110 protein-coding genes, 1 tRNA gene and 1 pseudogene (2 of these 112 only partly in view) are annotated in these 114,490 nt (G+C 71.3%); 72 read left to right on the plus strand and 40 right to left on the minus strand.

Annotation, left to right across the window (positions count from 1 at the left end):
• The 4 genes from AB0C99_RS09810 to AB0C99_RS09825 all read left to right on the plus strand — a co-directional run.
• A protein-coding gene (locus tag AB0C99_RS09810) for a hypothetical protein (RefSeq protein WP_362471999.1) crosses the window boundary here: on the plus strand, positions 1-160 show its 3' portion. The gene continues 395 nt to the left of window position 1, outside the view; 160 of the gene's 555 nt are visible here — the last part of the coding sequence; its start codon lies beyond the left edge, outside the window; its stop codon occupies positions 158-160.
• Positions 161-504: 344 nt separating this feature from the next.
• Positions 505-744 carry a hypothetical protein gene (locus AB0C99_RS09815; RefSeq protein ID WP_362472002.1) on the plus strand — a complete coding sequence of 80 codons (240 nt, stop codon included), beginning with the start codon at positions 505-507 and terminating at the stop codon, positions 742-744.
• 28 nt (positions 745-772) lie between these two features.
• Entirely contained in the window at positions 773-2,350 is a 1,578-nt protein-coding gene (locus AB0C99_RS09820) for an IS1182 family transposase (protein WP_362472326.1), read from the plus strand.
• A gap of 434 nt (positions 2,351-2,784) precedes the next feature.
• The gene (locus tag AB0C99_RS09825) at positions 2,785-3,420 is read left to right on the plus strand and encodes a hypothetical protein (protein WP_362472005.1); all 636 of its coding nucleotides are present in this window, start codon (positions 2,785-2,787) and stop codon (positions 3,418-3,420) included.
• 295 nt (positions 3,421-3,715) lie between these two features.
• On the opposite strand, the gene AB0C99_RS09830 is transcribed toward AB0C99_RS09825, so the two are convergent.
• Complete coding sequence (locus AB0C99_RS09830) at positions 3,716-4,027, minus strand: DUF397 domain-containing protein (protein WP_350572286.1); 312 nt, start codon at positions 4,025-4,027, stop codon at positions 3,716-3,718.
• Positions 4,024-4,929 (minus strand): helix-turn-helix transcriptional regulator, encoded by a 906-nt coding sequence (locus tag AB0C99_RS09835; RefSeq protein ID WP_350572287.1) that lies wholly within the window; start codon positions 4,927-4,929, stop codon positions 4,024-4,026. The genes AB0C99_RS09830 and AB0C99_RS09835 overlap by 4 nt, the downstream gene beginning before the upstream one ends.
• Positions 4,930-5,130: 201 nt before the next feature.
• Between AB0C99_RS09835 and AB0C99_RS09840 the strand changes: the two genes are divergently transcribed.
• From AB0C99_RS09840 to AB0C99_RS09860, 5 genes are all read left to right on the plus strand, one after another.
• Positions 5,131-6,630, plus strand: a complete 1,500-nt coding sequence (locus AB0C99_RS09840; RefSeq protein ID WP_362472009.1) for a transcriptional regulator, XRE family protein — start codon at positions 5,131-5,133, stop codon at positions 6,628-6,630.
• A gap of 57 nt (positions 6,631-6,687) precedes the next feature.
• Positions 6,688-7,689 (plus strand): asparaginase, encoded by a 1,002-nt coding sequence (locus AB0C99_RS09845; protein WP_362472012.1) that lies wholly within the window; start codon positions 6,688-6,690, stop codon positions 7,687-7,689.
• A 26-nt stretch (positions 7,690-7,715) separates the two neighbouring features.
• Entirely contained in the window at positions 7,716-8,180 is a 465-nt protein-coding gene (locus AB0C99_RS09850) for a PPC domain-containing DNA-binding protein (RefSeq protein ID WP_350572290.1), read from the plus strand.
• A gap of 79 nt (positions 8,181-8,259) precedes the next feature.
• Positions 8,260-9,609: a hypothetical protein gene (locus AB0C99_RS09855; RefSeq protein WP_362472015.1), complete on the plus strand. Its 1,350-nt coding sequence runs from the start codon at positions 8,260-8,262 to the stop codon at positions 9,607-9,609.
• Positions 9,610-9,627: 18 nt separating this feature from the next.
• On the plus strand, positions 9,628-10,371 hold the full coding sequence (locus AB0C99_RS09860; protein ID WP_362472017.1) for a 2'-5' RNA ligase family protein: 744 nt from the start codon (positions 9,628-9,630) through the stop codon (positions 10,369-10,371).
• A 73-nt stretch (positions 10,372-10,444) separates the two neighbouring features.
• Here the strand turns inward: AB0C99_RS09860 and AB0C99_RS09865 are convergent, their stop codons facing one another.
• Together AB0C99_RS09865 and AB0C99_RS09870 are read right to left on the minus strand one after the other, a co-directional pair.
• Positions 10,445-11,515 carry an aldo/keto reductase gene (locus AB0C99_RS09865; RefSeq protein ID WP_362472019.1) on the minus strand — a complete coding sequence of 357 codons (1,071 nt, stop codon included), beginning with the start codon at positions 11,513-11,515 and terminating at the stop codon, positions 10,445-10,447.
• The gene (locus tag AB0C99_RS09870) at positions 11,515-11,964 is read right to left on the minus strand and encodes an ATP-binding protein (RefSeq protein WP_362472022.1); all 450 of its coding nucleotides are present in this window, start codon (positions 11,962-11,964) and stop codon (positions 11,515-11,517) included. Before AB0C99_RS09870 ends, AB0C99_RS09865 begins: the two co-directional genes overlap by 1 nt.
• Before the next feature lie 703 nt (positions 11,965-12,667).
• Here AB0C99_RS09870 and AB0C99_RS09875 point away from each other — a divergent pair.
• The 14 genes from AB0C99_RS09875 to AB0C99_RS09940 all read left to right on the plus strand — a co-directional run bounded on the left by AB0C99_RS09875 (position 12,668) and on the right by AB0C99_RS09940 (position 26,332).
• The gene (locus AB0C99_RS09875; protein ID WP_362472025.1) at positions 12,668-12,871 is read left to right on the plus strand and encodes a DUF5999 family protein; all 204 of its coding nucleotides are present in this window, start codon (positions 12,668-12,670) and stop codon (positions 12,869-12,871) included.
• A gap of 80 nt (positions 12,872-12,951) precedes the next feature.
• Positions 12,952-13,539 carry a hypothetical protein gene (locus AB0C99_RS09880; RefSeq protein WP_350572296.1) on the plus strand — a complete coding sequence of 196 codons (588 nt, stop codon included), beginning with the start codon at positions 12,952-12,954 and terminating at the stop codon, positions 13,537-13,539.
• A 168-nt stretch (positions 13,540-13,707) separates the two neighbouring features.
• Positions 13,708-15,546, plus strand: coding sequence for a glycoside hydrolase family 15 protein (locus tag AB0C99_RS09885; RefSeq protein ID WP_362472028.1), 1,839 nt, complete (start codon positions 13,708-13,710; stop codon positions 15,544-15,546).
• A complete protein-coding gene (locus tag AB0C99_RS09890) occupies positions 15,543-16,076 on the plus strand; it encodes a hypothetical protein (RefSeq protein WP_362472031.1) in 534 nt (177 codons plus the stop codon). Before AB0C99_RS09885 ends, AB0C99_RS09890 begins: the two co-directional genes overlap by 4 nt.
• Complete coding sequence (locus tag AB0C99_RS09895) at positions 16,076-17,389, plus strand: ATP-binding protein (RefSeq protein ID WP_362472034.1); 1,314 nt, start codon at positions 16,076-16,078, stop codon at positions 17,387-17,389. The genes AB0C99_RS09890 and AB0C99_RS09895 overlap by 1 nt, the downstream gene beginning before the upstream one ends.
• Positions 17,389-17,814, plus strand: a complete 426-nt coding sequence (locus tag AB0C99_RS09900) for a roadblock/LC7 domain-containing protein (RefSeq protein WP_362472037.1) — start codon at positions 17,389-17,391, stop codon at positions 17,812-17,814. The genes AB0C99_RS09895 and AB0C99_RS09900 overlap by 1 nt, the downstream gene beginning before the upstream one ends.
• Before the next feature lie 23 nt (positions 17,815-17,837).
• On the plus strand, positions 17,838-18,167 hold the full coding sequence (locus AB0C99_RS09905) for a DUF742 domain-containing protein (protein WP_362472040.1): 330 nt from the start codon (positions 17,838-17,840) through the stop codon (positions 18,165-18,167).
• The gene (locus tag AB0C99_RS09910) at positions 18,145-18,747 is read left to right on the plus strand and encodes an ATP/GTP-binding protein (protein ID WP_362472043.1); all 603 of its coding nucleotides are present in this window, start codon (positions 18,145-18,147) and stop codon (positions 18,745-18,747) included. Before AB0C99_RS09905 ends, AB0C99_RS09910 begins: the two co-directional genes overlap by 23 nt.
• Positions 18,744-19,946 carry a cytochrome P450 gene (locus AB0C99_RS09915; protein WP_362472046.1) on the plus strand — a complete coding sequence of 401 codons (1,203 nt, stop codon included), beginning with the start codon at positions 18,744-18,746 and terminating at the stop codon, positions 19,944-19,946. Before AB0C99_RS09910 ends, AB0C99_RS09915 begins: the two co-directional genes overlap by 4 nt.
• Positions 19,947-19,958: 12 nt before the next feature.
• On the plus strand, positions 19,959-21,194 hold the full coding sequence (locus AB0C99_RS09920; protein WP_362472049.1) for a cytochrome P450: 1,236 nt from the start codon (positions 19,959-19,961) through the stop codon (positions 21,192-21,194).
• Between the two features lie 20 nt (positions 21,195-21,214).
• Entirely contained in the window at positions 21,215-21,730 is a 516-nt protein-coding gene (locus tag AB0C99_RS09925) for a LuxR C-terminal-related transcriptional regulator (RefSeq protein WP_362472052.1), read from the plus strand.
• Positions 21,727-22,395: a hypothetical protein gene (locus AB0C99_RS09930; RefSeq protein WP_362472054.1), complete on the plus strand. Its 669-nt coding sequence runs from the start codon at positions 21,727-21,729 to the stop codon at positions 22,393-22,395. Before AB0C99_RS09925 ends, AB0C99_RS09930 begins: the two co-directional genes overlap by 4 nt.
• Positions 22,392-24,101 carry an MFS transporter gene (locus AB0C99_RS09935; protein ID WP_362472057.1) on the plus strand — a complete coding sequence of 570 codons (1,710 nt, stop codon included), beginning with the start codon at positions 22,392-22,394 and terminating at the stop codon, positions 24,099-24,101. The genes AB0C99_RS09930 and AB0C99_RS09935 overlap by 4 nt, the downstream gene beginning before the upstream one ends.
• A 95-nt stretch (positions 24,102-24,196) precedes the next feature.
• Positions 24,197-26,332 carry a tetratricopeptide repeat protein gene (locus AB0C99_RS09940; RefSeq protein WP_362472060.1) on the plus strand — a complete coding sequence of 712 codons (2,136 nt, stop codon included), beginning with the start codon at positions 24,197-24,199 and terminating at the stop codon, positions 26,330-26,332.
• Between the two features lie 47 nt (positions 26,333-26,379).
• Here the strand turns inward: AB0C99_RS09940 and AB0C99_RS09945 are convergent, their stop codons facing one another.
• Positions 26,380-27,345, minus strand: coding sequence for a Twin-arginine translocation pathway signal (locus AB0C99_RS09945; RefSeq protein ID WP_362472063.1), 966 nt, complete (start codon positions 27,343-27,345; stop codon positions 26,380-26,382).
• Positions 27,346-28,048: 703 nt separating this feature from the next.
• On the opposite strand from AB0C99_RS09945, the gene queC reads away from it, so the two are divergent.
• The 15 genes from queC to AB0C99_RS10020 all read left to right on the plus strand — a co-directional run bounded on the left by queC (position 28,049) and on the right by AB0C99_RS10020 (position 39,796).
• The gene (gene queC, locus AB0C99_RS09950; protein WP_362472066.1) at positions 28,049-28,759 is read left to right on the plus strand and encodes a 7-cyano-7-deazaguanine synthase QueC; all 711 of its coding nucleotides are present in this window, start codon (positions 28,049-28,051) and stop codon (positions 28,757-28,759) included.
• On the plus strand, positions 28,756-29,424 hold the full coding sequence (locus AB0C99_RS09955; RefSeq protein ID WP_362472068.1) for a 6-carboxytetrahydropterin synthase: 669 nt from the start codon (positions 28,756-28,758) through the stop codon (positions 29,422-29,424). Before queC ends, AB0C99_RS09955 begins: the two co-directional genes overlap by 4 nt.
• A complete protein-coding gene (locus tag AB0C99_RS09960; RefSeq protein ID WP_362472071.1) occupies positions 29,421-30,155 on the plus strand; it encodes a 7-carboxy-7-deazaguanine synthase QueE in 735 nt (244 codons plus the stop codon). The genes AB0C99_RS09955 and AB0C99_RS09960 overlap by 4 nt, the downstream gene beginning before the upstream one ends.
• Complete coding sequence (locus tag AB0C99_RS09965; protein ID WP_362472074.1) at positions 30,152-30,634, plus strand: DUF6884 domain-containing protein; 483 nt, start codon at positions 30,152-30,154, stop codon at positions 30,632-30,634. The genes AB0C99_RS09960 and AB0C99_RS09965 overlap by 4 nt, the downstream gene beginning before the upstream one ends.
• Positions 30,631-31,188: a phosphoribosyltransferase family protein gene (locus AB0C99_RS09970; protein ID WP_362472077.1), complete on the plus strand. Its 558-nt coding sequence runs from the start codon at positions 30,631-30,633 to the stop codon at positions 31,186-31,188. Before AB0C99_RS09965 ends, AB0C99_RS09970 begins: the two co-directional genes overlap by 4 nt.
• Positions 31,185-32,312, plus strand: a complete 1,128-nt coding sequence (locus AB0C99_RS09975; protein WP_362472080.1) for a glycosyltransferase family 4 protein — start codon at positions 31,185-31,187, stop codon at positions 32,310-32,312. Before AB0C99_RS09970 ends, AB0C99_RS09975 begins: the two co-directional genes overlap by 4 nt.
• A gap of 75 nt (positions 32,313-32,387) precedes the next feature.
• Entirely contained in the window at positions 32,388-33,074 is a 687-nt protein-coding gene (locus AB0C99_RS09980) for a PIG-L deacetylase family protein (RefSeq protein WP_362472082.1), read from the plus strand.
• On the plus strand, positions 33,074-33,802 hold the full coding sequence (locus tag AB0C99_RS09985) for a WbqC family protein (RefSeq protein WP_362472085.1): 729 nt from the start codon (positions 33,074-33,076) through the stop codon (positions 33,800-33,802). Before AB0C99_RS09980 ends, AB0C99_RS09985 begins: the two co-directional genes overlap by 1 nt.
• A complete protein-coding gene (locus tag AB0C99_RS09990; protein ID WP_362472089.1) occupies positions 33,799-34,431 on the plus strand; it encodes a GTP cyclohydrolase I in 633 nt (210 codons plus the stop codon). The genes AB0C99_RS09985 and AB0C99_RS09990 overlap by 4 nt, the downstream gene beginning before the upstream one ends.
• Entirely contained in the window at positions 34,428-35,099 is a 672-nt protein-coding gene (locus AB0C99_RS09995) for a thymidylate kinase (RefSeq protein ID WP_362472092.1), read from the plus strand. The genes AB0C99_RS09990 and AB0C99_RS09995 overlap by 4 nt, the downstream gene beginning before the upstream one ends.
• Complete coding sequence (locus AB0C99_RS10000) at positions 35,096-36,139, plus strand: radical SAM protein (RefSeq protein WP_362472094.1); 1,044 nt, start codon at positions 35,096-35,098, stop codon at positions 36,137-36,139. The genes AB0C99_RS09995 and AB0C99_RS10000 overlap by 4 nt, the downstream gene beginning before the upstream one ends.
• Positions 36,136-37,245 carry an aminotransferase class I/II-fold pyridoxal phosphate-dependent enzyme gene (locus AB0C99_RS10005; RefSeq protein ID WP_362472097.1) on the plus strand — a complete coding sequence of 370 codons (1,110 nt, stop codon included), beginning with the start codon at positions 36,136-36,138 and terminating at the stop codon, positions 37,243-37,245. Before AB0C99_RS10000 ends, AB0C99_RS10005 begins: the two co-directional genes overlap by 4 nt.
• The gene (locus AB0C99_RS10010) at positions 37,236-37,907 is read left to right on the plus strand and encodes a 3'-5' exonuclease (protein WP_362472100.1); all 672 of its coding nucleotides are present in this window, start codon (positions 37,236-37,238) and stop codon (positions 37,905-37,907) included. The genes AB0C99_RS10005 and AB0C99_RS10010 overlap by 10 nt, the downstream gene beginning before the upstream one ends.
• 18 nt (positions 37,908-37,925) lie before the next feature.
• On the plus strand, positions 37,926-38,651 hold the full coding sequence (locus AB0C99_RS10015; RefSeq protein ID WP_362472102.1) for a thymidylate kinase: 726 nt from the start codon (positions 37,926-37,928) through the stop codon (positions 38,649-38,651).
• Positions 38,648-39,796 (plus strand): IMP dehydrogenase, encoded by a 1,149-nt coding sequence (locus tag AB0C99_RS10020; protein ID WP_362472105.1) that lies wholly within the window; start codon positions 38,648-38,650, stop codon positions 39,794-39,796. Before AB0C99_RS10015 ends, AB0C99_RS10020 begins: the two co-directional genes overlap by 4 nt.
• Positions 39,797-39,833: 37 nt before the next feature.
• On the opposite strand, the gene AB0C99_RS10025 is transcribed toward AB0C99_RS10020, so the two are convergent.
• A complete protein-coding gene (locus AB0C99_RS10025; protein WP_362472108.1) occupies positions 39,834-40,328 on the minus strand; it encodes an NUDIX domain-containing protein in 495 nt (164 codons plus the stop codon).
• A 165-nt stretch (positions 40,329-40,493) separates the two neighbouring features.
• Between AB0C99_RS10025 and AB0C99_RS10030 the strand changes: the two genes are divergently transcribed.
• From AB0C99_RS10030 to AB0C99_RS10125, 20 genes and pseudogenes are all read left to right on the plus strand, one after another.
• Entirely contained in the window at positions 40,494-41,486 is a 993-nt protein-coding gene (locus tag AB0C99_RS10030; protein ID WP_362472111.1) for a hypothetical protein, read from the plus strand.
• Complete coding sequence (locus AB0C99_RS10035) at positions 41,483-43,099, plus strand: PEP/pyruvate-binding domain-containing protein (RefSeq protein ID WP_362472114.1); 1,617 nt, start codon at positions 41,483-41,485, stop codon at positions 43,097-43,099. The genes AB0C99_RS10030 and AB0C99_RS10035 overlap by 4 nt, the downstream gene beginning before the upstream one ends.
• On the plus strand, positions 43,096-43,755 hold the full coding sequence (locus AB0C99_RS10040; RefSeq protein ID WP_362472117.1) for an HAD family phosphatase: 660 nt from the start codon (positions 43,096-43,098) through the stop codon (positions 43,753-43,755). The genes AB0C99_RS10035 and AB0C99_RS10040 overlap by 4 nt, the downstream gene beginning before the upstream one ends.
• A 149-nt stretch (positions 43,756-43,904) precedes the next feature.
• Positions 43,905-44,156 (plus strand): hypothetical protein, encoded by a 252-nt coding sequence (locus AB0C99_RS10045; protein WP_362472119.1) that lies wholly within the window; start codon positions 43,905-43,907, stop codon positions 44,154-44,156.
• Between the two features lie 134 nt (positions 44,157-44,290).
• Positions 44,291-44,842, plus strand: a complete 552-nt coding sequence (locus AB0C99_RS10050; protein ID WP_362472121.1) for an SUMF1/EgtB/PvdO family nonheme iron enzyme — start codon at positions 44,291-44,293, stop codon at positions 44,840-44,842.
• Positions 44,839-45,942: a glycosyltransferase family 4 protein gene (locus AB0C99_RS10055; protein WP_362472124.1), complete on the plus strand. Its 1,104-nt coding sequence runs from the start codon at positions 44,839-44,841 to the stop codon at positions 45,940-45,942. Before AB0C99_RS10050 ends, AB0C99_RS10055 begins: the two co-directional genes overlap by 4 nt.
• Positions 45,939-46,742 (plus strand): reverse transcriptase domain-containing protein, encoded by an 804-nt coding sequence (locus AB0C99_RS10060; RefSeq protein ID WP_362472126.1) that lies wholly within the window; start codon positions 45,939-45,941, stop codon positions 46,740-46,742. The genes AB0C99_RS10055 and AB0C99_RS10060 overlap by 4 nt, the downstream gene beginning before the upstream one ends.
• Positions 46,743-46,762: 20 nt before the next feature.
• Complete coding sequence (locus AB0C99_RS10065) at positions 46,763-48,142, plus strand: glycosyltransferase family 4 protein (protein ID WP_362472129.1); 1,380 nt, start codon at positions 46,763-46,765, stop codon at positions 48,140-48,142.
• A complete protein-coding gene (locus tag AB0C99_RS10070) occupies positions 48,139-48,972 on the plus strand; it encodes a 5'-3' exonuclease H3TH domain-containing protein (RefSeq protein ID WP_350572348.1) in 834 nt (277 codons plus the stop codon). Before AB0C99_RS10065 ends, AB0C99_RS10070 begins: the two co-directional genes overlap by 4 nt.
• 403 nt (positions 48,973-49,375) lie before the next feature.
• Positions 49,376-50,719 carry an aminotransferase class I/II-fold pyridoxal phosphate-dependent enzyme gene (locus AB0C99_RS10075; protein ID WP_362472132.1) on the plus strand — a complete coding sequence of 448 codons (1,344 nt, stop codon included), beginning with the start codon at positions 49,376-49,378 and terminating at the stop codon, positions 50,717-50,719.
• A 208-nt stretch (positions 50,720-50,927) separates the two neighbouring features.
• Complete coding sequence (locus AB0C99_RS10080; protein ID WP_362472135.1) at positions 50,928-52,868, plus strand: ATP-binding cassette domain-containing protein; 1,941 nt, start codon at positions 50,928-50,930, stop codon at positions 52,866-52,868.
• A 202-nt stretch (positions 52,869-53,070) separates the two neighbouring features.
• Positions 53,071-53,955, plus strand: coding sequence for a phosphotransferase (locus tag AB0C99_RS10085; RefSeq protein WP_362472138.1), 885 nt, complete (start codon positions 53,071-53,073; stop codon positions 53,953-53,955).
• The gene (locus tag AB0C99_RS10090; protein WP_362472141.1) at positions 53,952-54,425 is read left to right on the plus strand and encodes an NUDIX domain-containing protein; all 474 of its coding nucleotides are present in this window, start codon (positions 53,952-53,954) and stop codon (positions 54,423-54,425) included. The genes AB0C99_RS10085 and AB0C99_RS10090 overlap by 4 nt, the downstream gene beginning before the upstream one ends.
• A pseudogene (locus tag AB0C99_RS10095) lies at positions 54,422-55,171 on the plus strand (MFS transporter); the annotation flags it as partial. The gene AB0C99_RS10090 and the pseudogene AB0C99_RS10095, both read left to right, overlap by 4 nt.
• 316 nt (positions 55,172-55,487) lie before the next feature.
• Positions 55,488-55,715 carry a hypothetical protein gene (locus AB0C99_RS10100; protein WP_362472338.1) on the plus strand — a complete coding sequence of 76 codons (228 nt, stop codon included), beginning with the start codon at positions 55,488-55,490 and terminating at the stop codon, positions 55,713-55,715.
• Positions 55,716-55,801: 86 nt separating this feature from the next.
• Positions 55,802-56,284, plus strand: coding sequence for a class I SAM-dependent methyltransferase (locus AB0C99_RS10105; RefSeq protein ID WP_362472329.1), 483 nt, complete (start codon positions 55,802-55,804; stop codon positions 56,282-56,284).
• Positions 56,285-56,313: 29 nt separating this feature from the next.
• The gene (locus AB0C99_RS10110) at positions 56,314-57,474 is read left to right on the plus strand and encodes a bifunctional class I SAM-dependent methyltransferase/NUDIX hydrolase (protein WP_362472143.1); all 1,161 of its coding nucleotides are present in this window, start codon (positions 56,314-56,316) and stop codon (positions 57,472-57,474) included.
• 46 nt (positions 57,475-57,520) lie between these two features.
• Complete coding sequence (locus tag AB0C99_RS10115) at positions 57,521-58,309, plus strand: PIG-L family deacetylase (RefSeq protein ID WP_362472146.1); 789 nt, start codon at positions 57,521-57,523, stop codon at positions 58,307-58,309.
• Positions 58,310-58,443: 134 nt separating this feature from the next.
• Positions 58,444-58,884, plus strand: a complete 441-nt coding sequence (locus AB0C99_RS10120) for a GFA family protein (RefSeq protein ID WP_362472149.1) — start codon at positions 58,444-58,446, stop codon at positions 58,882-58,884.
• Positions 58,885-59,008: 124 nt separating this feature from the next.
• On the plus strand, positions 59,009-59,821 hold the full coding sequence (locus AB0C99_RS10125; RefSeq protein ID WP_362472152.1) for a class I SAM-dependent methyltransferase: 813 nt from the start codon (positions 59,009-59,011) through the stop codon (positions 59,819-59,821).
• A 227-nt stretch (positions 59,822-60,048) separates the two neighbouring features.
• Here AB0C99_RS10125 and AB0C99_RS10130 read toward each other — a convergent pair whose 3' ends face one another.
• The 3 genes from AB0C99_RS10130 to AB0C99_RS10140 all read right to left on the minus strand — a co-directional run bounded on the left by AB0C99_RS10130 (position 60,049) and on the right by AB0C99_RS10140 (position 64,854).
• Positions 60,049-60,357: an NUDIX hydrolase gene (locus AB0C99_RS10130; RefSeq protein WP_362472155.1), complete on the minus strand. Its 309-nt coding sequence runs from the start codon at positions 60,355-60,357 to the stop codon at positions 60,049-60,051.
• Positions 60,357-64,058, minus strand: a complete 3,702-nt coding sequence (locus tag AB0C99_RS10135; protein WP_362472158.1) for a hypothetical protein — start codon at positions 64,056-64,058, stop codon at positions 60,357-60,359. The genes AB0C99_RS10130 and AB0C99_RS10135 overlap by 1 nt, the downstream gene beginning before the upstream one ends.
• A gap of 292 nt (positions 64,059-64,350) precedes the next feature.
• Complete coding sequence (locus AB0C99_RS10140) at positions 64,351-64,854, minus strand: ATP-binding protein (RefSeq protein WP_362472160.1); 504 nt, start codon at positions 64,852-64,854, stop codon at positions 64,351-64,353.
• A gap of 253 nt (positions 64,855-65,107) precedes the next feature.
• On the opposite strand from AB0C99_RS10140, the gene AB0C99_RS10145 reads away from it, so the two are divergent.
• Positions 65,108-65,686, plus strand: a complete 579-nt coding sequence (locus AB0C99_RS10145; RefSeq protein ID WP_362472163.1) for an AAA family ATPase — start codon at positions 65,108-65,110, stop codon at positions 65,684-65,686.
• A 909-nt stretch (positions 65,687-66,595) separates the two neighbouring features.
• Here AB0C99_RS10145 and AB0C99_RS10150 read toward each other — a convergent pair.
• The 3 genes from AB0C99_RS10150 to AB0C99_RS10160 are packed head-to-tail and all read right to left on the minus strand — an operon-like array spanning position 66,596 to position 71,555.
• Positions 66,596-68,200: a hypothetical protein gene (locus tag AB0C99_RS10150; protein WP_362472166.1), complete on the minus strand. Its 1,605-nt coding sequence runs from the start codon at positions 68,198-68,200 to the stop codon at positions 66,596-66,598.
• Entirely contained in the window at positions 68,197-69,261 is a 1,065-nt protein-coding gene (locus AB0C99_RS10155; protein WP_362472169.1) for a bifunctional DNA primase/polymerase, read from the minus strand. The genes AB0C99_RS10150 and AB0C99_RS10155 overlap by 4 nt, the downstream gene beginning before the upstream one ends.
• Positions 69,258-71,555: a hypothetical protein gene (locus AB0C99_RS10160; RefSeq protein ID WP_362472171.1), complete on the minus strand. Its 2,298-nt coding sequence runs from the start codon at positions 71,553-71,555 to the stop codon at positions 69,258-69,260. The genes AB0C99_RS10155 and AB0C99_RS10160 overlap by 4 nt, the downstream gene beginning before the upstream one ends.
• A 971-nt stretch (positions 71,556-72,526) precedes the next feature.
• Here AB0C99_RS10160 and AB0C99_RS10165 point away from each other — a divergent pair.
• A complete protein-coding gene (locus tag AB0C99_RS10165; protein ID WP_362472173.1) occupies positions 72,527-73,789 on the plus strand; it encodes a Fic family protein in 1,263 nt (420 codons plus the stop codon).
• 780 nt (positions 73,790-74,569) lie between these two features.
• On the opposite strand, the gene AB0C99_RS10170 is transcribed toward AB0C99_RS10165, so the two are convergent.
• The 3 genes from AB0C99_RS10170 to AB0C99_RS10180 all read right to left on the minus strand — a co-directional run bounded on the left by AB0C99_RS10170 (position 74,570) and on the right by AB0C99_RS10180 (position 79,051).
• Positions 74,570-75,175 carry a hypothetical protein gene (locus tag AB0C99_RS10170; RefSeq protein WP_362472175.1) on the minus strand — a complete coding sequence of 202 codons (606 nt, stop codon included), beginning with the start codon at positions 75,173-75,175 and terminating at the stop codon, positions 74,570-74,572.
• A complete protein-coding gene (locus AB0C99_RS10175) occupies positions 75,175-76,146 on the minus strand; it encodes a ParA family protein (protein WP_362472178.1) in 972 nt (323 codons plus the stop codon). Before AB0C99_RS10175 ends, AB0C99_RS10170 begins: the two co-directional genes overlap by 1 nt.
• Positions 76,147-78,322: 2,176 nt before the next feature.
• On the minus strand, positions 78,323-79,051 hold the full coding sequence (locus AB0C99_RS10180; protein ID WP_362472181.1) for an A24 family peptidase: 729 nt from the start codon (positions 79,049-79,051) through the stop codon (positions 78,323-78,325).
• Between the two features lie 309 nt (positions 79,052-79,360).
• Here AB0C99_RS10180 and AB0C99_RS10185 point away from each other — a divergent pair, with 309 nt between their 5' ends.
• Positions 79,361-80,818, plus strand: a complete 1,458-nt coding sequence (locus tag AB0C99_RS10185; protein ID WP_362472183.1) for a DUF2637 domain-containing protein — start codon at positions 79,361-79,363, stop codon at positions 80,816-80,818.
• Positions 80,819-81,121: 303 nt separating this feature from the next.
• On the plus strand, positions 81,122-81,952 hold the full coding sequence (locus tag AB0C99_RS10190) for a hypothetical protein (RefSeq protein WP_362472186.1): 831 nt from the start codon (positions 81,122-81,124) through the stop codon (positions 81,950-81,952).
• 46 nt (positions 81,953-81,998) lie between these two features.
• Here the strand turns inward: AB0C99_RS10190 and AB0C99_RS10195 are convergent, their stop codons facing one another.
• Both AB0C99_RS10195 and AB0C99_RS10200 read right to left on the minus strand, forming a co-directional pair.
• Entirely contained in the window at positions 81,999-83,216 is a 1,218-nt protein-coding gene (locus AB0C99_RS10195) for a hypothetical protein (RefSeq protein ID WP_362472189.1), read from the minus strand.
• Positions 83,217-83,291: 75 nt separating this feature from the next.
• Positions 83,292-83,447: a hypothetical protein gene (locus tag AB0C99_RS10200; protein ID WP_351390394.1), complete on the minus strand. Its 156-nt coding sequence runs from the start codon at positions 83,445-83,447 to the stop codon at positions 83,292-83,294.
• Between the two features lie 180 nt (positions 83,448-83,627).
• Between AB0C99_RS10200 and AB0C99_RS10205 the strand changes: the two genes are divergently transcribed.
• Both AB0C99_RS10205 and AB0C99_RS10210 read left to right on the plus strand, forming a co-directional pair.
• Positions 83,628-83,701: transfer RNA gene (locus AB0C99_RS10205), tRNA-Met, on the plus strand.
• Between the two features lie 460 nt (positions 83,702-84,161).
• Positions 84,162-84,686, plus strand: a complete 525-nt coding sequence (locus AB0C99_RS10210; RefSeq protein ID WP_362472191.1) for a hypothetical protein — start codon at positions 84,162-84,164, stop codon at positions 84,684-84,686.
• 139 nt (positions 84,687-84,825) lie between these two features.
• Here the strand turns inward: AB0C99_RS10210 and AB0C99_RS10215 are convergent, their stop codons facing one another.
• From AB0C99_RS10215 to AB0C99_RS10225, 3 genes are all read right to left on the minus strand, one after another.
• Complete coding sequence (locus AB0C99_RS10215) at positions 84,826-85,659, minus strand: endonuclease/exonuclease/phosphatase family protein (RefSeq protein WP_362472194.1); 834 nt, start codon at positions 85,657-85,659, stop codon at positions 84,826-84,828.
• Complete coding sequence (locus tag AB0C99_RS10220) at positions 85,656-86,279, minus strand: hypothetical protein (protein WP_362472196.1); 624 nt, start codon at positions 86,277-86,279, stop codon at positions 85,656-85,658. Before AB0C99_RS10220 ends, AB0C99_RS10215 begins: the two co-directional genes overlap by 4 nt.
• Before the next feature lie 241 nt (positions 86,280-86,520).
• Positions 86,521-88,041: a serine/threonine-protein kinase gene (locus AB0C99_RS10225; RefSeq protein ID WP_362472198.1), complete on the minus strand. Its 1,521-nt coding sequence runs from the start codon at positions 88,039-88,041 to the stop codon at positions 86,521-86,523.
• A gap of 404 nt (positions 88,042-88,445) precedes the next feature.
• On the opposite strand from AB0C99_RS10225, the gene AB0C99_RS10230 reads away from it, so the two are divergent.
• On the plus strand, positions 88,446-89,249 hold the full coding sequence (locus AB0C99_RS10230; RefSeq protein ID WP_362472201.1) for a GDSL-type esterase/lipase family protein: 804 nt from the start codon (positions 88,446-88,448) through the stop codon (positions 89,247-89,249).
• 125 nt (positions 89,250-89,374) lie between these two features.
• Here the strand turns inward: AB0C99_RS10230 and AB0C99_RS10235 are convergent, their stop codons facing one another.
• Complete coding sequence (locus AB0C99_RS10235; protein WP_362472203.1) at positions 89,375-89,680, minus strand: DUF6087 family protein; 306 nt, start codon at positions 89,678-89,680, stop codon at positions 89,375-89,377.
• A 213-nt stretch (positions 89,681-89,893) separates the two neighbouring features.
• Between AB0C99_RS10235 and hemC the strand changes: the two genes are divergently transcribed.
• Positions 89,894-90,835, plus strand: coding sequence for a hydroxymethylbilane synthase (gene hemC, locus AB0C99_RS10240; protein WP_362472206.1), 942 nt, complete (start codon positions 89,894-89,896; stop codon positions 90,833-90,835).
• 56 nt (positions 90,836-90,891) lie between these two features.
• On the opposite strand, the gene AB0C99_RS10245 is transcribed toward hemC, so the two are convergent.
• Together AB0C99_RS10245 and AB0C99_RS10250 are read right to left on the minus strand one after the other, a co-directional pair.
• Positions 90,892-91,785 (minus strand): carbon-nitrogen hydrolase family protein, encoded by an 894-nt coding sequence (locus tag AB0C99_RS10245; RefSeq protein ID WP_362472209.1) that lies wholly within the window; start codon positions 91,783-91,785, stop codon positions 90,892-90,894.
• 213 nt (positions 91,786-91,998) lie between these two features.
• Positions 91,999-92,244, minus strand: coding sequence for a hypothetical protein (locus AB0C99_RS10250; RefSeq protein ID WP_362472211.1), 246 nt, complete (start codon positions 92,242-92,244; stop codon positions 91,999-92,001).
• 222 nt (positions 92,245-92,466) lie between these two features.
• Here AB0C99_RS10250 and AB0C99_RS10255 point away from each other — a divergent pair, with 222 nt between their 5' ends.
• On the plus strand, positions 92,467-92,778 hold the full coding sequence (locus AB0C99_RS10255) for a WhiB family transcriptional regulator (RefSeq protein ID WP_350572486.1): 312 nt from the start codon (positions 92,467-92,469) through the stop codon (positions 92,776-92,778).
• Between the two features lie 359 nt (positions 92,779-93,137).
• Positions 93,138-94,784, plus strand: a complete 1,647-nt coding sequence (locus AB0C99_RS10260; protein ID WP_362472214.1) for a hypothetical protein — start codon at positions 93,138-93,140, stop codon at positions 94,782-94,784.
• Between the two features lie 197 nt (positions 94,785-94,981).
• Here AB0C99_RS10260 and AB0C99_RS10265 read toward each other — a convergent pair whose 3' ends face one another.
• Genes AB0C99_RS10265 through AB0C99_RS10275 form a run of 3 tightly spaced genes read right to left on the minus strand, consistent with a single transcriptional unit; the run spans position 94,982 to position 97,522 of the window.
• A complete protein-coding gene (locus AB0C99_RS10265) occupies positions 94,982-95,590 on the minus strand; it encodes a C39 family peptidase (RefSeq protein ID WP_362472217.1) in 609 nt (202 codons plus the stop codon).
• The gene (locus AB0C99_RS10270; protein ID WP_362472220.1) at positions 95,583-96,575 is read right to left on the minus strand and encodes a threonine/serine dehydratase; all 993 of its coding nucleotides are present in this window, start codon (positions 96,573-96,575) and stop codon (positions 95,583-95,585) included. The genes AB0C99_RS10265 and AB0C99_RS10270 overlap by 8 nt, the downstream gene beginning before the upstream one ends.
• Positions 96,572-97,522, minus strand: coding sequence for a D-alanine--D-alanine ligase (locus tag AB0C99_RS10275; protein WP_362472223.1), 951 nt, complete (start codon positions 97,520-97,522; stop codon positions 96,572-96,574). Before AB0C99_RS10275 ends, AB0C99_RS10270 begins: the two co-directional genes overlap by 4 nt.
• Before the next feature lie 141 nt (positions 97,523-97,663).
• Here AB0C99_RS10275 and murF point away from each other — a divergent pair, with 141 nt between their 5' ends.
• Positions 97,664-99,064, plus strand: a complete 1,401-nt coding sequence (murF, locus tag AB0C99_RS10280; protein ID WP_362472332.1) for a UDP-N-acetylmuramoyl-tripeptide--D-alanyl-D-alanine ligase — start codon at positions 97,664-97,666, stop codon at positions 99,062-99,064.
• Here murF and AB0C99_RS10285 read toward each other — a convergent pair.
• Positions 99,061-100,476 (minus strand): Mur ligase domain-containing protein, encoded by a 1,416-nt coding sequence (locus tag AB0C99_RS10285; protein ID WP_362472226.1) that lies wholly within the window; start codon positions 100,474-100,476, stop codon positions 99,061-99,063. The two genes, murF and AB0C99_RS10285, sit on opposite strands and share 4 nt — an antisense overlap.
• 498 nt (positions 100,477-100,974) lie before the next feature.
• Between AB0C99_RS10285 and AB0C99_RS10290 the strand changes: the two genes are divergently transcribed.
• From AB0C99_RS10290 to AB0C99_RS10300, 3 genes are all read left to right on the plus strand, one after another.
• Complete coding sequence (locus AB0C99_RS10290; protein WP_362472335.1) at positions 100,975-101,979, plus strand: tetratricopeptide repeat protein; 1,005 nt, start codon at positions 100,975-100,977, stop codon at positions 101,977-101,979.
• Between the two features lie 432 nt (positions 101,980-102,411).
• Positions 102,412-102,807, plus strand: coding sequence for a hypothetical protein (locus AB0C99_RS10295; RefSeq protein WP_362472229.1), 396 nt, complete (start codon positions 102,412-102,414; stop codon positions 102,805-102,807).
• Positions 102,808-102,848: 41 nt separating this feature from the next.
• Positions 102,849-103,226, plus strand: a complete 378-nt coding sequence (locus tag AB0C99_RS10300; protein ID WP_362472231.1) for a hypothetical protein — start codon at positions 102,849-102,851, stop codon at positions 103,224-103,226.
• Positions 103,227-103,279: 53 nt separating this feature from the next.
• On the opposite strand, the gene AB0C99_RS10305 is transcribed toward AB0C99_RS10300, so the two are convergent.
• The 13 genes from AB0C99_RS10305 to AB0C99_RS10365 form a co-directional block, all read right to left on the minus strand.
• On the minus strand, positions 103,280-103,630 hold the full coding sequence (locus tag AB0C99_RS10305; RefSeq protein WP_362472234.1) for a hypothetical protein: 351 nt from the start codon (positions 103,628-103,630) through the stop codon (positions 103,280-103,282).
• 189 nt (positions 103,631-103,819) lie between these two features.
• Positions 103,820-104,149 carry a DUF6354 family protein gene (locus AB0C99_RS10310; protein ID WP_362472236.1) on the minus strand — a complete coding sequence of 110 codons (330 nt, stop codon included), beginning with the start codon at positions 104,147-104,149 and terminating at the stop codon, positions 103,820-103,822.
• 181 nt (positions 104,150-104,330) lie between these two features.
• The gene (locus tag AB0C99_RS10315; RefSeq protein WP_362472239.1) at positions 104,331-106,154 is read right to left on the minus strand and encodes a hypothetical protein; all 1,824 of its coding nucleotides are present in this window, start codon (positions 106,152-106,154) and stop codon (positions 104,331-104,333) included.
• Between the two features lie 113 nt (positions 106,155-106,267).
• Entirely contained in the window at positions 106,268-106,645 is a 378-nt protein-coding gene (locus tag AB0C99_RS10320) for a hypothetical protein (protein ID WP_362472242.1), read from the minus strand.
• 141 nt (positions 106,646-106,786) lie between these two features.
• On the minus strand, positions 106,787-107,413 hold the full coding sequence (locus tag AB0C99_RS10325; protein ID WP_362472245.1) for a hypothetical protein: 627 nt from the start codon (positions 107,411-107,413) through the stop codon (positions 106,787-106,789).
• 96 nt (positions 107,414-107,509) lie between these two features.
• Positions 107,510-108,094, minus strand: coding sequence for a hypothetical protein (locus AB0C99_RS10330; protein WP_362472248.1), 585 nt, complete (start codon positions 108,092-108,094; stop codon positions 107,510-107,512).
• Positions 108,095-108,310: 216 nt separating this feature from the next.
• A complete protein-coding gene (locus tag AB0C99_RS10335) occupies positions 108,311-108,649 on the minus strand; it encodes a hypothetical protein (protein ID WP_362472251.1) in 339 nt (112 codons plus the stop codon).
• Between the two features lie 363 nt (positions 108,650-109,012).
• Positions 109,013-109,516: a hypothetical protein gene (locus tag AB0C99_RS10340; RefSeq protein WP_362472254.1), complete on the minus strand. Its 504-nt coding sequence runs from the start codon at positions 109,514-109,516 to the stop codon at positions 109,013-109,015.
• Positions 109,517-109,605: 89 nt separating this feature from the next.
• Positions 109,606-110,493 carry a hypothetical protein gene (locus AB0C99_RS10345; RefSeq protein WP_362472256.1) on the minus strand — a complete coding sequence of 296 codons (888 nt, stop codon included), beginning with the start codon at positions 110,491-110,493 and terminating at the stop codon, positions 109,606-109,608.
• A gap of 102 nt (positions 110,494-110,595) precedes the next feature.
• Positions 110,596-112,647, minus strand: coding sequence for a class I SAM-dependent DNA methyltransferase (locus AB0C99_RS10350; RefSeq protein ID WP_362472259.1), 2,052 nt, complete (start codon positions 112,645-112,647; stop codon positions 110,596-110,598).
• A gap of 127 nt (positions 112,648-112,774) precedes the next feature.
• Complete coding sequence (locus AB0C99_RS10355; protein WP_362472262.1) at positions 112,775-113,347, minus strand: hypothetical protein; 573 nt, start codon at positions 113,345-113,347, stop codon at positions 112,775-112,777.
• Positions 113,348-113,932: 585 nt separating this feature from the next.
• Positions 113,933-114,364, minus strand: a complete 432-nt coding sequence (locus tag AB0C99_RS10360) for a hypothetical protein (RefSeq protein ID WP_362472265.1) — start codon at positions 114,362-114,364, stop codon at positions 113,933-113,935.
• Positions 114,365-114,463: 99 nt separating this feature from the next.
• Positions 114,464-114,490, minus strand: the 3' portion of a protein-coding gene (locus AB0C99_RS10365; RefSeq protein WP_362472268.1) for a DUF4262 domain-containing protein. It continues 441 nt past the right edge of the window; 27 of the gene's 468 nt are visible here — the last part of the coding sequence; the start codon falls outside the window, past its right edge — the gene reads right to left on this strand; its stop codon occupies positions 114,464-114,466.

A 114,490-nucleotide genomic window follows, 5' to 3' on the forward strand; every position in this document is an offset into this window, starting at 1 on the left:
CGCAGGGCTGCTCGCCCTGACCAACCGCTGGCCCGGCACCACCTCCCCCACCGGCCTGGCGTACGGCGTCGCCCAGGATCTCGCCGACGGCATGCTGACCGTGACCTTCGACCAGCCGCACGCCGAGAAGTTCCTCACCTGGTACCGCGACCAGCCCTGAAGGAGACACAGGCCCCGCGACCGCCAACCCCGCACGAAAACCACCAGCACCCGAAGGAAGCACCACCACGGAGAACTGGGAGAGGCGCACCGTCCTCATGCCGACCGCCCCTCGGCCTGTGTGAGGACAAGATGGCCGACGCCATGGCCACTGCCCTGGCCGCCATCGGACACCGAGAGGGAGAACGACGCGGGTGGAACAGACCCGCACGGCTGTTCACCGTCCACCTGGCCGACCTCGACACCCGCTCGATCGAACTGCGCGTAGTCCCAGGCCGGCTCTGAGGCGCGCAGGTCGGCAGCCCGACCGACGCGGTCGTCCACACCGCGCGGCAGCTGCCCGCCGTGCAGCCCGCAGTAGAGCACCGCTCGTACGCCGACGCCCTCGTGGCCGGCATCGCCGCGATGTTCGAAGGCTGGGACCGGCCCGCCGACAGGAAGCCGGCCAAGTACGAGCAGCGCTCGATCACGCAGGGCAGGCGCGTCAATCACCTCGCCCCCGACCGGATCGAAAGCCGCCTCGTCTACGCGTGGACATCAACTAGAAGACTGATGAAGATGTTGGGTTCTGGCCCCGCCGGGTGAGTGGTGGGGTCAGACTCGTCTTGTGGCGATGGGGGAATGGGCCGGGGCGACCGTCGGGCCGGATGTGTGGGAGACCTGCCGGGAGCTGATCCCGGTGGGGAGTGTGTTCGCGTTCCTGGCCGAGCATCGGGGGCGGCTGTTCCCGGTGGAGATGTTCGCGGACATGTACCCGTCGGCGAACGGCCGCCCGAGCATGCCCCCGCAGATCCTGGCCGCGGCGATCACGCTGCAGTCCCTGCACGGCCTGTCGGACTTCGAGACGGTCCAAGAACTGCGGTGCGACCTGCGGTGGAAGGCCGCCTGCGGGCTGGGCCTGCACGACACCGCGTTCGACTCGTCACTGCTGGCCTACTTCCGCCGCCGGCTGGCCCGCTCCGCCTCGCCAAACAGGGTGTTCGAGGCGGTGCGGGAGGTCGTGAGGGCGACCGGTGTGCTGAAGGGGCGTCATCGCCGGGCACTGGACTCCACCGTGCTGGACGACGCGGTCGCCACCCAGGACACCGTCACCCAGCTCATCGCGGCCGTCCGGGCGGTGATCCGCGAGGTCCCCGGCGCCGACCAGGTCGCGGCCGTCCAGTGCACCGCCCACGACTACCGTGATCCGGGCAAACCCCGCATCGCCTGGAACGACAAGCAGGCCCGGGCGGACCTGGTCGATGCTCTGGTCGGTGACGCCCTGCGGTTGCTGGGGCACCTGCCCGAGCGGCAACTCGGCGAGAAGGCTGCGAACGCGGTCGGCCTGCTGGCCCTGGTCGCCGGGCAGGACGTCGAGCCTGCCGACGACTCCGACGGCCGCGACGGACGTTGGCGCATCACCCAAGGGACCGCCCCCGACCGCGTGGTCTCCACCGTCGACCCCGACACCCGGCACGTCCACAAGACCCGCAGCCACTACCAGGACGGCTACAAGGCCCACCTGGCCATCGAGCCCGAGACCGGCCTGTTCACCGCCGTCGCCCTCACCCCCGGCAGCGGGAGCGAGCACCACGAGGCGAGCGTCGCGCTCGACCTGCTCGCCGACGAGGACGAGCCCGTTGACGCGTTCGGCGACACCGCCTACTCCAGCGGCCCCACCCGCCAGGTGCTGCAGCAGGCCGGGCACCGACTGTTCCTCAAGCCCGCCCCGCTCAGGACCGCCGTGGTGGGCGGCTTCAGCCTGGACGACTTCGCCATCGACACCACGGGCGGCACGGTGACCTGCCCGGCCGGTCACACCGTTCCGCTGGCCGAGCCGTCCGGGCAGAAGTTGCAGCGCAAGGCGCTGTTCACCGACCAGTGCGCCGGCTGCCCGCTGCGACAGCGGTGCAGTACCGCGAAGGCCGGGCGGATCGTCACCATCCGCCCGCATCACGACCTGCTCGCCGCCGCCCGTCGCCAGGCCGCCATCGACCCCGACTGGCAGGCCGCCTACCGGCGTTGGCGGCCACCCGTCGAACGCGCCGTCGCCTGGCTTGTCGCCCACGGCAACCGGCGGCTACGACACATCGGCACGATCAAGAACGACGCCTGGCTCCACACCCGCGCCGCCGCCCTCAACCTGCGGACCCTGATCAACCTCGGACTCGCCCACAACGGCACCACCTGGCACATCCCGGCCACCGCCTGACGGCGGCAACCGGGCTCACACCAAGATCTTCATTGGTCTTCTAGGAGGAGTTCTACGTCCGACGCCTCCGCGGCCAACAGCCCCAACTGCTCTCCACCGCCCAGCGCGACCAGACCACGGTCAGCGCCGGGCTCGTCCCCCCTCGGCCCGGGTCGGATCGCCCACGCGCTCCGGGAGGGCACCCTGTCTTCTGGCCACTCCCCTGCCCGCTGCTCTGGTCCCACGACCGGAGCAGCCCTTCCCACCGGCGCAGATAGGCAGACGAAACCCGAAACAGAGTTGCTTAATTCTATGAATGCGGGCTAGGGTGTGCTCATCCAGGCCGTGACCACCCGGCCCTCCCCCGGCCCAGACCGCCCGGCGCGCCCCGTCGCCAGGCCAGCATCCGCCGGGCCCCCGCCCGCCCCTCGCCGGGCCGACAGAGAAGAGCGATCATGCAGTCCTGGGAGAAGCGCACCGTCTTCATGCCGAGCAAGCCCCTGGGTCTCTTCCAGGAAGATCTCGCCGATGCCATGGCCACGGCGCTGCACGCCATCGAGGCGAGGGAGGGAGAAAGGCGCGGGTGGGATCGGCCTGCCCGCCTGTTCACCGTGCACCTGGCAAGCCTCGACTCACGCTCGATCGAGCTGCGCATGGTCCCTACCCGGTCGTGGAACAGCCGGAACATCAACCCCGCCGACGCACTCATCAACGTCGCCAGAAACCTCCCCGACCCTCCGGAGGGCCTCCGTCGGCGCGAGTACGCCGACTCCCCCTTGGCTGGCGCGGCGCTGATGTTCGAAGGCTGGGGACGCCCCAACGACCGCGAGCTCACCGAGTACGAGCAGCGGGCGGCAGAGCTGGGACTGAGGGTCAACCACCTCGCCCCGGACCGGACCGAGACACGGTGCGTCTATGGCGTGGACATCAATCAGCAGCAGTTCCACGTCTTCCGTGCCCGAGGAGAGGAGGCACGGGTGTACTCCAGCTCGGAAGCCGGTTCGGATGCCTCAGCCACGGGGTCCGGGCTCATCCCGCACGCCCTGAACCGCATCGCCCACGCACTCCGCGAAGGCCACCGCCCGTTCTAAGCATCCTCATGCCACCGGGCCCGGACCCACTGCGGTCCGGTCCGGGCCAGAGCCATCGCCCTTAACGTCGCGGTCGCATGCCGAGGATCGCTGCACGGTCAGCGTGCCACGGAGCCCCCACCGCCAGATACTCCTGCGGTACAGCCAGGTCGTCCCGTCGGCCACACCCGCGGATCGCGCCCTGTGCTCAGGCCCGGACGTTCGTGCGCCCAGACGCTCCATGGGTAGCGACGCAGAGGCCGGCCCCATCTGTCGTGGGGCCGGCCTCTGCGTCGCGCGGTACTTCAGAACGGGATCACAGGTTGAGCAGGAAGTCGAAGTCCGTGTCCTTCGCGCCGAGCAGCCACGCCTTGGCCTCAGCCGGGGTGAAGACCAAAGGTAGGCGATCGGGGTTGTTCGAGTCGCCGATCAGGACGTACCCGTCCACGACGGCGACTCGAACGCAGTTCCCGCCGCCGCCGCTGTACTTGGACACCGTCCATACGACCGACGCCAGGTCGAACGAGGACGGGTCCGGCTTGCGGCTTCCGCCGCCGCCGTTGCGCTTGGACACCGTCCATTCGACCGACGCCAGGTCGAACGAGGACGGGTCCGGCGTTTCTGTCACTGTTCTAGCTCCTTGATCCTTTTCTTGAGACGCCTGCGCGTCTCGTCGGGGTCCAGCGCTCGCTCCCACAGAGTGGTGAAAGCCGCTGTGTAGCGCTGCACATCTTCTTCCCCGTCGAAGTACAGCGAACTGACCATCGTCTCCACCCATACGACCCGACGGGCCGCCTCGGGAAAGCCCATGACGACGTAGGGGCCAGCGGACCCCGGGTGCAGCCCGATCGCCTCCGGCAGGATGCGGACGGTGTTCCGGGGGTCCTCAGACTCCTGGATCATGCGCTCCAGTTGCCGTCGCACCACCGCCGGGTCGTCGGCGAGGAGGTGGAGCGCACGCTCGTCCACGAGGGCGCGCAGCTCCGCAAGTGCGCCTTCTCGCACCTGCTGCTGCCGGTCCATGCGGACATCGACGAGGGCCTTGACTTCGGAGCGACGCAGATCGGGCCGCATCAGGGTGATGACGAGGTAGGCGTACTCCTCGTTCTGATGGAGTCCAGGCCAGACGTCCCGTTCGTAGTTCCACAGCTCAGTGGCCCGGCGTTCCATCTTCAGGAAGCCCTCAAACTGCATGGGGCCGAGCAAGTGGGCATTGCGCCGCCACAGCGCGGGGCGTGGCCGACCGGCGGGAGTGGTATCGGCTCCCAGAAGGGCCAGAATCTCAGCGCTTTCCGTGGCGTTGGCCTGGTAGACCTCAAGCAGGGCTTCGACGAGGTCGCGGGAGACGCGGCGGCGCTGCCCTCGCTCCAGTCGGCTCAGTCCACTGTTGTCGATCTTGATGCCTCGGCGGCGCAGCGCTTCGTGGCCTGCGGCATCGCCTTGGGTGAGATTGCGCCGCTCGCGCAAGTCCTCAAGGCGCACGCCGACTTCACTGAGGGTCAACGACCACGGCGTCTTGGCGTCTGGCATGGTGGCCAGTCTGACGGCTCGTAGCTCCGCCTACAAGCAATATGGTTGAGCAATTTGCTCGGCCATATTGCTAACGGCTCACCTGAGGGAGCATCCTAGCGAGGGTCACGAAGAGTGCACCCCCGGTCGCGCCTGGTGGAATATGCCGGCTGGCTGGGTGGCCGGTGCTTGTCCTGCCGTTGTCCAAGGAGGGCTGTGTCGATGCCCCGCCCCACCCTGTTCCGCGTCCTCCTCATGGAGCGCAGGTGGGACCGGTGGAGCACGTTCTGCTTACGCTTCGAACAAGCGGCCCGCGACCTCGCCGAGGAAGTCAAAGCGCCCAGGCTGGCCACAATTACTGTGCCGCGACGCAGCTTCGACCGGTGGGCGAAGGGAGACTGGCATGGCGTACCGCGCCCGGACACGGCCCTGATCCTGGAGCGGCTCTTCGGCGTCCCCTCGGAGGATCTTTTCAGCCCCGCTCCGGAGTCCGTTCACCTCCAGGCCTCGCCGCGTGATCGTGATGGCCTCAGCGCCTCTCTCAAGATCACGGACAACTGGCCCACAAGCCGTCTGTACATGCCCTCGGGCGAGCTGCCTGGTTCGTGGGAGATGGTGGGCAGGCAGGCGCTGGACGGGACGGCTTCCTCTGTAGCCTTCCGTCCTGCCACGCGTTCTGGCTCCGTAGCTCAGATCGACGTCACCAACACGGCCGCTCTCGAACGCTTCCTGCGGTCGGCCAGGCGCGGGTTCCTCATCGGAGTGGACGAGCGGGAAAGCACCCCCCAGCTCTTCGTGATCGACGCCGCGAACGCCCGGCGTGCCCGCGCCACGGCCCCGGGGCGCAGCACGATCGAGCTGCCGGCCGCGCACGTGCTGGACGATCTCACCTACGGTCTGCTCTGGTCTCTCGTCCAGTTCGACGACGGACTGCTTGCAGACGACTCCGCTCTGGCCCAGGAGCAACACGCCCTGGACACCTACCTCGCCCTTCCGCGGTCAGCTCCCAGCCGCATGGCGATGCCCGACCTCAGCACGGCTGGAACGCAGTGGTTGGGGTCGAGCTTCTGTGCGCAGCACATCATCCGCCGGCTCGATGGGCTGATGGAGCCCCCGGTCTTCTGGACACGCGAACAGACTGGTGAACAGGCTGCTGCGTGGCTGTGGTTTCAGCACAAGATCGACTACCTCAGGACCTTGTCATCGCGCTACGCCGAGGGTGCTGCACCGATGTCTCGTGCCTTCTGCATCCCCGAGAGCGAGGTCAGCCGGAGCGACCGGTACGAGCGGATCCTGCTGCTCCTGGCGATCTCCCTGATGGAGCTGCAAGGTATCCGCGTCGACGTTCTTCCCGACCCTGAGTACTCGGAGGTGGACGGGTTCGCACTGATTCCCGAGCAGCGGGCAGTGGTAGCCAACTGGACGCGAACCGACGCTATCTGGGCCGTGGACACGGTGACACAGCGCCCCGCTCTCCGGGGATACCGCGAAGCAGCGGGCGAAGCACAGGCGCACAGCGTGATGCGGGGGCCCGACCCGCAGACCCGGCTGCGTGCTCTGGCCGGATACCTGGAGATCGACTGGACTTGGCTGGTCGTACGATGCCGCGAGCTGAGGGAGTGCGGGATGGCGAGCATCGTGCGGCCCAGGAGCCGGCACCTCAGCGTCGAGGCCTTGGACGAGGTGTTCCACTTCTTCGGATCCCTTGCCCCCGACCGGTGAGAGGCACGACGCTGACCCTGACCTGTTCTTGATCCTCTTCTGTGAAAGGCGATCGCCGTGGACCCCAAATCCCAGGTTCCGCTCCCGCGTGTTCTGGTGCTCTCGCTCGGTGGCACCATCGCCATGGCGGCCGATACGACGGGACAGGGCGTCGCACCACGGCTGACCGTCGAGGATCTCGCCGCTGCGGTGCCTGAACTCGCCTCGGAAGCCACGCTGGAACTGGTGGACTTCCGGAAGATCCCGGGGGCATGGCTCGAGGTGGAGGACATCGCCGCTGTCGCTGAACTGCTCAACAAGCGCTCCTCGGACACCGCGGGGTTCGTAATCACCCAGGGCACTGACACCCTCGAGGAGACGGCCTACCTCCTGGACCTGCTGTACACCGAGGACGCGCCGGTCGTCATCACCGGCGCCATGCGCAATGCGCAGATGGCGGGCGCCGATGGGCCGGCCAACGTCCTCGCCGCAGTGCGCACTGCTGCCTGCCCCGAGGCCCGTGGTATGGGCGTTCTCGTCGCATTCTCGGACGAGCTCCACGCGGCCCGGCACGTACAGAAGACCCACAGCACCAGCACGTCCGCCTTCACCTCACCCGGCGCAGGACCGGTCGGGCATCTGGTGGAAGGCCGACCCCGGATCCACTTCACGCTGCCGCGCCAGGGGCATATCGACCTGCCCGTGGCGCGCCCTGCCTCCGTCGAGCTGATCGAGGCCACCCTCGGCAGCGAGGGCCTCCTCCTCACCGAGGCTGCAGCCCGGCTCGACGGGCTCGTCGTCGCGGCCTTCGGCGCCGGCCACGTCCCCCGGACATGGGCGCAACGGCTGGGCGACCTCGCCGCACGCGTCCCCGTCGTCCTGACTTCCCGCACCGGTGCCGGAAGCGTCCTCACCCACACCTACGACTTCGGTCCCGGCTCGGAGACCGACCTCCTCGGCCGGGGACTGATCAACGGCGGCCGATTGGAACCGCGCAAGGCTCGGCTCCTGCTACTCGCTCTCCTGCGCTCCGGTGCAGACCATGCCTCGATCCAGGCCGCCTTCGCCACCCACCGCTGACCTTGACGACTCACGATCGGACTCCCATGCGCACCACCGAGATCACCATCGGCCGAAAGTTCGCCGTCGCCCTCGACCACGGCGAGGACTTCTTCGAGGCGCTGGCCGTCTTCTGCCGCGAAACCGGAATCCGCGCCGGCTACGTCACGTTCATCGGAGGCTTCAGCCACGCCCGGCTGGTAGGAACCTGCGAGCCCCTCAAGCACCCGGAGCGCCCGCTCTGGGAAGAGATCGAAGTCAAGACCCTGGAAGTCCTCGGCAACGGAACTCTCGCCTGGGACACCGAGAACGACCGCGTCGCGCCGCACATCCATGTCACCGCCGGCCTCAAGGCAGACGCCGCTGACGGGCGGACCAGCCACCTCCTGGGCGCGACCGTCCAGTTCGTCACCGAGCTCGTGATCGAGGAATGGACCTCACCCGCGGTGACCCGCCCGCGCAATCCCGACCTCTACGACGTGCCCCTGCTCACCTTCGGACAGAAGGGCTAATCCCACCCGGCCGGCGTCCAGGTAGACCTTCGCCGCCGCGCGATCCGCTCATCCGGCACCCAGCCTTGAAGGAGGAGGCATGGCCACCACACGCTTCACTCTCCTCGTGCAGGAGAGAAACTGGGACTCGTACGAGAAGTTCTGCATTCACTTCAGCGAGGCAGCGAGACGGGCGGCCGAACGGGAGAACGATCCCCGTCTCGCGCGGGCGGATGTCTCCCGCAGTTCCTTCGACCGGTGGATGGGCCGCAAGGGTACGTTCAAGGGCACTCCCCGCCGTGACGCATACCTCGTCCTTCGACACATGTTCAACATGTCGCCCGAGCGACTGTTCGAGCAGGTTGAACCCGTCTTGCGCCCCCCCATCGACTTCACCTCCGGCGCGGCGGCTCCTCCCGCCCGAGCGCCCGAGTTCGACGACCCGCTGGCAGTTGTCGCGCAGACACACAAGCTGACCAGTTCCAACGCCGATGACCCCATCCTCATCATGGTGACCCAGTCGATCGCCAGCATCGTGAGCCGCTACGAAGCGCTCGGACCGCACCAGCTGGCCGGCGAGGCCCGAGTCATCCGGGAGATGCTCCACGGAGTCCTGGGCGGCCAGCAGCCCCCACGCGTACGGGCGGAACTCTTCCGGCTCGCTTCCCAGGCAGCTGGGCTTCTCGGGTACATGGCCGTCAACGCAGGAGCGCGGTTCGAGGTGGTCAACGCCTACTGCACGGAGGCAGAGTCGCTGGCCCGTGAGATCGGCGAGGTCTCGATGCAGATGTGGGCGACCGGTACCCGGTCGCTGGGCCTGTACTACCAGAAGCGGTACGCGGAAGCCGACGATGCGGCCTCCGCCGGCATTGCCCTGGATCCGGACAACCCGCAGGCAATCCGGCTGCTCGTCAACGGCCGATCCCGTGCACTCGGGCGCCTCGGCGACCGTGGCAGAGCCGAAGCCGCCATCGGACAGGCAATCGACCTGTCGGATCGGCAGTTATCACTCCCCGACGGCCTGACCTCGTGCATCAGCTTCGACCCCTACTCCATGCCACGAACGCTCGCGAACGCCATCACCACGCGCCTGTCGCTCGGTGACACGGCCGAGGTCGTCGCGCACGCCGCGGAGATCGAGGACCTGGTGGCGCACTCCCCCTCGGACTGGAGCCGCGCCCTGGTCGGCCTGGACGTGGCATCAGCACTGCTGAAGCAGGACTCCCCCGAAGTCGAGCACGCCATGGCCCTGGGCGGCAGAGCACTGCGGGCCGGCATCGGCCGGCCTATCAAGTCGGTCTGGGAGAGGGCGAAGGAGCTGTATGTGGGCGCCGAGCGGTGGCATGACGAATCCGTTGTAGGGGACTATGCCGATGAGCTCCGGAGCTGGCGGGCGCAGCCCCAGGTAGGACCGCTCGCCGAAGTTCAGCACGCCCAGATCACCCCCTGACGAACACCGAGGAGCCCTGTGACGCCCGAGCTGGCGACCGACCCGAGCGCCTTCCCCTGTGAGCCGCCGGCCGATCTCGACGATCCGGACACGATCGTCGAACACGACTGGCACGCCTTCCAGGGCGTCGAGCACATGGGTGATCACTGGGATCGGCCGGGATGGTCCGACGGACAGCGCACGTACTACTGGATGCTGACCTTCTCCGGAGCGTCCGAACTCCTGGGCCTGGCAGGGCACTGTCAGAAGGCCCTGTACGACCTGGGGATGGATCCGGTCCCGAGTGACGGGCTGCATGTGACGATGCTGCGGGTTGGCCGTACGGATCAGGTGTCCGTGGACCAGGTCGAGCAGCTTCTCACCGTGGCGCAGGACTTGCCTGTTCAAGCGTTTCGCCTCCTCGCCCATCCGCTAGCGGGTTCACGCGGCGCAGTCCGGTTCAGCCTCTCGCCCTGGCGCCCCGTGATCCGCCTCCACGCCGCCCTCGCCGACGCTGGCGAACGGGTCGGCATTCCCGGTGGCAGGCCGACGAGCGCCTTCCGCCCGCATCTGGGGATCGCCTACAACAACCGGACCCGGCCGGCTGCGCCCGTCATTCACGCGGTAGGGCAGCTCCGCTCACTGCCGCCCGTCGCCCTGGACGTGGCAACGGTTGAGCTGGTGGAACTACGCCGTCAGGACAGGGCGTACTGCTGGCGGACCGTTCACTCGGTCCCCCTGCGTCCCGAGGTTCCTTCCCAGCCCAGCGCCCCGAGCAGGTGATCAGCGGCTTACCCACGGCCGGCCGCGTCGTCCCGGCCCTCCGCCACGGGCGGCCTGAGCCTCTCTTGAGGGCTCAGGTACGGGCCGGCTGAGGCACTCGTCGCCGCGGCTGGTGTTCTATGTCAGCCCGGATCTGGGCGAATGCCGTGTCGATCACCTGAAGCTCGGTAGCCGTGAGAGCGGGGCCTGACAGGCAGCCGAAGTTCTCCTCCAGCTGAGCCGTGCTGGTGAAGCCGACGACAGCTGCGCAGTGGTCGGCTCTCTGCAGACAGAAAAGCAACGCCAACCTGGTCAGAGCCCCCGGCTCATTGCCGAAGTGGACTCGCAGCGGCTGCATCCCGGCCGTGACGCTCGTGGCCTTCTCGGGAGTGAGGATCCTGGCCCCCGCCGGCCGGACGGCAGAGCCGGGGGACGGCGTGGTGTTCCGTGGGCCTCGTCCTGTGAGCAGGCCGTGAGCCAAGGGGGCCGCGAGGATCACACCGACTCCGTGGCGGGCGGTGAAGGCGAACAGATCCTCGCCCTCCAGGGTGATCACCGGGGTGAGCGCGTTGAAGCGGGTCCAGATGATGTTCGGCTTGATCATCCGGAAGAGGTAGAGGAACCGGGCCGCGCAGGCGTCACGTTCCGCCGGCGTGGCGCCGTAGGGGACGTACGGGCCCCGCATCCCAATAGCTCTCACGGCCCCCACCTCACGAAGGGTGCGCATCTGCTCGATCGCGCCGCCCAGATACCGGTCCTGCGGGCCGAAGTCCCAAGAGTCGAGCGTGTAGAGGTCGAGTTCCTCGATGTAGAGGTTCTCGAGCGTCTGCTGGAACTGGTGATGAATGTGACGGCCCGCGTAAGCGTGTGGAGCTGAGCCGCGGACGTGCCCGACCTTGCTGCTGGTGAGCAGCTTCTCGTCCGGGTGCTCACGCAGGAACCGACCCAGCAGGCGCTCGGCATGGCCGGCACCGTAGCAGTCGGCTGTGTCCAGCAGGTTGGCGCCGAGCTCGACGGCGCGGCGTAGGCCGTCGAGAGCGCGCCCGTCGCTGACCTGGGTCTGCTTAGGGCCTTCGGCTACCCCGATGGCACCGCAGTTGACGCCGAGCGGGTGAGCGTAGAGGCCCTGTCCCAGGTGACGTTTCGTGGAGTCGAACGCACTCATCAACGAGAGCCTGCCCCTGTTAGCACGGCGATGACGATCTTCCCGTCCGTGATCCGCTCGACCGTCCAGGTACTGGCGAGGGTGTGGACGAGGAACAGGCCTCGTCCGTTCGTGGCCACGTCCGCGAGCTCGGTCGACGAGTTGAAGGGGATCGTGGGGAGAGCACGGGTGTCAGGAGCACGGTCGACGACTCCGAGCGCTGAGCCGAATTCGTAGACCTCGATCCGCATCAAGACCGCACCGCCGGCGTGCCGGATGGCGTTGGCGATGAGCTCGCTGGCTACCACCATCGCGTCATCGGCTCGGGTTCCGTCCGTGCTCAGCATGTCAGCAAGCTCGACGCGAGCAGTGCGCTGTGGGGCCTCTCGCCCTTCAAGCACGATGTCGCGGTGCTTCAACAGGTCTCCGAGACTGCGGTCACGGACCAGCTCAGCGGTTGTCGGGGGCACTCTCGTCTCCTCGGGCTCGAGACGCCCTGCGGCGTAGCCGGGATTGGCCTGCCTCAACCGTGGCGGAATTGCGTTGGCGTCGGTACGCCGAACCGTGGCCACTTCTTGGCCACTTCGTCGCCATGCCCCTCCGTCGCCCCGTCCAGCACTGAGGGCAAATAGTTCAAATCGGATAGAGCTTGGCGTCATCACGCTGCTGAAGTGGCGAAGAAGTGGCCACGGTTCGGCGTACCAGTGCGCAGCAATCCACGGCACCGTGGGGTCAGGCCGATAGCCCGCCGTTCTGGGACCCCGGAACGATGCCTCGGTCGGACCCGCCCGGTCGCAACGAGCCGGCTCAGCTCGCCGGACACCCCACTGAAGGGAGTAGTTGATGGGACACCCTGCTGTCGCCTCTCGCGCCATCGACGCCTCGGCAGGGGCCACCGTCGACCGCCCCAGGTACGGGGCGAGCGTCAGCGCACGGCACTGGACCCCCGTGCACGCCATGCGCTGGCGCCTTGCCCTCGGGCTCCGCGCCCCGATCGGGAGCTGGCCGGTGCTGCCCCTGCATCGTGGCCCCCGCAAGGCCGGAGCGAGGCACACGGGCATGGCGCCCACGCCTCCCGGCTGCCGCGGCGAGGGACTCCCCCGCGGCAGCCGGTCCCCTTCGTCGCCACTCCTGTCCCTGCCCCTCCAGCGCCGCTTCCCCCAAGGAACCGCCATGTGTCAGCACAAGCCCACCTGCCCGTCCGCCGAGGCAACGGACCGCGAGGCGGCCGTCGTGGTCTCGGCCCACCCCGAGCAGGGGTGGAGCCAGCTGTGCAACGGCGTCCTCCTCTTCGACGACACCGGTGAGATCCTCCCCGACGGCAAGATCATCCAGCCGCGCCGGCTGACCGCCACCACGCCGCGCGTTGCGGCATGAGCAGAACCCCGTTCCTTCAAGGGGGCCTCCCGGTGCCATACGTAACCGCGTGGAGCGCGGAGACGTACCCGGCGCCCACCGTGGTTCTGCACCGGACAGGGCTGGGCATCGGCTATGCGGACGAGACCCAGTACGACCGCGACATGGATGGCGTGCTGTGGATCCGGCAGGCCATCGCCCGAGGGGCCGGCAGGGCGTTGTTCCCGACCGTCCACGCGCTTCGTCAGCGACGCGCAGTCAGCCGAATGTTGTGTCAGGTCTGTGGCGTGGACACCATGGAGCTGGACCCGGAGCGGCAGCTGTTCGTGCTCAAGGACGTTGGCCGGCCGGTGGGTGAGGGGGAGCTGACCACCGCCGCCCCGGTCTGCCCCCCGTGTGCGTTCATCGCGGTCAAACACTGCCCCCATCTTCGCGAGCACGTGGCTGCGTGGGTCGCACGCCCGGTGTGCTGGGGCGTGGCTGGAATCCTCTACGACCCCACTTCCCTGCAGCCGGTTCCTGGGGAGGACCTCGTTCAGGTCGCCTACGACGATCCAGCTATTCGCTGGGTGCTGGCGTCCCGTCAAGTGCTGTCGCTCCAGGGCTGCGTCGCTGTGGATCTGAACGACCTCGGCCTGGCGGCGAAGTCGAGCCTGGCGGAGGCCCCGGCCCCCTTCCTCCGCTCCTGAAGAACGCGGCGAAGCGCTCGTACGCCGTGCCCACCCGCAACCGCCCGGTCTCTTCCGGGCCCGTAGAGATCGGACACCATGGAAAGCCGCCTCATGTCTCCGCACCAATCCCTGCCTCTCGGGGCAGCGGTTACCGGTGCGCTGATCCCGACCCCCAGGAACGCTCTGGTGCGGCCCCGGCAAGTGGGACGGATCGAGGACCACGGCTTCATCGGGAACATGCGGACGGCCGCCTTGGTCGACCGGGACGGCGCCATCGACTGGATGGGCCTGCCCCGCTTCGACTCCCCTACCCACTTCACGAGCCTGCTCGGGACCGAGACGCACGGGCTGTGGCGCATCGGCCCGGCTGGTGCGGACGGTGCCGCGCCCGCAGCCGCGGACCGGCGGCGCTACCTCGACGGCACGCTGATCCTGGAGTCCACTTGGATCACCCCGACCGGCACGGTCCAGGTTCTCGACTTCATGCCGACCACCGGTGGGGCGCCGCAACTGGTCCGCATCGTGCGCGGCGTCAGCGGCAGGGTGCCGATGCGATCCCTGATGCGGGCGCGCCCCGGGTATGGAATCCGCGTGCCGCTGATCGAGGTCGACGGCCGCCGCGCGAGCGCCGACCTCGGTAACGGCCGGCTCTGGCTCGACACCTCCGCCCCCACTCGTGAGGCCGACGGTGACCTGTCGTCGGAATTCACCGTATCCGCGGACGAACGCGTCTCCTTCACCCTGTCCTGGGAGCAGGGCCACGACGCCCCGCCGCCGCTGCCGGACGCGACCGCGCTGCAGAAGGCGACCGCGGACTTCTGGAGGGACTGGATCTCCCAGTCCACCTACACCGGGCCCCACCGGGGAGTCGTCGAGCGGTCCCTCATCACGCTCAAGGCCCTCACCTACGCGCTGACCGGCGCCATCGTGGCTGCGCCGACGACGTCGCTGCCCGAAGAGATCGGCGGCGTGCGGAACTGGGACTACACCTTCTGCTGGCTGCGCGACTCCGCCCTCATCCTGGAGATGCTCCTGGCGTGCGGCTTCGTGCAGGAGGCCAAGGACTGGATCGTCTGGCTCCGGGTGGTCATCGGGGGCCACCCCGAGAACTTGCAGGTCATGTACGGGGTCGGCGGCGAGCGCGACCTGCCCGAGACTGTGCTCGACTGGCTGCCGGGCTTTGAGAACTCGGCTCCGGTCCGGATCGGGAACGGCGCCGTCAAGCAGCTGCAGCTGGACATCTACGGCGAGGTCATCAACACCCTGTACGTGGCGCAGCAGCGCGACCCGAGCCTGACGGCGGTTGTCGCGCCGCTGATCACGGACCTGGTGGGCTGCCTGGAGACGTGCTGGGAGGAGCCGGACGAGGGGGTGTGGGAGGTCCGCGGCCCGCGCCGGCAGTTCGTCCACTCCAAGGTGATGGCCTGGGTCGGCTTCGACCGGGCTGTGCGTCTCGTCGACTCCGGGGCCTGTCAGGGTCCGGTGGAGCGGTGGCGGGAGATCCGGGACACGATCCACGAGCAGGTCTGCCGCGACGGGTACGACGAGCAGCGGAACACCTTCACGCAGTCGTACGGGTCGTCGGCGCTGGACGCCTCCCTGCTGCAGCTGGCCATCACCGGCTTCCTGTTCCCGGACGACAAGCGGCTCATCGGCACGATCGAGGCGATCCAGCAGGAGCTGTCCATCAAGGGCGGGTTCCTGCTGCGCTACCGCACCGAAGGCGCGGCGCCGGGTGTCGACGGCCTGCCCGGTGACGAGGGCGCCTTCCTCATCTGCTCGGGGTGGCTGGTCACCGCTCTCGCTCTCATCGGGCGCGTCGACGAGGCCGAGATCCTCCAGGACGGACTGCTGCGGGCCCGCAACGACCTCGGCCTGCTCGCCGAGGAGTGGGATCCCGTCAACGAGCGACAGCTGGGGAACTTCCCGCAGGGCTTCTCGCACGTGGCGATCATCCAGTCCGAGCTGGCCCTGGAGGCCGCGCGGTGTGACCGGGAGCTGGTCGGAGCGGGGGCCGCGCGATGAGGGCGGCCTCCCTCCGCCCGGCGGGGTTCGCGGCTGCCGGCCCCGGGGCGGTATCGCCCTCGTACGGGGCCTGCCCCGGCCCGCAGGAGATCACCATCGACGACCTGTTCCCCCTGAGGGTGGCGGACGAGCCCTTCGCCGCGGTGATCGGGGAGCACTTCGACACCCTGACGATGCCCAGTCGCACCGCGCTGGAAGTCATCAGCCGTTTCGAAGGGTTCCGGCCTCATCCGGTGGGCGCTGCCATGGCCCGTGCGCTCACCGACGAGTGGGTCCTCATCCTCCCGCCCGGCTCCGGCTACGGCATGCAGTGGAGCTGGCCGGCCGAGCACCGTAACGAGGGCCTCCTCGAGGTTCCGCCGCACACGGCCGGACCGGGCGACGACCTGCGCTGGGCCCGCTTCGGCAACGCGCAGGGACGGGTCTTCAGCGCCCCGTTCCTGCTGATGGCCGCCCTGTGTCCGCCGCCCGCGACCCGCCCTCCGTACTTCGCACCTGCCCGAGACGACCGCACGCCCGTGGGGATCTGATGAGCACTCTGATAGAAGCCGCAGCAGTTGCCGTGCCGTCGGCGCTGGCCCTGGCGGGCGGAGGCGCGGTCTGGCACCTGCGGGGGACCCTGCGGGCGGAGCGCCGACGGTCCGACAGGTTGCAGCGGCATGCCGAGAACCTGACCCGGCAGTTGCGGGCCGCCGAGCTGATCCTCGGGCAGGTGGCCGACGAGGTGGTGCCCGCGATCCAGGAGGCCGTCGTCCGGCCCGGCGCCGGACAAGGCGTCGACTTCACGCTGCCGGACGCCCTGACGGGCACCGTGATCGCCGACCGGGTGCGTGCCGTCGTGGATTCGGTGGCCGCGGCGATGCGGCAGGTGCAGTACGACGCGGAGACCGCCACCAGTGTTCAGGTGTCCCAGGTCAAGCAGGACGCCGAGACAGCGGCCGCCGAAGCCCATCGGGCTGCCGAGGAGGCCGCCCAGGCGGCGGTGCGCAGCTTCGCCGCGTCCTTGGTGGTGATCGCATCGAAGGTGAGCCGGCAGATCAGCGAGGGGGTGCGCCAGCACGCGGGCGGGGAGGCGTACGAGACGCTCGTCACCATCGACCGTCTCGTCCAGCAGCTGCTGCTGGTGGCGCAGAACTACGTGATTCTCGGCGGGGGAAAGCTGTCGAGGCGCTGGCCGGCCACCACCTTCACCGACGTGGTCCAGGCGGCGATGGGCCACCTGGAGGGGTTCGAGCGGATCAAGCACGAGGAATCCGATGTCGCCCTGACCAGCCGGGCAGTCGGGCCGGCCGTCCACACGATTGCGGTGCTCCTCGACAACGCGCTGAAGTACTCGCCCTCCTCGGCCTTCGTAGACGTGCGCCTGCTCAACGGGCACCACGGCCTGACGGTCCGGATCGACGACGCCGGTCTGCAGATGAACCGCGAGGCCGTGATGGCCGCCCGCCAGACCCTGAACGGTGAGAAGGCCGCGCCGGTCACCCAGCACGGGGCGCACCCGCGCACCGGGTTCGCGGTGGCCGCGGTCCTGGCCCGCGAGTACGGCTTCAGCGTGGACCTGGAGGCCCCCAACTCCTACCGGGGCACGAGCGTCCAGATCTTCTTCCCCAGCCACCTGCTCACCCACGTCCCCGAAGAGCCGGCCGCCAGCACGCAGCCCGCGCCAGCGGTGCCCGCGCCGCAGACCACGTCCACTGGCCTGACCGTCCGCCGGCGCGGCGCGGCCCTCGCACCGCGGCAGCCCGCCGGTGACGAGCACGCCCAGCCGGGCCGACCGAGCGTGGTCGCCGCCTGGGCCGCCGGCACCAGCCGCGCGCGCCCCACCACCCCCGAAGGAGCCTGATGTTCACCGACACGCACGCCAACAAGCTCGGCTGGCTGCTCGACGAGCGGTTCGCCACCCTCGACGGAGTCCAGTGCGCGGTCCTGCTCACCACCGACGGCATGCTGCACTCCCGGACGTCCTCCATCGGTCACGACCAGGCCGAGCGGCACGCGGCCATCGCCGCCAGCCTGCGCGGCGCCGCCCGCACCTACAGCGAGGAGTTCAGCGGCGGCGGGATGCGGCAGCTCCTGCTGGAGCTGAACGAGTACGTCTGCCTGATCACACAGGCCGGCCCGAACGCGCTCCTGCTCGTGCAGACCAGCGGCCCGGACGTCGATCTCGCCGCGATCGCCCACCAGATGGGCGAGCTCGCGGTGAGTGTCGGCGACCGGATGGCCGTGCAGGCCCGGACGCCGGTACGGGACGCGCAGGCCGCGGGGTGAGCGGGCCGCGGCGGGACCCGGACATGGTGCGGCCCTTCGTACGGACCGGAGGGCGTGACCGCCCCAGCCGACCGGACGTGCGCCTGGAGTCCCTGGTCCTCGCCGCGACCGGCCCGGCCGACGGGCTACGCCTGAACCACCGCCGGGTCCTGGCCCTGGCCAAGGGCGTCCAGGGCGGCCTGGCGGTGGCCGACATCGCCGCCGTCCTTCAGCTCCCGCCGTCCACCGTCCTCATCCTCGTCTGCGACCTGATGGACAGCGGCCACCTGATCAGCCCCGTCAACGCCCTCGACGACCAGCCCGACATCGACATCCTCAAGGAGGTGCTCCGTGGTCTACGAGCCAAGGTCTGAGATCCGCCCCACCACCGCGGTGCACTCCGCGAAGATCGTCGTCGCGGGCGGCTTCGGCGTGGGCAAGACCACCTTCGTCGGGTCCGTGTCCGAAGTGCCGCCCCTGCACATGGACGAGCCGATCACCCAGGCCAGCACAGGGGTGGACGACCTCGCCGGCGCCCCGCGGAAGCAGACCACCACCGTCGGCGTCGACTTCGGCCGCATCCACATCAGCGCGACCCGGGTGCTGTACCTGTTCGGGACTCCCGGCCAGACCCGGTTCCGGCCGCTGTGGCAGAGCCTGATCGAGGGCGCTCTGGGCGCCCTGGTCCTCGTCGACACGCGCAACCTCGACGCCTCCCATGAGCACCTGGCCCTCCTGGAAGAGCACGCCGTCCCGTACGCCGTGGCGATCAACCGGTTCGACGACGCACCCGCGTATCCGCCCGAGGAGATACGCCAGGCCCTCGCCCTGGACGCGGACACCCCGCTGACCGCCTGCGACGCCCGCGTGGGCCGCACCGGCTACCTGGCCCTGATCGAACTCGTCACCTACCTGACAGCCCGCCACCTCCGCCCCCTGGAGCGCCACCCGTGACCACCGCCCCCGGCACCGCCCCACCGCCGCCCCGTATCGCGCTCTACGAGGCCGAGTTCGCCGCCGACCCGCACGCCGCCTACACGGCGATGCGCCTCGCGTACGGACCGCTCGTACCCGTCGACCTGGCGCCCGGCGTGCCCGCGACCCTGGTCATCGGCTACGACCAGGCCCGCCGCATCCTCAACGACGAGGTGCGCTTCCCCGCCGACCCGCGGGTTTGGGAGCAGGCGGTGCCCGACACCTGTCCCGTGCGGCCGATGATGGAGTACCGCCCCAACGCGCTGCGTTCGGCTGGCCCCGCGCACTCCCGGTACCGGGCGGCGAACGCCTCCGCCCTCGACGCCGTCCACCAGCACCGCCTGCACGCCCTCGTCCAACGGGTCGTCGCCGAGACGATCGCCGACTTCCGCGCTGCGGGCCGTGCCGATCTGCTGGCGCAGTTCGCGTGGCCGCTCAGCTTCCGGATCCTGAGCGCGCTGCTGGGCTGCCCGGACGAGCTCGGGCTGCGCATCGCGGACGGCATGGCCAAGATCTTCGACGGGGTGAACGCGGCGGCCGGCAACCAGATGCTGGCCCAGGCGGTGTCCGAGCTCGTCGCCTTGCGCCGCAGCCGGCCCGCCGAGGACGTCACCTCCCGGCTCATCGCCGACCCGGCCCGGCTCGACGACACCGAGATGGCGCACCAGCTCGTCACCCTGTACGGCGCCGGCATCGAACCGCTGACCAACCTGATCACCAACACGCTGTTGAAGATCCTCACCGACGAGGACTTCTCCGCAACCGTGCACTCCGCCGGCGCCTCCGTGCGCGAAGTGCTGGACACCGTGCTCTACCGCGACCCGCCGCTGGCCAACTACTGCATCACCTACCCGCCGCAGCCCGTCCACCTCGACGGCATCCTGCTGCCCGCCCACCAGCCGGTCGTCATCTCCATGGCCGCCTGCAACAACGACCCCGCCCTGGAAGGAGGCGGGTCCGGCGACCGGGCCCACCTGTCGTGGAGCACCGGCCCGCACGCCTGCCCGGCACGCTCCCTGGCCTACCTCATCGCCGAGACGGCCGTCACCGACCTGCTCGACGCGCTGCCCGAGATGGACCTCGACTGCCCTGCCGACGAGCTGACCTGGCGCCCGGGCCCGTTCCACCGCGCGCTGACCCGCCTCCCGGTCCGCTTCCCCGCCCTCGCCGCAGCCTGAAGGAGACCTCCCATGCCCCAGCCCGCCAGCCCGATCGTCCTCGACCCCACCGGCGCCGACCACCACGGCGAGCACGAGCAGCTCCGCGGCCACGGCGCCGCGGTCCGCGTCGACATCCTCGGCGTGACCGCCTGGTCGATCAACGACCCTGCCCTGCTCAAGAGCCTGCTGAAGAACCCCGACGTCTCCAAGGACGCCCGTGCCCACTGGCCCGGCTACGAAGAGGCGATACGGACCTGGCCGCTCGTGCTGTGGGTCGCCGTCGAGAACATGTTCACGGCGTACGGCGACGACCACCGGAGGCTGCGGCGCATGATCGCCCCCGCCTTCTCCGCTCGCCGCATCGACGCCCTGGCCCCCGTCGTCGAGACCATCGTGGAGGCGATCCTCGACGACCTCGACGCCCTGCCCACCGGCCAGAGCATCGACCTTCGCGAGCACCTGGCCTACCCGCTTCCCCTCGCGGTCATCGGCCACCTCATGGGCGTCCCCGCCGACCAGCGTGCCCACTTCCGCGGTGTCGTCGACGGTGTCTTCGACACCACCCTCACCGCCGACGAGGCCGCCGCCAACACCAAGGACCTGTACAGGGTCCTGGACCAGCTCATCGCCACCAAGCGCGCCGACCCCGGCGACGACATGACCTCCCTGCTCATAGCCGCCCGCGACGACGACGGAGACGGCCACGGCCTGTCCGACGCCGAGCTCTGCGACACCCTCCTGCTGATGATCAGCGCCGGATACGAGACCACCGTCAACGTCCTCGACCAGGCCATCAGCCTCCTGCTGACCCACCCCGACCAGCTCAACCAGCTCCGCGCCGGCCACGCCGGCTGGTCGGACGCCGTCGAGGAGACCCTGCGCCTGGAGCCGGCCGTCAAGCACCTGCCGATGCGCTACGCCGTCAACGACATCGTGCTGCCCGACGGCCAGACCATCGCCAAGGGCGAGGCGATCCTCGCCTCCTACGCCGCGGCCAACCGGCACCCGGACTGGCACGGCGAGACCGCCGACGACTTCGACATCCGTCGGCCCGCCAAGGACCACCTCGCCTTCGGGCACGGCGTGCACTTCTGCCTCGGCGCCCCGCTCGCCCGACTGGAACTCGCCACCAGTCTGCGGAAGCTCTTCACCCGCTTCCCCGACCTCGAACTCGCCGTCCCCGCCGACCAGCTCAAGCCGCTCGGCTCCCTGATCAGCAACGGCCACGAGCAGCTGCCCGTCCGCCTCCGCCCGGCCGCGGCCTGACCACCCGACCAGGAACCCAGATGACCACCTCCGCCACCGTCGCCGCCCCGATCACTCCGCTCACCCGGGCTCAGAAGCGGGTCGCCGCCCACCTCGTGTGCGGGCTCACCAACCCGGAGATCGCAGGCGAGGAACACCTGTCCGGTGACACGGTGAGCTCCCACGTCCGGGTGATGCGCGAGAGCCTGCACTGCCCTCCGCGCTCCTCCCGAGCGGTTCTCGCCCATACCCTGCTCAGCCACCAGCAGGTGCCCCCGCCCCCGCCCCCGCTGCTGCGTCGCGCCTTCGAGGCGGACGCGGACGACCTCCTGCTCATCCGCGCGATCGCCGAGCACTCCCGGCCGGACGACATCGCCCGCGCAGCGCGGATCCCAGTCGGCGAACTCCGTACCCGGACCGACGGCCTCGCGCGCAGGACGGGCGCCAGCAACGCCGCGCACCTCATCGGGCTGGCCCACACCCACGGCATCCTCGGCGGCGAAGCAACCACCACCGCTGAGCAGCCCCCGGTACAGCCCGCCGGAGCGGTGCGATGAACACCATCACCCCCGGCACCACCGCCCTCGCCGACACGACAGTCGACCGCGACGGCCGGGCGACGTGGGCATACGAGATGCGGCCGATCGTGACGGCCGCCGACCGCGAGGCGGCCGCCGCTCTCGTCCAGGACCGCGGCCTGTGGCTCGCCCGGCGCGGCCACGACGCGCCCACCGCCCTCCACGTCGCCGCCTTCCGGGACCACCGTACGGAGGCGGTCGGCCTGTACGAGGACGACGGAGGGGACGAAGTCCTCGTCGGCTGCCTCCTCCTGCACCAGGAGCCGGATCTGCGGTCGTGGGCCCTCGACGACCCGGCTCCGGCCCTGAAGGTCTCCCTGGCCTACACCGCGCCGGGCCGCACCGACCGGGTCGGATGGCTGATGACGCTGTGGCTCGCCGCCTACGCGGCCCGCACCGGCATCGACTACGTGTACGCCGAGGCCCCAGGCTGGAACACCGGGCCCGACGGAATCGGCGGCCGGCTCCTGGGGTACCTGCGCGACCTCGGCTGGCACGTCCTCGGCTCCGGTCGTACACCGGACGGTCACCGGGTCGCGCGTATCCGCCTGCCTGCCGCTGCCTCGCCCGGTCTGGCTGCGCTCATCCACTCCACTGTCCCCGCCGTGACGCGACGCGGGGCCGAGGAGGACATCGACCGATGAGCACCCTCACCCGGCCAGCGGCCGGACTCGTGCCACCCCCGCCTGCGGGCCGCGCTCTGCCCCCGCGAGCGCGGGCGCTCCGCCCGGCCCTGGCTGCGGCCTCGCCGCTGAAGGACCCTCACGCACTCGCCGCCTGGCGGGGCACCATCGACCGGACTGTCCTCGCGGGCTCCGGCGAGACCCTCTCCTTCGTGCTGTACGCGCCGACCGGACCCGGCGGAGACCCGCACACCGACCTCGCCGCCCAGCAGTTCGCCGAACGGCACCGGCCTCTCGTCGTGGACCGGATCGTCGACACCATGGCCCGCGACGGCCAGGCGAGCACCGACCAGCCGGAGCTCCGGCGCGGATACGCCCGCACCCTGCGCCTCTCCGCCGACCACCCTCTTCCCTCTTCCACAGGCCTTCGGAGGCGCACTGTGACGACGGCCTCCGACACAACCGCCACCCCGGCGGCACCGGGCGGCAGTCCGTCCGCCCGGCATGCCTTAGCCGCGCTCCTGGTCGGTGAGGGCACCAGCTACGCGGGCACCGCCGTCCACCAGTTGGCGCTGCCCGCCCTCGCCGTCCTCCAACTCCAGGCCACTCCCGGCCAGATCGCGCTCCTGGCCTTCGCCGCGAAGCTCCCGGCGCTGGTCGTCTCGCTGCCGGCGGGCGTCGTTCTGGACCGGTATGCGATACGCGCCGTGCTGCTCGTTACCGACCTCGCCGCGGCCACCGCCGTCCTGGCGATACCCGCCGCTGCCGTTCTCGGCCAGCTCACGATGCCCGCCCTCTATGCCGTGGCCCTCACCCTGGGTATCCTCTCCGTCCTCCACAGCGCCGCCACGATGGCAGCGCTGCCCCGCCTCGCCGGCCCCGGGCTGCTGCACCAGGCCCATGCACGGCTCACCGCCGCGATCACCGTCGCCGGCACCGCCGGGGCAGGTCTGGGAACGCTGCTCGTCGCGGCAGTCGGGCCCGCCCGAGCGATCCTCGCGAACGCGGCGTCCTTCTTCGTCTCCGCGTGGTGCGCGACCCGCATCCGTGTCCTGCCCGTCCCCACCGCGCGGGGAAAGAGGCCGTCGATGGTCGGCGAGATCCGCGACGGTGTCCTCCACAGCGCCCGCCACCCTCTGCTGAACCCCCTGCTCCTGGCCTTGGCCGGTACGGGCTTCGGCACCGGACTGGCCAGCACGTACCTGGCGTACTACCTGCTCACCACGGCGCAAGTCGGCGCAACCGGCCTCGGCATGATCATGGCGGCGAGCAGCCTCGGGGGCCTTACCGGAGCACTGCTCGCCCCCCGCCTCGTCCACCACTACGGCCCGGGCGTCGTCCTCAGCATCGGACTGACGGTCTACGCCCTCACCCACGCTGCACCACTCATCGCCGGACCTGGGCTCGCATGGCTGATGGCCCTCGCCGCCGCCGGGTGCGTGCAGCACGCCGCGGCGTGCGCCGTGGGTACCACTCAGCGCTCCGTGCAGCAGTCCGTCAGCCCGCCCTATCTCGGGTCCCGGACCTTGCAGACCTCCTTCTGCGTCATCGCCGGCAGTGAGACCCTCGGCGCCCTCGCCGCCGGTCCCCTGGCCTCTCTCACCAGCGTGCTCACCACCATGCTGATCGGCCTCGTCCTGCTGGTCCTGGCGCCCTGGGTGCTGTGGCGCTCGCCCGTAGGCCGCTTGGCCGTCATGCCCACGCCCGTGAACGCGAGGACCGCCTGACCTCCCACGACGCTCGCGGTACCAGGCCGCGGCCGCCCGTGCTCGGCGAGAACGAGATCTGACCACCAACGGACACGACGAAAGGCTTCTCGGTGATGACCGAGCCGACCCCCGGGGCCCCGCGCCCGCCCGTGGCGGTGACCAACACGATCACGGGGGACTCCAGCCTGCACATGGCCGTTCAGGCCGGCACGATCGGCTCGGTCCACCTCCACCAGCCCCAGCATTCCCCGCCCGTGCCCCGCCAGGTGCGGCCGGTTGCCGCCTCGTGGACCGATCGCGAGCGGGAGCTGACCGGAATCACCGCGTGGATCGCGGCACAGCACGACTACGTCGTACCGGTCGTCCTCATCCACGGACCCATCGGTGTCGGCAAGACGTCCTTCGCAGAGCGGCTGGTCCACAGCCTGGCCAGCCGCTACCCCGGCGGCCAGCTCCACGCCGACCTCGGGAGCGCGGAAGGGCCGGCCCGCGTGAGCGATGTCCTTGGCCGCCTCTTACGCTCCGTGCAGCCCGGACCGCTGCCCGCCGGCGGCGAGGAACTCGCCAACTGGTGGAGGTCGGCGACCGCCGCCCGCCCGCCGGTCTGCCTGCTGCTGGACGGCGTCACTCACGCCGACCAGATCCGCGCCCTGACGCCCGGCGGTGCGGGCCACCTCGTCGTGGCCACCAGCCACCGTCCGATCCCGGAGCTCTCCGCCGAGGGCGCTGCCCTCCTCGCCCTCGGCCCGTTCGACCCCGGCGCTGCCCGCGCCTACCTGTCCCGCTGCCTGGGCCCCGACCGGCTCCACCAGGAGCCTGAGGCGGTCACCAGGCTCATCGCCCTCACTGCCGGCCTGCCCGCAGGCCTCGTCCTGAGCGTCACCCAGCTCACCCGCAACCCCACCCGCCCCCTGTCCGCCGTCGTCGGTGCCCTCGACGCCAGCCGGGCCCGAACCGCCGCCACCAGCCCTGGAGCCCTCGTGTCCGCCGCGCTCGACACCGCGTACTCCGACCTCGACCGCACCGCCGCCCGCCTCTACCGCAAGGCCGCGTTCCTGCCCGGCGACACGATCGACAGCCACCTCGCCGCCGCCATCACCGAGCGGACCCCCGCCGAAGCCGGTGCCGACCTCGCCGACCTCGCCGCCTCGGCTCTGCTCGTCCGGGACACCGACCACCCCGTCCGCGGACCCGTCTTCAGGTACCCGGGCCCCGCCCTGGCCCACGCCCGCGCTTACGCCGCCCGGGAGGAGACCGACGGCGCCGACACCGAGGCTCGAGTCCGCGCCGCCGACTGGTACCTCGCCACCGCGACCGCGGCCGAGCGGCTGCTGACCCCCAGCCACCGGCGCCTCGACCGCACTTACGTCTACGCCCCCCAGCACCCCGCGGAGTTCACCGACCGGCGCGCAGCCCTCACCTGGCTCGACGCCCAGTCCGCCGACCTCATGGCCAACATCCGCTCGGCGTACGCCGCCGGCCGGTACGGGACGGTGTGGCAGCTCGTCCACGCCATGTGGCCCTGGTGGCGCGCCGCCAGGGTGTACGACCTCTGGATCGAAGCACACCGCCTCGGGCTGGAAGCCGCCCACCTCTACAACAACGCGCTCGCCGAGCAAGAGATGCGCAACGCCCTCGGCGTAGGGCTGCGCGGCATCCACCGTTTCGACGAAGCGATCGAGTGCTTCACCGAGGTCCTCGCCGCGGCCCGCGCTTGGGAAGACGCCCGAGGCGAGGCGCAGGCGCTCCACGAACTCGGTGCGACCACCTACGAGGCCGGCCGCCCCGAAGAGTCCATCGGCTACCTGGAACAGGCCCGCACCCTGCGCGAGAGCCGAGAAGACCGCCGCGGCGTCGCCCTCACCGACATCCTCCTCGGCCAGGTCCACCTCAACCGCGGCAACACCACGGCGGCCATCGACGTCCTCGCCTCCGCCCGCGCCACCCTCACCGAGGTCGCCGACCCGCACGACGCGGCTCGCGCCCTCGCCTGGCTCGGCCGAGCGCACTCCGTGGCCGGCCGCCACCAGGACGCCGACCAGGCGGGGCGGCAGGCACACGAAGAGTTCGCCGAGCACGGCTCCCGGCAGTGGACCGCACGCAGCCTCGAGATGCTCGGCCAGACCGCAGCCGCTGCCGGACGGGACCAGGACGCGGTCTCCCTCTACACCCAGGCGCTGGAGCAGTACAGCGGCCTCAGCGCCGTGGACGCGGAACGCGTCCGCCGACAGCTGGAGGCGGCCCAGTGAGCAGCGAAACCGTGAACTACGTCCGCCTCCTCGGAGGTAGCAGTCGGCTACGCGGCTGTGCCGTCGGCGCGGATCGGGGCCGGAAGGGTACGCAGGCGCTCGGCCAGCTCGGTTGCCGAGGCGATCGTCGAGCTGTCCAGCAGGTGCCCGAGGCGGGTCAGGCGGTTGCGGGCGGTCGCGCGGAGCCTCGGGGGAGGGATGAGGTCGAGAACGCCCAGCGCGCGGGTCGCCGCCTGATCCGGTGTGTCCCGGGCCTCGGCCAGCGCGAGAACGAGCGTGGCCGCGACCCACGCCGGGGTCTGGTCGGGGGCGGCGGCGATCGACTCATGGGCGACCGCGGCTGCTCGATCGAAGCGTTCGAGGGTCAGGTACGCCTCGGCGACGTGGAGACGGTGCTCGGCACGGTCGTAACCGAACCGGCCGGGAAGTTCTGCCACAGAGCGCATGATCTCGTCGCTCTCGCTGACCACGTCGTCGGCTTCCTCGGCCCGTTGCAGGGCGGCGAGGGTGGGCAGCAGCGCCCAGCCCAGGAGCTGCGCGCGGCGCAGGCCCTGGGGGGCGTGCTGGAGACCGTATTCGGCGTGGAGGCGGGCGTGGTCCCAGTCCTGGCGGGCGGTGGCGACCATGGCCAGTGCCCCGCTGGCCCAGGCGGTCAGCGCCGGTTCCTGAGTCGATTCGCCCAGGGCGCCCGCCAGGGTGAGGTGGGTGCGGGCTCCGGCGCGATCGTCCAAGTGGTAGGAGAGGTTGCCGAGGAGGGCCGACAGCCAGCCGACCTGCCGTCGAAGTCCGCGTTCGGTCTCGCGGTCGGCCGCTGCCGTCGCGGTGGAGAGCAGGTTGCGGGTCCCGCGGACCTCTTCGAGCAGGACAGCCGGCGGGTGTTTGCTGTAGTTGAGTGCGTAGTGCTCTACGGCCGCCTCGGCCAGGGCTACGAGTGCCGGGGAGCCGCCGGGGGCGTCCAGCACGGCCCACTGGACGGATTCTCGGATGGCGGGCAGCCCGCTGGCGGTCGTCATGGGGTTCCTCCGGGCGGTATTCGTCTCTTCGCGCTGGTGCTGACCGTAGTGGAGTTGCGGCGGGGTCGCGCAGGTGCTGCACCACAGGCAGCGTGTTGCCAGGCCGAGTTGTTCGGGTCGGGCCCCGTACGCCCGGGAGATCATCAGCCGGTACTCGTCCCCGGGCTCCTCCTGGCCGTGCTCGTACCGGCACAGCGTGGCCGGCGTCAGGCCCGGCGGGAGCAGGCCGTCAGCCAGGTAGACCGCAGCCACCTCCCGGATCGCCTGGGGTCGGGACCAGCCCAGTGCCAGTCGCCAGGCCTCCAGCGCAGTCAGCTCCGGCAGCATCGACCGGAGAGTGGTGACGATCCGCTCCAGGGCATGCCCTTCGCGCTGGCATCGAGCGCGGATCCGGGACGCCTCCCGCTGAATCTCCGCACGACGTTCTCGGGTCACTTTGCCCACGGTCCGCCCCCTCCGCGGCTCGGCCAAGCACCAGTGCCGTCCGGTCCGGGGTGATGCCGGGCGGACATTGCGCAAGCCCGTCAATGTTCCTACGGAACACCGTCAATGACGTCCAGTCAGGCGCGCGTCATCGTGGTGACGGCGTCAGCTGCACGCACTCATCCCGGCTCCCTCAATGTCAGCCGCTTCAGGCTGCACGTCACGAGTCCCACGGGCACCTCTGGGGGACCTGGGCACCAGCCAGGAAGGACTTAGAGACATGACCAGTGCACCGCCGAAGAGCGCGGTACTCATCGCCTCCGGAGGCATGGACAGCGCGGTGACCGCATACGAACTGCGCGCCCGCGGGAGCGAGGTCTTCTTGCTGGCGTTCGACTACGGTCAGCGCCACCGCGTCGAGCTGGAGCACTTGGCGAAGGTCGCCGAGCGGCTCGAAGCGCCCTACGAGACGGTCGACCTCTCGGGCCTCGGCCGCCTGCTGAGCGGGTCGGCGCTGACGGACACCTCCGTCGACGTGCCCGACGGGCACTACAGCGACCAGAGCATGCGCAGCACGGTCGTGCCCAACCGCAACATGATCATGCTGTCCATCGCCGCGGGAGTCGCCGTCTCGCGCGGCGCCGACATCCTGGCCTTCGGCGCGCACGCCGGGGACCACCCCATCTACCCGGACTGCAGGCCGGCGTTCTTCGAGCAGCTCGGCAAGGCCATCCAGGCCGGCAATGAGGGCCATCTCGCCCCCGGGTTCCGACTGGAAGCCCCGTTCCTGCACCTGACGAAGGCCGACATCGCGCGACGCGGCCACGAGCTCGGCGTCCCGTTCGAGCTGACCTGGTCGTGCTACAAGGGCGGCACGGTCCAGTGCGGCACGTGCGGCACGTGCGTCGAGCGCAAGGAGGCCTTCGCCCTCGCCGGCGTCGCCGACCCCACCCGGTACGCCGACAGCTCGGGCAAGGAGGGCTCCCGGTGAGCGGGCAGTGGCGCATTGGCAAGCTCTTCCGCTTCGAGGCGACTCGGGTGCTGGACGGTCGGCACGACGGCCACTCCTTCACCGCCGAAGCGGTCCTCGCTGCCAAGATGCTGGACGACGTGGGCTTCGTCGTGGACTTCGGCCGCCTGGCACCCCTGAAGGCGCACATCGACGCCGTCTTGGACCACCAGTTCCTCAACACCCAGGTCTCCGACGCCAGCGACCGCGGACTGGCCGCCTACCTGACCGCCTGGGCCCGTGAGCACCTGCCGCCCGACATCGCGACGGCTCTGGCGGAGGTCCGCATCCACGTCGGCCGACCTGTCCAGCCGGCCGACGAGTTCGCCGTCATGTTCGAGGCCACCCATCATCTCGTCGGTCTGCCCGATGGGCATCAGTGCGGCCGTCGCCACGGCCACTCTTACCTCGTGACCGTGAACACCGCGGGCGGCGAACCCGCCAAGGTCCCGCAGGTGCTGCGCCGGCACGTCGAAGACGTCCTGGACGGCGTGGTCCTTAACGAGGCCCTGCCCTTCAACCCGACCTCGGAACGTCTGTCCTCGCACCTCGCTGGCCTCTTCGACCGGCAGGAGAGCCGTCCGGTCGCCGTGAGGGTCTCGGAGACGGAGACCAGCTGGGCGGAGTACAGGAGGGAGGCAGCATGACGGCACTCGAGATAGCCGGGACCCTGCCGGAGGGTCTCCTGCCCGTGCAGGAGATCTTCGGTCCAGTCCCCCAGGGAGAGGGCCCGTACACGGGCCGGTGCGCGTGCTTCATCCGCTTGGGCCGGTGCAACCTGCACTGCCCGCCGTGCGATTCGAAGCGGACGTGGGACACCACCCGCTACGACCTGGCGGTGACGTGCCCGCCGCGCGCCGCCGAGGAGATCGTCGAGACTGCCAAGGGCCACGGGGCCGGCTCGGGGATCACGGTGGTCTCCGGCGGCGAGCCGCTGCTGTGGCAGCGCACGGCGGCGTGGCAGCAGGTCCTCGCGGCGCTTCCCGGGGACGTCCACGTCGAGACCAACGGGACGATCTTCCCCAACGCGTTCACGGCGGAGCGTGTGGCCCACTTCAGCGTGTCGCCGAAGATCGGACGCATGGGCGCGGGCGACCCGGCCAAGCGCCGGATCCGCCCGGAGGTCCTCGGCGGCTTCGCCGAGCTGGCGCGGGCGGGGCGGGCGGCGTTCAAGTTCGTGGCGGCCGACACCGGCGAGGTCGAGGAAGCGGCCCAGCTCGTCCGCGAGAGCGGGATCCCGCACGACAAGGTGTGGATTATGCCGCTGGGCGAGGACGACGCCACGTGGACGGCTGCGGGCCGGGACATCGTCGAGCAGGTCATGGGGCACGGCTTCAACTTCACCGGGCGTCTGCACCTGACCCTGGGGGTCCGATGACCGCGCCCGCCACCGTCCAGCCGGGCATCGACCGAGCGGCCCTGCCGACGAACGGCCTTGTGGTGATCGGCTGCTCCCGCCGCAAGCTCCCGGGTACCGACCCCGTCCCGGCGCTGGAGCTCTACCAGGGTTGGTGCTTCCCCCAGCTGCGCGAGCGCATCGCCGGCAGGCCCGAGTTCCGGGCCCGGACCCTTGTCCTGTCGGCCCGCCACGGCCTGATCGGAGCCGACGAACCGATCGCGCCCTATCACCAGGTCCTCACCCCGGAACGGGCACTGAGCCAGCGGGACCTCGTCAGCGCCGTGCTGGCCGAGCACCTGGAGCGACACCCGGCCCAGGAGGCTCTGCTGCTTCTGGAGCCGCTGTACTTCCAGATGCTCGGGCTGCCCCCGCTCCCGGTCGTGCACCAGGTGAGCAACCCGACGGCCCACTGGACGCAGGCAGAGCGCGTGCTGGACGACTGGGGGTGGACGACGTGACCACCCCCGCAGCCGGTGCCCGCGTCTTCCAGGGCAAACGGATCTGGGCCATGAGCCGGGATGCCTTCCTCACCGCCGCGTCGCTCATCGCCACGCACGAGGAAGCCTTCGCCCCCGAGCTCGTGATCGGGCTGGCCCGGGGCGGAGTCCCCCTCGCCCAGGAGACGGCACGCATCCTCGGCATCCCGGCCGTCGAGGTCCGAGCCCGGCACAACGTCTCCGACCTGGTCGGCATCCAGGCGACCGGCGAGGTCGAGGTCGACGAAGCGACCCTGCACGCCGCAGCCGCCGCCGTCCGCCGCGTCCTGGTCGTCGACGACATCTGTGGCTCCGGCGCCACCCTGCAGGCCGTCACCACCCTCCTCGCCGATGCCGGCGTCGAGGCCCGCACCGCTGTGCTGTGCCGCAACGACGGCGCCCGCTTCCCCTCCCTGGACACCTGGGTGTGGCCGGTCGCCGACTGGGTCGCCTTCCCCTGGGAGGCCCCGCCCCCGCCCGACAGCACGCCCCTGCCGCTTCCCCGACACGTCCACACCGCCCAGGAGACACCGTGACCCCGCCCCGCAGCATCGCCTTCGTCCTGTTCTCCTACGCCCCCGGCGAGCCCGCCGGCTACGAGCGCTCGGTCGGCGCGCTCGCCGAAGGGTGCCGCCAGCTCGGCATCAAGCCGCTGATCATCACCTCCGGGCCGGCCGAGCCCGGCGACGCCGACCACCCCGACATGGTCCGCCTGTCCTCCCTGACCCTGCCGCGCCCGATCATCAAGCCCGCCATCCTCGCCGGTCTGAAGGACCCCGAGCCGGTCCGCGCCGAACTCCACCAGCTCCTCACCGACCACCAGGCGGATGTCGTCGTCTGGGTCGACGCCCTGTACGGGCTGGGCTACCTGGACGCCGCGCCGCAGGGAGTGCCGACGGTCCTGCAGATCCACAAGGTCCGCGGCGACGACTACTTCGACAAGGCCATCGCCGCGGCCACGGCCGTGTGCCCGATCAGCCCGTTCATGGAGAGCGAGGCCCGCGAGCAGGGCTACGACACCTCCTCCTGGACGCTCGTGCCCAACGCCCTGTTCGCGCCCGCCAACCCGGCGCAGCCCGAGGAACGCGAGCGGCTGCGCGCGCAGGGGCCGGTGCGGATCGTGTCCCGGGCCGAGCCGTACAAGGGGCTCGCCGAACTGCTGGAGGCGCTGCCGGCCGACTGGACCCGCCCGGTCGAGCTCGTCCTGGCGGCCGCCGGGTTCGAGTACTGGCCCGGGATGCAGGACGAGGTGTTCGCAGCGGTGCACGCCGCCGCGGCCAAGCGCCCGGACGTGGTCACGGTCCTGGACGCGCTGCCCTGGCAGGAGGTCCAGCCGTTCTTCTCCGGTGCGTCGGCCACGATCATCGCCTCCTACGAACCGGAGACCTTCTGCAACGCGGCAGCCGAGGCCATGTCCACCGGCGCCCCCGTCGTCGGTATCGGCATCGGCAACCTGCCCCACCTCGTCGGTGACGGCGGCGTCATGGTGAGCGCCGAACAGGGGGCCGCCGGGATCTGGCCGGCACTGGCCGAGCTGCTCGGCGACCCCGACCGATACCACGAGACCTCCCGCAACGCCGTCCTGCGCACCGCCTTCCACTCGCCCACCGAGGTCGTCCGGCAGCTCCTCGACGCCGTCGGCACCCCCCTTCAGCCCTGACCGAGACATCACCCGTGCAGCCGCCCGGCAGGGCGGCCCCGTTCCGCTCCCACGGCAAGAGGAGAAGAGAAGGAAATGGTCTTCGGACTGACCCCCGGCGACAGCGTGCTCGTCGTCTCGCCGCACCTGGACGACGACGCCCTCGGCGCCGGCGGCACGATCGCCCGGCTCACTGCCGACGGCATCGACGTCCACGTCCTGGCGATCTGCTGCCACACCCACCCCAGCAGCGAACCCGCCATCCGCAAAGCGGAGTTCGACGAGGCGTGCACCGTCCTCGGCGTCACCTCACACCACACGGCCTGGATCGACACCGCCGCTGCTGCCAGCCCGGGCACGCACATGCGCGAACTGGTCCACCTCATCGAGGCCGGCCCCCGCCTGAGCCTGCGCGAGCTGCGGCCTTCGGCCCTGCTCCTTCCGGCCGCCGGCTCCTTCCACCAGGACCACCAGGCCGTGCACACAGCCGGGATCGCCGCAGCCCGCCCCTCCCCTCACGCCCCCAGGCTCGTCCTGGGCTACGTCGGGCCCGAGGACGCCGCCTGGGCCCAGCACGCAGACGCTGCCCGACGGCCGCTGGCCGTGGACACCTCCGGGGTGTGGGAGACGAAGGCCAAGGCGCTCACCTGCTACGCCACCCAGATGCGCGAAGCCCCGCACCCCCGCTCACTGGCCACCATCCGCGCCCTGGACACCGCCGCCGGATCTTTCGTCGGCGCCGCGATGGCCGAGCTGCTGACCGTGTACCGGATGGTGGTCTGATGCCCGGCCGTGTCCTGGTCGTCCACCAGCCCGCGTACTGGCCCTGGTGCGGCTACTTCTCCCGGCTCCTCGACGTCGACGAGCTGATCCTCCTCGACCACGTCCAGTTCGCCGAGCGCGGCTGGCAGCACCGCAACAACATCGCCGACCGCGACGGCCGCTCCATCCGGCTGACGGTCCCGGTCCGCCGGGCCTTCGGACAGCCCCTGGCCGAGGTGAAGATCGCCGAAGCCGACCTCCACGAGCGGCACTGGCGCACGGTGAGCGAGACCTACCGGCGCGCCCCGCACTTCCAGCGCTACGCAGACCGGCTCCAGGAGCTCTACGCCCAGCCGTGGACGCATCTGGTCGACCTGAACGAGGCCGTCACCCGGCTGATTCTCGACGCGCTCGACCTGGACGTGCGGCTCGTACGCACCAGCAGCGCGCCGCCGTCCGGCGCCAAGACCGCCGCGCTCGCGGATCTGTGCCGCCGCCACGAGGCGGGCGTGCTGCGTGTGGGGACCGGAGCGACCGGATACCTCGATGCCGACCTGCTGAGCCGGGCCGGCATCGGGATCGAGGTCGCGACCTACGACCACGTCCCCTACGGGCGCACCCGCAACCGGGCGGCCCGTCTGTCGGTACTGGACCTGCTGATGCACGAGGGCCCCCGTGCCCGCACTGTCCTGGAGGCCGGTGCCCGCACGGCCTCCTTCACCCCCGAGCCGCGTGAGGTGCCCGCATGACCGCCGACCTGACCGCCGGCCCGGCGACGTCCTCCGCCGCCCCGGTCCTTGCCCCCGGGAGCATCAACCAGGGCCGGGTGGCGGACCTGTACCGGCAGCTGTTGAAGGAACTGGGCGAGGACCCCGACCGCGACGGTCTGAGGGACACCCCGGAGCGGGTGGCCCGCTGGTGGGCGGAATTCCTCGAATACGACCCGGGCCGCACCGACACGACCTTCGTGCACGAGGAGCTGCGCGCGGGCGGCCAGGAGCTCGTCCTGGTGTCCGGGATCGTCGTGCCCTCGCTGTGCGAGCACCACCTGCAGGGCATGGAGCTCACCATCACCGCCGGGTACCGGCCGCAGGGACAGGTTCTGGGCTTGTCCAAGATCGCCAGGATCGCCCAGGCGCACGGCCACCGGCTGCAGCTGCAGGAGCGCATCGTCAACGGCATCGCCGAAGACCTGATGCGGGTCAGCGGTTCCCCGGATGTCGCGGTGGCAGCCTCCGGCACCCACTCGTGCATGAGCGCCCGCGGGGTCCGCGAAACCGGCGCCGTGACCACGTCCACCAGCACCCACGGCGCGTTCACCACCGCGGGCCCGCTGGCGAGCCTGTTCCTGAACCTGGCCGTGAAGGGCGCCCGATGACCGCCCGTCGGCCCAGGCTGGGGCCGGTGTGGGTGACGCTCGAAGGGGCGAACGGCGTCGGCAAGACCCACCTCGCCGCGCTGCTGCGACAGCAGATCGCAGGGTCGGTGGTCCTCGACGAGCTGCCCGACGCGGCTCCGAACCGGCTCCCCGGCCAGGTCATCGCCGCGCTCGCCGAGGACGGTGATCCGTTCCTTCGCACCGGGCACCCGCTGGCCGAGACCGTTGCGCTCCTTGCCCTCGCCGTCCGCCGCCGCGAGGAGGGGGCTCCTGATGCGACGGTCGTGATCGAAGACCGCGGGAGCGACAGCGTCGCCGTCTACCAGGCCCTCACCCTGGCCGAGTCCGACGGCTACGACCCCTACACCCACGCGCAGCGCCTGCTGGCCATGGCCGACCGGTGGCGCCCGGGCAGCGACCTCACCGTGCTGCTCACCGCCGGCATAGAGACCCGCCGCGCCCAGTGGTCCGCGCGGCTGGGCCGACCTCTGACCGACGACGAGGGCCACCGCGCGCACGCGGTGGCCCGGCTGTACGAGCAGATCGCCGCCGCGGACCCGGACCGGTACCTGGTCCTGGACCTGTCCGAGCAGACCGCCGCCCAGGCCCTTCCCGCCCTCGTGGGCGCTATCCGAGCCGTCACCTCTCCGGCAGGAGTCCCGTCGTGAACCCGAACCGCCCCATCACCTTGCTGTGGTCACTGCGCAGCCTGTGCGACCTGGCCTGCCCCAGCTGCTACTTCGGCGACCCGCTCATCCACCAGATCAAACCGCCGACGAAGACCGGGCAGCTGTCGCACATCTCCCCCCACGACCTCAAGCGCCGCGAAGTCCTCGCCTTCGCCCGGACGCTGAAGGACTCCGCCGTCGGCCGGATCTTCGTCGCCGGCGGCGAGCCGCTGAACTGGCCCGGCATCCTCGACACCCTGAAGATCATCAAGGATGCGGGGATCGAGGTCATCGTCTGCACCAACGGCATCCCCCTGAACCGCCCGGTGTTCCTGCAGTCCCTCCTCGACCTCGGCATCGACGCGTTCTCGGTCTCCCTGGACTCCACCGAAGCGGAGTTCAACGACTGGATGCGGCCCGACCCCAAGGGCAAGCACGGCTGGCAGGACGTCGTCGACGGCATCCGCGCCCTCATCGCCGCCCGCACGCAGAACGGCCCCCGGGTCGGTCTCTACACCGTGATCACCCGCCGGAACATCGAACAGGTGCCCGCGATGGGCCGCTTCGCCGCGGAGCTCGGCGCCGACTACTACGTGCCGCAGCCCATCGCGCTGGAGGACGACCACCCCCACCACGCCGAGCTGTCTCTGCGACCCGAGGACACCAGCGCGCTCACCGATGCCTTCGCCGAGTTGTACGCAGCGGACCTGTCCCTGACGCTGCCGGAAGGCGCCTACCCGGGTCAGGTCATCGCCGGTGTCCCCCGGACGACGTCCACGGCAGTGGGCTGCTTCGGCGGGCGCACGCTGCACTTCATCCAGCCCGACGGCGCGATCTGGGACTGCGTCTCCTCCCTGCGGATCGACGCCACCCCGGCCTCCGCCCACCGCACCATCCGCGGGCACAGCGCCGCCGACCTGTTCCCGACCCCCGCGGGCTGCGCGAGTGACTGTCCGCTGGCCTCCTACGAATGCGTCAACATGTGGCCGCTCATGGGCTTCGACCGCATCCTCACCCCGACCGCCCGGAGCTCAGCATGAACCCCACCACGTCGACCGTCGCGGCGATGCGCGCCACCGCCCTGGGCCGCATGACCGAGCTCCTGGACCGCAGCCCCGACCCCGTAGGCGACGAGCACGCGCGCGCATTCGAGGCCGAGCTCGCGGACCGCTTCGGCACCGCGCACGCCGTCGCCCTCTCCAGCGGCACCGCGGCCCTGCACACCGCCCTGGCCGCCTACGGCATCGGAGATGGCGACGAGGTCCTGGTGCCGGGCGCGTGCGTGGTGATGACCCTCGTCGCGATCCGGCTCACCGGCGCCATGCCGGTCCTGGTGGACTCCGCGAACGGCGAGCTGGACTTCGACGACCTGGCCGCCAAGACGAACCCGCGGACGAAGGCCGTCCTGCCCGTGCACCTGGCCGGCCGGTGCGCCGACCTGGCGCGGCTGACCGCCTACTGCGCCGACCGGGGGCTGCGGCTGATCGAGGACGCCTGCCAGGCCCAGGGCACCCGGTACGACGGCCGGTGGGCGGGGACCTTCGGGGACGCCGGCTGCTTCTCCGCCAAGGACGGCAAGCTGCTGTGGTCGGGTGAGGGCGGCTACATCCTCACCGACGACGGCGGGTTCGCCGCCCGGGCCCGCAGCTTCGCCACCCACGGCTTCCTGCCCGCCCCCGGCCAGCCGGCCGGCAGCAGGCTCGGACACAACTACCGGATGCCCGAGCCGGTCGCGATCATCGCCCGCGGCAACCTTGCCCGGTTCGACGAGCTCCTCGCCCTGCGCCGCCGACAGACCCGGCACCTCCTCGACGCCGTCGCCCACGTTCCCGGCCTCACCCCGATCCCGCCGGACGCCCGGCTCGACTGGAACGGCTACGCGCCGCTGCTGCGCGTGGAGCTGGAGCGGCCTCGGGAGTTCTGCGCCCGCCTGGCCGAGCAGGGCGTGGCCAACTCCGTCGGCACCTACGGGCTGACGACCGCCGACCGGCTGCCGTCCCTGCAGAACCTGGGCCTGTCCGCGTGCCCGGCCGCGCGAGCCGACCTCGATACGACGCTGGCCGTCGTTGTCCACGAAGGACACACCGAGGCGCGCCTGGACGAGATGGCGCGGATCATCACCGAGGAGGCACGCCAGTGGCGTTGACCGATCCAGACCTGCTCGCGGCGACGTTCGTGGGCATCGACTTCGAGACGCTCAACCCGGCCGGCCGCCGGCCCGAGCCGATCGAGATCGCCGCCGTCGCAGGGAAGCTGACCGCGACCGGCTCCTGGCAGGAGGACGGACGGTTCGAGCGGTTCATCCGGCCGCCGGTCGACGTGCCCTTCACGTCCTTCGACACGGCGCAGACCGGCATCACCGCGGCCATGATCCAGCAGGCCGATGGCGCCGCGGTGACCCTGGCCGCGCTGGAGGAACTGTTCGCCCACCCCCCGTACGTCCTCTTCGCGCACAACGCGCCCTACGAGGCCGGGCTGATCTACGACCAGGAGGCCGCCTGCCCCGTACTGGCACGTCTGCCGATGCTCGACACCGTGCGGCTGGCCCGCACCGTCTACCCGGACCTGCCCCGCCACCGGCTCGACGACGTGCTCAGCCACCTCGGCATGCCGCCGCCCGCCGGACGGCACCGCGCCATGCCCGACGTGCTGGCCACCTGCGCCGTGTTCTCACGGATGGTCACCGACGGGGCGCGGGCCGGCCGCTGGTCCACGCTCACTGATCTGCACCGCGTGGCCGCTATCGAGCCGAAGGCCCTTCGCGACGACGCCCGGGCCGCCGCCCCCCAGCAGGACTCCCTGTTCTGACCGAAAGGAGACCACCTCGTGCATCCCCAACCCGCGGGCAGCGAGGACCCGGATCGCCGGGGTGTGCTGGTGTCCTTCGAGGGCATCAGCGGCACCGGCAAGAGCCACCTCACCCGCCTGGTCGCACCTCGTCTCGACGCGCCGCTGCTGGTCGAGGAGTTCTCTTCCCGCCGCACGCGCGCCGACCTCGGCAGCCGCATCATCTCCGCGCTCGCCGCGGCCGCCGACGGAGACCGGTTCCTGCGCGGCGGCTTCCCGGCCAGCGAAACGCTGCTGCTTCTGGCCGTCCAGCTGCACACCTGGGAGACCATCCGGGCCCCGCTGCACACCGGCCGTACCGTCCTCGAAGGACGCAGCCTGCACTCGGTCGCCGTCTACCAGGCCGCCGCCCTCCATCCCCGCGACGACACCGCGGCCCTCGAGCAGGCCCGGGCCCTGATGCGCGAAGCGACCGCCTGGCGGCCGGCCCCCGACATCACGATCCTGCTCACCGACCACGTCGGCACGGCTCTCGGCCGTGCCGAGCAGCGCGACGGCCGCCCCATCAGCGCCGCCGAGCGCGCCGTCCATGAACGCTGCGCCCGCCTCTTCACGGAACTGGCCGCCAACGACCCCCGCGTACGGCACCTTGACCGCGCCGCCCAGCCCGACCCGCAGGCGGCAGCCGACCTCATCACCACCTGGGTCACCACCGCCCACCCGCAGCCCTGGCCCTCCCCCGCTCTCGAAGGAGTCCCGGCATGACCCGCCGACCGATCCGCTTCGCCCTCGGCTACGACGACGTCCTCCTGGTCCCGCAGCGCACCGCGGTGACCAGCCGGAAGAACACCGACCTGTCCACCACCCTGGCGCCCGGCCTGGACCTGGCCATCCCGCTGCTCTCCGCCAACACCCCCTGGTGCACGGAGGGCCCCATGGCCACGGCGATGGCCCTGGCCGGCGGCCTCGGCGTCCTGCACCGCGCCTGCACCCCCGCCCAGCAGACCGCCCAGCTGGAGATGGTGAAGAACACCGCCGTCCCGGCGACGGCGAGTACGGCCAGCATCGGCGGGGACGGACGGCTGCGGGCGGCGGCCGCAGTCGGCGTCACCGGCGACTGGAAGGAGCGGGCCGCGATGCTCGTCGACCACGGCGTCGACGCGCTCGTCGTGGACGTCGCACACGGGCACGCCGACTACGTCCTGACCGTGGTGTCCGCGCTGAAGAAGCAGCACCCGAACGTGGTGGTAATCGGCGGGAACGTGGCAACTGCGGCCGGTACCCGCGACCTGATCGAGGCAGGCGCCGACGTCGTCAAGGTGGGGATCGGGCCTGGCGGCATCTGCACCACCCGCCTGGTCGCCGGAGCCGGCGTGCCGCAGCTGACCGCCGTGATGGACTGCGCGGACGCAGCCGCCGAGTACGGAGTGCGCGTCATCGCGGACGGCGGGATCAAGAACTCCGGCGACCTCGTCAAGGCCCTCGCGGCCGGGGCGACGACCGCGATGCTCGGCAGCGCCCTGGCCGGCGCCGACGAGAGCCCCGCCCGCCTGGTCGAGGACGGCGGACACCGCTTCAAGGTCTCCACCGGGTTCGTGACCCACGGGATGCAGCTCAGCCTGAAGAAGGCCCGCGGCGAGACGGTCACCCAGGCCGAGCTCGACGACTACCTGCCCGAGGGCGTCGAGGGCACACACGAGGCCACCGGCACCCTTGAGCGCACCCTGCACCCGTTCCTGGCCGGGTTGCGCTCGGGCCTGACCTACTCCGGTGCCGCCAACCTCGAACAGCTCCGGCAGCGGGCGGAGTTCGTCCAGATCAGCGCGGCGGGCGTCGCCGAGAGCCGCCCGCACGCGCTGCGGCGTAGCCGGCAGCTCCCGCTCGTCTACCGCGCCGAGCCCGCCCGGTGAGCCGCGCCTCGGAGCCCAGCCGGGTGCGGGCCGGCTGTCAGCGCGCGGCGGCTTCGGCAACGCGCCCGAACAGGTCCTTGGCCTGGACCCGCAGGTCCTCGGCGATATCGGGTTGCTCGGCGATCTCGGCCTCGGTGAACCAGCGCACCTCGTGCACCGGCTCCGACACCGGTCCCGCACCCTCGGCGACGGCCAGGAAGAGGTGGTCGATGTGGATGTGCGGCTGCCGCGTGTGGTTGTCGGGGCTCACCGTCAACTCCTGGACCCACCACGGTGCGGGCACCAGCGGGTGCGGTGCCCCGGCGGGCAACTCGCTCGACGGGCCGGCCACCAACCGGGTCTTCCAGCCGGTCTCCTCGCTGTTCTCCCGCAGCGCCGCCTCGGCGGCGTTCTCCCAGTTCTCGACGTGTCCGCCGGAGAGCATCCAGCACTCCAGTCGCGGGTGCCAGATCAGCCCGAGCCGCCACCCGTCGTCCGTCAGCCGGAAGACGAACGAGCTGGCCGTGGACTCCTTGACCTTCTTGTCGCTCATGCGCGGGGACAGTCCCATCACTCGATCCCGTGAGGCCGCCCGGGCGGCCCTTCATCCGGCCATCGAGCCTTCCACACCCGCCCCCACACCAAGGCGCATTCACGCCACATTCCCCCGCCCGCGCCGCCGCACCGCCCGCGGCACGAAGCACGGAGGCCTCTGACGATGGACACCCTGTGGCGCGATCTCGTCGTCCAGGACTACGAGATCTCCCGGCCCGCCAGCACCCTCCTGGAGTTCGACCTCTACACCACCTCGCTGATGTCCTGGCCTGCCACCTGGATGAACGACCCCACACCCTTCGGCGTGCTGCGCCGCCCCGGCATCGTCGACATCGACCGCTCCGTCCACGACCACCTGGTGAGCCGCCTGGCCGACCATCTCGCCGATCCCACCCGGGCACAGACCTTCGTCACCCGGGCGGTCGGCCACCGCGAGCGGACGGCCGCGGCGCTCGCGCGCGCCGAGAAGGCCCTCGCCGACGGCTCCGTGTCGACGGCCGGCACGGCGCTGGCGGAGGCGACCGCCGCGTTCTTACCGGTGATGTCGACGCACATCGTGAACTGGCTGCTCCCCGAGGCCCAGTGGGAGGCCTACTTCACCCTCCTGTTCGGCGACCAGGAGCGGGCCCGGGCGTGCCTGCTGGCCCTGTCCACACCAGCGCAGACCGGGCATCTGCTCGCCGCGCACCAAGAAGTCGTCCAAGCCGCCCTGTCCGTCCGGGACGGAGCCGAGCTGGCGACCACGGCCGCTGATCTCGCCGCCCGCATCGGCACGCTCTACGGCGAAGGAACGCCGGCCGCACGCGCCATGCCGTACGAGGACCCCCAACAGGCGGCCGCCCTCGTGCAGGCTCTCGCCGAGAGTTCGGACCCCGAGGCCGAGTTCAGGCAGATCACCGCCGCCCGGGCGCGCACCACCGCGCTGCGCGAGGCCTGGGAGGCCGCGGCACTGCTCGCCGCCGCCGGCGACCGGGACGCCGTCGCCCGTGTACGGGCCATCGTGACAATCCTGGCCTGGGCCTGCGACAGCGAGGAGCGCCGCAAGGTCCTGCGCCACTGCTTCCTCTCCGCCGTCCGCCGCTGGTGCCAGGTACAGGACCGGGACCCGGCCACGCTGACCACCACCGACCTCCTGACTGCCGGAGCCGCCGCGTGAGCATCCTGATCCCTCTCACGGGGTGTACCCCGTCACGTGCCGGTGCCAAGGCCGCCGCCCTCGCCCGGCTTCAGCACGCCGGTCTGCCGGTGCCGGACAGTGTCGTCGTCCCCACCGGCGTCACGGACGGCGCTCTGGCCGGGGCTGTGGGGCAGGTTCTGGCCTGGGCCGAGCGGCGCGCCCCCTACGGACTGATCGCCCGCTCCTCCGCGCCCGGCGAGGACGGCGCCACCGCGTCCTTCGCGGGCCTGTACTCCTCGGTCATCACCCCGTGCACCACGCCCCAGGTCCTCGCGGCACTGCGCGAGGTCCGTGCCTCCGCGAGCACACCGGTCGTCACCCAGTACGCCGCCGCGCGCGGGCTGACCCCCGACGGCGAACTCGCCGTGCTCATCCAGCCCGTCCTACGCCCCGCCCTCGCCGGCGTTCTGGCCGCCGTCGTGCACGACGGGTTGTGCGTCAGCTGGCGGATCGAGGCGGTACGCGGCCTTGCCGAGCAACTGGTCAACGGGACGCAGACCGGGGAGATCCACATCGGCCGCGGACCGGTCACCGACTCCGTTGCCTGCTCTTCTCAGGCGTTCCTCCACCTGCCCGGCACGCAGGAGGAGTTCGACCTGCCGCCCGGGGAATGGATCACCGCGCCGAACGCCGGGCGCGGTCCGGCCCGCGCAAAGGTCGCCGGCTCCGCCGCTGGCGTACTCCAGCTGCGAACTCCCCGCGAGTGGGTGAAGGAGCCGGTTCTCCTCCCGGGCCAGAGGGAGGAACTGCTCAGTCTTGCCGCAGGCGCGGCCCAGGCGCTGAGGCTGGAGCAGATCGACATCGAGTGGGCCATCACCGCCCAAGGGCCGATGGTTCTCCAAGCTCGCCCGCTGACCCAGCCGATCAGTGCCGCGGCCGCGCCCCAGCCCCCGGCCGGTGGCTGGGCCGGCCTGCCCGCGGTCACGGGCACCGCGACCGGCCCGGCGGCCCACCTTGGAGCCGCGACGCCGCCAGACGGTGCCGTTCTGATCTGCCGCGCCCTCGGACCCGAAGCCGCCGCCGCACTGCTCGGCGGGCCCGCCGCCGTGGTGTCGACCACCGGCGGCCCCTTGTCGCACACCGCGATCATCGCGCGTGAACTCGGCATCCCCTGCGTCACCAACGTGCGCGAGGCACTGGACCAGATCCCAGAGGGCATCGTCCTCGAGGTCGACGGATCCGCAGGCACCGTCCGCCCGGCCCCCGCCATCCCCGCCCCGCGGAAGGAGACCGGGCCGGTGTCGTACGACGATGCCGCCGTCGTGACCACCCTCATTCCCCCGATCCACGCCGCCGACGGGCGGAGGGCCACGCTCGTCCTTCACGACCCCCGCTCGGCCGACCTCGACGTACTGGTCCGCGCGGTCACCGCGGCCTCCGAGTCCACCGAACCCCTGGGGATCCTGCTCCCCGACGGCGTACCCCCCTCCCCCGTACTGGTGCCTCAGCACCCCGGCTTCGATTTCCGTTACACGAACGGGCTGCCGGTGCTGTGGCCGAAGGGCGTCGGAGACATGCCCCGCCGCGTCGTCGCGCTCGATGTCGACAGCCACGTGATCTTCGAACGTCTCGTCGACAGGAGTGCCTCATGACCCACCCGTCCGCCGTCAGCCCGCAGTCCCCCGTCCCCAGAGGCCCGTACGCTGCCGTGATCTTCGACTTCGGCGGCGTGCTGACCACACCAATGGACGACACGGCCCTCTGCTTCGCCCGCGAGATCGGGTTGCCGGACGACGCCTACCGTCATGCCGTCGCCGTCGACCCCACCGGCCGCCAGCTCTATGCGCAGCTCGAACGCGGCGACATCTCCCAAGAGGAGTGGAACACCGGAATCGCCTCCCTCCTCGGCATCGACGGCACCAACCTCATGGGCCGTGCCCTGGCGACCCTGCGCCCGGAGCAGGCTATGGTCACCGCGGCCGCTCAGATCCGCGCCACGGGAGTCCGTACCGCGATCCTGTCCAACTCCATGGGAATGGCCCCGCACAACCCCTATGCGCCCTGGGCTCTGGAGGCCTCGCACGACGTCGTCGTTCTCTCCGAGCAGCACCGGATGCGGAAGCCGGATCCGGAGATCTACGAGCTGACCCTGGAACTCCTCGGCCTTCCGGGATCGGCGTGCATCTTCGTCGACGACAACCCGGGCAACCTCGTGCCGGCCCAGAAGCTCGGCATAACCACCATCCACGCCACCGACCCGGACCGCACCGTCGCCCAGCTCCGCCAGCTCATCCCATACCACCAGTAGTGCACCGCCGAGCTGGCAACCGGGCGTGAGGGCCCTGGAGCTGCTGCACGAGGGACCGAACGCCGCTTCCATCCTCCGTGCCCTGCACGGACCGAGACGAAGGTCAGCGTCTGATGACAAGCCTGGACAATTTGATCTCGCGGCCGGGCGTGAGCGGCGACCGAATCGCCGACCTGTGCCAACAGCTCCAGGAAGTGGTGGGGGAAGACCCGCAGCGCGAGGGCCTGCAGAGCACCCCGCAGCGGTTTGCCCGCTGGTGGACAGAGTTCCTCGACCATGATCTCGGAGGCACGGACACCGTCTTCGAGGAGGACCTGGCCGCCGGCACCGACCGCGTCGTCGCCGACGGGGGCACCCTGGGCATCCAGCTGCTCGCGGCGGCCGGGGCTGGGCAGCGGTGAGCGGGCGAGCGCCCGGACAGGGCCGTCTTTCGCTGAAGGCAAGCCCGCGTGTGCTGGTGAGCGGACCGGTTCTTCCTCCAGGGAACGTACCTGCTGCCCGGGACTCCTCCACGGTAGCGGCAGAAGTGGATCCGGTGGAGTGGATCCGCTTATCCGGCGGCCGAGTTCCGGCCGGGGAGTGGCACCCGGCCCAGGAGGTGGCCACCTTGTGGTGGGCGGCGACGCCCCTGGCGGTCACCGGGATCCCGGTCACCGGCCTGCCCCTGCCCCACGCCGCCCAGCTCGCGCATCGGCTCGGTGCCAGGGTCCCGACGTCCGCCGAATGGGAGTGGATGGCCGGCGGCGGAGTCCGCCGCTTCCCCTGGGGCGACCAGGTCCCCGACCACAGGCACGCCAACCTGCGCGGCCTCGGTCCCGGCCACCCCACACCGGTCCGGGCCCACGCGACCGGCCGGACCCCGGACGGTCTGTGGGACGTCGGCGGCAACGTCTGGGAGTGGACCACCGCCCCCTGGCGCCGTGACCGCGTCGCCCTGCTGCGGGGCGGCTCCTACCACTCTCTGGCTCAGTACGCCGAGTGCGCCCACGCCAACGACGTCCCGTCCGGCATCGCCTCGCCGGGCATCGGACTGCGGCCCGTCCGAGACACCGCCCCCACCCCGCCGACTAGGGGAGACACCCTGTGAACGTCGCCTTCGTCCTGCTCACCCACAACCCCGACGAGCCCGCCGGGATCGAGCGCAGCATCGCCGCCCTCGCCGCAGGCCTGCGCGAACTGGGCCACCGTGCCCTGATCATCGCCGCCGGACCGGCCACCGCCGCCGACGGCGAGGACCTGCTCCGCCTGACCAGCCTGACCCTGCCCCGCCCCGCGCTGGAGGAGCACCTCACCCACCTCCTGGCCGACCCCACTGCTGTGGAGGACGAGGTCCGCAGTCTCCTGGCCGGCCACGCGGTGAACCTGGTGTGCTGGGTGGACGCGGTCTGGGGACTGGGCTACCTCAGCCCGGCCCCGGCCGGAACGGCCACCGCTCTGATGGTGCACGTCCCGCGGACCGACGCCCCCCTCTACCGCAGCCTGGAGCACCGCCCGGGCCGGGTCCTGACGGTCAGCGACTTCATGGTCGCGGAACTGGCCCGCGAGGGCGTGGACTCCAGCGACTGGGCGGTCGTTCCCAACGCCCTCATGCACACGCTCACCCCGCCGGCGCCGGACGAGCGGGAGGCGCTGCGCAAGCGCGGGCCCGTGCGGATCGTGGCCCGGGCCGAGCCGCACAAGGGCATCGCCGAGCTGCTGAAGGCATACCCGGCCGGGCTGGGCAGGCCGGTGCAGATCGTGCTGGCCGAGGCCGGGTTCGAGTACTGGCCGGGCATGCAGAACGACGTGGTCACCGAGTGCCGGGCCCTGGCCGCCGATCTGCCCGACGTGGAGATCCTCCCGGCCGTGCCCTGGCAGGAGATCCCGGGCTTCCTCGCGGGCGCGGCCGTCACGGTCGTCTCGTCGACCAGCCCGGAGACGTTCGGGAACGTCGCCGCGGAGGCCCTGTCGGTGGGGACACCGGTGGTCGGCTACGGGCTCGGGCACCTGCCGGCCCTCACCGGACCGGCAGGGCGGATGACCGCGCTGGAGAGCGGGCCCGGCGTCCTGTGGGAGGCGGCCACGGGCCTGCTCGACGACCCGGCGGCCTACCGCGCGGCCGCCGACCAGGGGCCGCGTCAGGTCGCCGCCCACACCCCGGCGGCCGTCGCCCAGGCGTTCCTGGACGCCATCGGCCCGGCCAGGTGACCGGGCGGACGGCGGCGCACTCGCTGATGCGGCAGGCCGTCGGCGAGCGGGCGCTGAAGCGGGCCGCACGCCAGTGCATGGGGCGCACCGGCTCACCCGGCGCCGACGGCATGACCTGGCGGATGTTCCGCCAGGGCATGCTGGCTCGGATCGAGGCGCTGTCCGCGGCGTTGTCCGACGGTTCGTGGCGGCCGGGGCCGCTGCGCATCGAGGAGTTCGACGCGTGGGGCAAGCGGCACACCGTCACCATCCCCACGGTCACCGACCGGATCGTTCACCGGGCGCTGCGCAACGCGATCGAGCCCGTCCTGGAGCGGGACGCCTACCCGCCCTGGATGTTCGGCTGGCACCGGCGGGCGGGCCGGCCCCTCGCGGTCGCGGCCGCCGCGCGCCACCTGCAGGCGGGCCTGACCTGGGTCGCCGACATCGACGTCGCCGCCGCCAGCCACGGCGTCACCCTGGAAGAGGCGGTCACCTCTGCCGCCCGCTTCGTCCACGACGGCCATGTGCTCGCCCTCCTGCGCCGCATCCTGGCCGCGCTGCCCGACCCGCTCGCCCCGGGCAGCGGGCTGAGCCCGATGCTGACCAACCTCCGGATGACCCCCGTCGACCAGCAGCTGACCGGCTGGCCGGCCGTGCGGATGACGGACAACTACACCCTGTTCGCCGCCACCGAACCCGAGGCGGAAGCCGCCTACCGGCACCTGACCGACCTGCTCACCGCTCACGGGATGAAGCCGGCACCGGCGAAGTCGAAGATCTGGCGGCCGAACCCGGAAGACCTCTACGCCGCCGGCTGACACCCAAGGAGGAGCTCTCGTTGTCCGCGACCAACGCGCTGCTGTACTGCGCCGTGAACGGCATCGCCAACAACACCAACGGCATCGGCCGCCAGACCAAGACCCTTCTGGCCACTCTCGCCCGCCACCACCACCGCCTGAGCGCGCACGCCGGCGCCTTCACCCCCTACCTCGCGGTCCCCGAACCGGGCCCGGCCACCTGGGGCTACAACGAGAGCGACCTCCGCTACGCCCGCCGCGTCGTCGAAGGGCTCGGCGGCCAGGTCCTCACCCTGCCCTACGACACCGGCCGCCCCTTCTGGCAGCCCGACACCTGGCGGCAGCTGTCCGGCGAAGCCGCCCGAGCCGCCGGCCACCTCGCGGACCGGCACGCCAAGGTGCTGGCCATCGGCGTCGACACCCCGTTCGCCGGACTCGTCCACCACGTCGGCGCCCACCCGGCCATGGAGGTCCTGCTGGCCTTGTTCTCCACCGCCCGCATCACCGAACGCCCCCGCCCCGACCCCGGCCGCGTCACCTGGGAGGAAGAGGCGATTGCCGCCGCCAACCTCCACCCGCGTACCTGGGTCGCCGACATCGGCGACTTCCTCACCCGCCACCTGAAGGACCACTACGGCCTCACCCCGGCCAGCCTCCGGCCCTGGCCGTCCGGGCTCCCCCTCACCTCCGCCGACCTCACCCCACCGACCAGGACCGAAGCCGAGCGCATCGTGCGCGCCCTCGGCATCCCCGCAGGCCGCCCGGTCGTCGCCGCGGTCGGCCGCACCGACCACACCAAGGGCCTCGACCTCCTCATCGAAGCCCTCGCCCCGCTGCGCGACGACGTCCACCTGGCGATGGTCGCCGTCCCGACCGACGACGACCGCGCCGCCCTGCTGGACTCCTACCGCCACCGCAGCGCCGAACTCAGGCTCAGCGCCACCATCGTCGGCCGCTACGACCGGGACATCCCCCGCGCACTGGCCGCCTGGCCCGACACCTACGTCATGGCCGTCCCCAGCCGCGGCGAGACCCTGGCCAACATCGTCTTCGAGACAGCCCTGTGGGCCCAGCACTCCGGAGCCGTCGTCCTGGCCCCCGACATCGACGGCTTCCCCGAACAGATCACCGACGGCCACAACGGCCTGCTGTACGACCCCGCCCCCGGCGCCCTGACCGCCGGCCTGCGCCGGGCTCTCACCCTGACCAGCGACGAACGCGCCCGGCTGCGTGCCAACGCCCACCGCAGCGTCATCGCCCGCCGCAACGCCGCCGAACACCTCGCGGCGCTGCTGGCCACGTTCTGGCAGCCCCACGCCAACGGCGTGACTAGACTCCTTGGTCATCCGGCAACGGATGCCCGTACGCCGCGGTCACAGGCAACCACCAGCACGCAGCACCCCCTGGAGGCGACGCCATGACCGAGACCGCACCCCTGTTGCTCGTCGACGGCCACTACCTCCTGCACCGCGCCTGGTACGGGTTCGCCGCCCGCATCATGAGCCGCGACAAGACCATCGACCGCACCGGCGTCTTCGGCTTCGCCGCGCTCCTCCGCAAAGCCCAGGTCCAGCACGCCGACGGCTTCGAGATCTTCGTGGTCTTCGACTCCGAAGACGGCTCCCAGGTTCGCGCCGACCAGGACAGCGACTACAAGGCCCACCGGCCCGCCCCCGAACCGGGCCTGATCGAGTCCCTCGCCCTGATCAAGAACGCCCTCGACCACAGCGGGGTCCGGTGGATCGAACAAGACGGCTGCGAGGCGGACGACGTCATCGCCACCCTGGCCATCGCCGCCCGCACCGAAGGCCGCGCCGTCGACATCATGACCACCGACAAGGACTACATCCAGCTCCTGGCCGACGGGGGCGTGCGCCTGCTCAACACCGGTCTCGCCATGGAGCGCCGCTACACCACGGGCGACCACATCCTGCCCCGCTACGGCGTCCTCGCCGAGCAGTGGCCCGATTTCCGCGCTCTCATGGGCGACCCCGCCGACAACATCCCCGGCATCCGCGGCATCGGCGCCAAAACCGCCGCCCGGCTCCTGACCGGCGCACGCCGCCTCGAGAACGTTCCCGCCGACGAGTTGCGCCCCACCTGGACCGAGCAGTGGCCGCAGGCCCTGCGCTGGCGCGAAATGATCAAGCTCGACACGAAGGCCGATATCCCCGACGACCTCCTCACTGCCGCGCCCACCGCGCCGCTGCCCAAGGCCGCGCACGTCCTGGAAGCGCTCGGCCTGTGGTGACGCCGGCCAAGACCGCGATATGGGACTTCGGGAACGCTCGGCCACCGCCGGTACAGAACGTGGGCCGAGTTTCTCTTGGAGGTCCTCGACCTCCAACAGCCCGGCCACCGCCGGGGTCTTCCCCGAGACATTCGAGGCTCTCGCCACCGACCGCCGCGGCTCGCCGGGCGGGCACCTACGACTTCTGGGTACGGCGCGACCAACACACCGACACACCCGACCTCGAAGCCGCCGCTCGTATCCTCCTGGCCTCCGAGCTCGTTCCGGACGGACGGCATCCAGCTCTGCACGAGGCCCCCCGTTGCAGCCACCCGCCCCGAAACGCTCTCTATCAGGTAACCTCACCGACGTCCGCACCGCGGAAGCCCGGCAGCGCCCCGGCCCATGGCGCACCGGAGCCACCGTGGACGACACCGCCCCCTCACCCGCGCAGGCCGACTGCCTCACCGCCTTCGCCGCCTTGCGCGATGGCGCGGATACGGACCCCGAGACGACGATCGAGCTCGGGGAGGGTTGCAACCGCTTCCCGCCCTCCCCGGACCTCGCCCGCTACCTCTCCGCGTTGTTGGACCGCTTCATCCGCGACGGGACCCTCTCCGCGTACTCAGGCCGCCACCCGGCCAGCACCCGCGGTGCGATGGCCGAACTTCTCGGCAGTCACCTGAACATGCACCTGGACGCCTCGGACATCTTCTTCACCCGAGGCGGCACCGAGGCCATCAGCCTGACCATCGCCCATCTCGCCGCCACCGGTCACGGCCTCGTCATGCCCCTGCCGAACTACTACGCCTTCGACCAGGCCGCCTTCCGCTGGGGAGCCCCCGTCACCGCCTACTACCGGCACGACGGCGCACTCCACCACACCGGGGCAGTCTCCACATCAGGCGCCTGCCTCGTCGAAGTCCTCCCCAACGGCGTCACCGGCGCCCGCCACGTCCCGCTGAAACAGGCCAGGCCGGACTTCACCCTCATTGACGTCCCCTTCCAGGTCGGCACCGAAGGCCCACAGCCAGCCGCGGTACTCCGTGACCGTGTCCAGGACCTCGACCTGGAGACCGCTGCCCTGATCCTCACCGCCTCGAAGGATCTCTCCCTGCCTGGCCTTCGCGCCGCCATAGTCGTCACAAGGAACAAGGCACTGCTGCGCCACCTGGGCAGCGACCGCTTCGAGCGGATGGCCATGACCGGCGACCCCATCGGCGAGATCGCCATGCTCTTCTACGTTTCCCTCCTCGCCGTCGCGGACGCCCCCAGTGAGCAGACCGGCAAGTTGGTCCAGATCGCCCAGGACTGCGCTCACCGCGCCAATCTCCCCGCACTTCCTGATGAGGAGACTTACCGCCGCGTCCGTGGCCACTTGACCAGCATGAGCGAACGCTTCCGCCGCAACGCTCTTGCGCTCGCAGACCCCCGCTCGCCGCTCCGGCCCATCACCGGCCTGGAGCCCGCCACCGGCTACTCCACGTTCGCAGAACTCCGAGCGCCCCAAGAAGACTTCCTCGACTGGGTTGCCCGGTGTGGACGCTCTGGACTGCAGCTCAACCCAACTGTCGTCCACGGCGGCACATCCATGGCCTGGGAGGCGCTGTACCCCGGTGGGCAGCTCCTGCGAATCAACCTCTCGGAGGCCCCGGTTACCTTCGATCGCGGTCTGAGCCTTCTCCGTCGCTACGCCACCAATCAGTTCGAGCAGGAGTTGGAAGCGCGGGGCCAGGCCTCCCCGGAGCAGGTGGACGCAGACCGATGACGCGCGCCACTGCAGCGACGGACGTCGGCGATTCGGCCAACCTCCGCTTGGGGCAGTGCCGTTGCGGGAGCTGGGTCGGTGCAGTTTCCACAGTTCCTCGAACGCTCTATCCCGGGACTTCAGGACCGACCGAAAAACGTGTGTTCGATATCTCGGCTGTGTCGTTGAGCCTCGCGAACCAGCCGTGACGACCGACAGGGGGATTGACTTGACCTCGGGCAGCACAGCCGCGCAGCCGAGCACGGACGAAGCGGAGGGGACTCCACCGGACAGCGGGGGCGCGGCGCAGGAGGAGGAGTTCCAGTACCGGGACGAGTCCCGGCTCCAGGCCGGCGCGCAGATGACGACGACCACGATGGCGCGGCGCCTGCCCGTGCTGGTGCGCCGGTCGCTGCGGATGGCCTGGCAGGTGGACCGGGTCGCGACGGCCGGGCTGCTCGCGTGCCAGCTCGGCACTGGCGTGCTGGCCGCGCTGGGCCTGTTCGCCGTCACCGGGACCCTCACCGCGCTGATCTCCTCCGGCGACATCACCGAGCGGCTGCGGGAGGCGGCTCCGCAGCTGGCCGTCATCGCGGCGGCCGCGGGGCTGCGGGCTCTGCTGGGGGTCACGGTGACCTGGCTGACCGGTCGGCTGCGGCCGGTGCTCGCCCGGGCCGCGGAAATCAGCATGGTCGAGGCGGCTCTCGGCGCCGAGGCCGCGGCGAACAACAAGCCGGGGTACAACGACCAGTACGACATCGCCGACCGCGGCGCCCAGGTCACCCCCGACCTCGTGGAGGAAGCCCAGGACGTGCTGGCCGCCACGGCGACCCTCGCCGCCGGCGCCACGGTGCTCACCGTGATCCACCCGATTCTCCTGCCTCTGCTGCTCCTGGCCTGCCTGCCGCAGGCCGCCGCGTACGTGCGCGCGGCCCGAGTGGTGTACCTCGCGGGCCTGGAGACGTCGGGGCGCCGGCGAATGCTGCACAAGCTGCGCTGGCACATGTCCTACATGGAGTCCAGCGAGGAGATGCGGGCCTGCCTGGCCGGCCCGTTCCTCCTGGGCCGCTACCGGCGGCTGGCCGCCTCCGTCAACGTCTCGGAGCGCGAGGCCGCGAACACCGGGGCCTGGATGGGCCTGGCCGGGGCGGCGGCCGGCGGAGTCGCCTCGGCGGCGGTCTGGGCGACCCTGCTGTGGCTGCTGGTCTCCGGCCGGATGGACCTGGCGGCGGGTGGTGGCGCGGTCTTCGCCCTGCAGACGGCGACCGGTTCGGTGCGGGGCATCATCAACGGCGGGGCCCGGCTGGTGCGCACCGGCTGGTACGTGCAGGACTGGCAGAACTTCCTCGACAACGCGCACGGGCAGGCGATGGTGGCCTCGCGTGGCACCGAGGTGTTGTCGGCGCCGCCGGAGCGGTTCGAGGTCCGTGACGTCACCTACCGGTACGACGGTGCGGAGAAGGACAGCCTGGCCGGGGTGTCGCTGACGGTACGGCGCGGGGAGATCGTGGCGCTGATCGGGGAGAACGGGTCGGGGAAGACGACGCTGTCCCGGCTGATCTGCGGCCTGCTGCTGCCGACCTCCGGGGAAGTGGCCTGGGACCACAAGACCACCGCGCAGCTGGAGCCGTGGGAGGCGTGGAGGCACGTAGCGGTGGCACCGCAGCGGTTCACCTACCTGCCCCTGACCCTCCGTGACAACGTCACCCTGGGACAGGGCGACACCAGTGACGCCGCGCTCATGGCGGCCTGCGAGGCATCCGGAGCCGCAGACATGCTGCCCGCCCTCCGTTCCGGCCTCGACACCCTCCTGACCAGCGAATGGTTCGGTGGCCACCAGCTGTCCGGTGGGCAGTGGCAACGCGTCATCCTGACCAGGGCCTTTCACCGGAAGGCCAGCCTGCTGGTGATGGATGAGCCCACAGCCGCCCTCGATGCCCGAGCCGAGCACCACGTGTTCACCGGCCTGCGAGACCTGGCCAAGGACCGGGCCATCTTGCTGATCACGCACCGCCTTGCCAACGTCGCCGTGGCCGACCGGATCGTCGTTCTCGATCAGGGCCGCCTGGTCCAGGAGGGAACGTACGCGCAGCTCACCCGCGAGCCCGGGCTCTTTCGGACCCTGTGGGAACTGGAGCAGCGCACCGGCGGTTCACCCGATCCCGCCTGAGACCCGCCGCAGTCCCGAGCCGACCCCGGCCGTCCGGCAACGGCCCAGGTCCGTAGCCCCCGGCCGGCCCGGCCGGTCCGCACTGCGAAGACCCCCTCGACCGACAATCCCCGGGAGGAACCGTGTTCCCCGACCGCACCGAATCTGATGGCGGTGTGCCCTGCCGCTCCGCCATCCCGCACCCGGGTGCGGGGTCTGCCGGATGAACCAGACGAAGCCGCTGCCCGCGGCCCTGCAGCGCTGGGCGGAACAGCAGATCGGCCCCGTCGTGTCCGTCCGCGACGCCTCGCATGACTGGGACCGATCCCGGGTGTGGGATCTGAAGGGCGAAAGCGGGGTGCACCACTACCTGAAGGTCTCGCCCTCGGTGAAGTTCTTCACCCGTGAGAGCCGGGCATACCGCCACGTCGTCCCCGCACTCGGACACACCCGTGCACCCCACCTCATCGACAGCCGCGCCCAGGACCTGGCCCTTCTGCTCTCCGCGGTCCCAGGCACTCCGGCAAAGCAGCTCGGCCTGGACGCCGCCGAGTGGAGGACCGTGCACCAGCAGGCCGGCGCGCTCTGCGCCCGCCTCCACGAGGCCGGACCGCTCGACCGCGGCGACCGGGTGGAGGCCGAAGCCTCCTTGAGCGCCGCCGCTGACGGAGCGGAGAAGTATCTGGCTCGTGCCGGGGACCGGCTCAACCAGGAAGAGCAGCACCTGATCCGGGACCACGCTGGGCGCCTTCGCCGCGTCGGCCCGGTGCCTGTCGGCTACGTGCACGGCGACAACCAGCCGAGGAACTGGCTGTGGTCCAAGCACGGGCTCGCCCTCATCGACTTCGAGCGCACCCGGCCGGCCGCCCGCGTCCAGGACTTCGTCATCCTCGCCACCACTCAATGGGTAGACCATCCGGACCGCGAGAAGGCGTTCCTCCTCTCCTACGGGCGGGAGCTGTCCGACGCCGAGCGGCACGCGCTGCGCTGCCTGACCGCGCTGGACGCGGTCAACTGCCTGGCCTGGGGCCCGGACAACGGCGACGCCGAGGTCACTGCCCGGGGACGGCGGACCCTGGACCGCCTCATGAGGGAGGACCGGCCGTGAGCGCCGCACACCGGAGCATCGGGAACGTCATGGTCCTGCTCCAGCGACCCGCCGACGGCCGGATCCTGACCGTCCGGCACCAGGCGACGTCGTGGCACTCCCCCGAAATGCTCACGGTCGTCGGAGGACGCCTCGAAGACGGCGAGTTCCTCAACGAGGGAGCGGCACGCGAGCTCGCCGAGGAAGTCGGCATCCACATCACCCCGGACCGCCTGCGGTTCTGCCAACTGCTCCACTTCCACGCGGCGGACGGTGAGCGGGTGATCGGCGCCGCCTTCACGGTCCGGGAGTGGGAGGGCACCCCGTACAACCGCGAGCCCGGCACGCACACCGAGCTGGCGTGGGTCGACCCAGCCGCACCGCCGCCCGACTGCCACCCCTTCACCCACACGGTCCTCACCCACTTCGCCACCGGCCAGCTCTACGCCAACGTGACCGCCCCGGAACTGCTGGGCGGTGAGGCCGGGTGACGACCTCCACCCAGACGGCCCAGGCCGCGAAGGTCACCTCCCCGGATCTGCGCCGCTTGGTCGCCAGCGAGTGCGCGAGCCTGTCCGGATCCGCAGTCAGCACCGTCGCCCTCCCCACCCTGGCCGTGCTGGAACTCCACGCCTCCACCACCCAGATCGCCGCGCTCGCCTTCCTCGGCCAACTGCCGAACGCCGTCGTGGCACTCCCGGCCGGCGCGCTCTCGGACCGATACGCCAAGCGCCCCCAGATGATCGCCGCGGACCTCACCGCCGCCGTGGGCCTCGCGTCAATCCCGGCCGCAGCCTTCGCCGGGGTGCTCGGCATCGGCCAGCTATACGCGGTCGCCGTCGTCCTCGGCATCACCAAGATCCTGCATGATGCGGCCGCCATCAGCTACCTGCCCATGCTCGTTGAGCCTGACCAACTGCAGCACGCGAACTCGAGGCTCGGTGCGGCCTCGTCGGTAGCCGACAGCGCGGGCAGCAACGCGGGCGCCGCGCTGGTCGGCGCCATCGGCGCTGCCCGCTCGGTCCTCGCCGACGTCCTGTCCTACCTCGTTTCGGCACTGCTCGTGTGGCGCATCCGCACCCCCGAACCGGCGGCCGCGCTGGCCCGCGGCCGCCGGAGCCTCGCGCGGGACATCGGGGAGGGCCTGCGTTACGTGGCCGAGCAGCACACGATCCGAACGGTGATCGCGGCGCTCTCCACGCTCAGCTTCGGCCTGGCGATCATGAACACGTACTGGGCGTACTACCTGCTCGCCGACCTGCACGTGTCCCCGACCTCGTTCGGCGTGATCATGGGTCGGTGGCGCCGGCAGCCTTGCCGGGGCACTCCTCGCCCCGCGGATCGCCTCCCGGATCGGGATCGGGCCGACGATCATCATCGGGTTCGCGGTCAGCCCGCTGGCCCAGGTTCCCCTCCTGCTCGCCGGGCCCGGCCTCCGCTGGCAGATCGCGCTCGCCGGGACTCTGGCCGTTCAGCTGTTCTGGGCAACTGCCTCCGGCACGAGCCAGAGGTCCCTCCGGCAGATCCTGTGCGAACCCCGCTTCCAGGGCCGCATGCAGGCCGCGAGCACCACAATGACCGCCGGAGCCCGGCCCCTCGCCGCCGCTACAGCCGGCGCCCTGGTCCTCCTCCTCGGGGTACGCGGCACCCTCACCGTCGGTGCGGCCCTCCAGGTCGTCCCCGTGGCCCTCCTGCTCTCCTCCCCTGTCCGCGCGTTGCGGGACATGCCCGCCCCGCCCACGCGCGCCACCGTTCCACCCGCCCTGGAAGGAGCCTCGTGACGACGACCGCCACCGCCGCATACTGGGAACCGCTATGGGCCGGGGGCCGCCGATACCGGCAGCTCGAAACCCCCGAAAGGCGGCTCATGGACGAGCATCTCGGTCCCGGCCGCAGGCGCCCGGCCCTCGACGTCGGCTGCGGCGATGGCGCCTTGGCCCGGCACCTCCACCACGAGCTCGGCTACCGCACCACCGGCATCGACATCTCCCCCAGCGCCATCGCACTCGCCGCCGGCCACAACCCAGGCCCCGAGCCCGCATGGCGGTGCGCCGACTTTGCCACCGGCGACCTCACGGCGCTGCCGGAGCCCGCGTACGCGGTCATCACCTGCCGTCTCGTCTACCGGTGGATGGACGACAAGAGAGCCTTCCTCAACCGCGTCCGCCACCTCCTCGTACCTGGCGGGATCTTCTGGGTCGTCACCGAGATCGCCGGCCGCCGCCCCACCAGCGACCCCTTGCAGGACCTAGGCATCACCCCGGCCCAGGCCGAACTCCTCACCGCGGGCTGGTCCGCCGTCCACATCGCCGACCTCGACGTCCTGCGCTGCTACGCCCTGCGCCCCTGACCCCGCCCCTCGACCTGATGGAGAACCCGGTGACCACCGAACAAAACACCGTCGCGACCTGGAACACCTACGGAAACCACCAACTCGCCCGAAAGCTGGAGCTGCCCGAGCTGGACCAGTGGAACTGGGGCCTCCCCGGCGCCGGCCCCGGCATCGAGGTCTTCGGCGACCTGGCCGGGCTCCACGTCCTCGACCTCGGTAGCGGCCTCGGCCGTCACGCCGCGCACCTTGCCGCCCGGGGCGCTCACGTCACCGCCGTCGACGCCTCCCCCGCCCAGCACCAGCGCGCCGCGGCCCGCTACCCCAGCACCCCGGGCCTACACCTGGTGTGCGCCGATGCCGTGAGCCATCTGCGTGACGCCGACCCGTACGACCTGATCTACTCCGTCTGCTCCATGCCGTACCTGGACCCCGACCGGTTGCTGCCCGTCCTGGCCAACGGCCTCCGGCCGGGCGGCCGACTGCTCTTCTCCGCGCTGCACACCAACTCGGGCGGCACCGGGCCGTCGAACGAGGTCGCCCCGCGGACCGAGATCCTGCGGCTGCCCGGCACCGCCGACGACCACCCCGTCGACATGTGGGTCCTTACCGCGCAGCTCTGGGAGGACCTCCTGGTCCAGCACGGCCTCACCCTGGAGGCGGTCACCGTGATCGACTCCGACCAGCCGGACAGCCACGTCTCCTACCGGCTCTACACCGCTCGCCGCCCGAGCCGCGTACCGAGCCGCCCCCGCACCAGCGCACCGCCGCCCCCACACGCGGCGGTAGGCGTGGGCATCATCGTCCACGGCCCGGAGGGAGTCCTACTCGGCCAGCACCGACGCCAGACTTGGGAGCTCGCCGGGGGAAGCGTCGAGCCGGGCGAGACCTTCGCCCAGGCGGCTGTCCGCGAACTCCGCGAGGAGGCCGGCATCGCGGCAGATCCCGACGACGTATGGGTGCTGGGCACACTCCTGGACCGGGTGGGCGACGTCGTCCGAGTGACGGTGCCCGTCGTCATCACCCGGTGGGCCGGCGTGCCGCAGCAGCGCGAGGAGGCCATCGGCGCCTGGCGGTTCTGGCCCCTGAACGCCTTGCCCGGCCCGCTGTTCGTACCCAGCGCCCAGTGCCTGGCCGCCTGGAAGCCGGAGCTGCCGCTCGACCACCCGCCCGTCCACTTCCAGCGGTACGAGACACCCGGCCGCGCGTAGCCCGGCGGCCACGCTCACCCACGTCCGATCGAAAGGCTCCACCACCGTGACCTCACCCCCTCCGGATGCGCCTGCTCCGTCGCTTCTGGCCGTTGCCGCCCACCCGGACGACGAATCCCTCCTCGCTGGCGGAGTCCTCGCCCAGCACGCCGCCGCAGGCGCCCGCACCGCAGTCGTCACCGCCACCTGGACGGCCGACACCCACCGCATCCCAGAACTCGCGGATGCTCTCGACATCTTGGGCGCCGGTACCCCGCGGCTGCTCGGCTACGCCGACGCCCGCAACCCCGCCTCGGCACCCGGCGGCGCCGTGCGCCTCGTCGACGCGCCGTTAGACGAGGCCGTCGGCCGGCTGGTCGCACACATCCGCGAACTCCAGCCCGACATCGTCATCGGCCACGACGCCCTTGGGCAGCTCACCGGCCACCCAGACCACCGGCGCGCCCACCAGATCACCCTCCTCGCCGTAGAGGCCGCCGGCCTGCGGCACCTGTACCCCGAAGCCGGCGAGCCCTGGCAGCCGACCGCCCTGTACGCGGCGACGCACCCGGAATCGGGCATCGGCAGGCTCGGCCCCCTCCTTCAAGGCGTGGGGAAGACGCTCCTCGCTGTGCCGGACGCGTACGTGACCACGACAATCGACGTCTCACCGTGGGTCGCACAGAAGTGGGCCGCGATCCTTGCCCACCGCAGCGAGGTCGCCCGCCCACGACCCCTGCCCGGACTCCTCGCCCGCCTACCCGAAGAGGAACGGCTGGAGATCATCCGCACCGAGTACTTCACCCGGCTCTCCCTCATCTCCGCGCCAGCCGACCCTCACCGGCTCACCGCCTGACCGGCCCCTCCCAACGCCTAGCTGCCGGCTGAACGGCGATCGCCGTTTCGGCGGCATCACTTGCTGTCATCGCGGGCCGTCGAACTGGCACACTTGAGGGCTCAACTCACCCATCGCAACCGGGAGACTACGCAATGAACGTCACCCCTGGCGCCGACGCCCAGGGAACAGAACCAGCTGGAGAACGCACTGGTGGCTGTCTGTGCGGTCGTATCCGCTTCACCATCAGAGGCCTAGCCGTCTTCCCCCACACCTGTGCCTGCCGCCACTGCCAGAAGCTAGGCGGCACACCAGTGATGTGGTGGGCGGGATTCGAAACGGTCACCTGGACTGGTGAGGGCGGCGAGCCGACCTGGTATGAGACCTTCAAAGGCGAGGCGAAGCGCGGCTTCTGCCCAAACTGCGGCAGCCGCCTCGCGGCCCTCGACAGCGACATCCCGGAGATCGGCATCAACGTCACCGCCCTCGACGACACCAGCGGCCCAGACCTCGTGCCGATCCACGCGTCCTTCCACGACAACACTGTGCACTGGCTTCCGTCGACGCCGAAGTCCGAGCACAGCACGTCGGGTTGACCGCCCGTTTACCCCGACGGCTCCGTCGCCCCTGCCCTCACCGACTGATGACAACACCTGAACGCCGCCCTGGCCCGTTGACCGAGCACCGACACTAACCGCACCCCCGCGAGAGACTGGTCCCGTGACCTCCTCCACCCCCTCGTACACGCCCGACGAGCTGTTCGCGTCCACCGCGCCGTACTACGCCGCCTTCCGGCCCCGCTACGCGCCCGAGGTCTACACCCTGCTCGCCCACCGCTTCGGCCTCGACGGCACCCAGCGAGTCCTCGACCTCGGCGCGGGCCCCGGCATCATCGCCCTCGACCTGGCCCCTCTCGTCGGCGAGGTCATCGCCGTCGACCCGGAGAAGGGCATGCTCCAAGAGGGCCGCCGCCTCGCCGCCGAGCAGGGCGTCACCAACATCGACTGGCGCGAGGGGGACTCCACCACCCTCCCGGCGATGGGCCTCGGGCCCGTCCTGCTGACCGTCATGGGCGCGGCCTACCACTGGATGGACCGCGACCAGGTCGCCTGGGACCTTGACCGGATCATTGAGCCCGCTGGCGCGATCGTCCTCGCCTCCGGTGGCGCCCCCGGCGACGTCGAGCCCGCAGACTGGCGCCACGTCGTCGACGAGGTCCGCACCCGCTACCTCGGCCCCGAGCGCCGCGCCGGCTCCGGAACCTACTCCCACCCCAAGGAACGCCACCAGGACGTCCTCGCCCGCTCCCCGTTCTCCCAGGTCGACACCGCGCGCTGGGACCACACCCTGACCCGCACCGTCGATGGGGTCATCGGCTGGGTCTTCAGCCTCTCCTACTCCAGCCCCGCCCAGCTCGGCAATCAGAAGGACGCCTTCGAGCGGGACCTGCGCGCGGCGCTCCTCGCCTTCAACCCCTCCGGGCAGTTCGACGAGGTGATCCGCACCGAGGCGGTCATCGCCACCAGGCCGTAACCGACCGGCGGCGGCTCGGGCATACTGCCAGCGTGGCAGCACCCGGGATCGGCGACGTGGCGGCGGCGCGCATCGCCCGCTACCTCTATGAGGGGGCTACACCTTCGAGGTCGAACCCGAGTTCGGCACCGGCCGCCACCCCGACTACCTCATCACCGCGGGCGAGCACTCGTCGTGGAGGTGAAGGCGTTCGAGACCTACGGCATGTTCGAGAACGCCGTTCTGGGCTAGGTGATCTTCCGCTCGCTGAGCGAGGCGCTCGCACCGATCCGCTGGCGAGCCCGGCCGGCGGAGGCGCCCCTCGTCGCCTCGGCGTCGGAGGGCAGAGCGGGAAGGCCGTTCGCGAGGTAGTTGTAACGGGCGGCCGTGAACGCCTCTCGGGCGGAGGCTTCGGGGAGGATCTCACCGTGCTGACGGCGGCCTCCGGGCAGTTTCCACTGTCCGCTTTGCTGGTTTCTGACAAGGAGGACCCGCTGGGCTGTGGGGTCGGTGACCAGGGTGTACGCCGCGTAGGCTCGTTCGAGTAGGGCCGGCATCAGTTCTTCCCGTCGCCGGGGCTGTTCCACCCTGGGTGTGGGCTCGCCGGTGAGGTCAGGACCTGGGCGAGGTGGTCGGCGATGGTGAAGGCGACCTTCGGGTCGGCGAGGAAGCCGGCCGGCTCGATGCTGCGGGTGACCATCAGCGGGATGATGTGCCAGTCAAGGTCGTCGGGGGCCTGGCAGGCGCGGGCGGCCGCGGCCGCGTGCTCGGTGATGGTGGCTGCCTTGGCGAGGAGCTTGTCGCGGTAGCGGGCGGTGAAGCGCTGGACGTGCTGGAGCAGGGCGTGCGGGGCGACCGCGGCTTCGGGGTTCTTCGCCTCGATGACCCACAGCCGCCGGGTGGCCGGGTCGGCGACGAGCAGGTCGATCTCCCCGATGAGGTCGGGGATGCCGAGCTGGGCGGCGGTCTTCTCCAAGAGGCGGAAGCGGTGGGGCAGGCCGGCGGTGCGGGCGATGGCCTGGAGGTCGGCTTCCAGGCGTTCGTCGAGCTGCTGGCGGTAGCGGCGCAGGGCGTCCCCGACGGGCCGGGGCAGGTCGGGGTGCGGGAGGCGGCCCTCGTCGAGGTAGGCGGCGTAGAGCTCCTGGGAGGTGTGAAGGAGCCAGGGCAGCAGGAGCAGGCGGTCGCCGTGTTCGATCAGCGGGTGGGTGGCGGGCCGGATGCGGCGTTCGACCTCGGTGTAGGCGTGCGCCCCGGAAGGGGCCGCGTTGGCCGGGTGCAGGCGCAGCCGGTCGACAGCGGCTGCCAGCTCGCCGTTGGGCAGCGCCGACCAGGCGGCGGCCTCGTTGATCAGCTCCTCGGCGGTGACGGCGGCGATGCCGTCAGCTCCGGTCGGCCAGTCGGCGGCCGTTGCCAGTACGGCCCCCAGTGCGGCGAATCCGAAGCTCCAATGCTGGCGCAGGAGTTGGTCGGCGGCGGCGAGCTGGCTGCCCGCGGGTGGGCGCGGCGCGGTGAACTCGATGGGGGTCCGGGTGCGGGCCGTGGAGAGCACGGTGGCCGGGTCGAGGTGTTCGGTCGGGGTAGCGGCGGCCTGGGTGATGAAGTGCTGCTGCCGGGCGTGCTGGTAGGCCTGTGCGTCGAAGCCGAGGTGGAGCAGCTCGGCGTCCGGGTCGGCGGTGTGGGTCTGGTCGGTATCGGTGAGGGTGAACACGCCGGTGGTGTGGATCTCGAGGTGGAGGTCGTGCAGCCGGCGGGCTGCGGCGACCGCGGTGGTGCCGCAGTGCAGTACGAGCTCGGCGAGGGCGACCAGGTCGGCGACGGCCAGGATGTCGACGGGCCGGCGGCCGGCGGGCGGGGTGGTGATCGCCTGTTGGAGGAGCAGTTGCAGGGCGGAGGTGGCAGCGGAGGCATCGGCCTGGCGGCGGCCGGCTTCCTGGGCCCAGTTCTGCGCCCAGGGTGCGGCGAGGTTCACGGTCACCTCGTGGTGGCCGCGGGTGCGGCTGGCCCAGGCCGCGTTCAGCTGCCGGGCCAGTTCGTCGACCAGATCGGGATGATGGGATCGGATCTGCCCGGTGAGCTCGTCTTCGAGGGCGTGGAGCAGTTGCTCGGCGGGGCCGCCGCGGGCGTAGGCGTCGGCGCCGTGCCAGGCCCCGGCGGGGACTCCGGCGCGGCGGACGGCGGTGGCCGCGCTGCGCAGGGCCCGGGCGTGGAGGTGGCGCGTACGCGGAAGCGTGGAGCGGGGGGCGGTCGCGGGCCAGAAGGTGGCGGTGCCGGTGAGGCGGAGTACCGGGTGCGCGTTGTTCCAGGCTTCGGCGAAGGCTTCCGGATCGGTGCCGCCCCCGACGCCACGGCCGCGGCGGATCTGCTCGACCAGGTGGTGCAGGAGCCGGCCGAGTATCCGGTGGCCCTGCTGTCCGTCGCCGGTGAAGGCGGCCAGCAGCGGCGGATCGAAGTCGATGCCGATCCAGGCCCGGTCGGGGTCTGCGCCGGCGTGAAGCGGCAGCCACTCCCCCGCATCCTGCTCATCCCCACCGGGGCCGGGGCCCGGGGGCTTGTGGGGGTGGGCGGTCCCGGTCAGCTGGAGCACCATGGGGGCGCCGTCCGGCAGGGTGAAGTGCTCGGCGACCAGGGGGCAGCCGGCGACGGTGGTGCGGATGCTGTCGGCGAGTCCGCTCATCGCGGCCAGGTCGAGTACGGCGTCGTGGCCGTGGTCGGGCCGGGCGATGACAGCCATCGGCGGGTCGGTGCTGACCCGCACCAGCAGGTCGTCGGGGCCAGGTTGGAGAAGGTCGGCATGGGCTCCGAGAACGCCGGGGCCAAGGTCAACGAGGTGGGCGAAGCGCCAGTGCAGCGCCGGCGGCAGTCCGGCAGAGGCGAGGACGTCGTCCGGGCGGGCCCAGGCGGTGGCCCGCTGCCAGGTGAGGTCGACGCCGGCCGCCGGAACGACGGCGACCTCGCTGCGAGACGGGCCGGGGAGCAGCAGCGTGCCCGCGTGCGACCAGGCGCGCCACGCGTCGAGCGGCTCCTGGTAGAAGACGGCGTCGACGCCGGGGTGCTCGGTGAGCTCCAGGACGAACAAGGCCAGCAGGGCCGGGTCGCCTTCCGCGTCGGCGAGGATCTCGGCGAGCTCTTCGACGTGCAGGTAGCAGGTGTCGCGGATCAGCTCCGGCCCGAGCACCCGGGGTCCGCCGTAGACCACGAGCCGCCCCCGGCCGGCCGGCTGCTCGGCGAGCTTGGCTCGGCCCTCCTCGACCCTCGTCGGCAGAAGGCCGTCCGCGAGCGCGCTGACGATGGCGATGTCGTAGCGGTGGGTGGGTGAGGAGATCACGCACACCGGCCCGGGTCGGGCGGGTGCCGAATCCAGGCCCAGCAGCTGGGCGACGCGGTCCACGGTCAGCGCCTGGAGACGCTCCTCGGCGGCCGGCCCGTTCGGAGCGGTGGCGATCAGGCGCTCCAGGGCCGCGGCGAAGCTGTTCAGCATGGCGGAGGCCGGAACCAGCCGACGTCGGTCGTGCGCGACAACGGCGAGCACCGGACCCAGGAGAGGCGATCTGGGGTTGTAACGCAGCGGCATGGAGGTGATGTCCGAGGTCAGCCACTCCAGCGCGCGGGCGGCACGATCCGGCTCCCGGCACGCGGAGGCGATCTCAGCGGGGTCCAGGGCAGCCAGCTCCTGGGCGGCGGCATACTCGCCTGGGCTGATTCCGCAGGCGATGTCCTGTGCGGATCGGTCGTCGTACACCTCGGGCCACGCCGGAGCGAGCCCCGAGACCACCCGGTCCGTGCAGCGCAGTACGAGTTCGAGGACATCGGTGAGGGTGAAACCATGCACGGCCAGTACGGACTCGTCGACCGCCCGCGCCGTCAGCTCCGCGCAGCGAAGGAACATCACCGGGTGGTCGAGCTGCCCGGGGTGAACCAGCAGCCGCTGCCCCGCCACCTCGTACCGCACCAGGGCCCGCGGGTCGTCCGGTTCCACCTCGGTCACCGTTGCGCGCCCGGGCGCCGCGCGGACGACGGCCTCAACCAGCCCCGGAAGATCCTCGGCTCCCGCTTCGGCTCCGGGCCGGACGGAGGTTCGTAGGACCCGGGTCCATAGCAGCAGCAGGTGATCGTGGAAGCGGGCACAGCCCGGCGAGGCGAGCGCGGTCTCCAACAACACCAGCAGCGATTCCGTCGAGTAACGTGCCAGCGCCTGGTCGATGGGCTTCCACGTCACCCGCCGGTGCTGCGCGGACGTGGGCTGCTGCGCCGTAGCCATCGTGGATTCGTCTCCTGTGCCGGTCGTGGTGAAGCCAGCCTGGCAGGAGGGCACACCATGGCGTCGGGGAATCCCGCCTTCGGCCAGTCGCCTTTCCGGATTTGGCTGTGCTGCCCGCGCGGCGGGTCAGTGGGGTATCCAGCCGCTGTCGATGCTCAACGACTGTGCGGTGATGAACGATGCGCTGGGGTTCGCGAGGAAGGTGATGGCGGCGGCGACGCTCTCGGGCCAGCCGCGGCAGGGAACGCACGGAGCGGCCCGCGATCACCACCGCCTGGCGCCCGACCGCGCCTCAGAGCCAGCCCGGTTCCACGATCTCCTCGCCCTCTCCCTGAGGGACCTCGAACCGGGCGAAGAAGTCGTCCAAGGCCTCTGGCGTCACCATCAACGAGTTCGCGTCCCCACGCTCGTTGCGCTCCGCGAGCCGGCGCAGCAACTCCTCACGGCCGACCGGGAAGTACAGCAGCCTCCACCGCCCACCGGCCGACTCCACCAGCTCCTTCATCGCCTCGCGGTCCTTGCGCAGCCACAGCCCGTGGTCCCACACCACATCCCGGCCCGCCGCCACCAGCTCCGCCAGCCGCCGGTGCATCTCGTCGACGACCGGGGCCTCCTTCTCGAAGTAGGTGTCCTCCCGGTAGTCGACGCCGTACCGGCCGTGCCGTTCGAAGACCACCTCGTCCACCGACAGCCGCACCACGCCCTGGTGCTCGAGCACCCGCTGGGCGTACGTCGTCTTGCCCGAGCCGGTGAGACCCACCAGCAGGAACACCGCCGGAGGCTCGCCCTCGGCCACCACCCACTCCTTCAACCGTCTCCCGCGTTCCCCCGGCAGTCTGCCACCGCCGGCCCACCCGGATCCCGCGGAACCGGCCGCTGTCACTCGAAGGAGCCGCCCGTGTCCGCCCCCGTACTCGCCCGCGCGCTACGCGCCTATGCCCGCCACGCCCCCGGTACCCTCGCCAAGGCCTCATGGCCGTCCGGCTCCGCAAACGGCAACCTCGGACCTATGCTCTGCGCCCCGCATCCCCCACCCTCGGAGTCCACCCGTGCCCGTCCGACCCCCGACCCTGGCCGTGGTCAGTGGCCCGCCGGCGACCGGGAAGACCACCCTCGCCCGGGAACTCGCCCGGTCCCTGGGCTGCCCCGCGATCCTGCGTGACGAGATCAAGCAAGGGATGGTCATGAACCATCCCGGGCACGACGCCGACGGCGACGACCCGCTCAACATGCCGGCCCTGGAGGCGTTCTTCGCGGCGATCACCGTCCTCCTGCGAGCCGGCACCACCATCGTCGCCGAAGCTGCCTTCCAGGACCGCCTCTGGCGCCCCGGGCTGGAGCCGCTCATGGGGCTCGCCGATCTCCGGATCATCCGGTGCACCACGCCAGCGCCAACCATCGCCCAACGCATCACCGACCGAGCCCGTGCCGACAGCCATCGCGCCGCTCACGGCGACAAGGCCCTGCTCGCCGACATGGCGGCCGGCGTATACGACCCTGATCAGTTCGTCCCCATCAGCCTGGACGCCCCGAAGCTACTGGTGGACACCTCCGACGGCTACGCGCCCGGCATGGCGGCGATCCAGAGATTCGTGCTGCGAACGGATCCTGTGAAGGAGGCAAGCTGACGATCTCGTGGTGGCCGCCCGCACCCCGCAGGGGCACCCTTGAGCCAGCCAACGCGCGAAATCGGAAGTCCTCAGGGGGGGGCGGGCGGCGTAGTGTCAGGGGCGAGGTCCCGCCGTATCCCCCGTCGGCGGGACCTCTTTTGGCTTCTGGCAGATGGCGACGATTCCGAAGATCCGGTGCTCGTGCCCGTTGTCATCCCACCGCCCCTCGAAACCGTGCCGCCCCTCAGACGCGCCCGATGCCGCACGGCATTGCCGTCCCGGCGCCGGCACAACACCAGCATCCCGGGCTCCAGCTCCACCACGGTGTCCAAGAGCAGCGGTCGATCCGCGATGGTGCCCCGCAGCTGCCACCCCTGCGCCAGCCCTCCATACCGGGCTCCCGTGACGCAGATGCTCGCGGTGACGCTGCCGGGTGCCGCTGCGTCGACTGCGTTGCCCCCGGTTTGACGTGCGGATTCACCGTTCGGCGCGGTGGTCAACGGACGCTGATGACGCTCTGCCGCACCATGTCTCCGGTCCCACTTTCCTCTTCCTTTCTCGCTCTAGTGAGATGGGGCGCGAGAGCGTCATCAGCGTCATGGCCACATGGTGGTCCACAAGAACTTGCAGGTCACAGTGGCTCCAGGCCAGAGCCGGGTGCGTCATGGGCAGCGTCATCTCTGCGTCATCGCCTGCCGGATCCGGCAACCTGCCCGAGTCGGCGCACGGCCCTGGCGGCGCGTTCCGCCCCTGGGCGGGCACCGGGTCGTCAGCTGGTGGAGGGAGGGTTCCTCCTGCTGACCCGGGTCGGCGTTCCGACGGGCGTCCGGGCATGCGTGCGGCCCGCGCGTCCGGCGGGGTGACGACGGCGGGTGTGGGTGAGCGGTGTGGGGACCTAGTAGTTCGGTCAGACAGGCGGATGTCGGGTCAGGTGCGCGGGTCCGGGGCGGGTTGGAGGGTGATGAGAAAGCCTCGCCCGGAGCCGGTGCGGGGCAGTTTGCGGATGTCGATGCCGCGTTGGCGCAGCGCGGGAGCAAGGGAGGTCAAGCGGGCGGAGAGCAGCGCGGTGGTCTTGGGCCACGTGTCGGGAAGGGCCCCGGGCGGCCGGAGGGCGGTGTCGATCTGGCCGGTGGTGGCCTGCCACTCGGTGGTGCCGGCGGTGGACGCCCAGCGGGTGAGAGCGGTGGCGACCGGGTCGGCGTCGAGGACGTCGTCGGTAACTTCCTCCTGGGCGCCGGTGTAGGTGGCCAGGGTGTCCCAGCCGGTGACCGCGTCCAGGGCCCACAGCAGTTCGGCCCAGTCGGCCATCCGCGGCCGCTGGTCGAGCTGGGCGGCCGCGTCGGGCAGGCGCGCCCACACCTCGGCGGCCAGGTCGAGCAGGCCCCCGAGGATGCGGCCGTGCGCGGCACGGTAGCTGCGCCACAGGTCGGCCTCGCTGCGCCGGGCCTTGGGGTCGATCATCTCCAGGGTGAAGGGGAGCAGCCGCTCAGCGAGGTCGGGCTGGAGGGCGCCGACGTCGATGCCGGTCAGCACGACGGGACGCTGGTAGGCCCAGGAGGCGACGTCGTCGTCGGTGTACATCTCGCGCTTGGCGACGGAGGCCCCGGTGACGGTGCGGCACAAGAAGTCCGACAGCCACTGGGGGATGCCGGCGAGGTTGTCCAGGCCCATGCTCCAGCCGGCCGAGGCGGCGACCGCGCCGTCGTCCTCGCTGCGGGGGACGTTGCGGACCTCGGCCCGGATCCCGTCGAGGACCCGCAGCAGCTGCCTCGCGGAGGTCGTCTTCGCGGTGCCGCGTTCGCCGTTGAAGTAGGCGACGGGGCGGGGCATGTTCGGCCGCAGCCCGGCCAGCAACCAGGCGACGGCCATCCGCCAGGACGGCTCGGCCAGCGCGGACAGCTCACGCAACAGGCCCAGGCCCACCCGCCAGCCGCCCGGATCGCGTTCGGGCATCGGGAGCTCACCGGTCAGGCGGGTGCGCCGCCACAGCGGGCCCTCGCCGACGGGCGGAGTGATCACCGACCAGGTGCCCGGTTCGATGCACACGCTCTGCCCGTCCGAGCGGCCGAGGTCGAGCCAGGTCACCTGTTCGTCGGCCGGGTCGGGGGCGATGCGCAGGTGGACCGGCTGTTCCGGGGCGTCCAGGGCAAGGGCGTCCATGGAGGCGATCGCGTCCGTGAGGCAGCCCTGGGACGGGGCCCGGCCGGTGCGCAGGACGTAGGAGCGGTTGAGGAGTTGGCGCAGACTTCCGGTGCCGCCGAAGCCACCGGCGGCGCGCAGCGGGCGGGCGATCGGCGGGCCTTCGGCCGGAACGGCGTACGCGGTCTGGTCGCAGCGCACCAGGACGTACTCGTCCATGCCCAAGTGGAGCAGGACGTCGGCCTGCGAGAGTTTCGGCCCGCGCTCGGGGCTGGGCTGCTCGGCCGGCGCCGAGCCCACAGGCTCCCCCGCCTCGGCGGGCGGCGCCGACCGGGAGGGTCGGGGTTCGCCGGCCGGGACGGGCAGCTTCACGCGGGTGGTCAGGTCGGTCATGGCCGTGCTCCGGGGCTTGGGATGGTGCGCGGCGAGCGCATGCCCGCCTGGAGTGCGCGGCGGAGGGTGGACTGGGCCTTGGCTTCGCCGGGATCGACCCCGGCGAGCACGGCGGCCTCGGTGAGCGCCTGGTGGACGTCGTCGAGCTCCAGCAGCCCGGCGCCGACCAGCTGGCCGAGCCGGAACCCGGCACGGTTGATCGTGTCGTTGCGGCCGGAGCGGGCACCGGCCACCGTCTCGGCCTCCCGGCGCAGTGCCGCGGCGGCGTAGGAGGCCGCGTCGCCGGGCCGGTGGCGTACGGCGGGGCGGGGAAGCCGGATCCGGGCCGGCGGCGGTTCGGCGGGGTCACGGCGCCGCATGCCGACGCGGGCCAGCTCAAGGGCGAGCCAGCGCGGCAGCCGGGCGGGTTCCGTGACGGGGCCGGTGACCTGGTAGCAGCCGGCCGGGGTGCGGGTGGTGGGCGCGACGGCGGTGGACCAGCCGGCCCGCACGTCGATCTGCCAGCCGAGCCGGCCCGAACCCTGAGTGAAGCGGGCCGCGTCGTCGGTCCGGTACCAGAGGTGGATCCCGCCGCCCGGGGTGCGCACCGTCAGGGTCGGCGGGGCGTGCAGCAGGCTCTCGGCCCGCCGCATCCGGCACAGCAGCTCCAGCACGTCCACCCCGGTGCGCACCCGGTCGGCCTCCGGGACGGCGGCCAGGTCGATGCCAGGCAGCACCAACTCCCGCCCGGGGAGCGGGTGGTGATGGTCGTCCAGGTCGAGGACCAGGAGACCGGATGGCCCGGTGGCCACGCCGACGGCGAAGTCACGGCCGCGCCACCAGCGGCGGACCAGGTCCGGATCGGTCGTCGCCGCCCGCACCCCGTGGCAGTACCGTCCCGCCGCCAGACAGCCGCAGCCGCCAGCGCCCAGGCCGGGGAACCCGCAGGGCAGCGGGCCACCGGGCGTGGGCGGCCGACACCGGCGGCAGTTGCCGGCCGGGAGCTTCGATCCGGGGCGCAGCGGATGGACCCACCACCCCCTGCCCGCGCACCGCAAGGCCAGCTCGAGTCCGCTGCTCACGCCGCGCTCACCGCCTCCCGGGCCGGGGCCTGCCGGACCAGAGCCGAAAGGCTCTCGCCCTCCAGCGGCCGGGCCGCGTACTGCGCCATCCGCTCCCGCCAACCGCCTGCCCGAGGCCCGGCCGGGGCCTGGACCTCGGCGCGGACCTGGTCGAGCAGCTGCACCAGCAGGGCCTTCGCGCACCGGCGCGCCGCCTCGTCGGCCGCCGCCAGGACCTCCGGCTCACCGCGCCGCCGGGCCCGCTCGATCCCGGCCACCCGCTCGGCCTCCGCCCGCGCCTGCGGGCCGTCGAGCAGGGCCCCCAGCGCCAGCGCGCGTTCCCTGACCACCAACTGGTCGGCGAGCTCCCGCAGCTGCCAGACCACCGCCGCCTCCGGCAGGCCCTCGGCACGCCACCGCTCCCCCGCCTGCTCGGTCTCGGCCTCCAGCCGTGCCCGGCACGCGCCGAGCCGCCCAGCCACGGCGCCCGGGACATCCGCCCCGCCGGCGGCCACAGCCGCGAACTGCGCGGCCGACTGCAGGGCCTGGCGCGCCGTCCGGGTCTGCGAGCAGATCAGGCACAGCCCGCCCGCCTCCGGCGCCCCGCACTCCGCGCACGGACGGGCCGCCGCTACGGCCTGAGCAGCCGCCTGTTCCTCGCGCTGGAGGGCCCACGCCTCCTCGCGCCGGGCTCGCTCCACCGTCGCGCGCTCCCGCCGAACGGCCTCCTCGGCCGCCAGCCGGGCAACCTCCCGGCCCAGCCGCCGCTCGACCTCCGCCCGGAACTCCTCCGGCTCCAGCGCCGGCAGCTCACCGGTGACGGTCCGTGCGACCTGGTGCCGCAGGGCCCGACGGTCCTCGATCAGCAGCTCACAGGACGGGCACACAACGCCGGTGTCCATCCGCACCCGGTCGTCGCACCCGGCGGCGTAGCACTCGGCCCGCTGCGGCAACCCGCGGGCCAGCAGCCAGCCGATCGGGTCCCGCACGGGCTGCCCGAACTGCGCGGCCAGCCGCCGCTCCAGCCGCTCCGCCAGCACCACCGGGGCCTGCTCAGAGCCGACGATCCCGGCCAGACGGACCAATTCCGCCTGAGCTGCAGCACGGACCCGACGCCGCCCACCGGCATGCCCGATCCGCGCCCACTCCCACCGCACCGGCGCCAGGACCTCCTCCAGCCCGCGGGGCAGAGGCCACCGCAGCAGCACCGGCGCACCGACATCGGCCTTCCCGTCCCGCCGTTCCACGCCGAGGTCTTGCTGCTGTTCCCCGCGAAGCGGGCCACCGCAACCACCCTGTTCGCTGGCCTCGACGTGGTCGGGTGCGGACTGGTCCTCGCACATGCCCGCGCGCTCCGGCAACGGCGGGGACCCCGATGCGGCTTCGCCGGAAAAGCAAAACTCAGCAGCACCAGAACCACCTAGAGCAACCACCTCAGGCGCGTGGTGGGCGTGGAGCAGTGCACCGGCCTCCACTTCGGCACCCGGTGTCCCAGAGTCTTGTTCTCCCAGCTCAGAGACGCTTTCGTCCCTCTCCGTCACGGTGTCGGGGGCATCCTGATCCCTGAGTGCACCATCCGTGCCGACAAGATCACCGTCCACGACGTCGAAGAGGCCAGCCTGGAGCCAGTCCTCCTCCCCCGAGCCCGTCAGATCATCGGCCTCCAGCGGTCCGGCGCACTGCGTACACACCCCGCCCCGGCCCTCCGGTGCGCCTCCTGCCTTGATGTCCTCCTCGACCCCCTGCGGGACCTGTGCGGGGACGACCTCCAGATCCGCCTGCGAACGCCCGTGTGCCGCGGCGACCGCCGGCACCAGAATCTTCAGCCTTGCGCCGGGCACTCCACGGCCCGGAACCTCCAGGAGCCCCTGCCGGATCAGTCCGTCGACCACCTCAGGCGCCTCTTCCACCGGGCAGCCGACCAGCCGCGCGACCGTTGCGTCAGCCCGATCGAACCCAGCCGCTACAGCCCCACCCACCAGACGCACCCGGCCATCCGGCCGTGCAGCTAGCACCAGCCGCAGAAGCGCGAGCCGCTCGGCCGCCGCACCGCGCCCCCGCCGCTCGCCGAGCAGTCCAGGGGGCGTCTCAGGCTTACCCACCGGAGCCCACCCAGGGCCGAAGAGCCGCTCACACAGTGCCAGGAGAACTGCCAGCTCGCCCTTCTCCAGGACCAGCGCAGCTGTCCTTCGCGCCTGGGCAGCCGTGAGCGGCAACAACTCCCACTGCAAGCCGGTCACCCGGCGCACGCCCTCGACCGACGCCGTCAGCACCTCGGTCGAGACCGCACCTGACTGCCGGACGGCCGGCAGCACTCGATGGCCTACATAGGACTTCGAAACCCCCAACCACCTGGCCAACTCCCCGGCAGTCAAGTCCAACCGCGACTCCCCCACCGGCGACTTCGCCAACAGCACTACCGCTGCCAGGGCCTCCACCGATGGGCGTTGGCGGATCGAGCGATCCGCCAACAGGGCTTCGAGTGCGCAGGAGATTCGCTCTCGGGTCCGTCGTAGAAGCCGTAGCGGCTCGTCCCGGGTCGCGGGGGCGGTACTCGCGGAGGCAAGGCGCGTGCGTGAAACGCCCCGGTGCACACGGGGCGATTTGCGTTGTTCTGTTCGATTTTGGGCATAGTCGATGCACGGCTCGGGTGAGCCTTTTTTTGGCAATACGAGACTAGCCCTATGACTGGCGGCTATGATCTGCTCCAGAACTGCATAGGGATGTGGGCACAACGCAACCGACCGCTTGACCGTCTTTCCGAAGATGCCTGGTCAGCGGGGGTGAGAGCGTCGGCCGCGCGAAAGCGGCTTCAGGTCAGGTCAGTGGCGGTTGGACCCCTCCCGTGTCGTAGCCAGCGGTTGGCCCCGCAGGAAACGACGAACGGCCGACTGGGTCGGCTTGGGTGAAGTGAACATATGAAGAGCTCGGGTGGCACCCGAGCGATGGGCGGCTTGGCTGAGCCGCCCGGGAGGCGACCTGATGGTCGCCTTTTTCGTTCTCCGGACCGCTCGCTACCGACTCGGTGACCATGGCTGTGGACGAGGCGTTAGCGCTACTGCGGCATGGCTGTGCCTGACGGGCCGGAGAGAACTGCGAGGTCGGTGAGGCTGCCGCAGAGACCATGGAGGCCCCGGCCGTGACTGCTTTAGCCCCGGCACCCTTAAGCAACACACCAAACATCACGGGGAACACACTATCCTTAAACGGATCTCGCTGAGGCTGAACCTTTGGAGCGTGTCTGGTGGCAGGGTATTCGGAGCAGCACTGGCAATCGGGGCCTGGCGTGACGGCCGGCCTGGAGGATCAGGCTGCCCGATCGTTCAGCGCGTACATGCCAGACATGCTCCAAGGTCGATCCATCGCACTGTCCGCGGAACTGGGCGCCGAGGTGGCCGCAGTCGACAAGCTCGTTCGCGCGTTCAACGATGCTGCACCCACGAGCCCGCACCTGGAGTCGCTGGCCCGCTTCCTGCTTCGCTCGGAGGCCGTCGCCTCGTCTCGGATCGAAGGGGTCGTCGCATCAGCCCGAGCGGTCGCGCATCTGGAGATGATGCTCGCCATCCAGGCCACCGACGACCCGCGCGCTCACAAGGGGATCAGTGATGGTGCCCGTGAGGTTGTGAACAACGTCCTCGCTCTCCGGAAGGCGGTGTCGCTTCTCACGGAGACCCCGAGCGTTTCGGTCCAGGACATCAACGACCTCCAGGCCGCACTGATGGTGGACACCGAGCAGGGCGAGCTCTCGGGCGAACTCCGGCGAGTGCAGAACTGGGTCGGCGGCAACGCCTACAGCCCGCACGGAGCCGAGTACGTGCCGCCGGCTCCAGGGGCAGTGGAAGAGCTTATGGCTGATCTGGCGGCGTTCGTCTCTGAGGATCACCCGCTCCCTCTGGTGCAAGCAGCCCTCGTCCACGCGCAGTTCGAGACAATTCACCCGTACACCGACGGCAACGGCCGAACCGGTCGAGCGCTGATCCACACAGTGCTCGCTAGGCAGGGGTTGGCCGTCGGCCATGTCCTGCCGATCTCGATGTCTCTTCTCGCCCACGCGCGGGAGTACATCGGCGGCCTGAACGCATACCGCTATGTGGGTGAGTCAGATAGCCCTGCAGCAGTCGCCGGCAGAGAGGCATGGATTCGCGTCTTTCTCGCGGCCACTCGTGACGCCGTCGCCGAAGCTCGGCGGTTCACCGATGAGTTGGTCCAGATGCGGAAGGCCTGGGACGCAAAGCTCGCAGCTCACAGGGCGAGCCTGGGCCGACGAGGGCAGCCTCGGAAGGGCGCGGCGGTCGTCAGGCTGATGGAGCAACTTCCTGGAGTCCCGATCGTTACAGCAAGGGCGGCCCAGTCCCTTCTTGGGATCTCCTTCGTTTCGGCCTCGAGCGCCCTGGAAGAACTGGCTGGCGCAGGGATTGTTCAGGTGAAAGAGGTCGAACGAGGCGCTCGGGCCTACTTGGGGACGGACGTGCTTGACCTGATCAATGGCGCGGAGCGCCGGCTGACCTACACGAAGTGGGAGCTGCCTGAGCTGGACGTCCACATCTGATTTCGGCAGTTGATCTTGCCCGACCCAGAGGACGACTAGCCCCTGTGACCCTTTCCTTTAACCGCGACGACCGCGCGTTAAAGGAAAGGGTCACAGTGCGTAGTGGGCAGGTGCAATGAGTGCCCGAAGCCGGTCGGTCGCGTCTCCGATCGGACGTAGGCCTGTGACCCTCGTGCCGGGGGCGTGTGGTCAGGTACAGGACTTCCTGCTGCTCCCAGGTCCTGAGCAGCTGGCACCAACCATCCCCGCGGGGCTATCTGCGAGCTGGCTGCGTCAACCTTCAACGCCGCTCACCTCACCTCGAACGGGATGTCGATCCGGCTGGCCCCGACTCTGAAGCCCCGGGAGAAGACCCGTCACACCCGTCTGGCACGACGCCGGGCTGTGTGACCGCCTGCGGTTAGAGCGGTCTCACCCCAGCAGAGGAGAGTGAAGCACCTTCGGAAAGCCCTGGCGGGGGTGTCGCCGCCCTTGGCGACAGAGGGGGCCTTGGGACCCGCCGGCCTTCCTCAAAGTCCTCTACTCGCACGCTCAGCGTGTGTCCCGGTCCGTCTGACGGCGGATCTCTTGCTCGCGGAGGACGGCCATGAGGGGCTCGGCAGGACAGGCCAAGAAGGCCGTGTCCCTACGGTGGAGATGACCGCGTCGGCGGTCCTGAGCCTTCCCCGGCTGATGTGGGTCTGCCGATGGTTGCGCTCGGGAAAAGCACGGGGGAGACCTCCGGCCAGAGGGTCCTCCCCCGTAGCCGGGGGTCTCCCCCGTGCCCTTCATGCCGTCACATCAGGCGGGCTTGTCTGCGGTGCCAGGCAGGTGCCAGTTGAGGCTGATCGCGATCAGCTTCGAGCGATCAGGAACTCCCGCGACCTTGACGAGGCGCCGGAGCTCATTGCGCTCCTCAGGTGTCATGCGGGTGTACACCGAGTTGCTTCCCACCCCCGCGTAGCGGGTCTGGCTCGCCCGGACCCCGAACCGTCGGGTTTTAGCCGGGGGGACCGCAGCCGCGACAACGGTCTTCCAGCCCTCCGCTTCTGCTGCTTCCACGGCCTCCCAGACGATCTCAAGGTTGGTGAGACCGGTCTTGTTGCGGTAGGCCTTCAGGCGGCGGTCTACGGTGGGACTGACGTTGATGGTGACGGGCTTGTCGCCAGCCGCTTCATCTTCCGGCTCCTCGTCGACCGACTCAGGCATGCGACGCTGCTGAGCCACCCGGACCGCAGCGCCGCCTCCGGCGAGGTCCTCGTCAGTCATCTCCTGGCGCTGCTGCTCGGGACGACGCTCCGTTGACCGTGCGCCGCTGCGACGGCCAGAGAGCGCCGCAACGTTGGGCACGTTGTAGGTGTCGTCCTCGCCGCCTTCTTCGGCTGCAGCGTTGGCGTTCTCAGTCATCAGGCGTCAGCTTCCTCTTCAATCGGACGCTCCATGATCGCGCGTACCTCCTGGGTTCGCTGGAGGATCTGGCGGCAGAGCGTCTCGTAGTCGTCGTACACGGACTGGATGGTGTCGGGGAGCTTCGCTCCGCCGGCGTACTGGTCGAAGAGCTCAACCAAGGGGTGCTCGTCATCTCGGGAGAGGCTCGCCACCAGCTCGCTGTGCCCAATGACTCGCTCGAAGCCGTGATAGCCCCCCTTCAGGATCTTCCGAAGGTAGTCCGAAGCCTTCTTGTGGATCAGGGTCGAGTTGCGGCCGGTCGCGAACAAGATGATGCCCAGCATCGTGAGCAGCGGGTTGACTCTCCGCGCTTCGTCGAAGTGCTTCTTGATCGTCAAGGTGCCATCAAGGGAACCGCGGTCAGTCTTCGTCGACATGACCACCCAACGGCTACATGCCAGACCCTGGCGCTGCATCACCGGGTTCTCCGGAGGGAGGTCGATGAGGATGAAGTCGTAGTCGCCAGCGATCGGCAGAAGGCACTGGAGGAGCCTCAGGTCAGCGTTCTTGGTGAAGGCGGACCGAAGCCTCGGGTAGACATCGGTGACGAACTCCTCGATCTTCGGGCCACCGACGATGAGGTCAAGGCCAGGCCGCACCGGAACCGGTTTGAGCGGCGTCCCCTTGCGCAAGGCTTCGACAAGAGCCTCACCCTCGTCGAGATACTTCTTGTCGACGCCGAACTCGTGGATCGCGAGGTTCCCCTGACCGTTGATGTCGAGGGCCAGTATCCGGGGGTCCTGCCCCATCTTCTTCAGGTACCGCATCAGCATGAGTGCGAAGTTCGCCGTCACGCTCGTCTTGCCGCTGCCGCCCTTGTCGTTCGCGAAGACGTAGACATGCCAGAGGTCCTCCCAAGGGATGTCCAGAGGCTCATCCTTGTCATACTCAGCTAGAGCAAAGCTGTAGGGGAGTACGTCCGTCGGCATTAGACTCCTCGCAGGTCAGGACATGGATCGAGCATGGGAAGGCGGGCAGCGTGCAGGGCATGAACCAGAGCAGCGCAGCTGTCGCCGACCATGTTGCCACAACGATCTTTGGCATCGTAGACAGCCACGCAGATTCCCCCTGGGGTGTCTCCGCTGGAGTGTCCCAGTGGCCGACACCTGGGTCGACTCCGAGCGCACCTCGGGTAGCGATTGGTTGGCTCCCTGCAGGGGCAGACGGTGGCGCCCCGAGGTGCGATCTTGTTGGCGCATCGAGGTTCATTCCAAGCAGTGGTGCTGACATGGTGCTTTCGGTCCAGACAAGCGCCTCTCACCTGCGCAAACAAGCTATCGGAGCTACTTGCACAGCTACTTGCAGATCTACTTGCACGGCTACTTGCAAGGCTCTGGCTTCTCGGTGTGGTGTGAGGTGCTGCTCCACTGGGTGCATGCATGTAGGTTTTCGACTGTGCATCACACCGTGCCAGCGAGCCTTGTGGTCAGACGTTGAGCAGATGGGGTGCTCACAAATCGGCACTGGATGCGTGCCTGGGGTGCGCCATCAAGAAGAGGCTCTTTGTCAGCTTCATTGGGCGCAGGCGGGGTTGTCGGTAGGAAAGCCAAGTGCCATGCGACTGCGATGGCCTCGCTTGCAGTCAGATAGCGTTCAAGTGAGGCGCTCCGACGGCGGCCCCTTGGCTGGCCACCTAGCAAGTCATCTGCGAGGCCAGCTAGCTTGCGACCGGTTTGGCCTTGATGAGGGCCCGTTGCAAAGGCGTTCAGTCGTCCCATGCGTAGGTCACCGGCAGTGCTCTAGTGCTGGCGCTATTGTCTTCCTCCAAGTCGCCTTTTGGCTTTGGCTCCAGGTCGGCATCATGACTGCATCAGCGTCGCGGCAACCGTCTGGCGACCGAGTAGGCTCTGCTAGCAGCCAAGTAACTGCGCTGCATGCCAGGCAAAGAGGGGCCACGTTGCTTGGCGAGTCAGGTGCCACTCTTTCGTTCAAACTGCAGAGCCACTCAGGTGGTTCGGCGCAGTACAAGTTGGTGCCCAAAGTGGCGAGCTTGTTGGTTTGGCTGTTGCGAAGCTCGAAGGAAGGCTTTCGAGTCAACCGTCAGTTCGTCCGCAGGAGTGGGCTAATGACTGACTCGCATATCGGTCGTGCGGCCGGCCTCTCGGATCGCTGGTGGCACGGCCTTGCGGGTGGACTTCCAAGTGTCTACTCGGTTGACCGTTCGCGCGGCCGGTGGCTTAGGCTCCAAGCTGGTCCCGAGGGAGGTCTTTGGATCGCCCCACTGGGTGGCCTCTCCGTTGGTTTCTTGGGAGGCTACCGGACTGGCCCTTTGCCGCGCCCTGCTCGCGGCCAACGGAAATGCAATCCAAGCGGTCCTGTGCGGTGTGAGTCGTCAACCAAGTCGACAGGCACGCTGGTTTGGCTGTCGCGTGGTGCAAAGAATGGCTTTCGAGCCCGGCGACAGGCGGTCCGTAGGAACAGTCCAATGGTCAACTCGCGGGTTTGTCTGCCGGTTGGCCTTACGGCCGGTCGCAGGGCCGGTCTGTTGCAGTCCCCAGTTGGCTGTCACCGGATGTGCACCTAGTGCTTCCTTTGGGTTAGCCCTTTTCTATGCCAAGAGGAACGCCAGGTAAGTCGCATCGCGATTCGCCAAAAGGCGGCCTATTGGAAAGGGCGACATGGTTGCGCGCTAGCGCTATTTCGTGTGGCTTAGCTGGCAGGTAAAAGGTTGTGCCAGGTCGTCCCGCTACTAAGTCACCAGATTGCTGAAAACTTGGCGTGATAACTGACGTACCACCTTGCGGCTCCCCGCCAAAGGGTGCGCAGTGGGGCCCGATTTCCACCCTTTTATGGCCATCTCCCTGGGTGAGGATAGGGCCTCTGACCTGCATGTATTCGCTGTGACGGCCTATCTCGACCCTGGGGCTCCAACTGTCCAGGCGGCTCCTAGTCGGCCGCCAGAGGGGCCATTCTGGCCCTTTGGGGGTCGGTGTGGCCCTCCGAGGAGTTCTTCGGAACCGCTTCGAGGTTTCTCTCCCCGCCATCCGGTGCATTTCCGGCCGCGGCTTCCGCTCTTCGTTGGTAGCCGGGAGGTGCGCAACGGAGTACGGCTCCCTCGCGACTGCACGAGGGAGCCGACTGCTTGGGCGGCAGCTTGCGTTCGGGTCAGGCGCTCAGGGCGGAGACAGCAAGTGCTCCGATGATCATGTACGGGCCGAAGGCCACGCTGCTCTTCATGGACGCCTGCCCGGTCAGGATCAGTGCGAGGCCGGCGACTGCGCCCAGGGCGAACCCGGCGAAGGTGCCCCAGAGCACGGTGGTCCAGCTGGACCAGCCGAGGAGCGCGCCCATGGCAGGGGCGAGTTTGACGTCGCCCAGGCCCATGCCGGCGACGGCGAGGACGAGGTAGGCGGTGGTGACCACCGCCGCCGCGGCGAGGGCGCGCCAGAAGCTGCCGGGCTCGCCGGCCAGTGCGGCACCGCCGAGCAGCAGGAGGGTGCCGGCGGACGCGGGCAAGGTGAGGATGTCGGGGAGACGGTGGACCTTCAGGTCGATGACCGTCAGGGCGGCCCCGCACGCGAGGAGCCAGTACTGCGCGGCGCCAGCCCAGCCGCTCGCTCCGGCCGCGGCGACGGCCGCGAAGGACACCCCGGTGAGCAGTTCGGGCAGGCCGGCGGGCGGACCGGCCTTCGAGCCGCAGGAGGAACAGCGCCCCGTAGCCGCGTGAAGTCGGCGGCGAAGCCCGGGGGAGGGGTAGCTGGCAGTGCAGGAGGGGCATGCCGTCCGGTTGGGCTCGCCTCTGGGGACGGCGCGGGCGAAGATCAGCGGCCGGGCCGCTGAGCCTGCTGCGAGGCCGGCGAGGAGTGCGACGACGACGGTGACCATGGGTGGCATCGAGGCTCTCCAGGCGATCGGGGGTAGTGAATCAAGCCAGCCAGTAGGCAGGTCTACTGAAGCGTAACGAAGGCGTCGAGCGGCCCGGCAGGCAGGCATGATCGTGATCTTCAGTACAAATCGGCAGGTGAAACGGGGTAACGTGAGAAAAAGGGGGTGGTTCGTAGACCTCATCCCTCGTACCGTTCAAGGCCACCGGGGTGGCCTGAATGAGAGGGAGGTCGATCCGTGTCACACCCGAGGCGTTGATCGCACCTCTATGTGCGATGCGCGCCTGCGCACGGACTCGACGAGAGGGAAGTACGACCGATGACCGCTGGGTCGAGCAGCACCGTCCTTGAGCCGTCCATACCCCTGGCCCCCACCCCGGGGCGCGCCCGGGTGAAGTGGACGAGGGGCCGCAAGGCGCTGTTCGGCGCCATCGGGGCAGGGTCGATCGCGATCGCGACGGCCGGCTTTGTCGGCTCCTACACGGCGGTGCGAGCCCTGGCCGAGGAGAAAGGTTTCGGCTCGTTCGCCCCGGCGTTCCCCCTCGCCGTCGACTTGGGGATCGCGGTCCTGCTCGCCCTGGACCTGGCGCTCACCTCAATCAATCTCAAGTACCCCCTGCTGCGGTACATAGCCTGGCTGCTCACCGCCGCGACCATCACCTTCAACGCAGCGTCCTCCTGGCCCGATGTCCTCGGCTCCGCGATGCACGCCACGATCCCGGTCCTGTTCATCGCCGTCACCGAAGCGATGCGCAACGCGATCGCGAAGGCGACGTCCATCGAGCTCGACCAGCACATGGACTCCATACGGCCGTCCCGCTGGTTCCTGCAACCGGTGGCGACCTTCTCCATCTGGCGGGACATGAAGCTCTGGGAGATCCGGTCGTACGCCCTCGCCCTGGAGCGCTACCAGGAGAAGATGCTGCTGCGGCAGGACCTGCGGGCGAAGTACGGGCGGCGCTGGCGGCGGAAGGCGGCCTCCGCCGAGCTGCGGCCGCTGCGCCAGGCCCGACTCGGCATCGCGATCGACCGGAACACGGTCGACATCGCGGCACCGGCTGAGCGGCAGCTCGACGAGGTGCCCGCCCCGGCGGCGGTTGAAGCGGCACCGTCGGCCCCGGCAGCGCCCGCTCTGGAGGCGCCTGCCGCAGTTGCGGTGAACGCGCCCGCTGCCATCCCGCCTGTGTCGGCTTCCGCCGCGGCGACACCGTCGGCCACGGCCCCGCTGCCCGCCCAGACGCCGGCCGACCCGCCGGCGGCCGAGGTGCAGGCTCCCGCGGGAGCGCCCGAGGAGCCCGGTGTCGGCCAGGAGCAGGCGCCGAAGCCCGACCCGAAAGCCGGACTGGAGCAGGGGGAGACCCCGTCCGCGCCGGAGCCGGAGGGTGACCCGGCCCCGGCGCCGGCTCCCGCTGAGGCCCCGGCCCCTGAGCCGGAGCCGAAGGAAGAGGACGGTGACGAGGAGGATGACGAGGCGGCCGACGCCGGAGCCGAGGAGCCCAAGGTCAACCTGGGCGTCGCCCCGCCCGGTGAGACGAAGGTCCAGCGGGCCGAGCGGATCTACCTGGCACATCAGGAGGCGGGAGTGGAGCTGACCAAGCCCAACCTGGCCCGGTGGGCCGGCTACCAGCAGGAGGGTTCGGGCCGCACTCAGTACAACAAGCTGGAGAAGAAGTACGGGCCCATCGTGGTCCGCGAGGGAGCGGACCAGCTGGACCTGGACTGGCGGGACCCGGCGGCGCCCGGTGAGGGCATGCGGCCGGCCGAACCAGTGCGCTGAGCCGGGGAGGCAGTTGTCCGAGGCCGGCCCTCCTCGGGCCGGGCCGGGATCCGTGCGTCCGGTGCGGACCGGACGCATGCCCTGGTGCATCCCCTACGCCCGGGGCGGCGTCCTGGGCGCGGCAGCCCGGTGCTCGCGCGGCGCGGGGCAACGGTGAGCTGGACGCCGCGGTTCACTGGAGGCATGCCGGCTTACAGCGCTAGCCCCATAAAACGGTCCCGCCGGACGAAAGCCCAGGTTGAGGCCCTGCGGCTGGCGATCTGTGCGATCGCGGAAGAGGCGCAGCCGTGCAGCGTCCGCCACGTGTACTACCTCGGCGTCGGACTCCTGTGGGACAAGGACTTCGGCCACTCCCGCAAGAACTACTCGCTGGTCGTTCGCGAGCTGGGCCACCTTCGCGAGACCTGCCGGTTGCCTTGGGAGTGGATAACCGACGGCACCCGCATGGTCCGCCAGGAGATGCAGTACGACACGCTGGACGACGCCCTTCAGCGCCACGTAGAGAGCTACCGGCGCAACCTGTGGGCCTCCCAGAGCCGCCGCGTCGAGGTGTGGGTGGAGAGTGACTCGGTCGGCGGCGTGGTCGAGCCGGTCACCTCGGCGTGGGGCGTAGGCCTGTACTCATGCCGAGGCCAGTCCAGCAAGACCTTCGTCTGGGAGGCCGCGCAACAGTACGCGCGGCAGGCCAAACCTGTGACGGTGATCTTCTGTGGTGACTGGGACCCGACCGGCAGGTGTGTGCCTCGCTCCGTGGCCGAGCGGCTGCAGCGCTACGGCAACGGCGAGCTCGACCTGGACTTCCGGCAGATCGCCATCACCGCGGACGACGTCCGCTCCGGCAGCCTCGCCACCCACGACGTCAACGCCCGCGACGTCAACTACGCCCGCTACCGCGAGGAGTGCCTGCGCGAGGGCCTCGACCCGAACAGCTCGGTCGAGGTCGAGGCCCTGCGCCCCGGGGTGCTGCGGGAGCGGCTCTCGCAGGAGATCGAGGGCCTGGTGGACGACATCAGGCAGTGGAACATCGAGTTCAGGGCCGAAGACGCGGACCGGGAGCTGCTGCGGGCCCTGCAAGGGGTGGCGAGGAGGATCGTCCGGGGGGAGCCGGCGGTCGAAGACGACCGAGACGAGTAGCCGCGGAGGTGTGCGGCGTCGTACGGCGGGCTGCGCGGCGGACGGGTCAGTCCATTAGGGCGGTGGCGTCGTCCAGGCGCCTGCGCAGTGCCGCCGCGGTGTGCGTCAGCTCATCCTGCTCGGCCTGGAGCTTGGCGAGATTCTGCTGCTCGGCGTGGCGGCGGTCCGCGGCTCGGGCGTGCGCGGCGGCAAGGCGCAGGAGGGTGATGTCGGGCCGCTGAGTGTAGTGGGCGGCCAGGGCGCGGACCACGGCCCACCAGCGGTGGTAGGTGACTGTCGGGACGGGCTGGGTGGCGGTGGGGTCGGCCCGGGAGGGGCGGGGGAGCGTGGCGGGGGAGGACGGGGTGATGGGCGTCGTGCTGTCGTGGTCCCAGCCGCCGCGCAGCCGGATGCCGTTGACGACGGGTTCGTCGCTGGGGTCGCTGGCGCCGTATTGCACGCTGATGCCGGTGGGGACGGGGTCGGTGCTGTGCCGGTACGGGCCGATGACGACGCTGGCGGCCAGCCGGGGTCCGTCGACCCGGTAGGTGACGGTGCCGGGCGGCTCGTTGACAGCGCTCTCACGCACCAGCGCCGTCCCGAGCGCCTGGCCGTGCTCGTCCGTGTAGACGAGCCGCGTGACGCCAGTCGGCGGGTTGGCCGGCGGCGGGGGAGCGGCGGCCAGCTCGTCCAGGCGCAGCAGGCGGCCTTGGCGCAGGTGCAGGCGTTCTCGGACGGTGTGGAGGTCGGCTTCGGCCGTGGCCAGGGCGGTGCGGGTGTCGCGGACCACGGCGGGGGCCGCGAGGCGTGCGACTGCCCGCACCAGGTCGTGCCGGTCGTCACGGGCCTGCCAGTGCTGGAGGACGACCAGGACGGCCTCCTCCAGGAGGGCCGCCGCGCGGTCGGGAACCCGTCTGGTCGCGTGGTGCTCGCCGAGGACGACGGCTTCCACGAGGACGGCGCTGGGGTCGGGGAGGCGGTCGGGGGCGAGACAGGTAGCGGTTCCGTGCACCCGTACGCGGTGGACGACCGGTTCAGCCGGGCGCGGCCGGTACGGGCGTACCGGTGCTGCGCCGTCGCCGAAGCTGACCCGCACACCGGCGGGAACAAGTTCGTCGGCGACGGCGTGCGGCCGGACCAGGAGGACTCCGCGGAGGTGGCGGGTACGGACGGCGTAGCGCACGGTGCCGGTCTGCGGGGAGGCGGTGGCCGCGACGGACAGGACGTCGCCGCGGGGGAGGGGGAGCGCGATCTCTTCGGGCTCGGCCGAGGGCAGGGGCAGCACAGGTGGTCTCCGGGACGGGGAAAGGGGGCTGGGGCCGTGGCCGGCGGCGGCATGGCCCCGGAGCGGGAGTGAGGGTCAGGGGCCGAGGTGGTGTTCGTCGTCGGCGAGATCCTGGGCGGCTTCGCGGAGCCACTCACGCTTCTCGCGGGCGCGTTCGGTCCCGTGGTGCAGTTCCTTGGGGTTGTGCCCGGGACAGCAGTAGTCCCGGCGCTTGCCCCGACGGGTCATCATGACGGCCATAGTCACGCCTCATTGGGCTGGGCAGGGCCTGGCAGGCCTAGTTGACAGGATGCGCAAACAATACACAAATTCATAGCATTAAGAAACTAGCTTTGGGGGTGGGGGTCTCGCGCCGCCGGAAAATTCAGTGCGGAGCACCAGGTGCGATGCCGTAGGGTGAAGGCACACCGACGCGGGGTGGAGCAGCTCGGTAGCTCGCTGGGCTCATAACCCAGAGGTCGCAGGTTCAAATCCTGTCCCCGCTACTTTCCAGTGGCCCTGGCGCATCCCCGCGCCGGGGCCACTGCCGTTCCCAGAGGCGACGGCCGACCCGCCCGCCGGGCAGTGGCTGAGGAATCACCGGCCCGGAGCCCGCGGGCCTTCACAATGGTCTGCGTGAACGACGGCACAGGCGAGTACCAGCGCGGCCCCACAGCCCTGGCCACGGGTGCCGTGGCGCTGCTCGCGCGCCGTGTCCCGATCCCCGGTTCCCAAGGTCGCCGACAGCCTCCAGCCTCCGCCGCCGCACCCGCCCCGGCCCCTACGCAGCCCGCCGACCTGGGCGGCTCGGCCCGGCCGTCCGGCCGCCGTCCGGCGGGCAGCCGGGTCCGACACGGACAGCCGTCCTGCGCCGACTATGGCTGCACCCGGCCCGGCTGCCTCGCCGCCGCACGCAAGGCGTGCCGTGAGCGAGACCGGGAACGCGAGGCCGGCCGCCGTGGCCGAGTGGACGCTGGCCCCGTTGCCCGGTACGCCGCCGCCCTGCGCGAACGCGGCATGGCCGCGCAGGACATCGCCGGCGCCTCGGGTGTCTCCGTGACCCTGATCCGCCGCCTCCTCAAGCCGCCGCCGCTCCACCCTCCTCGGGTCTCCCAGGTCACCGCCGGAGCCGTGCTGGGCGTACCGCTGCCCACGAAGGAACGCTCGGCACCGCTGGCCGGCCGCGGCCAGGTCGACGCGGCCCCCGCCTCCGGCCTGCTCACCGAGCTCGCCGAGCGGGGCTGGCCGGCCCGCCGTCTCGGCCGAGGGCTGTGCGTCAACCCCCGGACCGTCGCCTCCATCCGCGACGGCAAGTACACCCGGATCAGCATCTCCGTCGATCAACGCATCCGCGCCCTGCACGCCGCGCTTCTGCCCCTCGACCCTGTCGCCGCCGGAGTGCGCCCCGGCGACGCCGCCCGAGTCCGCACCTGGGCACAACGTCGCCGGGAGCCGGCGCCCGTGCCGCGCCCCGAGTTGCTCGCGGCGTGAGGGGCAGGCACTGGCGAGCTCGAGCAGGAGCCTTTCGGCCGGCCGGACGATGGCGCGGCAGCCGGGGTCTTCGTCCGCGGTGGGGCCGTGGTGCGGCACGGTATCCGTTGCCGCACCACGGCCGCCGTCCCCGAGCCCGTCAGGCCAGCGCCGTTAGGTCGAGGTCGACGCTGACCGCGCAGTGGTCGGACGTCCCGTCGTCGACCGGCTGCCGGTGGACCTGGTAGCCGGTCACCGCCGGGGCTAGCGCCGGGCTGGCGAGGATGAGGTCCTGGCGGCGGGGCACGTCGCCAGGACCGAACGCGGCCGTGGGGACCTCGGCCATCCCGCCGGTGAGGGCCGCGTCGACGAAGCCGCTGCGGGCCAGCAACTCCACCGCGTCGCGATCGCCGACCTCGGCCTCGCCGGGGAGCCGGAGATGGCCGTTGAGCAGATGCGGGGCCATCACCCGCCAGTCGGGTTCCGGGAAGCGCTGACCGATCGAGTTCACGTCCCCGCCGACCAGGGCCAGCCGCCCGGGCGCGGCGAGGACCCCCAGCGGGGCGACCTCACGCGCGCGGTTGCGGGGGTCGAACGGGTCCAGGTGGAGGTTGCGGACCTCCAGGGCGCGGCCGGGCAAGCCGGGAAGGCGGAGATTCATCCAGCCCATGGCGTGGTGGTAGCGGCTGCGGTCGCAGTCCTCGGCCAGCACGGCGACGCGGGCGCTGGTCAGGATGGCGCTGTGGAACTGGTGCCCGGCGGTGGTGATGTTGGCCTCGGCGAGGAACCCGGCGGCCAGGCTGAGTTCGGTCACTGCCTGGTTCAGGCGGCGCCGGCCGAGCAGCTGCCAGAAGTTGCACTCCTGCAGCAGCAGGACGTCCGGCTCCAGGCTCTTCAGGAACGGCACCTGGCGATTCCAGCGGTGGTCGACGCCCAGGCCGTCGTCGTCGCGGCCGCCGAACAGGGTGTTGAAGGTGACGACCCGCAGCTTCACGAGGCCCTCCCCGCCGCGGCGAGCCGGGTCAGGACGACGCTGAGCGAGCGGACCTTGTCGGCCCCCCAGCGGAAGCTCCAGTGGTTCTGCAAGTCGTCGGGGATATCGGTCGGGGAGCAGTCAATGCGCAGGGCCTGCCAGCAGGCCGCCACCGGATCGTCCGGCGCGTCCAGACGGTGGCCGGCCCGCTCGACGAGGGCGTCGATGCGGGCGACCGCCGGCCATGCGTTGCCGCTGTCCGGGAGCTCGGCGATCACCCGGACCTCGTCGGTCGAGACCGCCTCGACGGAGAGGTCACCGACGACGGCCAGGAGGTAGTAGGCCAGGGCGAGACCTGCCGCTCCCTCGGTCCACCTCTCCGTGTACGGGTCGTACGGGTCCTCCTGGCGTGCGGCCCTAACGGGGCCGAGTTCGCTGATCGCCCGGTCCCACGCCTGCTCCCAGCGGTCGGGGCCACCGGTTCCGCGCCACCGTTCGACCGGTCCGAGCGGCCACCCGCCCTCCGGGACGGCCGGGGGGCGGGTCCGGGCGGCATCGTTCGCCCTCATGGCCGTGGTGAACTTCCCACCGGCAGCGCGGATCTCCCGCGAGCGCTTGCGCGAGGGCCTGCGGTCTGACATCGAGCACACTCCGTACGGCGGCGCACCCCACGCGTACGCGCCCGGAAGCGGACACGACGAAGGTCAGCTGCACGATGCGTCGACGGACGGCTTGGCCTGCATGACGGGTCCGGCGTGGGCGGGCCCCTTCGGCGAGCGGCAGACGTGCCCGCCGCCCGGTAAATCTACTGCCCTCCGCACCCCGGCGTCCGGGGAACGGGCAGCTCAGCCTTCGGGAACAACGGCCCGGGCCTGCGGCAGTTCACAGGTGCCGTGGGCCCGGGCGCGGCGACGGCAGCAGCGCCCCGACGGCCAGACTGCTCACCACCCAGGCACCGGCCCCGGCCGCCAGGGCGCCCGCGACCGGCCCATGGAGTGCGGAGGCGGTCAGCGCGCAGCCGACGGCCCCGCTGAGCAGCCCGGCGGTGGAGGCGAGTTCGGCGTCCTGTCCGCCGCGACGCAGCAGCTGCTCGACCAGGGCCCGCACACCGGCCGCGCCCGCCACGAGCACCGGCCCGGTCACCGTTGCGACCAGCACCGCCACCCACCACGCCAGCGTGCTCCACCCCAGCAGCACCACCATGGTGACCGCCGCGATCAGCATCGCGGCGAACACCCCGACGACGCTGCCCTGCCCGCCTTGCTGGCCGTGGACCGCCTCGTGCCGCTCCTCCAGGCGCGAGCCGACCGCGACGCAGCCGCCAGCCACCAGGCCCAGCGCGGTGCTCACCGGGCCGGGAAGGGCGGTGAACATCGCCAGCTGACCGCCGACCAGGACACCGGTCAGCGCTCCGGCCCGCCACGACGCCGACCGCCCGGGCGCGGCGGCCGCGAGGCCGGAGTCCGTGGAGACCGTCCTGACGACGGGCGGCCGGGCCTGGGCCGCGCGCACCGTCGGCAGCCGGTCCACGGGCACCGCGACGGTCTCGACCGGCACGGTGACCGGTGCGGGGGAGGACAGTACGGCGGCTGCCCCGAGTCGCTGCGCAACCTCCGCCGCGTCCGAGGGCCGCCGCTGCGGATCCTTCTGCAGCAGCTGCGCCACCAGGCGCTCGAGTTCGGCGGGCACCTCGGGCCGGTGCGAGCGAACCGGAGCCGGGGCCTGGTGCAGGTGCTGGGCCAGCACCTGCCACCCGCCGCCGGGGAACGGCGGCGCTCCGGTCAGCAGCTCGTACAGCAGGCACCCCAGCGAGTACAGGTCGCTGCGGGCGTCGATCACTGCGTCGGCGCGGGCCTGCTCCGGGGACATGTACGACGGGGTGCCGATCACCGCGTCGGTCCCCGTGAGGGGATGGCCGACCGCGTCGGCCCGGCGCGCGATCCCCAGATCGCAGATCTTCACCCGCCCGTCGGCGGCGATCAGGATGTTCGCGGGCTTGATGTCGCGGTGCACCAGGCCGGCGGCGTGGGCGGCCTGCAGGCCGCGGCAGATCTGCTCCCCCCAGGCCACGACGTCGCTGACCGTCGGCAGGCCGTCGGCCAGGAGCCGGCTGAGCGGCTGCCCGTCGACCAGCTCCATCACCAGGTAGACGACGTGGCGCCCGGCCACCGGGGCCTCGCCGACATCGTGGACGGCCACGACGTGCGGATCGCTCAGGGCGGCCGCAGCCCGGGCCTCACCTTCCAGGCGCCGTACCAGCTCCTTGTCCTCCGGGCGCAGCAGCACCTTGACGGCCACCTGGCGGCCGAGCCGCTCGTCCACGGCACGCCAGACCTCGCCCATCCCGCCGGCACCGAGGAGGTCCACCAACCGGTACCGGCCCGCCACCGTGGTGCCGCGCATGACGCCCTCCTCCCGGCCGGCCCCGCAGGGCGGTCCGCACTGCGCCGGCCCTGTGCCGGCGTCCGGGCGAGCCTACGAAAACACTTCCGCGGCCCCGCCCAGACGAGGGGCGGGCGCCCCGGCGACAGCGCCGGGCCCAGCAGCCCGGCGAACCACGCCCGGTTGCTCATCCGGGGGTGAGCGGCGCGGCCAGCAGCGGCTCCCAGCGCGTGATCCGGTTGCACAGACGGAGGTCGCCGATCTTCCGGTCGACCGTGCCGCGGTCGGCCCCGGCGGCACGGGCCGATCGCCCGGAGAACGGACCGACGTCGTGAGGAGGCGACGCCGCCTCGTCCGGGTAATGCCCCCGTACGCCGGGCCGCCCTGCCCTAGCCTGGTGATCATCTCGACTTCAGGGGGCGATCATGCGTGAACAGCTGCCGCACCGGGCGGCGCCGACCGGTGCCGGTCAGCGCCACCGCCCCCTGACCGTGGGCTTCTTCGGTACCTCGATCATGGAGCACCTGGAGGCGTTCAACGCGCAGATGGCCAACCAGGCCACTCTGCCCGCGATCGGCTCCACGGTCACCGTCGAAGGATGGCGCCGGCGCGGCTGGGTCCACCGCCTTGCCCTGTCCCTGCGCGCGACCTGGCCGCACGTCGGCTTCGAGATCCGCAACCACGGGCAGGGGGGCGCCACGAGCCGCGACGTCGCTGGCATCGTCGAACGCGACCTGGCCACCGGCGCCGACTATGACCTCGCCTTCCTCGGCGTCGGCATCAACGACGTGTGGCGGCACTTCCAAGGCCGGCTGTCGGAGGCGGTCGACCTCAACGAGTACACCCAGCACCTCGAAGAGATGCTCGGCCGCCTCGTCGGCTCCACCCGCACGACCATCGTCATGTCCGAGACGCCGTTCGGTCCCCTTGAGGACGCCGCCACCGTGACCGCCATGAACGGCGAGCTCGCCCGCTACAACGAAGCCGCCCGCGCGGCCGCCGCCGCGCACGGCGCGCTGTTCCTGGACGTGTGGACCCCCTTTACCACCGCCGCCCGGCACCTCGCGCCCGCCAACGGCGACGACCCGGCCGGGCTGTGGAGCGACGGGGTTCACCTGACCGAGCTGGGCGACACCCTGCTGCTCCAGCAGGCCGAACGGCTCCTCACCGAGCACCAGATCATCGACAGGCTCCTCAGCTCCCGGCCTCCGGACAAGGGCAGCGGGTAGGCCCGCGGGGCGTCCGGCACCGGCACCGGCCCGGCCGGACTGCGGCCGCCGGCCCGGGCAGCCCGCCGCCATGCACCGCAACGGGAGGCCGGCTTCGTCCCGTTCGGTGGCCGGGACCTGGCTCGTCAGGTGGGGATCTTGCGGTGCCGTCCGGTCCCCGGCCCCAGCGGGTTGAAGCCGGGCACCGGCACCGCGACGGCCGCGTCGAGCGTGGAGACGGTGCGGCAAGCGGCGGCGTAGTCGTCGGCCACGCAGACGGGCTGCCAGCTGTGCCCGTCCCACTCCTCGACGATCCGCGGGGCCTGCGGGTTGACGTGCGATCCCCGGGCCGGGCCGGCCTGCAGGCTGACGACGCGGCGCTCGCCGATCGGCCGGCGCTTCGCCTCCCGGCGCGCGTACCAGGCGCTCAAGGACTCCTCGTCGTCTGGCATGCCTGCTCCCAACGTCGCTCGCTTCAGCCGGACCGCGCCACGGACCCTACCCAAGGCCCATGGCAACCTGCCATCGAGCACCTGTTCCACAGCGCCATCTGGACGTCAACACCGTTGCCAGACAGCCGCATTGCCCCGACGCGCTGTCGGAAAGCACCACCGGTCCGCCCGGGTACGGTGGAACTCACATCTCGTCAGATTCCGGGAGCCGGTGTGCCCATCCTTGTCGGTTCGCGGGGCAGCGACCTCGCCCGTACCCAGGTTCGCCAGTACCTGGAGCTGCTCGCCCCGCTCTGCCCCGACGTCGAGTTCAGACGCCGGGTGATCACGGAGGCGGGCGACCGCGACCGCGTCTCGCTGCTGTCCGACGTGGCCGGGCACAGCGCGGGAGGTGCGTTCTCCAGCCGCCTGGAGGCGGCCCTGGCCGCCGGCGAGATCGACGTCGCGGTCCACTCGCTGAAGGACCTGCCGACCAGCATGCCGCCCGGCCTGGTACTGCTGCCCCCGCCGGGGCGGGAGGCGGTGGAGGACGCCTTGTGCGGCTCGACGCTGGCCGAGCTGCCGGACGGCGCCCGAGTCGGCACCGGAGCCCCCCGCCGGGCCGCGCTGCTGCGGGCCGCGCGGCCGGACCTGGAGCTGGTGCCGATCCGGGGCAACGTCCCCGGTCGGCTGGCCGCACTCAAAGGCCGCAGCCGGGTGCACGCCGTCGTCCTCGCGGTCGCGGGCCTACGACGCCTGGGCCTGGAGGAGCACATCGCCGAGGTGCTGCCGCTGGACCGGTTCCCCGCCTCGCCCGGCCAGGGCGCCCTGGGCATCCAGATCCGCAGCGGCCAGCAGGAGCTGCAGACGCTGCTGGAACGGGCGGCTGACCATGCGGTCCACGCGGAGGTGCGGGCCGAGCGGAGCATGCTCGCCGAACTCCACGGCGGGTGCAGCGTCCCGGTTGGCGCCTACGTGGCCCAGGAACCAGGAAGCCGACTGCGCCTCACCGGGCAGGTGATGTCCCTGGACGGAACCGTCCGGCTCACCGCCGCCTCCACCGGCCACGCCAACGATCCGGAGAAGCTCGGCGCAGCGGTCGCACAGGAACTCCTCGACCAGGGGGCCCGGGACATCCTCGCGGCGATCCGCCCCGTGGCCGCGGGCGCGCGGTAGGCACATCAAGGGGCAGACCACCGCGCCCCGGCGTGATACCGAAGACGCCGGCGGTCTCAGAAGGCCGTGCGGATGTCGCTGCGCGGATCCCCGGTCACCAGCCGGTCTTCGTAAAGCCCGTCCTGAGCCAGTCGGCGCCAAGGCCGGGCGTATCGAAGGGCCACGTCGATGTCCGGGTCGGCCGAGTCGAGGTCGATGTCCGCGATCGCCAGAGCGGGTTGCCCATCGGCGGGGCACTGCGCAAGCCACCGGCCGCCGGGCCCAACAATCCCGGACGGCACCGTGGCACTGAACTGCGCCGGGACGGCGTAGCCCAGCCAGTAGCTGTACAGAGTCCCGTACGCCTGGGCGACGCGGGCCCTCGGAGCATCGTCGACCATCACGGACAGCAGGACGCAGTCGACATCCAAGCGTTCGTACTCGGCGAACAGCGGCGGGAAGTTCGCCTCGACGCACAGCGCGCAGCCGATGCGGATGCCGTCCACCTCGAAGACCACAGGCTCGCGCCCCGGGGTGTACAGGTAGGAGACCTCGGTATGCGACAGGAACCGCTTGTCGTACCGCGCCACCAGCTCGCCACGGTCGGAGACGACGAAGAGGCTGTTGTGAGGCCTGCTCGGCGGCGTGAGCGGATGCAGCGACCCGAACGCCGTCCACAACCGCAGATCCCCCGCCAGCGAGGCGATCGACTCGGCCTCCTCGCGCATGACGTCCCAGGCGGCCCGGCTCCAGTCGGCCGGGACCAGCTTCCCGTCCGGGCCGGCCGCCATCACGTGCTTGCTCGGATAGGTGATCGCCCCTTCGGGGAACTGCACCAGCCGCGCACCCCCCGAGGCGGCCTCGGCCATCAGGGCCCGGATCTCCCGCCCCGCCGCCCGCAGCGCGTCGCGATCGGCGGGGTCCTCCGGAACGGTGCTCTGCGCGACGGCCAGTCGCAATGTCCTCGCCATGACGCGGAAGCTACGGGATCCCCACCACCACGGTCCGAAGCCCCGGCCGAACCGGCCGGATCCGCACCTGTTCTGTCCGGTTCACCGGCCGCGCGCGGCACACCGACACCGGCCCCAGCCGTCGCGGCAGAGCGAAGAGGCCCGCCCGGCGCTGCGCCTGGCCGCGGCCCGCGCGCGGCGGTCTTCAGGGCAGGCGACCCGTCGCCCGCACCGTCACCTGGTGCTGGACCCGGCGTCGGCGTGCTCAGCCGCCGCCGACTGCCGCCGCGGCATCGTGGTGACGAACACCGCGAGGGCGGCGAGCGCGATCAGGACGACCAGCACGGTGGAGGCGGTGCCGTGCGGGCGGATCAGCCACGCCGCGATCAAGGCGACGGCGGCGCTGGGCAGACCGAAGACGAGCGCCCAGCGTCGCCACCTCGCCGACTGCGAACGCCCCTGGATGGAAGATGAGTTCACGGACGGATCGGGCACAGCTATCTCCTGTCGGACGGGCGCCAACGCCCCGAACCTACGGCGCGGGGTGGCCGCTGCGGAATCACTCGAAAGCGTGACATCGCCAGAGCGACAGTAGCGGTCCCGCTCTCCTTCTCCGTAGGTTCCGCGGACGGTGCATCGCCTACGCTGGTCGGTCGCCGAGGGGAACCGGCAGGAGCGGGAAGAGGAAGAGGGAGCGCGGCCGTGGGGGAGACGGACATCGACTGGGGGCGGGCTGCCTGCCGGGGTGTGGATCCGGACGAGCTGTTCGTCGAGGGCGCCGCGCAGAACAGGGCCAAGAGCGTGTGCGTCGGATGCCCAATCCGCACCGAATGCCTGGCCGATGCGCTCGACCGGCGGGTCGAGTTCGGCATCTGGGGCGGGATGACCGAGCGGGAGCGGCGCGCCCTGCTCAAGCGCCGACCGACGGTGGTCTCGTGGCGGCGGCTGTTGGAGGCCGCCCGGGCCGAACACGCGCAGCGCGGCGGCGGAGAGCGGCTGACGCTCGCCGGATGACGTCGTGCTTGAGGCACACCCTCGCGCGAAGACGAGCGGCCGGGGTCGGCTGCGCTGGCCGGGATCGAAGGAGCACATCTCCCAGCCCCGGCCTGGCGGAAACAGCAGCTTGTTCGCTCGTTCGGGGGATGGCCTTGCGTCGCCGGACGGGGATTCGCGAGGATGGACGGAGAGGCTGCGCCCACGGTGCGCGGGCCCGCCGGTCATCCCCACCGTTGACCGTCCCCGGGTGAACTGAGCAAACGCTCGAACCGGCACGATGAGCATGATCGACATGATGACGGCGTCCTGACCTTATGGCTTGGCGTCGCACCGAGGTGGGGCGGTGCGCCACGCGAAGCCAGGTTCAAGGAGCCCCCATGTCCACCACCACCCGGCCCTCCGCCGACAAGCAGCGGCGTGTCCAGCGCACCCAGCCGACCCGGCTCGCCCGACTCCTGAATGCCGAGACGCAGATCGGCTACCAGAAGGCACTGCAGGAAGTCGCCAGCGCCAGCGAGGCCGGCCGGCTCCCCGGCCGCCTCGACCACCATGGCCTCGACCTGGCCCTGCGGATCCTGATGCAGCAGGACTACACGATGTGGAGTCCGCTCGCCGCCGGCCACACCTGGCCGGACGTCTACCAGCCGCTGACGCAGGCGCTGCCCGGCACGCGGGCCAAGCGGGCCCTGGCCGCCCTGGAGAGGGCGCACCTCGCCGGCGCCCACGAAGCAGCCGAGGACGGCGACTTCCACCCCGATGACGTCCTCGACGCCTACGAGGACGAGGAAGACGACGAGGACGGTCCCGAGGACGCGGAGGCGGACAGGGCCGACGCCCCCGACGACGGTGACGGCCCGGAGCCGGACACCGAGGACCTCGCGATCGCCCCGGGCCCGCAGAAGGACGCGGAAATCGCCGCACGGTGGTGGCTGGACCGGCTCGCAGAGGACGGCGTCCTGCCCCGCTACCGGATGCCCGATCCCTACCCCGGCCGCACCGAAGTGCCCCTCGACGCCGCGCTGGACACCCTGCGCGCCACGGCGGACGTGGAAGGCTACGAGGACGAGCTGCTTCGCATTGTGGCCGCCGAGCCCCGCGACGTCGACGCCTACGCCCACCTCGGCAGCCTGGCCCTGCAACGCCACGACGGCGAGTTCGGCGACCTCATCTCCTACGTCGGCCCCACCCCTGCCGACCGCCGCCGCCACCTGAAGGAGGCGCTGGCCTGGTACGAGGCCGCCGTCGCCGTCGGCGAGGCGTCCCTCCCGATGATCTTCCACGGCCGGCTGCCCTGGTCCGAGCTGGACAACCGGCCCTTCCTGCGCGCCGTCCACGGCCTGGCCCTGACCCTGTGGCGCCTGGGCCGGTTCAACTCCGCCGAACTCGTCCTGGTCAGCCTGCTCTACCTCAACCCCACCGACAACCAGGGCGCGCGCGAGCTGCTGGCCGACGTCCGCGCCCACCGCCGCTGGCACCCCGGCATCACCGAGACCGACGACCAGCGCATCCGCAACGACGTCCTGGTCGTCGCCCGCCGCCCGGTCCACACCCGCCCCGGCAGCCTGCGCACCCTCCTCACCGGCGCCGAGCAGCCCACGCCCGACGCCGTCGCCGACATCGTCCGCCGCGCCGCCGCCGAGGCCCTGGGCGCCACCTGGGACGGCCGGTCCTCCCACGTCGTGGTCGGCCACCCTCGCACCGGCATCAAGGTGACGATCGTGGCCCGGCACCAGCGCGGCCACAGCCTGACCCCGGACGAGTACTGGTGGGACGCGCACAACGCCGCCGGCGAGATGGACGGCCCCGTCCTGTTCACCCTGGTCGCCGACCGCGGCTACATCGCGGTCGCCCAACTCCTGCGCGCCGACCACCTGGCCGCCTACCGCGCCGCCGACCTCCCCCGGCGCGACCGCACCGCCTTCACCACCACCTTCATCCACGGCGACACCCGGTACGGCACCGACCTGGCCTCAATGGTCGACCACGCACTCGACGTCCTCCCGGCACAGCCCGCCCGGAGGTGACCACCCTGCCCCGGCCCGGGGCGACACCCCGGCCCGGGGCAGGCCCCAGCCGCCGAACCCGGGCAGCCCCGTACGGCGCGGAGGGTCGCTTTTTCCTTCCGACACCGGATCAAAGGCAGGACGGGCCAGCTGACGACGCGCGGGGGCGGGCCGAGCCAGCAGGGTGTGGCTCGGCCCGCCCCCGCACATCAGGAGTGTCAGGTCAGGGACACTCCACGGCCGCCGAAGAACTCGGCGAACTTGGCCACGGGCAGGCTCGCGGAACGGGCTTGGTCGGTGTGGCCGGAAGGGTTGCGGAAGTGCACCGTGTCGCCTTGGCGGCCGGTTGCGAGCACGAGGTGTCCGCCCTTGCCGGGGGCGGGATTCTGTGGGCGGCGGATCTCCTTGTGCACGGAGGCCATCACGAGACGTCCGTCGTCGAGCAGAGCGAGGAGGTCGGGCGCGGTCAGGGTCCGGTGCACCTGGGCGTCGAGGGGGTGGACATCGCGCACGTACTGAACGAACGGGGCGTAGATCAGGCCGCGGATCTCTCCGGTGTCCGCATCCTCGGTGTACGCCCCGTACTTCCGGGCGCCGTCGAGGAGTTCGAACATGGTGGGTGCGGTGCCGGTACGGGCCAGCAACGCCATGCGCAGGCAGGCGATCCCGCACATGTGGCCGGACCACCGGCCGTAGGTCTCGAGGTCGGGGGCGCCGGACTCGGCCCAGCGGGGATCGTCGTCGTGAGCGCGGTCTTCGTAGGCGAAGGCGGCGATCAGGTCCGGGCTGGCGTACTGCGTAACGGTGGGAAACGGGTGGTCAGACACGTAAGGCTTCCTTCCGGTGGGCGGCCTGGCTGATCAGCCGGTGGAAGGTGGGCAGGTCCACGCCGCCGCCAGAGATCACCACGCCGATCATTCCCGACTCGTGGGGGACGTGGCCGGCGAGGACGGCGGCCAGGGCGCAGGCGCCACTCGGTTCGGCTACGACCTTCAGGTGCCGGAACGCGAAGGCCATGGCGGTGGTGATGTCCAGGTCGGTCACGGTCACGACGGCGTCGAGGAGCCGGGAGTTCACGGCCCAGGTCAAGGGCGAGGGGCTGGTGTGCCCGAGGCCGTCGGCGATGGTGGCGGGTACCTCGGGCAGGGCGATACGCCGGCCGCAGCGCATCGACAGCAGGGTGTCGGCGCCTTCCTCCGGCTCCACGCCGATGACCTTGATGCCGGGGTTCAGGTGCTTGGCGATCGTGGCGGTCCCGGCAGCGAGGCCGCCACCGCCGACGGGCACGATGAGGGTCTCGACCTCGGGGTGGTCGGTGAGCAGTTCCAGGGCAGCGGTCCCGGCGCCCGCCATGATGTGCCGGGAGTTCGCCGAGGGGACGACGGCCAGGCCGTCACGCGCGGCTATCTCGGCCACGAGGGCATCCCGGTTCTCGCAATCCCGGCGGTAGGTGACCACCCTGCCGCCCAGCGCGCGAATGCCTTCGACCTTCGGGGTCGGCGCATCGGCGGGGATGACGACCGTGACCGGCACTTCGAGGAGTCGGCCGGCGAGCGCGAGCGCCTGGGCGTGGTTCCCGGAGGAGGCCCCGACCAGGCCGCGGGCGCGTTCCTTGGCGGGCAGGGAGGAGGCGTGGTGGTAGGCGCCGCGGAACTTGAACGAACCGGTGCGCTGCAGGCTTTCGGCCTTGCACACGACCGGCCAGCCGGCGGCCTGGTCGAGGGAGAGCGCGGACAGGGCCGGTGTGCGGGCGACGACCGGTTCGAGGTTGGCGGCGGCGTCCTGGACGTCGCGGGCGGTCAGCTCGATCACGGCCGGTACCCCCCGCTGGTTGTGGCGGTGGCAAGGATCAGGCAGATGAGCCGGTCGTAGTCGATGCCGCTCGCGGCCGCCATCGTGGCGAGGTTCCCGGTGTGGGAGAGACCGGGCAGGGTGTTGATCTCCAGCCAGACCGGGCGCCCGTCCGGGGAGACGATGAAGTCGGAGCGGGAGTATCCGGAGCAGCCCAGGGCGTCGTGCGCGGTGAGCGAAGCGGTAGTGATCGTTTCGAGGACGGACCCGGGGAGGTCGGCTGGGCACTCGTAGCGGTACTTGGACTTGTCCCGCTTGGTGGCGTAGTCGTAGAACTCGGCGTCGGTGGGGATCGTCGCCAGCGGCGGCAGGGCCACGGGCAAGCCGTCGATCTCCAGGACTCCGCAGCTCACCGGGATGCCGGTGGTGAACGGCTCGGCGAACCAGCCCTCGGCCGGGTCGATCGTCCGCAGGGTGGCGGCGAGTTGGTCGGTGTCGCGGCAGACCGTCATCCCGATCGAGCCGCCTTCGGACAGCGGCTTGAGGATCAGCGGGAACGAGATCGTGCCGGTGATGGTCTGCGTGCTCACGTCGCCGTCGCGGGTCGGCAGGGTGACGCCGGGCAGAACCGCGACCCCGGCAGCGGCCGCGAGGGTCTTGGCGAGCGCCTTATGCATGCCGACGGCGGAGGCCGCCACCCCGGAGCCGGTGTAGGGGATGTTCAGGCACTCCAGTAACCCCTGGAGCTTGCCGTCCTCGGCGTACTGTCCTGCGATGGCCAGGAACGCCACATCCACGCCACGGACCTGGTCGGCGAAGTCCTTGTCGGCGGCGTCGAGGAACACCGTGCTGTGGCCCTGCCGGTCCAGGGACTCCAGGGCGGCGCGGCCGGACAGCAAGGACCGCTCCCGCTCGGTGGACCTGCCGCCGGAAACGACGGCGATCCGGCGGGGCTGAAGAGACTGCATCGTCATCAGGCTGTACCCCTGTTCGTTGGTGCTGTGGCCGGTCTCAGCTGTGCCGGCACGCGAAGGCGCTACGGTCGGACGGACTGAACCGGCGGGCGCGTGGCCGTGCCGGGCAAGCCCTGCTGATTCGGAGTGCGTTTCGTGATCCCCCTTTCGCTCGAAGCCGTCGCTGCCGCCGTCGGCGGCAGCCTGTGCGACGTGCCGGACCCGTCCGTGCTGATGACCGCGCCCGCCGTCGTCGACTCCCGCACGGTCGAGCCCGGTGGTCTGTTCGCTGCGCTTCCCGGTGAGCACACCGATGGGCACGCCTTCGCGGCGAACGCGGTGAAGGCCGGGGCGGTGGCGGTCCTGGCCGCACGTCCCGTCGGTGTGCCGGCCGTGGTCGTCGATGACGTGTTGGAGGCGCTCGCCGCACTGGCGCGCACCGTGCTGGCCGCCGTGCCCGAGGCGACGGTGATCGGGCTGACCGGGTCGGCGGGCAAGACCAGCACGAAGGACTTGCTCGCGCAGGTCCTCCCCGAGCTCGGCCCGACTGTTGCCACGGTGAAATCGTTCAACGGCGAGATCGGCATGCCGTTGGCAGTGACGCACCTGGACAAGGGCGTGCGCTACATCGTGCTGGAGATGGGTGCCCGCGGCATCGGCCACATCGCCCATTTGACCCGTATCGCCCCGCCGTCGGTCGGCCTGGTCCTCAACGTGGGCACCGCCCATGTCGGCGAGTTCGGCGGACGCGAGCAGATCGCCCAGGCCAAGGGCGAACTCGTCGAGGCGCTCCCCGCGGACGGCCTGGCGATCCTCAACGCCGACGATCCGCTGGTCGCCGCCATGGCGCCGCGTACCTCCGCCCGCGTGCTCACCTTCGGCATCGACAACGACGCCGACGTGCGGGCCCTGGATGTCGCCGTCGACCCCTCCGGCCGAGCTTCCTTCACCCTTGCGGCCGCCGGCACCCAGGCGAAGGTCGCTCTGTCCCTTCACGGCGTGCACCACGTGTCGAACGCGCTGGCTGCGGCAGCCGTCGCGATCGGGCTGGGCGCCGACGTGGAGACGACGGCGGCCGCGCTGTCCCGCGCCGTCCTGGTCGCATCGGGGCGCATGGAGGTCACCGACCGGCCCGACGGGGTCCGGATCATCAACGACGCGTTCAACGCGAACCCCGATTCGATGAGGGCAGCCTTCACGGCCCTTGCGGCCATGAAGGACGGCCGCCGGACCATCGCCGTCCTGGGCGAGATGAAGGAGCTCGGTGCCGACGGCGCCGAGGAGCACCGGCAGGTCGGCCGTCTCGTCGCCACCGCCGGCATCGACGTGCTGATCGCGGTCGGCGGTGACGACGCGCGGGCCATGGCCGAGGCCGCCCAGCAGGACAACCCGCAGCTGAAGGTCGTGGGCGCCGACGACCGAGACCACGCTCTGACCCTGGCAGGCGACCTGATTCAGCCGGGGGACATCGTCCTGGTCAAGGGCTCCCACAGCGTCGAGCTGGAGCACACGGCGGAACGCCTGGCCCAGCCCGACACCATGGCCGGTGACCGTTAGACGACGGTCAGGGGCCGGTCCGCGGGCGCCAGCATCAGCGCCCCCAGACCGGCCACGTCGCCCACGCCCATCGTCAGGACCACATCACCCGGCGCGGCGAGCGCGGCGACCGCCTCCGCGGCCTGGGCCAGGCCGTCGACCCGGCAGACGCGGGCGCCAGCCCCGACGGCCGCCACCTCGATCTCGTCCCGGTCCGCCGGTCCGGCCGGCGAGGGCACTGTGTCACGGACCGGCAGGAGCACCACCTCGTCCGCAGCCGCGAGCGCCGCGCCCATCCGTGCCCCGAGGACCCGGACCCGCGTCGACCCGCACGGCTCGAACGCGACGATCACCCGCCCGCCGGCCAGCTCCCGCGCGGTGGTGATGTCCGCGGCGATCGCGGTGGGGTGGTGGGCGAAGGAGTCCACCACTCGCACGCCCCTCCGCTCGCCGACCACCTGCATCCGGCGCCGTACACCCGCGAAGCCGGACAGTCCGGCCGCCAGCGCCTCGGGCCGCTCGCCCAGGGCCCGGCCCGCCGCGTACGCGGCGAGCGACGCGAGCACCGCCGGCCGGCCGGGCGTACGAACCGTCCACGACACCCGCGCGCCGTCCCGGTCGAGGACGGCGACCGTGCTGCCGGTCTGCGAGGGCGCCGCCGACAGCAGCCGCACGTCGGCGCCGGCGCTCGCACCGAAGGTCACCACCCGGGTGTCGCCGTGGTCGCGGACTCGGCCAGCCACCTCACGGGCCCCGGCGTCGTCGGCGCACACCACCAGCGTCTCGGCCCTGGCCGCGAAGTCCGTCAGCGTCCCCACCACGTCGCCGGTGCCGGCGAAGGTCTCCGGGTGGTCGTCGTCGGCGTTCAGCACGACCGCGATGTTCGGCCGGTACAGCGCCACGCTGCGGTCGGACTCGTCGCCCTCGGCGATCAGCAGGCCCGAGCCGGTGCGCCCGTTGACGGAGCCGGCGGATGCGGCACCGGCCACCCACGACGGGTGCAGGTGTCCCATGGCGGCGGCCAGCATCATCGTGGCCGTCGACTTCCCGTGCGTCCCGGCCACGACCACCGACCGGTCCGCCTCGTCCACGAGCTGCGCCAGGACGTGGGAGCGGTGCGCCACCGGCACGCCCGCCGCCCGCGCCGCGATGATCTCCGGGTTGGCGGCGTCGATGACGCTGGACCACACGACCACCGACGCCCCCACGGTGTTCGCGGCGTCGTGCCCGGACCGCGCCTGGCAGCCCGCCTCCTCCAGCGAGGCCGCAGCCTCGCCCATCCGCAGATCCGAGCCGGAGACCTGCGCGCCGCGGCCGGCGAGCAGGTGGGCCAGCGCGGACATGCCCGCCCCGCAGATCCCCACGAAGTGAGGACGGCTCAGATCCAGCGGACCGGCGGGCGACGGGATCTCCACGTACCTGGTTTCAACCACAGCAGTGTCTCCTCGAGTCGAGGTGGTGCCTGATGTGACGCTCCTCCCGCCGACCGCGGGAGAAGAAGGGGTTGTGGGGCACTGGCGAGGCCCGGTCGGGGTCCTCGCCGGCGGCCTTGAGCCCCCATGACGATTAGTCAACAACCAGACGCGCAGCGTGGACAGCTGCCACAATGTCTGCCAGCTGTAGGCCCCTTGTGAACCAGGACCGACGATCGGCCGGACATGACTCTCGGGGAGCGCATCCGCGCGGCACGCGAAACAAGGCGCCCCAGATGCAGCCAGGCGAAGCTCGCAGACGAGCTGTCGGTGGCGCGCTGGGGGAAGGCGGGGTTTCTCGACCGCCAGCAGGTCTACCGGTGGGAGACGGGACGACGGGTGCCCACGGAATGGCTCCCGTTCATCGAACAGGTCCTCCAGCTTGATCTATCCGGGGAGAATGAGGCTCCGTTCGCCGATACCGTGGCCTCAGTCATGTGCTTGGGAGGCAGCGACGTGTTGGACCGCCGACAGTTCCTGACAGCATCCGCTGCCGTCGGCCTTGCCGCGCTCGACCTGCCCGACGCAGAGGCGGTCACCCGCCGCGCGAACCGGCCCGGCCCCGTCGCGGTGGGCATGGGTGAGGTGACGGCGGTCCGCACCATGACCACCACACTGGGCGACGCCGCCTCCGAACTCGGTGGCGGGCACGCCCGCCACCTGGCCGTCCGCTACCTCACCATCGACGTCAAACGCTGGCTCGACGGCCGCTACACCGACAAGGTCGGCCGTGAGCTGTTCGCCGCCACAAGCGAGCTTGTACACCTGATCGGCTGGATGGCCCGAGACGAAGGCAACCAGGGACTGAGCCAGCAGTACCACCTCTACAGCTACCGGCTCGCCGCCGAGGCCGGCGAGAACGAACTCGCTGCCACCGCCCTGCGCGGGCTGGCGGACCAGGCCATCGACCTCGGTCACATCCCCACGGCCGTACGGCTCGCCGAGGCGTGCGAACAGCGCGGCCGGAAGCTGACCAACCCCAAGGCGCTGGCGTACTACCGCAACACCTTCGCCCGCGCGGCAGCCGCCGATGGCGACCGCACCACCGCCGCGAAGCTGTTGACCTTCGCCCAGACCGCCATCGAGCACGCCCCCGCCAGGCCCGGCCAGTCGTGGGCCAGCCACTACAGCCACGGCCGGTGGGCACATGAGGCCGGCATGATCCATGCGCAGATGGGCAGCCTCGCCGCCGCCGAGGAGCACCTGCACCTGGCCCTCGACATCCACGGCCTCGACCGCAAACGCACCCGGGCGATCGTGCTCGCCGACCTCGGCCACGTCCAGCTCAAGCGCGGCAACATCGCCCAAGCCCTGGCGACCTGGAGCGAGTTCCTCGACTGCGCCGACGGCGTACAGTCCATCCGCATCAACGACGGCCTGACCAACATCGCCGCCCGCCTGCCCGGTATTCCCGACAGCCCGGCCGCCGCAGAACTCGGCGAGCGCATCGCCATTCGAGCCTGAGCGCATCCATCCCATCACAGGCCCCCAGATGGCCACCGCGACACATCGGCCGCCTCCCCTGGCTCTTCCCCCACCCAGGTCACCTTCCGCTGGCCCGGCTCTGCCCCGCCCGGCACGGCGCCCACGGACGCATCTGCGCGCACCAGAAGAACCACACCCCCGGCCCCCACCTCGGCAGAGCCGCAGACGGGGCCTGGATCGCCTGGCTGGACCGTGCAGAGCCGGAGCCCCCGGCCGGGCACGCGATGCCTGCGATACCACTCGGCCGTGACCCACTCCGCTGTACCGCCCGAGGGCCTGGACCCGATCCTCCAGCTGGCCCGTGCGGCGCTGGCGGGCGGAGCCGACCCCCCCCGTCGGAACTGACGTCGCCCGTCCCGGCCTGCGGGATCGGCGAGTTCCCCGGAACGCCCCCGGCGGGGAACTTCCGCAGTGCACGATGTGATCGTGACGAACGGTGACATGAAAGCCCCTGGGGCGCGGCTCAGCAGAGATGCCGCATTGGCTGCCCTTGGTGAGGCCGCTCAGTGGTGGGGGTGCGATGTGCCCGACGATCCCGGCACCGGTGAACTCGCCATGCTCTTAGACGAGTTGGTCGAGCGTCTGCGCGCCGACCGAAGGGACGAGCGGCTGCGTAGTGCTGCGGTAGACCTGGCGGAGGTCGCCGAAGCTCTGGGGGCCGCGTCCCGGCTCGGCGGCCTGTTGCCCGTCGTCTCGCTGTGGCACCTGCGCACCGCCGTGGAGAAGGAACACCTGGCCCGCCGCCATCTCGCCCGGGCAGCCATCTCCCAGCCGGCCGGGGCGCTGCTGCCCGCGACGGCGTCCTGAGGAGCTGCATCAGGTCCTGCGAATCAGCAGATAATCAGGGCATGGATCACCAGCTTTCCAACCGGCCATGGCAGTTCGGCTCCGTCACGCGCGGGAAGCAGGGGCTTCCGCCCGAGGCCGCCATCGCGGACTTCGTCGCCCAGTTGAAGCGCGCCAAGCACGTGATCGAGTGTCGCGAACTGGGGGCCGATGCAGCTCGGGACCGCTTCGGACCGTTCGTCGACACTGGCGAGGAGCGCTTTGTGATCTTCATGGATGCGGAGCAACTGCTCGCCCGCCGCCCTGTCGATCAAGAACTCCACGAGCTGGTCCGAACCGTGCGAGAGCGAGGGCCAGCCGTGGACGTGTTCCTGATGTCGCCGTTGGAGGCCGACGGGGTTCCTGAGCCGCCGAGTACGGGGATTGACCGCAGCTTCTGAGCGCCGACGGCACGGTGCACTCCGTCGGCGCTCAAGACGGCCGGACCCCTGGGTCAGTCCTCATCCCCGTCATCGGCGGGCAGAGCCTGCCGGTGATCGTCACACCAGGACACCCTGCTCCACCGGTTGGTGTGCAGCGGGCCTCCGCGTCGAGCGTGCCCCGGTGCCTTGTCGCACTGCACCCAGCCCTCGTCCTCCGGATCGGTGCCGTAGAACATCGCCGAGCACATGCCGTCCATGTACTCCGGGGTGGGACCGTAGAGCCCGAGCTGCCCGAGCATGCCGTCGGCGAGCCTCTCCGCCGCCTCGCCGTCAAGCTGCGTGGAGGCCGTGATCAGCTCCACAAGCCGCCCGTACGCCCCCGGGGGTGTGACCGTCGACAGGGCGGTCTTCAACGGGATCATCAAGTCCTCCAACACCGGATCGAGTGGCACCTTCACTCCTCGGTCCCGGCAGGGGCCTCGATCGGCAACAAACTTCAGCACCGCATGAGTGATGTGCGTCACTCTGAGGTGTGCTGCCGAGCCTGCTGGGTGCCGGGCTCCCGGCGAGAACCGTCGAACGCCGTCCGGTTCGCTCGGAGCGAGCGGGGGCTACTGTTCGGCGGCGCGGACGACGCGCAGAGCCGCTCGTGCGTAGTCGGCCGGGACGGCATCGGGCCGGTGGACCTCGGCCATCGCGGCCAGCAGCGCCAGGTACTGCGGATCGGCATCGGCCGCGTCCTCGACCAGCTCGAACGCGGCGGAGCACAGCCGGGTGAGGCTCGCGTGGGTCTTCTTGCCCGCCGGCGCGCCGAGGTCGTGCTCGACCACGAGGTCGGCGCGGGTATTCCCGACCGCGAGAACGCGCAGCCTCCGGTCGCGGGACCTCATGTCGGGGGCGAGGTCTCGGTACAGCTGGCCCTTTGTGACGGTGGGAGCCATAACTCTTCTCTCTCTGGTTCGGGCTGCCCTGCGGGCAGCAGCCTAGGGTCGCGGGTGGACGTGGAGACGCGCGGGGCCGCCTGGATCCGCTCCCGCTGTTCGGTTCGAACACCGTCAGGAACCAGCCGGCGCGGGGCTTCTGCGGTCACAGGGCCGATGCTGCGCCCGGTCGTCGCGGTGCTCAGCGGCGGACGGGGCGCCGAGTGCGGGCCGGTGTGGAGGCGGAGGCCGGCCGGGTGGCCGCGGTGCGGGCGGTCCGGATCGCCGCCCGACCGGTGCGGGCCACGGCGGCGTACTTCTTCGAAGCCCTGACCTGCGAGACGTCGTCGCGCTCGCCGGCGGCCTGGACAACGCGGAGGCGGCCGGGCCGCCGGAGGGCGTAGAGGCCGCGCACGTAGGCGTGGGTCCGGGCCTCCCAGGCGCGGCCCAGGATGTGGCCGATCCAGGCGGCGGCGACCATCGGGCTGACGGTGTCGGCGATGAGCTGGGTCTTGTTGCGGATGCCTTCGCCGCGGCCCACGTGGATCCAGGGGAAGTCGGCGCGGAATCCCACGGCGCGGCCCAGGTCGGCGTGGGTGTGGGTGAGGCCGTCGGCCTCGCGCTTCCACCCATACGCGGTGCCGGTCACCGTCGTGCCCGGCTCATCGGCGGTGAACGTGCCGCCGCCCTTGGGCCGGCCGGTCAGGGGGTTGATCCCGCGCACGCCGCGGGTGTTGACCTTGTGCCCCTTCTCCCAGCCCATGCACGCGGCCCAGGTGGTCCGCGGCACCGGCTTGCTGGGACGGTAGCTGGTGAACGGCCGGGTGTAGCGCATGCACACCATGAACGTCCGGTTCTTCTTCGAGGCGGCCCCGTAGTCGGCGGCCTCGACCAGGCTGAACGACGCGTACTCCCAGCCGGCCCCGTAGAACTCCGAGGCGATCGCCTCGACGACGTACTCGGCGGCCTTCGACTTCAGGAGGTTCGAGGACTGCTCCATGGCCACCCAGCGGATGTTGTTGTGCTTGGCCTGCAGTGCCAGCGGCCAGATCACCGCTTCGGCCATGAGGCCCGTGCGCGAGTCCTTCAGCGCCGCCAGCGGGGCGCGGACCTCGTCCCAGGTGGCTCCGGTGGGCGGGGCGTAGCCCTCCATGCCGTCCCCGGCGTCGTCGACCATGACGAACCCGGCCGCGGCCCCGGCCTGGCTGATCACTTCCTCGACCAGCCCCATGGCCTCCTCCGCGAGCCCGGCCAGCTTCCCGCCGGGCGAAAGCGTCTGGCACGGAGGGGACAGGATCACCGCGACCACGTAGCGCAGCGCCGGGTTCGCCGGGTCCAGGTCCGTGACCGAGGCGCAGATCCGCCGGAACCCGGCAGCCCGCGCCGTGGCGCACGCGGCCTCGGAGAGGTCCACCCCGACCATGTCGACGGGCTCGCCGAGGACGTGGACGATGCCCTCGCACCAACCACCGGGGCCCGCAAAGAGGTTGACGACCCGGATGGGCGCGCCCGGCTTCGGCGCGTAGAGCCATTCCACCGGCCACGGCCCGGCGAGCTCCGCGCGCTCCTGGTCGCTCAGCGACGCGATGTAGGCATCGCGTTCCGCGTCGTCGAGGAGGTCGACGTCGTCCACCGGTAGACCGAGGGCCGAGCTCACCTTCGCCACCGTCACCCGGGCTGCTTCAAGGACCCAGTACGCCATGTGCGCCCGGGCCCAGATGGCGGTGCTCTCCTCCTCCAATCCGCCGCGGTACTCCCAGCCCTCGTCCTCCACCGACTCGGGCAGCCGCCACCGCCGGGCCTGGTCGATCGCCTCGTACGCGGCGGTGATCTCGTCGGAGTGCGCGTCGGCCAGGGCCAACAGGGCGGCGCGCCTGGCGGCGGCGCGGCCGTGCAGCCGCTTCGCCTCTGCGAGGGGGCACGGCGGGGCCACCGCGGCGCCGCCCTCGTTGTCCATGGCCGCGGGGCTGCCGGGGTCGCTGATCGTGTCGGGCGCCGGTCGGGGGTCGGGGGAGGGGAGGTTCATCGTGTGCCTCTGTGCTTTCGGTCGGCCTGGGGCCGGGCGGCGGGGCAACGGCCCCGCTACCCGGAGCGGTCAGACCACGGCCGATGATTAATACAATAATCGAAGTCGCAGACTTAAGAAATTGTGTTCGGGTGGGTGTGACCCGGAGCCTCGTCCCGCAGCATCTGCTCGACCGCCTGCTCCCCGAACGCTCCGGCCAGGGCGGCGACCTGGGCTTCCAGGCCGCGGTTGTTGATCGCGCTCGCCTGCTCGTCGGCTTTGTCGTGCACGGCGTCGAAGGCGTCGAGGTCACCCAGCTCGGGATGGGCGCCGTTGTTGTAGGCGCTCGAGGCGCCGCGGTGCACCATCTCGTACACGAGCTCGTCGACGTCCGTCTCCGTCAGCCCCAGCCCGCGGGCCAGGCGGACCAGCCCGGCGGCGCCCTGCACTTCCTGGTCGGGGCGCGACGGCGTGCCAGGTTCGGAGCGGTCGGCGTGCTGGGCAGTGGTCATGCGGGCTCCAGGGGCGAGGTGTTCCGCCGCCATCGGCGAGGCGGTGAACTGAAACGGGCTGGGGTGTGCTCGACGGCGTGGCCGAGGCCGCCGCGACCGGGTCGACCGGTCGGGCACGGCCTCGGCCGCGCGCGGGTGCTGCTACAGCCGGTACAGCTGGGCGTAGTTGTGCTCCCCGTCGGTCCAGGCGAGGGCCTGGACGCGGTGGACGACCGTCCGGCCGACCCAGGAGGCGGCCGGACCGGGATGGGACTGCTCGCCGATGAGCCAGGCGTCCAGATCCCCGGCCAGGTCCCACAGCCCGCCGGACGAATCCTCGGCGAACCACTGGGAGTTCCCGCCACAGCCGAAGCTGTCGCGGTACTCCCAGACGCACACCAAGCGCAGCCCGGTGGCCGCCCCCAGGACGGCGAAGACGGCGTTCACCTGCTCCTCGGTGTACCCGTCGCGGAACTTGCCCTTCAGCCGGCCGTCGGCGACGACCGGGGCGAGTGCCTCGTCGGCGTAGTGGGCCGGTGCCGGGCGGCCGTCCGATGCCGCCCGGCCGGTGGACGGCCGCGGCGACCTGGGCGCATCTGTCGCCACGCCCAGTTCGGCGAGCCGCTCTCGCAGCGTGGCGAGCTGTTCGGTGAGCTGCTGGGTAAGCCGTTGGCCGTCGACGGAGACCGGGAATCCGGTGGCCATGGCCTCCTCGTAAGACGAGGCGAGGGTGTTGCTCAGGTTGTCGGCAGCGCGGTGAGCCTGCCACAGGGCGGTGGGGTCGGGCATCGGGATCGCTTTCGTGGGGTGCGGCAGACGCCGGCGGTCTGCGGCCCCGGCGCGGCTGCCGGGGGCCCCTCCGGCGATGGCGGACGGTGCGGTTGTTCAGGCGTCGTCGTTCTCGGCGATGCTGAGGTCGAAGCCGAGGGCGTGGAGGCGGTCCTTGATGGCCTCGACGATGTCGCCGCCCTCCAGGTCGGGGTCCGTCATCGCGTCCAGGACGGCGTCCATCCCGGCCTGCGGGTCGGGCTCCGCAGCGCTGACGGCGGGCCGGCCGAACTCACCGGCGAGGACGGCCATGACCGTGCCGAGCATCTGCACGCGTTCCTCGACGTGCCGGTCGGCGGCCTCGTCGTGGTCGTCGTAGTCGTTGCCCAGCAGCGCGCCGTCCGGCCCGACGAAGGGGGTGATCTCGGCCTGCTGGCGGGCCAGCAGCGAGGCGTGCGCCGTGATCAGGCCGTGGACCACGTCGCGGGACGACCCTCCGGCCGGGCCCGGGGCCCCGTCCAGTCCGTGGCTGTGGCACATCGCCGCGCACTGGAGCCAGCCGGTGAGCTCCTGGACGCGCTCGCTGCGCACGCGGTCCCACTGGTCGAAGGGCTGTTCGGAGACGGTGGCGAGCTCGGCAAGCGCTGCGGCGACGGTGGCGGAGTCGGCATCGCCGGGGAGCGTGGTCAGGGTGGTGGTCATCGGATTCCTCAGGGCGGGCGTCGCGCGATCGGCGCGGACGGCGGTTCAGTTGGTGGTGACGCCGACGTACATCCAGGACGGGACGGGGCGGGCGTGGGGGTCGAGCGTGAGGCCGGGCAGGGCGGCCTCGGAGGGCCGGTGCGAGCTCATCGGGGGCAGTTCCTCCGGGCTCGGCGCCGTGCCGGCGCCGCGAGGTCGGCACCGGCACGGGTTCGGCTACTGGTCGGCACCGGTCACGTGCAGCCCCGAGACGCTGGGCAGCCGCGACAGGATCGTGTAGAACTCCGCCGGCCGGTATCGGGCCTTGCGCTCCTTCTTGCCGAGCCGGAGCGCCAGGTGCACCTCCACGTCGTCGATGTCGTGGTCGCGGGTGGCGATGTATCCGCTGTCCAGGCACGAGAACGTCACCGACTTGACGCTCGTCATCAGTTCGCCGAGGGCGACCCGGTCGCCCTTGCGGGGCAGCGGCAGGCTGCCGGTCTCCCAGGTGAAGGCCGCCTCGTAGTCGACCTCACCGTCGTTGATGCCCAGGTCGAAGCTGACCTCTGCGCGCATGGCTGTTCTCCGTCTTCGTCGTTGTTGTGGCTGCGGCGCTGCGCCGCTGCCGGGTGGGCGTGCTCCTGGCGGGAGTCGAACCCGCGCCGGGTAGACGAGCTTGGGAAACGTGCTTCCCTGCCGGGGGTTCGGGGGTGTCAGTCCCTCGTTGAGGTTCCCCAACCCTGGGGCTTTTGGCTGGCCAGGGCCCGGTCCCGGTGCATCCGCAACCGTCTCGTCATGACGCCGTTCCGTTTTACGGCCGCTCTTCCGCTGAGCTACAGGAGCGGGAGCGGGCTGCGCGCCCTCCCCACAGCGAGTACATTACACAAACTCGCAGAGTTAAGCAATTGCATGTGTGGGATTGGTCGGCCTTTTCGGTCGTCAGCCGGGCTCGCCGGGGGCCACGGTGTCGGGCTCCGCCGTCCCGGCTTTCGGCCGCTCGCTCCAGGCGGCCGGAGCGCCCTCGTACGGGTGCCAGGACGCTGCCGCCCGGTGGGGCAGGTGGGTGGCGACGATGCTCGGCCAGTCCGTGTGGTCGTGGTCCTTCGGGGTGGTCGGGTGCGAGATCCAGTTGGTTGCCCCGGTCTCATCGCTCAGCAGCGCCTCGATCAGGCACTCCCGGCACAGGCCGATCTCGGGCGTCCAGTCCCGGAAGGTCGCGGGCCTCTGGGGGTGCAGTACCGCGTGGCGCTGGGTGGCCTCCAGGACCAGGCGCGGCCAGTCGACGGCGCGCGCCACCCGCTCCAGGATGGCCGCCATGGCGTCCTCGACCGCCCAGACGTCCTCGGTGGGCATGGTGGTGTAGCTGCGGGTGCGCTCGTCCCAGCGGTGGTTCCCCAGCACGTCCTGGCGAAGGGTCTTGATCACGGCGAGTCGGTTGGGCATGGATCTCTCCTGGGTGGGGTGGGGTGAGGGGGCGCCGCCCTGCGACCGGCCGGGCCGATGTGCCCGGCCGGCGCGGGCTGCGCGGTACTTCACAGATGCCAGTGCGGTGGCCGGGTGCGGGTGGGGTAGAGCAGGGGCCGGTGCTTGTGCTCGGCGATCGCCCGCTCGGCGCGCCGGTGCGTGGGCTCTTCGAGGTTGCGCGGGTCGCCCAAGGCGTCGCCGCAGGACACCGTCACGCTGCTGCCCAGGCGCCATAGCCGCGAGTTGACCGCGCAGCAGGCCGAGTTGACGGCGTCGATGTCGTTCAGCCACCAGTGGTAGCGGCCCGGGTCGGTGCCCTGGAAGCGCAGCGCCGCGGCGGCGGCCCGGACCATGGTGCCGGTGCCGGCGCACGGTTCGAGCAGGACGGCGCCCGGCGCGGGGACATCGGTCAGCAGGATCTCGCCGGCGGGGCCCGAGGCCATCGACGGGGTGAAGAACTCGCCGGTCGCCTGCTTCTGGCCGTGGCCGCGCATGCGCTGGACCAGGAGGCCGAGCAGGTCCTCCGACTCGCACCGGGCCAGGTCGCTGCAGTACTCCAGCAGCCCGGCCCGAACGAGGACGCGCGCGTAATCGGCCAGGCCGCGGATGTCGCTCTCGCTCGGATCGGCGAGCCATGCGTGCAGCGGCCCGGCGGCGTCGGCGAGGGCCGGGTCGGACGCCCACAGGCTGTTCCAGCTGGCCCGCAGGGCGTCGGCCAGTTCCCTGTCGTCCAGGGGAATCAGCAGCGGGCCGTAGTCCGGCCCGTCCGCGCGGCTCGGGGAGCACAGGGCCAGCCCGGCCAGCGTGCCGACGGCGATGGTCACCTCGCCCGTACCGCCGCGGTTCTCCAGCCACCACCCGTGGGCGGCGTCGACGATGGACCGGCCGTGCTCGCGGCCGTCCTCGGGGACCATGAAGCGCCGGAAGCCGGCGGGAGGGATGCCGTACAGGGTCATGTCTACTCCAGGAAAGAGGCCGGAGGGCAGGTCGAAGGCCGGGCGGTGGAGCCACCGCCCTGACCATGCGCGAATTCACAACCTTAAGAAATCTGTTGGGTGTCAGGAGGCCCAGGGCTGATCGGCCAAGAGCGCCTGGATCTCGGCCTGGACGGCCTTCAGGTCCGCGTCGATCTCCTCCAGCGGACGCGGCGGCTTGTAGACGTAGAAGTGGCGGGTGAAGGGGATCTCGTAGCCGACCTTCGTCCTGGCGTGGTCGATCCAGGCGTCGGGAACGAACGGCAGCACCTCCCGCCGCAGGTACTCCTCCGGGTCCTGCCCGAGCGGGACGTTCTCGAAGTCCCTCAGCGCCGGGTCCGGCAGCGGCCCGCCCGGCGAGCCCTGCACCTCACCCTCGGGGTCGACCACGCCCCACGTCTCCCGCAGCGCCCGGACGAACACGGCACCCGACGGACACACCAGGCCGGCCGCGGCCACCGCGGCGGTGAGCGCGTCGAGGGCATCCGCCGCCGTCGCCCACGCCGAGCCGGCCAGCGGGCGCAGCGCCTTCGCGAACGCGCCCGCGTCGGTGACCTGCTGGACCGGCTTCGCCGACGCCAGCTGCGCGATTGAAGCCGCGGTGGCTTCGAAGCGCAGCCGCAGCGGACGCTCGACCGTGATCCGCCGGTAGCCGAAGTCCTCGTTGCGGCAGACCTTCACCTTCCCGCCCCCCGAACCGACGGCACCGCTGGGCGCGTGAGCCGGTGGGACCGGCGGAGCCCCGGCGTACAGGCGGGTCAGCTCGGCGATGTGCTCCTCGCCGAGCTCCTTGCGCTTGTCGCCCAGCGCCCTGCGCATCTTGGACCAGTGGTCCCGGGCGTCCAGCAGGACCACACCGTCCTTCCGGTCCGCGGTCTTGCGGTTGGTCAGCACCCACACGTACGTGGAGATCGACGTGTTGTAGAAAAGCTGGTCGGGCAGCGCGACGATGCCCTCCAGCAGGTCGCTCTCCAGAATCCACTGCCGGATGCGGGACTCCCCGGACCCGGCCTGGCCCGAGAACAGCGGCGAGCCGCTGAAGAGGATCGCGATCCGGCTGCCGCCGCTCCCCGACGCGTCGACCGGCTTCATCTTCGCGATCATGTGCTGGAGGAAGAGCAGCGCGCCGTCGTTCACCCGGGGAAGACCGGCGCCGAACCGGCCGTGCTCGCCCAGCTCCCGGTGCTCACGCTCGACCGCGTCCTTGGCCTTGCGCCAGTCGACACCGAACGGCGGGTTGGCCAGCAGGTAGTCGAACGTCATTCCCGCATGGCCGTCCTGCGTCAGCGAGTTGCCCCGCACGATGGCCTCCGGGGCCTGGCCCCTGACCATCATGTCGGAACGGCAGATCGCCCAGGACTCGGGGTTCAGCTCCTGCCCGAACAGCTCCACCGGGCAGCCGGGGTCAAGACGCAGCAGCTGTTCCTGCGCGGCGCTGAGCATGCCGCCGGTGCCGCACGCCGGGTCTAGAACCGTCCGGGGCGCCCCCGGCGTGCCCGGGGCCTGACCGTCGGCCGGAGCGAGAAGGTTCACCATCAGCCGGACGACCTCCGGCGGGGTGAAGTGCTCCCCGGCCGTCTCGTGGGACTGCTCGGCCCACCGCCGGATCAACTCCTCAAAGAGGTAGCCCATCTGGTGGTTCGACACGCCCCCACGAGGCCCCCCGTCCTCGCCCACCCTCGCCGCGAGCCCGGCGGGCCCCTCGGCCGGCCGCAGATCCAGCTCGGCGAAACGCCCCACGACATGGTGCAGCAGCCCCGCCGCAGCCAGCCGCTCCACCTGCGGGCCGAAGCCGTACTCCTCCAGCACCTCGCGCGCCTCGGGCGAGAACGCACCGCAGTACGCGAGCAGCTGCCCGGCGCAGTCCGAGACGCTGCCCGCGACGGTCCGCAGCGCGAGCGGACTGGTGTTGTAGAAGCCGACCCCCGTGATCGTCCGCAGCTCGCCGTCCGGCGTGCCGTCGGCGACCGCGACCAGGACGGCGTCCTTGGTCGGCTCCAGGACACACTCCAGGCGGCGCAGCACCAGAAAGGGCAGGATCACCCGGCCGTACTCCGACTGCTTGAAGTCGCCGCGCAGGAGCTCGCTCACCGCCCAGATCCACGACGACAACTCCGCGTGCGTGTTGCTGCTCACCAGACACCTCTCCAACAAGGGCGGCACGGCCGGGCAGAGCCCGGAGCGGCCGAGGGGGACGAAGGGACCATCGGGACAGACCCGGCGGGTGCGGGATACGCCCCGCACCCGCCGGACCAGCGGAACCTCACGCGCACGGCCGCCCGCACTTCTCGGGGTCGTGGTAGCCGTCCGCGTACTCGGTGACCTTGTCGCGTACTGCCCGCGGCACCTCGGGCTCGAGCGCGGTCACCGAGCTCCACCACTCGTGGTCGGCCCCACTGCGGCCCGGGTCGATCGTGTGCACGACGGCCCGGGCGGGGGCGCCGTCCATGTAGACGTGGACCTCGGTGCCGTCGTCGGGGTCGCGGTCCACCACCACGTCGATCCGGGGGCCGACGGGCGCCCCGGCGATCTGTGACCGCGTCGGCGTCGGAGGTTCGGCTGCCCTGGCCCAGGCACCGAAGATCTCGTCGCGCCCGCGGGGGCCCAGGGACTCGAGCAGCACCGTGTCGAGCGCGCCCAGGTCAACCGTCGCCCACCCCGAGGGCAGGCCCTTGTCCAGTTCGTCGGCGCGGCGGTTGAGGAAGTTCAGGACGGAGGACTTGGTCACCCTCGGGTCGTCGGCGGTCAGTTCCAGGCGGCGTGCCATCTCGGCGGCCGCGTCACGCAGTACGGCGCCGTCCGTGACGGGGGACTGGAGGAGGGAGCTTGCGGGCATCGGGTCGTGTGTCATGAGAAGTCCGATCTCGGTGCGTGCCGGGGCGGTCCGGCACGAGGGGAGAGCCCCCGGTGGGCTGGGCTGCGCAGCGGTCAGGTGTTCGGCTCGGCTTCGTCCCGCCGCCAGCGGCGCGACTCGATCCGTCGGGCGATCCGTCGTTCTGCCGTCTTCGCCCGTCCGCGGGCGAAGATGTAGTAGAAGCAGGTGCATCCCTGGCGGGCCCGGACGCACCCGCCCCGGTGTCCCGGGCGGGTGGCGGGGAGCAGCATGCGCACTGGAACTCCAAGCGGGTGGGGGTCGTGGGCGGGCGTCGAAGGGGCGGGGGCGGGGGCATGACCGGCCGGGCTGATCACCCGCGAGCGGCGTCGGCCCGGGCGTCTTCAGCGGTGTAGCCGCAGTCGCATCCCGGGTGGCAGTACGAGCCGGCCGGGGCGAAGCAGCCCTCGCACGGCTCGTCGAGCTCCTGGGGCAGAAACGGTCGACCGCCGACGCTGGGCTGGGGCAAGGACATGGCTACTCCCGTAGTTGACGTGGGACCGGGTGCGGGGGGCGAGCCCGGGGCGATGGAGGTTTGTCGCGGGCCGGTCACCTTTCGATCGGCCCCGAGATGGTGATGGTGGTCGAGGACGTCGTGGCTCCGTCGAGGGTGGTGCTGGCCCAGCGCATTGCGCTGACCTCGGTGATCGGACCGAGTTCTCCGCCGTCGGGGTCCTCCCTGGTGATCAGGAGCTTGACGTCGACATCTCCGGTGCTCTTCTGCACGTCGGTGAGACGCGCGATGAGGTCGCGCACCCTCAGCGTGGGCTCGGAGGGCGACTGCGGGGCGTCCTGGTCCTCATTGCGCCCTTCGAGCAACGCCACGACGGGACCGGTGCCGCGGTGGCCCCGGTCGGTCTTCACGCCGATAACAGGACCTTCGGCGCCTTCCCACTCGCTGGACAGGAGCGAGTCGACATCGACGTCGCCTACACGCTGGTGCTGCTCCTCAAGCCGGTTGAGAAGTTCCGAAATTCGCATCGCTGCGCCCCTTCATGGCGAGGAGATCGACGTCCTGATGACCGGCACGCTGCGTGCGACCGATGCTTAGACCATACGTGAAATCATAGAGTTAAGCAACTAAGGAGGGAACTGTGCTCCGTCCGA

The sequence above is a fragment of the Streptomyces sp. NPDC048659 genome, assembly GCF_040650575.1.
In the GTDB taxonomy this organism is placed as follows: Bacteria; Actinomycetota; Actinomycetes; order Streptomycetales; family Streptomycetaceae; genus Streptomyces.

Coding starts and splice junctions, on each gene's coding strand:
- AB0C99_RS09900 (WP_362472037.1), top strand. CDS start 17,389: ATGTTCACCGACACGCACGCCAACAAGCTCGGCTGGCTGCTCGACGAG.
- AB0C99_RS10105 (WP_362472329.1), top strand. CDS start 55,802: ATGGACGAGCATCTCGGTCCCGGCCGCAGGCGCCCGGCCCTCGACGTC.
- AB0C99_RS10150 (WP_362472166.1), bottom strand. CDS start 68,200: ATGACCGACCTGACCACCCGCGTGAAGCTGCCCGTCCCGGCCGGCGAA.
- AB0C99_RS10200 (WP_351390394.1), bottom strand. CDS start 83,447: ATGATGACCCGTCGGGGCAAGCGCCGGGACTACTGCTGTCCCGGGCAC.
- AB0C99_RS10345 (WP_362472256.1), bottom strand. CDS start 110,493: ATGACCCTGTACGGCATCCCTCCCGCCGGCTTCCGGCGCTTCATGGTC.
- AB0C99_RS09865 (WP_362472019.1), bottom strand. CDS start 11,515: ATGAGTGCGTTCGACTCCACGAAACGTCACCTGGGACAGGGCCTCTAC.
- AB0C99_RS09995 (WP_362472092.1), top strand. CDS start 34,428: ATGACCGCCCGTCGGCCCAGGCTGGGGCCGGTGTGGGTGACGCTCGAA.
- AB0C99_RS09850 (WP_350572290.1), top strand. CDS start 7,716: ATGCGCACCACCGAGATCACCATCGGCCGAAAGTTCGCCGTCGCCCTC.
- AB0C99_RS10180 (WP_362472181.1), bottom strand. CDS start 79,051: ATGCCACCCATGGTCACCGTCGTCGTCGCACTCCTCGCCGGCCTCGCA.
- AB0C99_RS10025 (WP_362472108.1), bottom strand. CDS start 40,328: ATGAGCGACAAGAAGGTCAAGGAGTCCACGGCCAGCTCGTTCGTCTTC.
- AB0C99_RS10340 (WP_362472254.1), bottom strand. CDS start 109,516: ATGCCCAACCGACTCGCCGTGATCAAGACCCTTCGCCAGGACGTGCTG.
- AB0C99_RS09925 (WP_362472052.1), top strand. CDS start 21,215: ATGACCACCTCCGCCACCGTCGCCGCCCCGATCACTCCGCTCACCCGG.
- AB0C99_RS10325 (WP_362472245.1), bottom strand. CDS start 107,413: ATGCCCGACCCCACCGCCCTGTGGCAGGCTCACCGCGCTGCCGACAAC.
- AB0C99_RS10355 (WP_362472262.1), bottom strand. CDS start 113,347: ATGCCCGCAAGCTCCCTCCTCCAGTCCCCCGTCACGGACGGCGCCGTA.
- AB0C99_RS10120 (WP_362472149.1), top strand. CDS start 58,444: ATGAACGTCACCCCTGGCGCCGACGCCCAGGGAACAGAACCAGCTGGA.
- AB0C99_RS10260 (WP_362472214.1), top strand. CDS start 93,138: ATGTCCACCACCACCCGGCCCTCCGCCGACAAGCAGCGGCGTGTCCAG.
- AB0C99_RS09930 (WP_362472054.1), top strand. CDS start 21,727: ATGAACACCATCACCCCCGGCACCACCGCCCTCGCCGACACGACAGTC.
- AB0C99_RS09940 (WP_362472060.1), top strand. CDS start 24,197: ATGACCGAGCCGACCCCCGGGGCCCCGCGCCCGCCCGTGGCGGTGACC.
- AB0C99_RS09825 (WP_362472005.1), top strand. CDS start 2,785: ATGCAGTCCTGGGAGAAGCGCACCGTCTTCATGCCGAGCAAGCCCCTG.
- AB0C99_RS10005 (WP_362472097.1), top strand. CDS start 36,136: ATGAACCCCACCACGTCGACCGTCGCGGCGATGCGCGCCACCGCCCTG.
- AB0C99_RS09920 (WP_362472049.1), top strand. CDS start 19,959: ATGCCCCAGCCCGCCAGCCCGATCGTCCTCGACCCCACCGGCGCCGAC.
- AB0C99_RS10310 (WP_362472236.1), bottom strand. CDS start 104,149: ATGGCTCCCACCGTCACAAAGGGCCAGCTGTACCGAGACCTCGCCCCC.
- AB0C99_RS09855 (WP_362472015.1), top strand. CDS start 8,260: ATGGCCACCACACGCTTCACTCTCCTCGTGCAGGAGAGAAACTGGGAC.
- AB0C99_RS10040 (WP_362472117.1), top strand. CDS start 43,096: ATGACCCACCCGTCCGCCGTCAGCCCGCAGTCCCCCGTCCCCAGAGGC.
- AB0C99_RS09890 (WP_362472031.1), top strand. CDS start 15,543: ATGAGGGCGGCCTCCCTCCGCCCGGCGGGGTTCGCGGCTGCCGGCCCC.
- AB0C99_RS09895 (WP_362472034.1), top strand. CDS start 16,076: ATGAGCACTCTGATAGAAGCCGCAGCAGTTGCCGTGCCGTCGGCGCTG.
- AB0C99_RS10070 (WP_350572348.1), top strand. CDS start 48,139: ATGACCGAGACCGCACCCCTGTTGCTCGTCGACGGCCACTACCTCCTG.
- AB0C99_RS10030 (WP_362472111.1), top strand. CDS start 40,494: ATGGACACCCTGTGGCGCGATCTCGTCGTCCAGGACTACGAGATCTCC.
- AB0C99_RS09905 (WP_362472040.1), top strand. CDS start 17,838: ATGGTGCGGCCCTTCGTACGGACCGGAGGGCGTGACCGCCCCAGCCGA.
- AB0C99_RS10020 (WP_362472105.1), top strand. CDS start 38,648: ATGACCCGCCGACCGATCCGCTTCGCCCTCGGCTACGACGACGTCCTC.
- AB0C99_RS09990 (WP_362472089.1), top strand. CDS start 33,799: ATGACCGCCGACCTGACCGCCGGCCCGGCGACGTCCTCCGCCGCCCCG.
- AB0C99_RS09820 (WP_362472326.1), top strand. CDS start 773: ATGGGGGAATGGGCCGGGGCGACCGTCGGGCCGGATGTGTGGGAGACC.
- AB0C99_RS10100 (WP_362472338.1), top strand. CDS start 55,488: ATGCAGGCCGCGAGCACCACAATGACCGCCGGAGCCCGGCCCCTCGCC.
- AB0C99_RS10175 (WP_362472178.1), bottom strand. CDS start 76,146: ATGCCGACGGACGTACTCCCCTACAGCTTTGCTCTAGCTGAGTATGAC.
- AB0C99_RS10185 (WP_362472183.1), top strand. CDS start 79,361: ATGACCGCTGGGTCGAGCAGCACCGTCCTTGAGCCGTCCATACCCCTG.
- AB0C99_RS09980 (WP_362472082.1), top strand. CDS start 32,388: ATGGTCTTCGGACTGACCCCCGGCGACAGCGTGCTCGTCGTCTCGCCG.
- AB0C99_RS10315 (WP_362472239.1), bottom strand. CDS start 106,154: ATGAACCTCCCCTCCCCCGACCCCCGACCGGCGCCCGACACGATCAGC.
- AB0C99_RS09875 (WP_362472025.1), top strand. CDS start 12,668: ATGTGTCAGCACAAGCCCACCTGCCCGTCCGCCGAGGCAACGGACCGC.
- AB0C99_RS10275 (WP_362472223.1), bottom strand. CDS start 97,522: ATGCAGTCTCTTCAGCCCCGCCGGATCGCCGTCGTTTCCGGCGGCAGG.
- AB0C99_RS10085 (WP_362472138.1), top strand. CDS start 53,071: ATGAACCAGACGAAGCCGCTGCCCGCGGCCCTGCAGCGCTGGGCGGAA.
- AB0C99_RS10360 (WP_362472265.1), bottom strand. CDS start 114,364: ATGCGAATTTCGGAACTTCTCAACCGGCTTGAGGAGCAGCACCAGCGT.
- AB0C99_RS10300 (WP_362472231.1), top strand. CDS start 102,849: ATGGATCACCAGCTTTCCAACCGGCCATGGCAGTTCGGCTCCGTCACG.
- queC (WP_362472066.1), top strand. CDS start 28,049: ATGACCAGTGCACCGCCGAAGAGCGCGGTACTCATCGCCTCCGGAGGC.
- AB0C99_RS09935 (WP_362472057.1), top strand. CDS start 22,392: ATGAGCACCCTCACCCGGCCAGCGGCCGGACTCGTGCCACCCCCGCCT.
- AB0C99_RS10245 (WP_362472209.1), bottom strand. CDS start 91,785: ATGGCGAGGACATTGCGACTGGCCGTCGCGCAGAGCACCGTTCCGGAG.
- AB0C99_RS09840 (WP_362472009.1), top strand. CDS start 5,131: ATGCCCCGCCCCACCCTGTTCCGCGTCCTCCTCATGGAGCGCAGGTGG.
- AB0C99_RS10320 (WP_362472242.1), bottom strand. CDS start 106,645: ATGACCACTGCCCAGCACGCCGACCGCTCCGAACCTGGCACGCCGTCG.
- AB0C99_RS09965 (WP_362472074.1), top strand. CDS start 30,152: ATGACCGCGCCCGCCACCGTCCAGCCGGGCATCGACCGAGCGGCCCTG.
- AB0C99_RS09985 (WP_362472085.1), top strand. CDS start 33,074: ATGCCCGGCCGTGTCCTGGTCGTCCACCAGCCCGCGTACTGGCCCTGG.
- AB0C99_RS10305 (WP_362472234.1), bottom strand. CDS start 103,630: ATGATCCCGTTGAAGACCGCCCTGTCGACGGTCACACCCCCGGGGGCG.
- AB0C99_RS10220 (WP_362472196.1), bottom strand. CDS start 86,279: ATGTCAGACCGCAGGCCCTCGCGCAAGCGCTCGCGGGAGATCCGCGCT.
- AB0C99_RS09835 (WP_350572287.1), bottom strand. CDS start 4,929: ATGCCAGACGCCAAGACGCCGTGGTCGTTGACCCTCAGTGAAGTCGGC.
- AB0C99_RS09945 (WP_362472063.1), bottom strand. CDS start 27,345: ATGACGACCGCCAGCGGGCTGCCCGCCATCCGAGAATCCGTCCAGTGG.
- AB0C99_RS10130 (WP_362472155.1), bottom strand. CDS start 60,357: ATGCCGGCCCTACTCGAACGAGCCTACGCGGCGTACACCCTGGTCACC.
- AB0C99_RS10335 (WP_362472251.1), bottom strand. CDS start 108,649: ATGCGCGCAGAGGTCAGCTTCGACCTGGGCATCAACGACGGTGAGGTC.
- AB0C99_RS10330 (WP_362472248.1), bottom strand. CDS start 108,094: ATGACCACCACCCTGACCACGCTCCCCGGCGATGCCGACTCCGCCACC.
- AB0C99_RS09960 (WP_362472071.1), top strand. CDS start 29,421: ATGACGGCACTCGAGATAGCCGGGACCCTGCCGGAGGGTCTCCTGCCC.
- AB0C99_RS10235 (WP_362472203.1), bottom strand. CDS start 89,680: ATGCCAGACGACGAGGAGTCCTTGAGCGCCTGGTACGCGCGCCGGGAG.
- AB0C99_RS10170 (WP_362472175.1), bottom strand. CDS start 75,175: ATGACTGAGAACGCCAACGCTGCAGCCGAAGAAGGCGGCGAGGACGAC.
- AB0C99_RS10225 (WP_362472198.1), bottom strand. CDS start 88,041: ATGCGCGGCACCACGGTGGCGGGCCGGTACCGGTTGGTGGACCTCCTC.
- AB0C99_RS10135 (WP_362472158.1), bottom strand. CDS start 64,058: ATGGCTACGGCGCAGCAGCCCACGTCCGCGCAGCACCGGCGGGTGACG.
- AB0C99_RS10230 (WP_362472201.1), top strand. CDS start 88,446: ATGCGTGAACAGCTGCCGCACCGGGCGGCGCCGACCGGTGCCGGTCAG.